This window comes from Hymenobacter arizonensis (genome assembly GCF_900115775.1).
Classification (GTDB): domain Bacteria; phylum Bacteroidota; class Bacteroidia; order Cytophagales; family Hymenobacteraceae; genus Hymenobacter; species Hymenobacter arizonensis.
The window spans coordinates 1,264,622-1,378,280 of sequence record NZ_FOXS01000001.1 but is presented as its reverse complement, the minus strand read 5'-3'; the positions used below and the strand labels follow the sequence as shown (position 1 = coordinate 1,378,280).

The following is a 113,659-nucleotide window of genomic DNA, read 5'->3' as shown; positions in this document are numbered from 1 at the left end:
TGCAGTTCGCGCTACGTGCGCCGTTGGAAATAATTGAACGACCCGTTCGTGTTTCCGGCGGGGACGCGAATTGCAAAGTTCGCGCTACGTGCGCTACTCCCACCAGCGGGCGCTGGGCAACTCGGCTCCCAAAGTAACCGGTTCGCCGAGGCGCGGCGTGGTGATGGGCTGCTGTAAACGGGCAGCCTCGGCCGTGGCGCGGTTGATGGGGTCGTTCCAGGCGTGGTTGGCCTCGGTATAGGCGCCCCAATGCACAGGCAACATCATCTGGCTGCGGAGGTCACGGGCGGCCTGCACGCTCTGCTCGGGCAGCATGTGTATTTGCGACCATTGCTGGTCGTACTGCCCGCATTCCATCAAGGTCAGGTCGAAAGGACCGTAGGTAGCCCCAATGGTGCTGAAGTGGGGGCCGTAGCCACCGTCGCCACTATAGAAGAGGCGCTTGGTGGCCGACTTCATTACCCAGGAGCTCCAAAGCGTGGAATTACGGTTGGTGAGCCCGCGGCCGGAAAAGTGGCGGCTGGGCGTGCATATCAGCGTGAGGCCATCGACGGTGGCTTCGTTGCCCCAATTCATTTCCGTAATGCGCTCCGGGGCCACGCCCCAGGCCCGCAGGTGGGGGCCAATGCCAAGCGGCACGTAGAACCGGGCCACTTTGTCCTTGATGCGCCGAATGGTGGCGTAGTCGAGGTGGTCGTAGTGGTCGTGCGAAATCAGCACGGCGTCGATGGGTGGCAGCTGGTCGGGGCCGATGGGCAGGCTGGGGTTGTAGCGGTTGGGCGTGGCCCATTTCACGGGGCCCATCTCGATGCTCAGCATGGGGTCGAGCAGGATGTTTTTGCCGGCCAGCTCCACCAAGCTGGCCGAATGCCCGAACCAGGTGACGCGCACTGTCTCCGGCGTTTTGCGCGTGATGCTGAGCGAGTCGAGCGGCAGCATGGGCAGCGGGCCTGCCGGCTTGGCGTCGGGGTCTTTGCGGAAGAGGAATTTCCACATCATCGAGAAAAAGTTGCCGTCCGTGGATAGCGACGTTGGCACCAGGTTCACAAACTCACCATCTCGGTAATGGCCTGATTTCGCATAAACTGCCTGCTCGGCCTTGCTGGGCTTGCCCCCAAACTGCGGGCTGAGGCCGGTGAAAGCTACTGCTGCGATTAGCAAGACGCCAATGATGCTGCCAGATGCCATGAGTAAGGTTTTCAAAGGGTTGCTCATTAATTACGCGGCTACTTTGCCGTGGGCCAGCGCCACGATGTCGCGCACTTCCAGCACCGGTTTGGGGTAGCCATCTTGCACGGCCTTAATCATGGCCAATCCTACTTCCTGCATAGTGGAAACGTAGCTGGACGCCACCCGCCGGGCTATCGGATACAGCCAGCTAAAGTATTTATACATACTGAGCACGTTGCGCTGGCCGGGCGTGGCACGCATGAAACCCGGTCGGAACATGTAAGCCGCCGGGAATGGCAGGCGCAACAATTCGTTTTCGGTGCGGCCTTTGGTGCGGGCCCAGTGACTGCGGCTTTGCTCGGTACTGTCGGTGCCCACGCCGGTCACGTAGCAAAAAGTCAGGTCAGAGTTGAGGCGCAGCAGGGTGTGAGCTACGGTTATGGTGGTGTCGTAGGTGATGCGCTCGTACTCCTCCTTGCTCACGCCCAGCGAAGAAATGCCGGCGCAATAAAAACAAGCATTGTAGCCCCCGAGCTGGCTTTCGATGGCTTCTAAATGCTGGAAGTCGCCGTGCAGTATTTCCTTCAGCTTGGGATGCGTGTAGCCGCTGGCCTTGCGGTTGAGGAGCAGTACGGCTTCCACGTCGGGGTTGCGCAGGCACTCGAGCAGGACGCCTTCGCCCACCATGCCGGTCGCCCCGGTAATTATGGCTTTGATTTTCATGAGGTGACACGGGGAAATTTGCCCGTGCCTGAGTAGGGACGCTTTTGCGGCGGTTCTACTTTGAATGGGGTTGGATTTGTACCGCTTCTTTCACGAATTGCCTGTCATGCTGAGCCAGCGAAGCACCTTATCACGGTGAACGATTGGTCCTGGCGTGATAAGGTGCTTCGCAGACTCAGCATCACAGGAGGCGCTTCGATAAGTTTACACGCTACCCGAATACTTCCTTACGGCCCATTCCACTGTGAGAAAAGCCAGAATCACGAAGAAAATCCACTTCAGATTTATCAAATCCTTCAGCTCCTCTTCGGCTGTTATAACCGGTTTGTAATTTGCCTTCAGAATATCCTCGGCCAGCTTGTCGAACTGTGCCGGGTAGTAGAGCCGCGAGCCGCTGCGGCGTGATAGCTGAGCCAATAGGTTGTGGTCGGCACGCGACTCCAGGGCTTCCAATGGCTGCGATTGCACCAGCAGCTCGCCAGCATCTTGCTGGGGCTGGCCGCCCAGCGTGGCTAGAGCCTGGTAGCGGTAGAGGCCGGTGGGCAGCGGGCCCAGGCGCAGGGGCGAGCCATCTTCAGCGTTGGCAAACGAGAATCGGCGGACCTGCTTCTTTTCGTCGGTGAGAGTGAGGTCGATTTTTTGGTTATACAGGCGCTCAAATACGGCGTTGTAGGTTTCGGCGCCCAACGTCACGTCGTCCTGGGTGCCGAAGCTTTCCTGCGTGGGGTACACGTCGAGGCGCTTTTTGTTGGCGTTCTGGGTAAGCAACTGCAGCGTGCGGATAACAAGTCGGTCGTACGCTTCGGGCTTGTCGTCGTGCTCCACGGCTTCGCTCAGGCGCCACTGCCAGCTGCCGTCGGTGAGCAAGGTGCCCTGGCGACGCTCGGCCGGGCCCCCAAAAACCAGTAGGGGCTTTTGCGTGGCTACCCGGCCCACCTGCTGCCACAAAGCAGCTTCAGCGCCCGCGCCGAGGCGATAATCACCAAATGGCACGGCCCCGGGCGGGTAAGAGGCGTAGCGGCGCGTCGATTCCTCGTCGGTGGCAAAGCGGGCGAAGGCCGGATTGGGCAGGGGCGTCACCTCATCGGTCTGCGAGCCGCGCGCTTGAATGGTGAGGCCCGTGCCGAGCTGGTTGTAGGCGCCCAGGTCCGATTGCGCCCCAATCACATACAGCGCCGGCGTGCGTTTGGCTTTCACCTGGGCCAGAATCTCGTTGCCCAAGCCGCCCTGGGCCGGGAGCTGGTGCAGAATGGCCACGTCGAAGTCGGCATCGGCGCGCAGGGGGGCCACCCCCGGCAGCGCCAGCGTGAGGTCGAAGTTGTCGTTGGCCACGATGGCAGCGCGCAAAGCCTTCAAATCGGGGTGCGGTGCGGCCCCGGCCAGCAGCACGCGCAGCTTGCCTTTTACTATTTCAATGAAAGCCGTGCGAGCGTTGTTAAGCTCCGTAAATTCGCCGGGCTGGGGCACCACGCGCACTTCGTAGCGCCGCTTGCCCGGCGCCGGCGCCGTGATTTGAAAATTGGTTTTCACCCGGCGCCGTCCGGCGGGCAGGGCCACGCGGCGGGTGTCGAGCACGCGTGTTCCCTCGCGGAGTTCCACGGTGGCCGTGCTGCCGGCATAGCCTTCAAACCCCAGCTCGGCTTCAAGCGGAAATTTGTTGCCGCTGAAGGCCACGCGGTTGTAGGTGAGGCCGGTGAGGCGCAGGTCGCGCTTGGGCACGGTGTCGCCCACCGCCACGCTGTAGATGGGAAAGTTGTAGTCGGAATAGGAAGGGCTGCGGCCTTGGTTTACCAGGCCGTCGCTGAGGAGCACCACGCCGGCCAGGTTCCGGTCGTTATAATCCTCGCGGGTGCCAGTCAAAAGCCGGTCGATGTCGGTGGTGGCAGCGCCGAAGCGCAGTGAATCGAGTCGGGCCGGACGGCCTGGAGTAGGAGTGAGGGTGCGGGTTTCGACGGTGAAGCCTTTGCCACGCAGGGTTTCGGCCAGGCCAGCCAAGCCGGTAGTGGCCTGACTGAGCACGGCTTTAGGCGTGAACAGCTCAACGGATTGCGAGTTGTCGACGGCCAGCACCACGGTAGGCTGCTCGGTGCGCGTGGTGGTGGTTTTGATGAACGGCGCCAGCAGCAGGTAGCACAGAAAGCTGATTACCACAAAGCGCAAAGCCGCTAGCGCGTAGTTCAGGTTTTTGCTCCAGGGCGCTTTGGCCGAGTATTGCAGAGCGGCGTAGCCCGCCCCCACGGCTAGGCAAAGCAGAATGAGCCAGGGAGAATATTGAGTGGTCAGCAAAAGGCGGAAAATAACAACGAGTGCCTGCTGCTTATGAAGCAGGAGCGTCTAGTTCGGTAAGGGCTTGCGCAACTGAAAATACAGGTAGCGCGCTGTCCCGAAACCCTTTGGGGTCGCGAGTGATGATGGCAGTGATGGGAGGATGAGCAAGCGCAACAAAGTGCTGAATCCCGTCCTCAAAATCGCCGAAATTGCTAGCCAGCGCTTGGCGAATGACAGAAGCATCGACGGGTAAAATTTCCACTAGTTGCTCCAGCCGCAGCAACAGCTGCCGGGCCTGCGTTGCCGAGGTTTGCCGTCGCATAATGTATTCGATGTTAGCAAAGGATAAGCTGGCCACATAAAACCGGGCCTCTCCCGTTGCACCGGCCTGCATGAGCTCGGCGGCGTCGGCGCCAAATGGTTCGCGCCGCGCTAGGTAATCAATGAGTACGTTTGTGTCGAGCAGGTACTTTTTCATCGATACTTTTTCTGCAGAGCGTCGCCCAGAGCCGCTTTGTAGTCGAAGTCGGAAGGCAGGGAAATACAGCCAGCCAGGGCCTCTATTTCAGGTGACAAAGCGCGCCGTTTGCGTGCAGGCGCAGCCACTACTGGTCGCAGCAACTCGGCTACCAGCACCGATAAATCGGTGCCCGTTCGCCGGGCATACTCCTGGGCCTGCATTGCTAAATCGTCGTCGAGGTTGAAGGTGAGCGTTGACATAAGCAATAAGTTACACGCGGCAAGTTAAGTCGGCCGGCTATTGCTAACGGTTCAGCACTGTAACCAGTTCGGGACTATTAAAGATGCTGACCGGCGAAATTACGGTTTCTGCGAGCGGCAGGCGCTTGCCGTAGCGCTCCTTCATTTTGGCTTGCACAGCGGGGTGGCTCAAATCAAATTCGCGCAGCTGTTGCAGCCTGCCGATTCTGCGATTCAGGCCTCGCTCGAACACTTTCCAGATTAATTCGGAGCAGTAGATTCGGTCATCAGACCAGCCAAAGTAGAGGTCGTAGTTGTGGCCCAGCATGGGCTGGCCAGCAGCTTTCAGGCGCTTTATGGCAGCGGGCGTCAGAGCTGTTTCGGCATCGTACAACCTTTTAACCACGAAATGACCTCCCTTGCCACGGGCTATCCAACTAGACAGCGGCGTCAGTTTTACGGGTTGCACGGCTTCAAATACCTGCCACTCGCCGTTCTGCTTGTAAACAATGCCACAGTGGCTGTAAGGCGAATGCGTGGCGAGCTGGATGGCTTGGCTTTGCGCCGATAGTGAGGTATGGAATATTAGGTCGCCGTCGCGAAGCTGGGGCGCAATTTGGGAGGTGGCGATTTTAGCTGCTTGGTGGCTTTGGTAGGGGAGTAGCTTGCGGTGCAGGCGCGGGTAGGTGGCGAAGGCGAGTCCGGCAGGGAAAAGAAAGAGGAGATGCCAGCGGTTCCGCAAAATTTATAATTGTATGTTTCGTGTCAAGAATCCAGTTTTTGCTCATATGACACAAAGTGTTAACCAGCTAGATACTTTCAATTCGGAATTAGGTAAGTCAATAGAGCAGCTCTATGAGGTGTTTGCGAAATACCCACTGAACCTTAGTATGGATGGTAGTCCATTATTTGAAGAGAAAATTGCGCAATGGAACCGGCTTGTTGCGGCCAATCCACTTCGCGAACTTTCCGTTGATGACCTTCGAATCTATCATTTCAAGACGATGACTACGTGGGGAGAGGTCAACGATTTTAAACATTTTCTCCCCCGCATATTTGAGCTGCTTGCTGAGCTACCAATAGATTTTGACGAATGGGTAGCCTTGAATAAGCTTAACTATGGAAAGTATACGTCTTGGCCAATACCCGAACAGGTGGCTGTGCAGCGTTTCCTAATGGCATTTTGGAAAAAGCTTCTCCAAGAGCCATCGGATATTACAGATGCTTATTTTGAGGGCTATTTCCCTGCTATAGTCAACGTCTATCCTCATTTTGAACAGCTACTGAATGCTTGGTTAGAAGCCAGTAACAAACACTCAACCCAACGTTTGGCTGAATACGTTTTTAGAAATGAGGATGAGGTGCTGAAAGGCAGGCTAACTGGTTATGAAGAAATGCCTCATCAGGGAAAGCTATTCCTTAAATGGTTACGCAAGCCCGCAGTCTTACAAAAATTAAAGCAGGCCACATCATCAGAATCACATCCTTACCTAAACCTGGAGTTGATTCCAATTTTACAGCAGCTTGAGAAGCCATTGTAATTGACGCAGCCTGCTATAGTAGTTGATTCTCTACTTTATGTCAGCATGCCGCCATCCACCTGCAGCACCTGCCCGCTGATGTAACTCGAATCGTCCGATGCCAGAAACGCCGTGGCCTTGGCCACATCCTCCGGCGTTCCACCGCGCTTGAGCGGAATGGCCTTGCGCCACTCGTCTACCTGCTTGGGGTCCAGCGCATCGGTCATTTCGGTTTCGATGAAGCCGGGGGCAATGGCGTTGCAGCGAATGTTGCGCGAGCCCAACTCCAGCGCCACCGATTTGGTGAAGCCGATGATGCCGGCCTTGCTGGCGGCATAGTTGGCCTGCCCGGCGTTGCCTTTGATGCCGACCACGCTGGTCATGTTGATGATGGAGCCAGCTTTGGCGCGCATCATGGGCTTGGTTGCGGCTTTGGTGAGGTTGAATACGGACTTGAGGTTCACGTTCATTACCTGGTCCCACTGCTGCTCGCTCATGCGCATGAGCAGGCCGTCCTGGGTGATGCCGGCGTTGTTGACGAGGATGTCGAGCTTGCCAAAATCGGCCAGTACGTCCTCAATTAGTTTCTCGGCTTGAGCGTAGTCGGAGGCATCGGAACGGTAGCCTTTGGCTTTGGTGCCGTGAGCCGACAGCTCGGTTTCCAGGGCCTGGCCCTTTTCGACGGAGGAGAGGTAGGTGAAAGCCACTTGGGCGCCCAGTTGGGCGAAATGTGCCGCGATGGCGCGGCCAATTCCTTTGGAAGCGCCCGTTACGAGGGCCACTTTTCCGGTCAGCGTTTGAGTCATGGGGCGAAGGTAGCGGATGATGGCTATTAGCCGTTAGCTGCTAGCTGTTGGCTTTCGTGGGTAGCTTGCGGTGCCAAAAGGCTGCTTACCGACAGCGCTAACAGCTATACGCTACTAGCCAACAGCTAATGAACCACGATATCTGCATCCTCGGCGCCGGGCCCGGCGGAGCCACGGCGGCCCTGCACCTGGCCAATGCCGGCCAACGCTGCCTGCTTCTGGACCGCGCCGCTTTTCCGCGCGATAAAATCTGCGGCGATGCCCTTAGCGGCAAGGTGCTGAGCGAGCTAAAGCGCATCGACGAAAAGCTGACTGGGCTACTAGCCGCCGCTCCCATGCAGGTGCCCAGTTGGGGCATCGACTTCTTTGCCCCCAACGGCCGCCAACTCGGCATTCCCTTCAAGCCCAAGTTCGACAAAGCCACCGACCGTGCCGCCGGCCACGTGGCCAAGCGCATCGATTTCGACAATTTTCTGGTAGAAGAAGTACGCCAGCGCCCGGAAATCGACTTCCGCGAAAACGTGGACGTGGCCCGCACCGAACGCACGGCCACCGGCTGGCAGTTGCTCGATAAAGCCGGCCAGGAAATAGCCACCTGCCGCATCCTGCTGGTTGCCAACGGCGCCCAATCGGAATTTGCCCGCAAAGTAGCCGGCCATGCCCTAGAGCCCGACCACCACTGCGCCGGCCTCCGCACCTACTACGACAAGGTAACCGGCCTGAGCCCAGATAACTTCATCGAGCTGCACTTTATTAAAGATTTTCTGCCCGGCTACCTCTGGGTTTTTCCGCTGCCCAATGGCCAGGCCAATGTGGGCGTGGGCATGCTGTCGAAAACCGTAGCGGCTAAAAAAATCAACCTGCGTCAGCGGCTCGATGAGATTCTAGCTACCCATCCCACGCTGGCCCCGCGCTTCGCGCAGGCCGAGCGGCTGGGTCCGGTGCGGGGTTTCGGGCTTCCGTTGGGCTCGAAGCGGCGGCCCTTGTCGGGCGCCAACTACATGCTGCTCGGCGATGCTGGTTCCCTCATCGACCCCTTCAGCGGAGAGGGTATTTCGCACGCCATGGTCAGCGGCCGGCACGCGGCCATTTGGGCTGCACAGGCCGTGGGTAAAGACGATTACAGTCCTGAGTTTTTAAAAAATTACGACAAAGCCGTGTACAACCGGCTGGGGCAGGAGCTGCGCCTGAGCCGTGTGATGCAGCGCTTGCTCAACTTCCCCAGCCTGTTCAACATCGTGGCCAACCGCGCCGTGAATAACCCCACGCTAGCCGAAACGCTGTCTGCCATGTTCATGGATTTGGACTTGCGGGAGCGGCTGCGCCAGCCCAGCTTTTATTTCAAGCTGCTTTTTGGCGGGAAGTAAAAGCTGGGTTGACACTGCACCTAACGAGGGCTAGCGCTTAGTAGCTGCCGGCCGCGTAGCACCCTTGGCAGCAGGTTTTTTGGCGGGCTCTTTCTCGTTGCCCACGTATTTGCGCAGGCTCTTGGCCGCATCGGGGTTGAGCTTGGTGGCCATTTCCAAGTCGTGGCGAGCCTCGGCCAGCTTTTCAAAAGACGAATAGCTAATGCCGCGGTACTCCCAGGCATCGGCGTATGCGGAATCGAGCTGAATGGCTTTCGTGAAGTCGCCCACGGCCGACTTGTACTGGTACATCTGCATTTTGGCCACGCCGCGCCCAAAGAAAGCGTCCTTGTCATCGGGGCGGTACTTGAGGGCGCCAGCAAAATCGGAGGTAGCCGCCTTGTACTGTTTCAGCATCAGACGGTTAACGCCTCGATTGTAGAAAATGTCGGGGTTGGCTCTTTGGTAGCGCAGGGCGGCCGTGTAGTCGGGCAGTGCTTCCTTGTATTGCTTGAGGTAACTCTTAGCTTTAGCGCGTTGCAGCAGGGCGGCGCCGTCTTTGGGGTTGGCTTTAACTGCCGCCTCGGCCGTTTCCAGCATGGAGCGGTACTCGGCCACCGACATTTTTTTCTCCTTAGCGCGCTCGGCAGAGGCTGCGGCGGCACTTGGCGCAGCTACCAAGGCCGAAGCAGTAGTTGGCGTGGTTGCGGGACGGGCCGCCTCCGTGATGGGCGCATCAACGGGCGCGCCGGTGACGGTGGGCGGCGGGGCTACTGCATTGGTGCTGGCATTGCTGAGGCTGGCATCGGGGGCCGTGGCAGCGGCGCCCGTCGTGTCGGGGCGCAGGGCTCCCGTCGCAACCGGCGCCTCCATGGGCTGACTAGTGACCGCAGGCTTCTCTTTTTCAGAGGCCGTGCTGGCGCAGTTGCTAAGAAAAGCCAGTAGCCCCAGGGCTGCCAGCGGCATGCGGAAATGTGAGTTCATAAAGTCAAATGGATGAGGGCGCAGACAGGTTCTGCCCGGACCAGGGACTTATACGGAGGCAAATCAAGATTGGCTGCTGACTGGCCAGCCGCCCCTGGGGGCCGGGGCAAGTTAGACCGTCGCGGCAGGAATAGCGGCGCGGTACGGGGGCGCGGCTATCTTTGCGGCACAATGGGTGGGTCCCCCAGCCGGGCCCGGTGTACTTTTTCCTCCAGAGCAGTTTATGGCATTGCAATTTGATTTGGTCGTGGTCGGCAGTGGCCCCGGCGGGTACGTGGCCGCCATCCGGGCGTCGCAATTGGGTCTGAAAGTGGGCGTTATCGAGCGCGAATCGTTGGGTGGCATCTGCCTCAACTGGGGCTGCATCCCGACGAAAGCGCTGCTCAAGTCGGCCCAGGTTTTCGAATACCTTAACCACGCCAGCGATTACGGCCTGAAAGCCGAAGGCGTAGGTTTCGATTTCACCGCTGTCATCAACCGCAGCCGCGGCGTGGCCGACGGCATGAGCAAGGGCATCAACTTCCTGTTCAAAAAGAATAAGATTGAGACCGTGATGGGCACCGGCAAAGTGCTGGCCCCCGGCAAAGTAGAAGTAACTAAGGCCGACGGCAGCAAGGAAACGGTCGAAGCCAAGAGCATCATCCTGGCCACCGGCGCCCGCTCGCGCGAGCTGCCCACCATGCCTGTCGACAACAAGAAAATCATCGGCTACCGCAAGGCCATGGTAATGGAGCAGCTGCCCAAGCGCATGGTAGTGGTGGGCTCGGGCGCCATCGGCGTCGAGTTTGCCTACTTCTATCGCACCATGGGCACGGAGGTGACGGTGGTGGAGTTCCTGCCCCGCATTGTGCCCGTGGAGGACGAAGAGATTTCGCGCCAGATGGAGAAGTCGTTCCGCAAAATCGGCGTGAACGTGCTCACCAGCGCCGAAGTAACCAAAGTGGACACCAGCGGCGAAGGCTGCAAAGTGACCGTGAAAACCGCCAAAGGCGAGCAGGTAATTGAGTGCGACGTGGTGCTGAGCGCCGTGGGCGTGACCACCAACCTCGAAAACCTCGGCCTCGAAGAGTTGGGCATCAAGGTAGAGCGCGGCCGCATCATTGTCGACGACTACTACCAGACCAACGTGCCCGGCATCTACGCCATCGGCGACATCGTGCCCGGCCCCGCGCTGGCCCACGTGGCCTCGGCCGAAGGCATCATTTGCGTGGAGAAAATTGCCGGCCACCACCCCGAGCCCCTCAACTACCAGAACATCCCCGGCTGCACCTACGCCTCGCCCGAAATTGCCAGCGTGGGCTACACCGAAGCCGAAGCCAAGGAAAAAGGCTACGACGTGCTGGTGGGCAAGTTCCCGTTCTCAGCCTCTGGCAAAGCCAGCGCTGCCGGCGTGAAAGACGGCTTCGTGAAAGTCATCTTCGACAAGAAATACGGCGAGTGGCTCGGTGCCCACATGATAGGCGCGAACGTGACCGAGATGATTGCCGAAGTGGTAGTGGCCCGCAAGCTCGAAACCACCGGCATGGAAATTATCAAGTCGGTGCACCCGCACCCCACCATGTCGGAAGCTATTATGGAAGCGGCAGCAGCAGCGTACGGCGAGGTGATTCACTTGTAGGATTTCAAGTTGTAGAATTGAAAGGGCCCGGCTGATTCAGCTGGGCCTTTTTGTTTTGACGGACTTCTTCATCCGTTACCTTGCCGCACTAAATGCTCTTTTAAGATGGATTCTTCTGATAATATTCTGCTTTACCAAGCAAGTGATGGGCAAACCCAACTGGAAGTGCAGCTCGACCAAGAGACTGTGTGGTTGACGCAGGCGCAGATGGTGCAGCTATTCGATGTCTCAAAAAAGACTGTTAGTGAACACATTCAGAATGTTTTCCGAGAAGGTGAATTGGCATCGGAAGCAGTTGTCCGGAAATCCCGGACAACTGCTTCCGATGCCAAGAGCTATTTGGTGCAGCACTACAACCTTGACGTAATTATTTCAGTGGGTTACCGCGTTAAATCCATGCGTGGTACGCACTTCCGGCAATGGGCTACCAACGTCCTTCGCCAATACCTCGTGCAAGGCTTTGCCCTAAACGAAAAACGACTGCGCGAAAGCGCCCGCCAGCTAGCCGACCTCAAGCGGCTCGTGCAGCTACAAGGCGAGGTCGCTGAAAATCAGGAGCTAACTTCTGACCAATCGGAGGCATTGCTGCGCGTGCTCGGTGATTATGCCCGGGCCCTTGATGTGCTCGACCAATACGACCACCAGCGTTTGCGGATTCGTGGCACGGCCACGGAAGAACCGTTTGAGCTGACTTATGAAGCCGGATTGGAAGCGGTAGACAGCTTGCGCAAGCAGTTTGGTGGCAGCCCTCTGTTTGGACGAGAAAAAGATGCGTCGTTTCAGAGTTCGGTGCGCACTATCTATCAAAGCTTCGACGGGGAAGACCTGTACCCAAGCGTGGAAGAGAAAGCTGCCAACTTGCTCTATTTCGTAGTGAAAAATCACTCCTTTTCAGATGGAAATAAACGCATCGCCGCTTTCCTGTTCGTTTGGTTCCTTGACCGGAACAAGTGTCTGTACCACGCTGATGGCTCGCGGCGACTAGCTGATAACGCGTTAGTGGCGCTCACCCTGCTTATTGCCGAGAGCAAGCCGGAAGACAAAGCCACCATGGTAACGCTGGTAGTGAATTTAATCAATCAGGACAACTAGTCCTGAATCGGCACCAGCGGTACTTCCGTTTCAGCAGGCACTGGCTTGGGCTTGCGGCTCACCAGCCAAACGCCCAGGAAAATCAGCACTGCCTGCCCAGCCTTGCCCCAGGTGAGGTGGTCTTTGCCCAGGCCCACGGCAATGAGCACGGCCAGCACCGGCTGCAAGTAGATATACACACCCAGCAGGGCAGGGGAGGCGTACTTCAGCGCCCAGTTGTTGAGCAGGTAAGCCAGGATGGTTAGGAAGACCACCATGTAGCCGATTTCCAGCCAGATGTACAGCGGGAAGTGCGCGTAATCGGCCGTCAGCGCTTCGCGCCAGCCAAAGGGCACAGCAATGACAGCCCCTACCAGAAAGATGCGCGACAGCACGGTGAAGGCGTGGTACTTGCGCATCAGCGGTTGCACCAGCACCAGGTATAGCCCGAAAACGGTGGCATTCATCAGAATGAAGATATTGCCCAGCGTGGCGTGCGGGTAGATAGCAGCTTGGGCGTTGCGGCTAAGAATGAGCAGAGCCGCCCCGAATGCGCCCACGGCAATGCCGAGCACCCGCGGTAGCGTGATTTTTTCGCTCAGTAAAAAAGCCGAGGCGATGACTACGATGATGGGGGCAATGGTTTGCAGCAAGGAGGCGCTGATGGGCGAAGTCAGGTTGAGGCCCGAGAAAAACAGCAGCTGATTGACGCCAATGCCGCAGACACCGCAGGCAACGGCCCGCAGGTTGTCGGCCCGGCCAATGAGTTTATCCTGATGCGCTACCAAAAGCTTGGCGATGCTGAAAAACAGCACCGCTCCCAGTATGCGCAACGTGACGATGCCAAACGGCCCCATGTAGCGCGGCATCACATCTTTCGACAGGCTGTAATTGGCGGCGTAGATGAGAGCGACAAAAAAAAGGGCCGCGTGAACGCGAAACTGGTTACGCATGAGTTAGGCGAAGGCTATAGCGCGAAGTAGCGCGAACTTTGTAGTTCGCGTCCCCGCGCCGGATGAGTAGGTTCTAACGGCGCGGGGACGCGAACTACAAAGTTCGCGCTACTTCGCCCTTTCCCATGAACTCTCTTTTCCCTGACGACGAACCCGCCGCTTCAACCCCGCAACCCGGCCCCGGGCCGGATGCCCCGCTGGCCGAACGCCAGCGCCCCCGCCGCCTGGCCGACTACGCCGGCCAGCACCACCTGGTGGGCGAAAACGGCGTGTTGCGCCGGTATCTGAACTCGGGCCGACTGCCCAGCCTCATTCTGTGGGGCCCTCCCGGTGTGGGCAAAACCACGCTGGCACACTTGCTGGCCACGGAATTGAAACAGCCCTTTTCGGCCCTGTCTGCCATCAACGCCGGGGTGAAAGACGTGCGCGATGTTATTGAGAAAGCCAAGCGGCAGCGCGGCACCGTGTTGTTTATAGATGAGATTCACCGCTTCAGCAAGGCCCAGCAGGACGCGCTGCTGGGGGCAGTGGAGCAAGGCACCGTCACGCTGATTGGCGCCACCACCGAAAATCCTTCCTTTGAAGTGATTCCGGCTTTGCTCTCGCGCTGCCAGGTGTACGTGCTGGAGCCGCTGAGCGCGGAAACCCTGCGCGAGCTGGTGGCCAAAGCGTTGAAAGAAGACGAGGCGCTGAAACAGAAAAAAGTGAAGCTGGCCGAAGACCACGCCCTGCTGGCCCTCAGTGGCGGCGATGCCCGCAAGCTGCTCAACCTGCTGGAAATAGTGGTGCAAAGCACGCCGGCAGATAAAAAAGGCGTGGTAACCGTTACCGATGCCGTGGTGCAGCAAGTGGCCCAGCGCCCGTTGGCCAAGTACGACAAGGGCGGCGAGATGCACTACGACGTCATCTCGGCCTTTATTAAAAGCATCCGTGGCTCCGACCCCAACGCCGCGCTCTACTACCTGGCCGTGATGCTGGAAGGGGGCGAGGACGTGAAGTTTATTGCCCGGCGCATGCTCATTCTGGCCAGCGAGGACATTGGCAACGCCAACCCCAACGCCCTGATGCTGGCCACCAGCTGCTTTCAAGCCTGCACGGTCATCGGCCTGCCCGAATCGGATTTGATATTGGCCCAGACTGTGGTGTACCTAGCTACTTCCGTGAAAAGCAATGCATCCTACCTGGCCATCCGCGCGGCCCAGGCCGAGGTGAAGGCTAACGGCGTGTACCCGGTGCCCGTGCCGCTGCGCAACGCCCCTACGCGCCTGCTGAAGCAGTTGGGCTACGGCAAGGAATACGCCTACTCGCACAACGGCGAGGGCAACTTTGAGGAACAGGAGTTTCTGCCCGATGCGCTGAGCGGCACCCGCTTCTACGAGCCCGGCCGCAATGCCAGCGAGCAAAAGATTCAGGAGCGGCTGCGCAGTTGGTGGGGCGAGAAATACGGCTATTAACCACAGATTGAACAGATTTCAACCGACAAAGGCCGGTTTTAGTGGTTGAGTACAGGGTTTGGCAGAGATGTAATGAATCGTAAAACTAAACGATATAACCGCTTGTAACTTGCCGGCTGATTGTGGGCAGGCAGCTGGCAAAGCCAAGTGTGCGCCGAGCCACAAAAAATCCGTTTTAATCCGTCAAAATCCGTTAAATCTGTGGTCCTATGAGGCAATTTTTTAAATATGTGCTCGCCACCATCGTGGGCCTGGTAGCGTTTAGCTTCCTGGGCTTCATCTTGCTGGCAGCCATCGTCGGAGCTGCTAAGAGCGCCGGCGAGCGCAAGGAAACCGCCGCCAACTCGGTGCTGGAGCTCAAGCTCAACGAACCCCTGACTGAGCGCGGGCGCGATGGCCGCTTCAGCCTCAACAGCAACACGTCTACGGGCTTGGTGGGCCTGAAAGAGGCCATTCGCCGGGCCAAGGGCGATGACGACATCAAGGGCATTCTGCTCAACCTCGACATTGTGCAGGGCGGCATGGCCTCGCTGGAAGAAGTGCGTGACGAACTGCTCAACTTCAAGAAGTCGGGCAAATTTGTGGTGGCCTACCACGAAATCTGCTCCGAGAAAAGCTTCTACCTGTCGTCGGTGGCCGATGAGATTTACCTGCACCCACAGGGCACGCTGGAGTTCAACGGCCTGAGCACGGAGGTGATGTTCTACAAGCGGCTGTTCGAGAAGGCCGGCATCGAGCCCTACATCTTCCGGGTGGGTTCTTTCAAGAGCGCCGTCGAGCCGTTTTTCCGCGAGAGCTTCTCCGACTCGGCCCGCTACCAGACCGTGTCGTTCCTGAACTCCATCAACGGGCACATGATTTCGCAGGTCGCGGCGGCCCGTGGCATTCCGGCGGCACGCCTCAAAGTCATCTCCGACTCGATGCTGGTGCGCAACGCGCCCGATGCCCTGCGCCTGAACATGGTTACCAAGCTCGGCTATTTCGACCAGGTGCAGGACTACATGCGGCGCAAGCTGGGCGTGGCTAAGGACAAAAAGCCCAGCGTGGTAAGCCTGAGCGACTACAGCGACAACAAGGACAATGAGAACGAAGGCAAAACCAGCGGCAACCGCATTGCCGTAATTTACGCCGAGGGCGACATCGTGACCGGCAATGGCTCGGATGACAACATCGGCAGCACCAAATTTGCCGAGGCCATCCGCAAGGCCCGGCTCGACGACAAGGTGAAGGCCGTGGTACTGCGCATCAACTCGCCGGGCGGCTCGTCGCTGGCGTCGGACATCATCTACCGCGAAGTGCTGCTTACTAAAAAGGTGAAGCCCATCATCGCGTCGATGTCCGACGTGGCGGCTTCGGGCGGCTACTACATTGCCATGGCTTGCGACACCATTGTGGCCCACCCCAACAGCATTACGGGCTCCATTGGGGTGTTTGGCGTGCTGCCCAACATCCAGCCCCTGCTCGCCGACAAGCTCGGCATTACCGTGGACCGCGTCACAACGGGCAAGTTCTCCGACCTGCCTACCATTACGCGCAGCCTGACAGAGTTTGAGAAGCGCACCCTGCAGCGTGAGGTCGATAATATCTACTCCGATTTCACCACCAAAGCTGCCCGGGGCCGCAAAATGCCCGTCGAGCGCCTGCGTCGGCTGGCCTCCGGCCGCGTCTGGAGCGGCCTCGAAGCCAAGCAAAACGGCTTGGTCGACGTGCTCGGCGACTACAACGATGCCCTCCGAATTGCAGCCTCGCGCGCCAAGCTCAAGACCGACGACTACCGCGTGCAGCGCCTGCCGCGCCGCAAATCGGGCTTCGAAAACCTGCTCTCCATGTTTAGCGGCGACGACGACAACGCCGAGGTGAAGGCCAAGGCCATGAAAGCCGAACTTGGGCCGCTTTACCCGGTTTATCAGCAGTATCAGCAGCTGATGACCATGCGCGGTGTGCAGGCCAAGCTGCCTTACGAGCTTGAGATTAAATAACTTCAACCATCATCTGTCATCCTGAGCGGAGCGAAGGACCTTGCCCTGTTTGAACCAGTCGTTCGAGCGTGGCAAGGCCGTTCGCTTCGCTCAGGATGACAAGTTTTCAACCATATTCAAATGCTGGACCACCTCCACGAAGCCACCGCCTACATCCAGTCCCAATCCAATAGTTTCCTGCCCCAGGCCGGCATCATTCTCGGCACGGGGCTGGGTGCGCTGGCCAAGGAGGTGGAGGTGGAGTACGAAATCAACTACGCCGATATTCCGCACTTTCCGCTTTCTACCGTGGAAAGCCATGCCGGCCGGCTACTGCTGGGCCGGCTGGGCGGCAAAAAGGTAGCGGTGCTGCAAGGCCGTTTTCACTACTACGAGGGCTACACCATGCAACAGGTGGTGATGCCGGTGCGCGTGCTCAAGCTATTGGGCATCAGCCAGCTGCTGGTGAGCAACGCGGCCGGTGGCCTCAACCCCGACTTTAATCTGGCCGATTTGATGCTGATTGACGACCACATCAACCTGCAGCCTACCAACCCGCTCATCGGGGCCAATCTCGACGAGTTGGGCCCGCGCTTCCCCGACATGTTTGCGCCCTACGACGCCGACCTGCTGGCCCGCGCCGAAGCCGCAGCCCAGGAGTTGGGCCAGACTGCCAGCACCCGCCGCGGCGTGTACGTGAGCGTGCCCGGTCCCATGCTGGAAACCCCGGCCGAATACCGCTACCTGCGCACCATTGGGGCCGATGCCGTGGGCATGAGCACGGTGCCCGAGGTGATTGCCGCCCGCCACCTGGGCCTGCCCGTGCTGGCCGTCTCGGTCATCACTGACTTGTGCGCGCCTGGCCACCTCAAGCCGGTGGTGCTGGCCGATATTTTTGCCGCCGCTGGCCAAGCTGAGCCTCGCCTCACTGCTCTTATCCGGGCCGTGGTTGCCGGGTTGTAGACGTAATCGGAAAGCTTGCTGCAATCAATACCAAAAAGGCCCACTGCAGTATGCAGCGGGCTTTTTTAAAATATGGTGCTTGCATATCAATAACTATCCAAGAGGCGGGCCGGCCGGATATCGTTAACCGTTAGCGTTCTAGCATTAGCCGGTCGGACCGCCTAGAGCGGTCGGACCGGAGCATACGGGTGCTTACGGCTGCGCTGCAAACACCAGCTCTTCGGTTTGATTGGTTTTGTTGGTGAAGCTGTAGCGTAAGGAAGAAGCCGTGAGAGCAACGAGCTTATATTGCTTATCGTCGCCTTTGTGGTCGGTTATGTGCAGCACGGTGTTGTTGCTCATGAGCATCCAGGTGCCGTTGTAGGTGGTGGTGGTGCCCAGCATGATTTGCAGGTAGGTGCCATCGTCCCGAAACTTCAAAGAATACCGGTCCTTAATGCCGGAGCCGTTGCTGGTTACTTGGCCATTTTGCAGAATCTGGTCCAGGCGCCAGCTGCCGTGGGTGAGGTGCTGTGCCTCCACCGCTTGGGTTTGCGGTTGGGCATCGTCGTTCTTCTGGCAGCTGCCGAGCGCCAGGCCCGAGGCAAGGAACAGAATCAAGAAAAAGCGTAATCGGTAAAAATTCATAAGGCGAGAAATAATAAATGGAATGGCTACCAGCCGGAGTCATTGGCAGGGCAATAGGTTGCAAAGCGAAATAAATCAGGCGCTAGCGAATAATTCGGGTGGCACGGGTCGGGCTCAGCACCGAGAAGATGCCGACTCCCCCCTGCACGTTGCTGAAGATGGCCGAAGGCTGGGCAAAGGGGTTGCCGTTGGCGTTGCGGGCATCGCGCACCGACTGCCGGAAGCGGTAGAACGCAGCATCGGTGTGGTACAGGGTGGCCGTCACGGTGTCGCCTTTGGAGAAGCGGTAGCTGGTGCCCAGCACAAAGCGCTGGCCGTTGAGCAGCCGGTCTTCGAAGGAGTTATCGGTTTCGGGGCGCTTGAGCAAGGCGCCCTTGGCCGGGTCGCCGCGGTGCAGCTGCAGGCGGTAGCAGTCGTTCGGGGTAGGGGGGTCGAGAAAGCTGGTGAGGAAGTAAGCCTTCCGCTCCGAACCGCTCTTGTCGTTGAACTTGTACTCGACCGAATCGATGGGAATGGGCGCCAGCATGGTGGTGGTGCCCGTCACGCGCCGGCCTTGGGTGTCGCTCACCTCCAGCTTAAATACGTCGCCGGCGCGGGCTACCAGGGTGTCGCGCCCAATGTGGGTATAGAACTTGATGCCGGAAACCGTGTCCGTAAGGGCTTGGTAATTGGGCTGAAAAGCGAGGGGCACCACCGTGCCATTGGGCAGGGTGAGGCGCACCGTGACGTTGCTGGGGAGCTGTGGCACCACTGCGCCCAGGTAGGGCACCGTGGTGGTAACCGTCAGGCTGGGCCGCTTGCCCGCCTCCAGGTAGCACTCCACCGCCAGCTCGGCCGAGTAGCTGGGCAGCTCCACGTCGATGTCTTGTTCCAGATTACAGCCCGTCAGGCCAAGCCATAAGCTCGCAACTCCCAACAGCCCAATCCACTTACTTAATAGCGACATAAAACGATTAGATGCAATGTGTTAAAAACCTCTGCTCCGGCGGCCGTCCACGTTGTTCGTTTCGTGGCATCAGGAGAACACCAGATTAAAAACGGAAGTTGTAAGTGAGCGAGGGAATGATGGGAAACAGCGACGCCTGCCGCGCCTGAAAGCCGGTAGTGCGGCCCGAGGGCCGGTCGCGCACGGTATCAAAAAACACGAAGTAGGCGTTGCGCCGGTTGTAGGCGTTGTAAATGCTCAGGGTCAGGTCCTGGTTGCGTTGCGTGCCGATTTTGTACACCGCGCCGAGGTCCAGGCGGTGGTAGGGAATGAGGCGGTAGGAGTTGCGGTCGGGGTAAATCGGCACCGGGCGCGGGTCGATGCCCACGCTGGAGCCCGGAATATCCTGCACGCCAAAGCGGCCCAGCGGCAGCGTGGTGAGGTTGCCGGAAGTGTAGATAAAGCTGGCCGTGAGGTTGATGCGGGCGTTGAGCTGGTGCAGCACCACCACCGTCAGATTGTGCCGGCGGTCGTAGTTGGGGTGGAAGTCGCGGCCGTTATTGATGCCGTTGGTGCCCCGCTGGGGCTGAAAATTGCGCCAGCTCCAGGCCAGCGTGTAGCCTATCCAGCCGGTGGTTTTGCCGGTTTTCTTTTCCAGGTACAGCTCGTTGCCGTAGCTCCAGCTTTTGCCAAAGATGAATTCAGCGTCCAGTTCGGGGTTTACGAAAAGCTGGGCGCCGTCGCGAAAGTCAACCTGGTTTTGGCCCCACTTGTAGTACACCTCGTTGGTGAGGAGGTAGTCGCCTTTGCCCAGCAAAAAGCTCGCACCTGAGCTCAGCTGCTGCGAGCGCTGCGGCTTCACCGAGAGGCGCGACGGGTACCAGATGTCGGTCGGCAGCGAGGCGCCCGAGTTCGTGACCAAGTGCACGTACTGGTACATCATGGCGTAGCTGGCCTTCAGCGAGGTGCGGTCGTTGATGGAGTAGCGTCCCGAGGCCCGGGGCTCGATGCCGCCGTACTGGTTACTGCCGCTGCGGAAGCCGGAGAGGCGCAGGCCGCCTTCCAGTTGGAGCTTGTCGGACGCTTTGTAGTTATCGGACGCGTAGAGGGCGCCGTCCAGGCCAAAGTAATTGATGTCGGACCCGAAGTTGATGCGGCCGTCGCCGGAGTTGGCGTCCAGGCGGCCCACGCCAAACTTGTGCTGGGTGAGCTGGGCGCCGGCCTTCATCACGTGCCGGTCGTTGGGGGTGTATTCGAAGTCGGTGCGGGCGCTGTAGTCGGTGATGCGTGAGCCCAGGCCAAAGCTGAACTGGTCGAGCTTGTTGGTGAGGTCGTACTTGTAATCCGAAACCGAGACCGATGTATTAGAGAAAAGTTTCGGTGAGAATACGTGGTTCCAGCGCAGCGAGCCAACGGTATTGCCCCAGCTAAAGTCGAAATTGAAGCCGCCCGCGCTGTTGAACCCAAACGTGTCGCGCCCCAGATAACCCGTCAGAAACAAATGGTCTTTGTCGCTCAGCGAGTAGTTGGCCTTGGCGTTGAAGTCGTAGAAGTAGTAGTCAGGAATGGGGCTGTAGTCTTCCTTGTTCTTATTGGCCTCGTTGATGGCACGCGTGAAAACGTCGAAATACGTGCGGCGTCCCGACACGATAAAGGAGCCTTTGCCCTTGTTGATGGGCCCTTCGTAGGTCAGGCGCGACGATATCAGCCCCACGCCGCCCGTGGCCACGTAGTTTTGCCGGTCGCCTTCGCGCAGCTTCACGTCGACCACCGAGGACAGCCGGCCGCCGAACTCTGCCGGAAATCCCGATTTGTAGAGGTCGACGCTTTGCACGGCGTCGGAGTTGAATACCGAGAACAAGCCAAACAAGTGCGTGGGATTATAAACCAAGGTGTTGTCGAGCAGCACCAGGTTCTGGTCCGACGAGCCCCCGCGCACAAACAGCCCGCTGGTGCCTTCGCCACCGCTTTGAATGCCCGGCTTCAACTGCAAAGTTTTCAGGATATCTACTTCCCCAAAAAGAGCCGGCAGCAGCTTGGCCTCGCGAATGGTAAGGCGCTCCACGCCCATTTGAGTCGTTTTGAGCTTTTCCTGCAGCGTGGCTGTGCCTTCCACCACCACTTCGTCGAGCTCGTTGTTGCTCTCTTCCAGCGCAAAGCTCAGGCGCTGGTCGCGGGTCAGGTTGATGTCGCGGGTAAGCGACTGGTAGCCAATAAACGCCACGGCTAGCTGATGCCGGCCCGCGGGCAATGCCAGCGAAAATCGCCCGAGCGAGTCGGCGGCCGTGCCCGTGTTCAGTGCCGGCACCGCCACACTAGCGCCCGGCAGGGTTTCGCCGCGGGGCCCGCGCACCGTGCCGCTGATGGTAAACCGGGAAGCCTGCTGCGACCAGGCCAAGTGCGGCCAGCCAAGTCCAATAAATAATAGCAATAAAAAGTAACGCGCGGCAGAACTAGGAAGCATACGGTAACAGGCAGTTAAAGCGCAAAGGTAACGCTTAACCCAACGCCCGGCCCGGCCCGATAGTTTGTGTGGCTGCGCCGGCTCGCTCACTAGCTCAGGCCTCGGCCACCGTTATGCTTTGCTCATATAAGGTTGGAGCGCCTGCGCAATCTGCGCGGCTGGCACTACCCCGGCCTGCCGCCAGACCGGCTTGCCCTGGTGGAACAGGATGAGCGTGGGAATGCTCTGCACCCGGTACTGCTGCGCCACGGCCGCGTTGCGGTCCACATCAATTTTAACGACGCGGAGCTTGCCGCCGTGCTGGGCCGCTACTTGCTCCAGAATGGGCGCCATGGTTTTGCAGGGGCCGCACCAGGTAGCATAAAAGTCGACGAGCACGGGCATGCCGGGACTGTTGATGAGTTCGGGAAAGGATTTGCGAGGCACGGTATTAAATGTAGAAGATGAATAATGGAAGCTGCCGGGGCACCATGAGGCAACCGAAGTCGGCGCCCTATTCAACGAAAAAGCCTGGCGTTCGGCCAGGCTTTTAAGGGGTTTGGTACTGAAAATTTTAGTTAGCGGTTGACAACCGTTACGTCATTAGCAACTTCAGGAAATACAAAACGCCCACCTACGGCCTTCACGCCTTTTACCCGGCACTCCCAGGTGTAGCGGCCGGGAGTGGCTGCGGCTGCTTCGCCTTTTTCAGACTTGAAGTAGTCGGGGTCCGAAGGGTCAGTGGGGAAAAGGACATCTACGCCTGTTTGGCCTTTAGCAAGCTCCTTTACTAAATAAAAGTCTTGCCCGGTGCGCTCGCTGTGCACAATAAAGGTGGCAGAATAAGGACCAAGCTGCCCGTATTTATCCAGGATGCCAAGTTTAATTTGAGCGTTGGTGCTGACCATCCACGTCTGAGCGTGCGCTTTCGGGGCTGCGCTTAGCAGCAGCAGAGCCACGAGGGCGCCCGTAACCCGACCGGCTAGCGAGCGTTGCTTGGGGGCATAAAAAGAGGGTACTGATGTCATCATGGGGTGGAAAAGGGTAAATGTGATGTTCTATAAAGAGTTATTAAAACAATGTAATTGAGCTCAATGCCGGCCAAGTTAGTGCGTGGAGAATGAAATGGCAACTTGCCTTGACCTTGCGTTGTTTATATTTTAATTAAATCCTCCCTCAGGTCTGCTCACTTCAGCTTATGGCACGGCGGCGCACCCGGTCCCTGGCAGGGCCACCACTTCCTATTCCTGCGCCTGCGGGACCCCAATGCGGCTTGTGCGAGCGGGAAGTTCAGTTTACCTCCCGGCATCATTTGGTGCCGCGCGAAGAGGGCGGCCGCCACGGCCCCACCGTGGACTTGTGCCAACCTTGCCACAGCAGCGTGCACCGCTTTTTGAGCAACCGCGAACTAGCCAGGCGCTACCCGTCGGTAGAAGCACTGCGTGACGCCGAAGAACTCCAAACCTACCTGCGCTGGATTCGGCGGCAGCGCGTGGAGCGCATCGTGAACCGCCGCGGCAAGAAGTAAACGAGCGCTACTGCACGGCGCAGCTGGTTTCGTCGCCCATTATGCCCACTAAGTGCACGGTGCTGTTACCGCCCGCCCCGGGCCGCACCCGAATCTGAGTTCCGATGCGGTCCTTGAGGTCGGAAACGTGGGAGATGATGCCAATCATTTTGCCCGAATGCTGCAGGCGCTCGAGCGCATCAAGCGCTGTGTTCAGTGCCTCGGGGTCGAGCGTGCCAAAGCCCTCGTCGATAAACAGCGACTCGATACGGGCTTTGTGCCCAGCCAACTCACTCAAGCCCAGGGCCAGCGCCAGGCTCACCAGGAAGCTTTCGCCGCCCGAGAGCGAGGCCATGGGCCGCACCGTGTCGGCCTGGTCGTGGTCGATGATTTGCAGCTCGAGATTGCGGTGGGGCGTTTTGAGGATGGTGTAGCGGCCGGTGAGCTGGCGCAGGCGCAGGTTGGCCAGCCGGGCCAGGTGCGTGAGGGTCAGGCCCTGGGCAAACTGGCTGAACTTGTCGCCCCGCGCCGAGCCGATTTGCTCGCTCAGGTCCTGCCAGCGCTGCTCTTCCAGCTGGCGCTGCTGCAACTCGCGCAGGCCGTCGGCTTGTTGCTGGCGGGCATCGTCATCTTGTTTCAGCTGGTTGCCCACGGCGCCCAGCTTCTGCTGCAGAATGTCATCGGCGGCCGAAAGGGTGTTGAGCTGCGTGGTGAGCTCCGCGGCGGTGTGCGGGGTAAGGCCGGCTTCGGCGTGGTGATTCAGCTCGGCGGTGAGGTCGGCGAGGCGGCGGGTGGCGGCGGCCTGGGCAGTGAGATGGTCTTGGCGGCGCTGGTGCAGGCGCTCGGCCTCGGCTGCGGGGAGGAGCAGGGCCTGGGCCTCGGCTGCGGTGGCAATGCCGGCTTCGGCGAGGGCCGCGAGCAGCTCGGTTTGGCGGTTGGCGTGGGCCGTGGCATGCTGAGTGAGCTGAGTTTGCAGCGAGGTGTGGGCGTTCTGCTTGATGGCGAGTTCCTGCTGCTGGCGCGCAAGCTGGCTTTGGGCTCGGGTCGCATCATCGGCTAGCTGCTGAGTGGCCAGGCGCAGTTGTTCGGCTTCGGCGCTGGGGTTGGCACCGGCATAGCAAGCCTGCCGGGCCGCCTGTTGTTGCTCCAGGGCCTGCTGCTCGGCTTCGAGTGCCGACGCAGCGGCTACGAGTTGCGCCTTGTTGCGGGCCAACTCTTCGGCGCGGGCGTTGTGCGCGCTTTTCTTTTCCAGCAGGTTTTTGCCGAGTCGGTCTAGGGCTTTTACTTGGGCTTCATACGTATCGGCCCGTTCGCGCAGGGTGGCCAGAATGCCATCATACGGCGGCCGGGCGGGCAGTGTGAGCTGGTGAGGCCGCAGGAAGTCCCGCACGGTTTGCTGGAAAATAGCGGCTTGCTCGTTCCACTCAACCAGTTCCTCTTCCAACTGGGTTAGCTGGAGCGCTATGCTGCTTTGCCGCTCCTGCAGGCGCGGAATCTCGTTTTGGGCGGCAACGGCGGCTTCTCCGGCTCGCGTGTACTTGTCGCGCAATTCCGTCAGCTTCTCGTCGAGCACGGCCAGGCGGCGGCGGTCAGCGGCGGCCGTGGCTTGCTGCGTGGTGGCGTCGGCCAGCAGGGTACGGATGGAAGCTGGGTTGGTGGGTTGGGCGGGGGCTGGCACCAGGGCAGCTGCCAGCGTCGCCACTTGCTGCCGGGCCGTCTCGGCTGTGGCTACGGCTTCTTGCCGCAGCTGATGGCGCTGGCGCTGCTCAGTTTGGTGGCGGGTGCAGGTGGAAGTGGCACGGCGCAACTCCTCATCTAGCGCGGTGAGCACCTGCTGCTGGCGGGCCACACGCTGCTCCTGCTCGTCGGCCTCAGCCGCAAAGTCGGCCGCGAAGGCGTGTTCCAGCGCGCCGCAAAGCGGGCAGGGCTGGCCGGGCTGCAGGTGCTGGCGATGGGCGTTGAGGTCGGCCAGGGCTTGCTGGGCGCGCAGCTCGCGGCGATAGCTTTCCAGCAGCTGCTGCCCGTCGGTGCGGCGGGTTTCGAGATGGGAAACGGTAGTTTCCGCCGCCGCCAGGGCAGGGGCTTCCTGGTCGATTTGAGCGGTCAGCGCTTCAACGCGGGCCTGCTGTTCGTGCACTGCCTCTGCCTTGGGTAGGAGCAGCTGCAGGCCTTGCTGATAGGTAGTAAGCTCGTCGGCGCGCTGGGCCATGGCGGCAGCAGTGGTGCCGTTCAGCAGGGCGTCGCGCTCGGTGCGGCAGGGCTGGCCTTCGTCCTTGATGGCCTGCTGGCGGGCCAGGGCATCCTTTTCAAGCTCGCGCTGACGGGTCAGGTCGGCCTCGGCTTCGCTTTGGCTTTTGCGCAACTCGGTGCGCCGGGCCTCCCGCGTGGCAATTTCCTTTTGGGCACCCTGCAGGTCGATGATTTCGCGGTTCAATTCCAGAACCTGGTCTTTCAAGTCTATCTCCGCGCTGTGGTCAATGAGCCAGCGCTTGAGTATGTCATCATGGTTCTGGAGGGCTTCAATATCTGCCGCTTCCTGGCTCAGGGCGGCTTCCGCTTCCTTATTTGTATGCTGAACTTGGGCGTGAACTTCCCGTTTTTGGGTAAGCTGGCGTTCGGCCGCGGCAATCTCGGCATCCTGCTGTTGGGCCTTGCTGAGCACGGGCCGCAGGCGGTTTTCCTCCACCAGCGCGGTGGCGTGTGCGGCTGTGGCTACGCCGTGGGCGGCCTCGGCGGCTGTGGTGGCCTGGGCCAGTAGGGGCAGCGACTGCTCCAACTCGCGCAGCTGGGTGGTATCGCGGTCCAGCTCTTGCTGCGCGGCGGCTACCAGCGCCAAAGGCTTGGCCAGGGCAGCTGCGCGGGTGTGTCCATCGAGGCGCGCAAAGTCGGGTTGCAGGGTTTCATCGTCCCTACCAAGCTTTTCTAGTTCCCGGGCGGTGTCGCGCAGCTGCTTATCGAGCTGGTCCAGAATGGTGCGCCAGGTCAGGCAGATGGTTAAGTCTTGCTGCTCTTCGTAGTGTTGCTCGGCTTGTTGGTGCAGCACATCGAGCTGGGCTTCCAGGTCGGCGCGCTCTTCTTCCGTCAGTAGCCGGGTAGCGTCCAGCTTGGCGCGCAGCAGCTTGGTTTTTAGCTCTTCTTCTTTGGCTTTCTCGAACGCCGCCACCGACAGCCGTGAGTAGATGCCCACGTTGGTCATTTTCTCCAACAGGGCGCTGCGCTCTTTCTCGGGTGCGTGCAGGAAGCGCGCAAACTTGCCCTGGCTTAGCAGCACCGACTGCTCGAACTGGCCAAAGTCAAGGCCCGACAACTCGCCCACGCGCTTCGGCACCGCCTCCTTGCCGCTGATTACGGCCACGTTGGAGGGGCTCATTACCAAGGTCATGGCGTCGGCGTTGAGGCTGCCTTTGTCTTCGCCGCGCACTTTGCGCTTCACCTCCCAGCGCGAGCGGTAGCGCACGCGGTCCACCACGCCGGTGTCAGGGTTGGTTTCGTGCACTTCAAATTCTACTTCCGAAAAAGCATCCTTGGCGTGGCGGCTCACCATTTCGCCCACCTGGCGGTCGTGGCGCGGCACCCGGCCGTAGAGGCCCACCGAAATGGCATCGAGCAACGTGCTTTTGCCCGCGCCCGTGGGGCCGGTGATGGCAAACAGCCCCGTATCCGCCAGGGGCGTGGCGTCGAAGCGAATCAGAAACGGACCGGGGAGCGAGTTAAGGTTAGCGAAGCGGACGCTGATAATTTTCATGCGAAGACTTTTCCCATCAATACATCCCGAAGGTACGGCAGCAGGGGAGGAAGCCAGCCTAAAAAAGCAACAAAGGCGCTTTGGGTTCCCGCGCTGTTCACTAATCTGGGAACTGCTCTACAACCGACCAGTAGGCCGCCCCGGCCAACATGCAGGCACATAGTATTGCAGCCAATGGCCGTATAAAGCTGTTTACTCAATAAAACCCACGCCTATGAATTATATACGACGCGGAGCCGGCAAGCCCTTGTTGCTCCTGCATGGCATTGGCGGTAGCTGGCGGTCCTGGCAAACCATTCTCGATGACTTGGTAAAGGAGCGGGAGGTTATTGCCATAGACCTGCCCGGTTTCGGCAACACGCCGCCGCTCCCGGGGCCGGTCACAATTGGCACCCTGGCCGATGCCGTGACGGCATTTTTGACAGCGCAGAACTTGTTGGGCATCGACGCGGTGGGCAGCTCTATGGGCGCCCGGCTGGTGCTGGAGCTGGCCCGGCGTGGGGGAGTGCTGGGCACGGTGGTGTCATTAAACCCCGGCGGCTTCTGGAGAGGCTGGGAAATTCCTGTTTTTTATCACAGCGTGGCCGTGTCTACTAAGCTGGTGCGGGCGCTGCAGCCCGCCATGCCCTTCCTCACCGGTAATGCGGGCACCCGCACCTTGTTGTTTGCCCAGTTCTCGGCGCACCCGTGGCAGGTGCCGGCGCCGGTGGCCCTCGACGAAATGCGCAGCTTCGCGCATTCCCCGTCGTTTGATGAGCTGCTGTGGAACCTGGCTTATGGGGAAGAACAGCAAGGCGTCCCAAAGGGCATTATCACCAGTCCGCTGGTAATTGGCTGGGGCCGGCAAGACCGGGTGTGCTTCCCGCGTCAGGCACCCCGGGCCCTTGAAAAATTCCCCGACGCCAGCCTGTATTGGTTCGAGCAATGCGGCCACTTTCCGCAGTGGGACCAACCGGCCGAAACTACCCGGTTGATATTGGCAGCCACCTCCGGGCAGTCCTTCCTCGACGCTGATATTGCCCGCCATGCAGGTGCTGCGGCCCCAACAAAACGGGTTTCGCCGGTAGCAATGGCCGCAGGAGTAGCTGGCTTGGTGCTTGGCGGAATCTGGCTGCTGACGCGAAAACCGGCTGGCGCTGCTTAGTTCTGGTTGGCATAACGTCTGTCATGCTGAGCCTGCGAAGCATCCTCTCACCTCCCAGCAATTCGTTCGAACGTTAAAGGATGCTTCGCAGGCTCAGCATGACAGGCGATTTATTTTTTGGATAGGCTCTTAAGTATTTAATAAATAGTCCATAAAGTCCTCCAGCTATTCGCCAGCCTCGCCCCAAGCCTGCGGGTCGGCTTCCGCCAGTAGTTGCCGCAGCTCGCCAAACGTGGCCTTGAGGGTAGCCGCGCGCTCGGGCGGCAGGCCCGCCACGCGGCGGCCAAATACTTCTTCCACGGTCAACTCGTGCAGCAGGGCCAGCGGGATGGCGTTTTCGGCCAGGTCGGGCACTTCGGTGGCGCGCTGGTGGCGCACGCCGCGGGGGGCCACTACATGCGCCTTTTGCAGCTGCAGCACGGCTTGAATGCGGCGCTGCACTTCGGCGGGTGTTTCGTCGGAGCGCACCAGTACGTCGGCCCAGGCCACGAGCTGGAAAGCCGAGTTATCGAAAGCCAGAATATCGGCTTCTACCTCCTCCAGCGTGCCGTGGAAGCGCTGCAGGCGCCGCGTTACCGGCACGGGCAGGGCCGTGATGGTGGGCGCGCCCGCACCCTTAAACTCCAGCAATAGCACCTGTTGCTTGTCGTTGGCCTCGGTGAACGACAGGGGCACCGGCGAGCCCGAGTAGCGGATGTGCGCCCGCCCGCCCACTACCTGGGGCCGGTGCAGGTGGCCCAGCGCCACGTAGTCGAACGCGGTCGGGAAGTGCTCGGCGCCCACCAAACCCAGGCCGCCGATGTGCACGTCGCGCTCGGCGCCTTCGCGGGCTTCGCCGCCGGCGGCGTAGAGGTGGCCGGTGGCGAGCACAGGCACGTCCTGCTCGCGCTGGCGCATTACGGCGGCGCAATTGGCCAGGGCGGCGTAGTGCCCGGCAATGCTTTGGCGAATCCGGATTTGGCGGTCGTCGAGGGTTTCGCCGGCTACGGCCAGCCGAATGTCGCGGTCGCGCAGAAACGGAACCGCACACACCACCAGCCCCGGCCGGCCATTGGCGGCGTTGAGGTGCAGCACCTGCTCGGTGGGGTCGGTGGGTACGCCGCCCACCACGTGGATGCGCAGCTGCCGCAGCAACTGCCGCGAGGCGTTGAGCATGGTGGGGGAGTCATGGTTGCCGCCCACCACCACAATGTCGCGGCAGCCGGTGCCTTGCATCTTCACCAAAAAGGTATAATACAGCTCCTGTGCCGTGTAGGACGGCGTTTGGGTGTCGAAAATGTCGCCGGCAATTACGAGCACCTCAATGCCCTGGGCTTTCACCGTCAGCAGCAGCCACTCGAGGAAAGCCTGTTGCTCAGTGGTGCGTTCCTGGCCCGTGAGGAAGTGTTGGCCGAGGTGCCAGTCGGCGGTGTGAAGGACGCGCATAGGGTAGAGATAATTACGAAGATACCCAAGCAGCGGGGAAGGAGAAAAGTGCTGGCAAGCCTGATTTTAAGCTTCTGGGAATTTGAATTTAAGAATTTTGCAATATGGTTTGCTTAACTAACTATAGTTGCAACTATGGCTTTTTCTGCACCTGCTGAAGCAAATTCTTTAAAATAGTGGCATCCTTCGGGTCTTCGGTGTGAAGGTTTCCACTTTCCAGGCCCTGCTCAAGTTCGGTAATAAGGTTGCGAGTTACCTCCTTTTGCTTTTTGGCATAGTACAGACTGTCTTTCTTGCTTAAAACGTTGCCAAATCTGCTGGACCATATTTGGGTTTGAGGAGGAAATTCACCACCCAATGAATTAGTGTCATTCTGCTCGATAACATTTACCGAAAAGTCGCTAAGCAAGATGAAATAGCCGCTGAAATGACTTTGGACGCTGTCTTTTCCTAGGATGTAATGTGTGTGCTTGATTTTATATGTTTCGCTGCCGGTTTCTTTTTGCCCGTATGATACAGTTGTGAAGGATTCCGAATAATCACTGAATGCCAACGGTTCGTAGCTGCCCGGGTGAATGGCATTGTTTCTAATCCATGTCGACACGGCCTCTTTCGCTTTGGCCTGATTGGTTTGATAGTGCTTCTCTTCCGCCAGCGAAAGGCCTCGGTCACAACTGCATAAAGCAAGTAGAAAAAAGACGAGCAATGCTTTGGTCATTTCACTCGAAAAGAAAAAAGGTGTTTGGTGCACATGCTGGAAATAGACAGCGAAATTTAGATTGTCTGCAAAAAAATAGCGTCAGAAATCTCATATTGATGCCTGACGCTATTCGTACAATTAGCTACCAATACTAATGCACCGCCTGCTTCTGAAACTCTGTAATGGCCTCGCCTAAGTCCAGAACCTCCGTGCCGGGCAGGGCGCTTTGCACAATGCTGGCGCCCGCTGCCGAGCGGTAGCCACCGGCGCAATGCACCAGGATGGGCTTGTCGGTTGGAATCTCCCGGGCCCGTTCGCGCAGCTCGGGCAGCGGAATAACCAGGGCATTTTCGAACACCGGCACCTTGGCCTCGGCATGGTTGCGGATGTCCACAATGGTGAAGGTTTCGGGGTGTTGGCGCACTGCCTCTACATCGACGGCGGGAGAGCTGGCGGGCAGCTGCAGCGGCGCCAGCAGGGCGCCTTTGATGTTGCCTTCGTATCCGATTTTAGCGGTTTTGCGCACCACGGTATCCAGTGCAATCTGCGTGTCGGCCAGCAGGTAATACTTCTCGGTGGGGCCCACTACCGAGCCCAGCCAGGTCTCGAACTTGCCACCGTCCTGCAGGTTGATGGCGCCGGGCAGGTGGCCGGCGCGGAACTTGGCGGCGGGGCGGGTGTCGATTACGAGCACACCGGGCTCCAGCGCGGCGGCGCTGCTGGGGTGCGGCACAGCCCGGATGCTGTTTTCGAAGCTGGGCGCGCCTTGCTTGTTCAGCTTCACGTCGTGGCCGAAGTACTTGGGCACGAAGGGCTGGTCTTCCAAAAGAACTTTGATAAACTCCTCCTGCGACATGGGCTGCAGGGCGTAGTTGGTTTTTAGCTCCTTGGCAATGGTGCTGTCGAGGTCGGTGCTGGTGGTTTTGCCGCAGAGCGAGCCGGGGCCGTGGGCGGGATACACCCGCGTGGTGCCGGGCAGGGTCATGAGCTTGTTGCGGGTGCTGCGGTAGAGTTCGGCAGCCAGCTCTTCGCGCTTGTGCCCGCCAATGGCCTCGTCCTCGCGCAGGTCGGGGCGGCCCACGTCGCCCACAAACAGCGTGTCGCCGGTGAACACGGCGCGGCTCTGGGCGAGGTCGTCCATGAGCAGAATGCTGATGCTGTCGGGCGAGTGGCCGGGGGTGTTGATGGCGTGCAGCTCAAAATTGCCAATCTTGATGCGGTCGCCGTCGTCGAACGTTTTGTGGGTGTATTTGGCGCCTACCAGCTTGCTGCAGTAGATGTCGGCCTCGGTTTCTTCGGCAATTTCCAGGTGCGACGACACAAAATCGGCGTGCGGGTGGGTTTCAATCACCGCAATGATGTCGGCCTCGTGCTCGTCGGCAAAATCGTAGTAGGGCTGCGGGTCGCGGGCCGGGTCGATGATGGCGACCTGGCGGCCACAGCGCACGGCGTAGCTGGCGTGGGCCAGGCCCTTGTCGTAAAACTGTTGGATTTGCACGGCCGAGGCCGTGCTACTGGGGAGGGGAGGCATGGGGTAGGGGGGTAAATGGCGAAATCTAGAGCCGGGTGGCTACGCCAAATATAAGCAAGCCGCCGAATGAAGGGTTTGGTTGAGCTTAACCCCGAAACACAAAAAAGCCCCAGCCGGTAGGGCTGAGGCTTTGGAAAGTACAAGGGGGCAGAAAAGGCGTTAGGCCTTGGCTTTGCCTTTCATTTTGCTGCCGTCTTTCGTTTTGCCATGGCCGTGGTGCTCAGCTTTCATCTTATCCATCTTGGCGTATTGCTCGGCGGTCAGGATGGTTTTGAGCTGGGTCTGGTAGCGGTCGTGGGCGGCTTTCATGTCGGCGCGGCCGGCCTGCTTGTCGTTGCCGTATTTGGCTTTGAAAGCAGCAGTTTCCTGGTGGCGGGCCAGCATGAGCTGCTCTACGCGGGCTTCCTGGTCGGCGGTGAGGCCGAGCTCCTTGGCCATTTTGCCGGCTTTGTGGTCGGCTTTCTGCTCCGGCGATTTTTTGCTTTTCGCCTTGGCGTAGGTTTTGGCAGGAGCGGTTTGGGCGAAGCTGGTGCCGGCGGTGGTCAGGGCCAGGGCGGCGAGCAGAATCAGGGTCTTTTTCATAATAGAGGGTATAGCGAAAAGAGATGCAGTGGGAACCGGCCGGATGGGGCCGGTTGTAAGGGCCCTATTGCAATGGGCGGGCCAAATTTTTGGGGCGACGATTCTACAGCGTTTGATAATTAGACCCTGTTTGGAAAGGTGCAAAAGGGCCGGTCATGCCGAGCGCAGCCGAGGCATCTCGCGTGCAGCAGTAATCATAATCGTTGAACGACGCGAGCGAGATGCCTCGGCTGCGCTCGGCATGACGACCTTTGAAGGAGGAAATTCAACTTGCCGGAAGCTATTGGTTACCTCTCCGGCCGCGGCCGCCTTGCCGCTGCTCGCGCATCTGCTCGCGGCGGTCGTCTTTCATCTGGTCGAATTTGGTGAACTGTTCCGGGGTGAGCACGGCGCGGATTTGCTCTTCGTATTTGGTCTGGGAGGCTTTCAGCTGTTGGGCCATGCCTTGGCGGCTGCCAGCAGTGCCGGCCTTGTCGCGGAAGGTCAGCATTTCCTGGCGCTGGGCCAGCAAGATGGGTTGCAGCTTGGCTTGCTGGTCGGCGCTCAGGCCAAGCTCTTTGGCGAGGTATAGTGCGCGGCGCTCGGCCTGTTGCTCGGGGTTGGGCTGGGGGCGGGTGCTGGCTGGGGCTGTGGAGGCAGGGCCAGCGCTGGCGGGCGCTTGCGCGAAAGCTGTGGTGGCATTGGCAGCCAGGGCGGCCAGCAGAACAAGGGTTTTCTTCATGGTGGAGGCGAGGGGTGAAGCGATGATTTGCTGGCTTGGATGCTGACGGGCGGCTCGGGTTTAATCGAAGCGGGGCATTCGTGCGCGGCCTGCGGTTGGGTCAAAAAGCGCGAGCGGAGCGAATTTGCTGCCTATATTTCGGCCCCGCCGCTGCCGCTGCCATCAATTTTCCCTGATAGCGGTGCCCGGCGGTTCCGTTTTAAGGCTACTTTTATTTCACACTTCTTCTTTCCTCAACCCTAACAAATGGCAAGTATTTTCGCCAAAAAACCCCTAGGTGTGCTTCTCGGTGAAGCCAATGCCACCGGGCACGGTACCCTGAAACGAACGTTGGGCGCGGGCAACCTCGTGGCCCTGGGCGTCGGCGCCATCATTGGTGCGGGCCTGTTTGTGCGCACCGCCGCCGCCGCCGCGCAGGCGTCGGGCCCGGGCGTTACGCTGGCTTTCATAGTGGCCGCTATCGGCTGCGTGTTTGCGGGCTTGTGCTACGCCGAGTTCGCCGCCATGATTCCCATCGCCGGTTCGGCCTACACCTACGCCTACACGACCATGGGCGAGTTTGTGGCCTGGATTATCGGTTGGGCCCTTATTATGGAATACGCCCTGGGTGCGGCCACCGTCAGCATTGCCTGGAGCGAATACCTTAACAAGCTCTTAGAGGTTTTTGGCACAAGTATACCGTATAGTCTCAGCCATTCGCCCTTCGAGAGCGCGGTGGTAAACGGCGTGACTGAGCACGGTATCATCAACCTGCCGGCGCTGCTGGTTATTGTGGCCCTGAGCTTGCTGCTCGTGAAAGGCACGCAGGAATCGGCGCTTTTCAACGCTGTTGTAGTAATCCTGAAGGTGGTTATCGTATTGGTATTCATTGCAGTGGGCTGGCAGTTTATCGACCCCGCCAACCACACGCCTTACCTGATTCCGGAGAATGCTGAGCCTGTTAAGAACGCCGCTGGCGACGTGGTTCGGGAATACACGGAGTGGAACAAGCACGGCGTGGGCGGTATCCTGGGCGGTGCGGCCATTGTATTCTTTGCCTTCATCGGTTTTGATGCGGTGAGCACGGCCGCGCAGGAAGCCAAAAACCCCAAGCGCGACATGCCCATCGGCATCCTCGGCTCGCTGGCTATTTGCACCTTTCTCTACATCTTGTTCGGTCACGTGCTGACCGGTGTGGCCAACTGGCGCGAATTTGCCGACCCAGCGTTGGGCGGCGAAGCTTCGGTAACCTACGCCATCAAGGCGCACATGCCCGGCTACGAGTGGATGGGCACGGCCGTAACGGTTGCCATTTTGCTCGGTTTCTCCTCGGTAATCCTCGTGATGCTCATGGGCCAGAGCCGCGTGTTCTTCTCCATGGCCAAAGACGGCCTAATGCCAAAAGCATTCTCCGAATTGCACCCCCGTTTCAATACGCCTTACAAATCCAACCTGATTCTGATGGTGTTTGTGGGCCTGTTCGCGGCCTTCGTACCCGGCTCCCTGGCTGGCGACTTGACCTCGTTCGGCACCCTGCTGGCCTTCGTGCTGGTGAGCCTGGGCGTGTGGATTATGCGCCGTTCCGACCCGGACCAGCCCCGTCCGTTCCGCTCGCCGCTCTCGTCGCCCAGCTTCCCGTTTGTACCGGTGATGGGCGCCCTTGTCTGCCTGCTCCTCATTGTCGCCCTCGATTCCTTCACCCTGAAGGTGGCCATGGGCTGGATGCTGCTCGGCTTCATTGTGTACTTCCTCTATAGCAAGCGCAACTCGCTGCTGCAGAAAGGCATTGTGGTAGTGCCCAAGGAGATGGACGAGCAAGCCTTCATCGAGCCTGACAAGGACAACTTGTAGTGCTTCGCAAGCAGCTACGGCTGCTGAATACAAAAGCCCCGTCGGTGACATCCGGCGGGGCTTTTTGCTGTAAAACGGGGAATGAGAAAGAAGTGATTTAGCCCAAAGCCGGGGCCGTTAGCGGTGGGTTGAGGCGGCGCAGGGGTTGCCATTGCCGATACGTGAGGCTACGCCACAGCCATTCCACGGGGCCAAACTGAAAGCGCCGCAGCCACCAGCGGCAGGCCAGCAGCTGCCCCGCGATGATGGCGAAGCCCAAGGGCCACAGCAGGGTAGGGCCCACCCGGCCCAACCACGCCAGCCCCACGCCAGTAAACAGGAAAGTGGCTATCACGCTCTGAGTCAGGTAGCAGGTGAGGGCCATGCGGCCCAGCGGAGCCAGCTGGCGCAGCACGCGGCCCGACCGCTTTTGCCAGGCTAAGGCAAACAATGCGGCATAGGCCAAGGCCAAGGGCCCCACGCCCAGCGCGTAGAGCAGGGCGTGGGCCAACCCCAAGGTTTCCCCGTTGTCGTAGGCACTGCCAGCGTTGAGGTAAGCATTAAGCAAGTTGACGGGCAGGCCCAATGCAAGGCCCCAAATAGCTACCCGCCGAAGCAGTGGCAAGTGGGCTTCGAGGTTATTAAAAATCTGGTGGCGGCCTATCCACAGTCCCAGCAGAAACATGGAAAGCACCTTGCATACCCGCCACTGAAAAAGCAGATTGCCAAAGCGGAAGAAAAAGCCGGCCTGCAGGCTACGCAAGAAAAGTCCCCAGTCGGAGTTCGCCATTCCCTGGTAAAAAGTTTTGATTCCCAAAGGAGTAATCAAGGCTTGGCCGATGGCATAAAACGGCAATCCGATGGTGAGCGGCACGGGTGCGTTCCATCCGCCTGCCAGCCAAAAAATGGCCCACAGCGGCACTGGCAAGAGCAGCAAGGCTGCGGCCCAGCGCAGAAGCGCCTTATCGGAAATTCCCCGGAGCCGTACCAGCAGCAAGCCCGTCAAGGCATAGAAGGCCAAAATATCGCCGCTCCAAATGAGCAGCAAATGCGCCACCCCAATGCCCAGCAACACCCATAGGCGCCGCCGATACGTCTGCAACCGGGTGTCGCCGCGGGCCTGCGACCGGTGCAGCTGTACGGCGAAACCAATGCCGAACAGCAGCGAAAACAAGGAGTAAAACTTGCCATCGACCAAGGCACGAATAAGAAATGCGGCGGCGGGGTCGGTAGCGGCGGTGGGTAAGCTGGCGGGTGACGGGGCTTCCGGGTCACCCCATAGCGAGAAGCCAGTAAAAAGATTGGCGAGGCAAACGCCTATCAAAGCGAATCCACGCAGGGAATCGAGCAATGTGGAACGGTCGGATTCTTCAAGAGGAGCCGCCGAACGAACAAGAGTGTTTTCCATTTAAAGGATGAATTCGGGGTACCAAATGATGTTAGGGCCCAATACTAACTCTTTAAATGTAAGAAAAATCTTGTTATAACACCAATCTTTAGGCTCAATGGTCGATTATTAATCAATCCATTGGCATATTTAACATTCAATAAACAACAGGAATCGACTGCCTGTGACAAAGTGGCAATTAGTGCTATTTATGAAGCTGTTAAGGAAGTCATCCGCTCGTCATTATGAGCGCAGCCGAGGAATTTCGCTCGAGTCGTTGCACGAGGCCCGAACGGTGCGAGCAAGATTCCCCGGCTGCGCTCGGAATGACGAACAGTCACTCATTACCTCCTAAACAGGCTCTATTTCTTCTAGAACGTACTAGTAGTAAATATCCAGTGCACTATTGTTTGATGCTCGCCTATTTCGCGCTGGCGGCCTTCACCTCACTTTGCAGCTTGAGTACCCGGTCGCCATTGTCTTGCACAATGACCAAGGCCGGGTCTTCGGGCGAGCCGTTGCGATGAATTTCTGAACCCTTTATGGTGCGGGCAATGGGCTCTTTGTGCATCGATTCGATTTTGCCGGTGGCCGTGCCAGTGCCGTACTTCCAGGTGACTTTGGTGCCTTTGCGCATGGGGTGGAGGGGGTTAGATATGAACCGGCCGGTGGTGTGTTCGGGCCGTTGCCATATTATTACTGGCATTTGTACAGAACCGTTGCCGCGCCGTGGCTTGCGGAACTACATTTGATGGCCGGCCCTGGGGCGACATCGTTTTTGGCCGAACTTTTAAGGTTTTATAACTTCTTTTTGCATGAAGCTTTCTATTCGGCAAGTGCCGTTTCTATCGGTGCTGGGCTTACTAGTTCAGGCGGCGCAGGCCCAGCCCGGCACCTACCCGCGCAACGGCGTATTTGACCAGCGAACGGGCACTTTCGCCTTCACCCACGCCACCCTGTTCACCGATTACAAAACCCGCATTAGCGATGCCACGCTGGTGGTGCAGGACGGCAAAGTGCTGGCCTCTGGCCCCGCGGGTTCGGTGAAAATCCCGGCCGGGGCCGTGGTGCAGGACCTGCGCGGCAAGTTCATCTACCCCGGTTTTGTGGACGTGTACACCAGCTATGGCGTGCCTGAAATAAAGCCGGCAGAGCGCCAGGGCCGCCGCGTGCCCCCGCAGTTTGAAAGCCAGAAAACGGGCGCCTTCAACTGGAACCAGGCCATTCACCCCGAGGTGAACGCGGCCGAACAGTTCAAGATTAACGCCGAGCAAGCCACCGCCTACCGGGCCCTGGGCTTCGGGGCCGTGCTCACGCAGCAGGCCGATGGCATCATGCGCGGCACGGCTGCCCTGGTGAGTTTGAACACCAACCGCAAGGAAAACGAGGTGATACTGCTGGAAAAAGCGGCCTCGGGGTTGTCGTTCGACAAGGGCAGCAGCACCCAGGACTACCCGGGCTCGCTGATGGGCAGCATTTCCCTGCTTCGCCAAACTTACCTCGATGCGCAATGGAACCAGCGCAACCCCCGCCGTGAGCAGAACCTCTCGCTGCAGGCCCTGACCCAGCAGAAAGCGCTGCCCACCATATTTCAAGTGAGCGACAAGCTTTCGGCCCTCCGGGCCGATAAAGTAGGGGACGAGGCCGGCCAGCAATACATCATCAAAGGCCGCGGCGACGAATACCAGCGCCTCAACGATTTGAAAGCCACTGGCGCCACTTTCGTGCTGGCCCTCAACTTCCCCGATGCCTACAATGTGGAGGACGTGTACGACGCCCTACGCATTCCGCTCGAGGATTTGAAACACTGGGAGTTGGCCCCCGCCAACGCCGCCCGCCTCAGCCAGGCCGGCGTGCCGTTTGTGCTCACCGCCGCCGACCTCAAGGACAAGAAGAAGTTTCTGCCCAACCTGCGCAAAGCTGCCCAATACGGCCTGAGCGAAACCGCCGCCCTACAAGCCCTGACCGATGCCCCTGCCCGCCTGCTCCGCGCCCAGGACCGCATCGGCGCCCTGAAACCGGGCATGGAAGCCAACTTCATCGTGTGCTCGGCCCGCTTCCTGGCCGATGACAACGTGCTGCTCGATAACTGGGTGCAGGGCGAACGCTACCAGCTAAGCACCGTGCCCGCCGACTACCGCGGCGTGTATAGCCTAAAAATAGGCGACCAGCCCGAGGGCCGCTTCCTGATTCAGGGCAAGCCCGAAGCGCCGGAGCTGAAAATTGTGCCCACCGCCGGCGACACCATCCGCGGCAACGTGACCGTGACCAGCGACTTGGCCACGGTGGTGTTCAACCCGAGCGACAAGCAAAAGAGCAAAGCCGCTAAGGGCGCTGCTGTGACGCCAGCAGCTCCCGCGGGCTCGGTGCGCCTCAGCGGCTACTACACCCAGGAGGGCCGCGTATTCCAGGGCGATGGCCTGCTGGCCGATGGCACGCCCGTGAAATGGCGCGCCGCCCGCCTGGAAGAAGCCAGCCGCGCCGCCAAGCGAGACTCGGCCAAGGTGACGCCGCCGCCAGTGGTGGGCAACGTCATTTTCCCCTTTGCCGCCTACGGCCGGGCCGAAATGCCCAGCCAGCAAACCACCCTGATTAAAAATGCAACGGTGTGGACCAGCGACGCCGCCGGCAAGCTCGAAAACACCGATGTGCTGCTGGTAAATGGCAAAATCTCGAAAATAGGGAAGGGGCTGACGCTGCCCAAGGGCGGCCGAACCATCGACGGCACCGGCAAGCACCTCTCGCCGGGCATTATCGACGAACACTCCCACATTGCCGTGGCCGGGGGCGTGAACGAAGGCACCCAGGCCGTAACCAGTGAGGTGAGCGTGGCCGATGTAGTCGATAACGAGGACGTGGGCATCTACCGCGACCTGGCGGGCGGTGTAGTGGCCGCGCAGCTGCTGCACGGCTCGGCCAACCCCATAGGCGGGCAGTCGGCGCTGGTGAAAATGCGTTGGGGCGCCACGCCCGAGGCCATGAAAATTGCTGGCGCACCAGGCTTTATCAAATTCGCCCTGGGCGAAAACGTGAAGCAAAGCAACTGGGGCGAGCTGAACGTGCTGCGCTTCCCACAGACACGCATGGGCACCGAGCAGGTGTTCGTGGATGCGTTCACCCGCGCCAAGGAGTACCAGAAAGACCTTGCCGCTTACAACAAGCTCGGCAAAGCCAAGCAGAACAAAACCGAAGGCCCACGCCGCGACCTGGAGCTTGATGCACTGGTTGAAATTCTGAACCGCCAGCGCTTCATCACCTGCCACAGCTACGTGCAGAGCGAAATCAACATGCTGCTGGGCGTAGCCGACCGGATGGGATTCAAGGTGAACACCTTCACGCACATCCTTGAAGGCTACAAGGTGGCCGACAAAATGAAGGCCCACGGGGTAAACGCCAGCACTTTCTCGGACTGGTGGGCTTACAAAAACGAAGTGCGCGACGCCATTCCCTACAACGCGGCCATCATGACGCGGGCCGGCCTGAACGTGGCCATCAATTCCGACGACGCCGAAATGAGTCGCCGCCTCAACCAAGAAGCGGCCAAAACCGTGAAATACGGCGGCCTCTCCGAGGAAGAAGCCCTGCGCCTGGTCACCATCAACCCGGCCAAAATGCTGCACCTCGACGCCAAGATGGGTTCCATCAAAGAAGGCAAGGACGCCGACGTGGTGCTCTGGACCGATAACCCGCTGAGCGTTTACGCCCGCCCGGAATACACCTTCGTCGATGGTCGCGAGATGTTCAGCCTCACGGCCGACGCTGCCCTCCGGGCCGATATCCAGAAGGAGCGGCAGCGCATTGTGCAGGCCATGCTGGCCGCCAAAAAAGGAGGCGCGCCTACCCAGGCAGCTTCCAGCAAACCGCAGGGCCTATGGCACTGCGACACCATTGGGCAAGAAAAAGAACTAGCCGACTAACCTCACCCCCTGACCCCTGCCGGGCACGGCCCCTCTCCAAAAAAGAGGGGGCACCGGAAATGCTTTCATCGGAATCGTCTTCACGAACCGGTGCCCCCTCTTTTTTGGAGAGGGGCCGTGCCCGGCAGGGGTCAGGGGGTGAGGTTCCCGTCCGCGCCGCTTGCGCCCATCACCAGTAAATAATTCACTATGCGCCTTATTCTAACCCTCGCCTTCGCTAGTATCACCTGCGCCGCTCTGGCCCAGGTGCCCACGCCCGCGCCGCCCCAGGCCAAGCCGGTACTCATTACAGGTGCCACGCTGCACGTGGGCAATGGCACAGTGGTGCCCAACGCCGCCCTTGCCTTCGACAAAGGCCGCTTAACCTATGCCGGGCCAGCGGCCGGCTTCAGCGCCGACCGAGCCGGCTATGAGACCATCGATGCGGCCGGCCAAGACCTGTACCCGGGCCTGATAGTGCCCAATACCACGCTGGGTTTGACCGAAGTAGAGTCCATCCGGGCCACGGTAGATGAGCGGGAAGTGGGCACGATGAACCCCAACGTGCGTGCCCTGATTGCCTACAACACCGATTCGGACATTCTGCCCACCGTGCGCACCAACGGCGTGCTACTGGCCCAAACCACGCCCCGCGGCGGCCTGCTGGCTGGCCAGAGCAGCGTAGTGCAGCTCGACGCCTGGAACTGGCAGGACGCCGTGGTGCGCGCCGACGACGGCCAGCACCTCATCTGGCCCCAGATGGTGTTTCGCCTCAGTCCTAACGAAGACGCTGCCGTGCTCGACCGTCGGCAGAAAGCCCGCGAAAGCCAGCTGCGCGACCTGGAACAGCTTTTCGGCGAAGCCAGTGCCTACCGCCAGCTGCCCGCCAGCCGTAAGGAAAACCTACGCCTCGCCGCCCTGGCTGGTATTTTCGACGGCTCCAAAACGCTGTACCTGCACGCCGACTATGGCAAGGAAATCATCGAAGCCGTGCGTTTTGCCCGCCGCATGGGCGCGCAGAAGGTGGCTGTGGTCGGCGCCCGCGACGCCTGGATGGTGCTCGACTTCCTGAAGCAAAACGACATCAGTGTGGTCGTATCGCGGATTCACGCGCTGCCCCGGCGCGACGCCGACGACTACGACCAGCCCTACAAGCTGCCCGCGCAGCTGCAGGCCGCAGGCATTCGCTTTTGCCTCGACTACCAGGGCGACCAGGAAACGGCGGGTTCGCGCAACCTGGCGTTCGTAGCGGGCACGGCTGCCGGCTTCGGCCTCACCAAGGAGCAGGCCTTGACGGCCGTTACGCTCAGCACGGCCCAGATTATGGGCATCGATAAGGACTACGGAACCCTGGAAGTGGGCAAAAGCGCCACGCTCGTGCTCAGCAAAGGCGACCTGCTGGACATGCGCACCAATGCCGTTTCCCGCGCCTTTATCAACGGCCGCACCATCTCGCTGGAGAGCAAGCAAACGTATCTGGAGAAGAAGTTTCGGAGCAAATACGGGCTGTAGCAACCACCCCGGTAATGGAACGGTAGCGGGAGATTTCACCTTTCCCGCCGTTCTTTTGCACTATTCACCCACGCGCGCTCCCTTCCTGCGCGCCCCCACTGATGTTTCGACTGCTTTCTCTGTTCCTGCTGCTTCCCCTGTTCGCCCACGCCCAAGTGTCCTTCGTGCCCGATGAGCGCGCTTATTACGGCCTGATTAACCGCGGCAGCGGCCGAAGCCTCGACATTGCCAGCGCCAGCACCGCCAGCGGGGGGCCGGCCGTGCAGTGGGAGTTTACGCACGCGGCCAGCCAGCAATGGCGCTTTGTGCCGCTGCGGGCCGGCAGCGAGTACTACCGCATCGAAGCGCGCCACAGCAGCCAGTGCCTCACCATCAGCAAGGCCGGTGAGAACATGGCCTTGGTGCAGCGGCCCTTCCAGGGCAGCGCCGAGCAGCAGTGGCGCTTGGTGCAGGCGGGGCCGGCTGGCAGCTACCAACTTGAGAACAAAAGCGAAAACCGCTGCGCCGCCCTAGCCGCAGCCGATAAATTCAACGGCACGCCCGTGCTGGCCCAGAAGGGCAACGGCCGGGCCAGCCAGCAGTGGCGCCTGTTTTTGCTGCGGATGAACGTGCTGGAAGGCCCATCGCCTTTCGGCCCGCCGCAGCCCTTGGCTGGGGCAATCAACACCACGGGCAATGAGCTGCACCCGGTGCTGAGCCCGGACGGCAACACGCTGTACTTCGCCCGCACCAAGTTTGCGGGCAACACCGAAGGCAACACCGATTCCGGCGACGCCTGGATGAGCCAAAGCGCCGACCAGGGCAAAACCTGGGGCCCGCCCACCCGCCTCGACGCCATCAATACCCAGCAGAACAACGAAGTAGTAGCCGCCGTGGGCGCCCAGGGGCAAACGCTATTCCTGCGTGGCACCTACGAGGCCGGTGCTTCGCGCGACGAGGGCATGAGTAAAGTCAGCCGCTCGGTGGCCACCAGCGGAGCCGCTAAAAATGTGCGGATTGACGGGGTTCGCATTGCTAACTACTACACGGCCGTGCCAGGCTCAGGCTTCTTCCTAAGCCAGGACGAGAAGATACTTCTGCTCTCCCTGGAACGGGGCGACTCAGAAGGCGGCAACGACATTTACCTGAGCCGCCCCGATGGCAACGGCGGTTACGGCGAGCCAGCTTCTTTAGGGCCAATCCTCAACTCGCCCGGTTTCGATTTTGCGCCTTGGCTGGCTCCGGACGGAAAAACTCTCTATTTCGCTTCCTACGGCCACATGGGCTACGGCTCGGCCGACATTTTTGTGAGCCAGCGCCTCGACGAGAGCTGGACCAAATGGAGCGAGCCCCGCAACCTCGGGCCTGCCGTGAACGGCCCCGGCTTCAACGCTTATTTCACCCTAACGCCCGACGGCAAAACGGCCTATTTCTCGTCGTCGGCCACTGCCAATGCCACCAAAGACATCTGGCGCACAGGTCGTGCCACTCCGGCCGATTCGCTGCCGGCTGCGCCCGTAGCCGCAGTCACAGAAGCTTCGCCGCGCGCTTTTGTGAGCGGCCGCGTGCTGGATGCCCGCACCAAGCAGCCGGTGCCGGGCGCTATTGTGAAGGCCAACTTGCAGGCCAACGCGGGTGGAGTGCAGTTCAACGCCACCAGCCGGGCCGACAACACGGGCGGTTACCAGATGTCGCTGCTGCCCGGCAAGTACTACCTCTCGGCCACGGGCGGCGGCTTCCTCACGGTGGGCGACACGCTCATCGCCAGCGGCTCGCCCCGCCGCGACTTGCTGCTGCTGCCCGCGGCCGTGGGCGCCAAAGTCGACTTGCCCAGCATCATCTTCGCCCAGGGCAAAGCCGGCCTGCTGAATTCCTCCTACACTGAGCTGAACCGCCTCGCCATTGCCCTGCAAGCCAGCCCGAATGTTGAAGTTCGCCTCGAAGGCCACACCGACAACGTGGGCCCCGCCGACAAAAACCAGCAGCTCTCGGAAGACCGGGTGGCCGAGGTAAAGCGCTACCTCGTGGGGCGGGGCGTCGACGAAAAGCGCATTACCACCGTGGGTTTCGGCGGCTCCAAGCCCAAGTTTCCGAACGAGCGGGAGGAAACCCGCCGCCTCAACCGGCGCGTGGAGCTGGTGATTGTGAAGTAGCTACCTCGTTAGGAATAGGTGCTAACGAGTTGTTTGGGAACGGCCTTTGGGCTTACGCCAAATGAACCCATCCAGCACGTAGTGCGTGGCCTGGGGCAGGGCCAGTAGCGGCACCAGCCACATCAGCAGCAAGGGGCTGGCTACGGTGGGCAGCGCCTGAAACCAGCTGAATGCCGACCCGTGTTCGCGCCACACCAGTCCGTCCCACAGGCCTTCTTCGAGGTAGGCAAATACCACTACTACTGCCAGGAACACGGCCAAGCCGTACTTGCCAGCCCACGCGCCCCGGCGGGTGGGTGCGGGTGTCTGAGTTGTCGAAACGCCCCCGTTCCAGACCAGGGCCAAGTACGGAATGCCGTGCGACACCACGTTGAGCAGGGTAAACGCCAGGTCGCCGTTGAACCAAACAATGCCCGCGTACCACGAAATCAAAGTGCCGCCCATCAGCAGGTTGCGCGGGAGGTTGAAGACTCGGGTTCGGTGCCAAATGAGCATTTCCCTGATGGCATAGGCCGCAATCAGACCGGCGTAGGCTGCGGTGGCCAACTGCCGGCCCAGCGGCCAGTTGTACTGTACGAACTCACCATCAACAAACCAATTAAAGTTGCGCCCCGGCGATAGGTGCCAGAACAGCAGCGGGTAGAGGGTGGCGTAGTAAATCAGGGCCGTGGCCAGCCATCGGCCGGGCGCTAGGGCTTCGTGCCGGCCGTACAAGCGTAGAAACCCATACTGCTGCCGGATAAAATGGAAAACGGCCAAGTAAGCCAGCGCCCGCCAAAACGCCATGCTGCCCAGGCTGTGCATCGCAACACCTGCTGCGTAGCAGCCCAAGGGCACCACCCACAGCAAGGTGCGCCGTTGCTGCCGGCGAAGCGGGTCGAAGTAGGTTTGGAACAGCGTGCCGTACACGTGGGCCACGTCAATCAGCACTACCAGGGCTACCCAGGCCAGCAGCGGCATCTGGGCCGTGCTGCGGTAGGGCGCGGGCAGGGCCAGCACCAGCAGCAGCGCCAGAAACGGCGGTGCCAGTATCAGCAGGCCATCGTAGCGGGCCGAGCGAATCCAGGGTTGGCGGGCAAGCATGTGCATCAGCTTATGCTACTGGCCGTTGCCAAAATCTCCCGGGCCGCCCGAATGCCCTGGTAAAAGCCTTCTTCAAAAATTGAAATGCCGCTGTAATCCGTGTGCGCAAAGAAAATGCGGTTGCGCAGCGGTTGGTGCGCGGCGGCCCGCGCCGGTCCCCACAGCAGGCCAGGGGTAGGGGCCACCATGCCGTGGCCCCACACCCATAAGTCGGCTTGTTGGATGTGCTTGGTTACGCCGGGGTGGTAGGTCTCCAACTCCGCGACCACGCGGGGCAGCCACTCGGCATAGGTGGTTTGGTAGGCGCGGCGGCGGGCTGGGCCGGATGCTTCCTCGGTCAGGGGCCAGTACAGGGTGATGACTTTGGAGCGGCCATCCTCTTGCTGCAAGGCCTGCTGCGTGGCATTGATGTAGCCGAGGGAGGCACTGCCGTAGCGCACGTTGTCCCAACTCAGGGGGCGGCCGGGTCCCTGGGGCAGGCCTTCTACAGTGAGGTTGGCAATGAGCCAGGGGGCGTGGTGCAGCGCGCCGGGTGGGAGCAGGGCATGGCCGGGCACAGTCGCCAGCAGCCGGTGCGCAATATGCTGGGGCGTTGCCAGCAACACTTGCCGGGCCCGCACGCGGGTGCTTTGCCGGGTGGCCACATCGTAGAGAAGGGCCTCGATGCCGGTGGCGGTTTCGCGTAGGTCGTAGGCGAGCGTGCCGGTTTGTAGGGGAGCGGTGGCTTGCTTGCGCAGGTGCTCCACTAAGAAGTTGTTGCCCTGAGGCCAGGTTAGAACATCGGCGCCGGTGGCGTTGTGGGCGCGGCCCTTGCGACTGGCAAAGTAGTGCAGGCCCGCCCAGGCTGATACCTGGGTAGCAGTAGCGCCGTAGTCGTCGCGGCAGGCATAGTCTAGGTACCAGCGCAGGGCGAGCGCCGTGAAGTTTTCCCGGACCAGGTAGTCGGCAAAGGAAATCTGGTCGAGCTGGCGGTATTCATTATCCGCCGAAGCGTGGTCGAGCGGAATACAAAAGGCCTCGCGACCATCACGCCCGCGGGCTGCTTTCAGGTCTTCTATTAGCTTAAAAAACCGCGCAAACTGCTGCTGGTCGGTGGTTGAGAGGCCCACGGCCGGTACCAGGCCTTCCTGCCAATGCCCGCTGATGTTGAGCCGCTCTTCGGGGTCGTGGCACAGGTGATAGTCGCTGTAGATGGGAAGGCCGCTGGGGGCATAGCCAGTGAGGGTGCCGATTTCCTGCAGAAAATCCAGCAGCTCGCGGTTGCGCACATCGGGCACGGGCAAGTAGTGGGCACCCCACGGATAGGCAGAAGTGGCGTTGTGCCCAGCCGCGGAGTTGCCGCCGGTGTGGCTGGCTAGCTCAACCAGCAGAGTATTTGGCTGCCCGTGGCGGTGCAGCCAGCGCCGGGCCGCGAGCCCCGCTACCCCGCCTCCAACGATGAGCACCTCCGTTTCTACTGTGCGGCTGGGAGCCGGGATGCGGCTGGGGTCGCGCAGCAGGTGCCCGGTAGCGGCATCAGGCCCCCAAAGCTGACCTTTGATATGCGCCAGGGGGCTGCCCGGCGCGCAACCGGGCAGCGCTGGCAAGAGCATGGCGCCAGTTAGCGCAGCGCCGGTCTGGCGCAAAAAGGTGCGGCGGGTTTTCAATAGTTCGTTAATAATGAATGGCGTGTTTACTATAGAATAGCCTCACGATGAGCGTAGCTGTAATTATTATAGCTTCGTTGGATTCCCGTCTGTCATGCTGAGCCTGCGAAGCTTTCACGTTATGACGATTCGTTCAGCGGCGATAAGATGCTTCGCAGGCTCAGCATGACAGACGATTTAACAACTGGTGAATTAATGCACATAAGGGCCCCAGTCCTCTTCGAAATAGCGCACTAAGGCTTGGTTATTCAGTTGATTCACTTCGGTGGGCACTTCGCTCATATCAGGCGGGAAGCGCAGCATGTCGTGAATGGTAGCGGGCGTGATGTAGCGGAGCCCCGCCGGTAGGGGGCCCGCATCGCCGCGCCAGTGGGTGTCGGGCCCGGCCAGCACAAAGCCCCATTCGCCGAAGGAGGGGACATACAAATGGTAGGGAATAGTGTGCAGCCCCACGGCCGCCAGCGTGTGCGCCACGCACCAAAAGGACTGCCGCGCCAAGTAGGGGGAGGTGCTTTGGACCACCATGCGCCCACCGGGAGCCAAGCGCTTGGCCAGCGCCGTGTAGAAAGCCGCCGAGTAGAGCTTGCCAATAGAGTAGTTGCCAGGGTCCGGAAAATCAACGATAATTGCGTCGTAGCGAGCGGTGTCTTCGCGCACCCACTGGTAAGCATCGGCGTTCAAAACCTGAACTTTGGGTGAGAGCAGTGACTTTTTGTTCAGGCCCAGCAGCAGCTCATTGTGTTGGAAAAGCTGGGTCATGCCGGGGTCGAGGTCGACCAGGCGAATGCTGGTGAGGCGCGAGTACTTCAGCAGCTCGCGCACGGCCAGACCATCGCCGCCGCCCAGCACCAGCACCCGCCGGGCCTGGGGCAGTGCCTGCAGCAGCGGGTGCACCAAGGCCTCGTGGTAGCGGTACTCATCGGCTGAGCTGAACTGCAGGTTGCCGTTGAGGAACAGGCGCAACTCCCGCGGATTGCGGGTAAGCACTATGCGCTGATACGGCGTTGACTTTGAATAAATGACCTGGTCCTGAAAAGCCAGGGTTTCGGTGTGCGCCAGCAACTCGTTTGCAAACACAAACAGTACACCCAGTCCGCCCAGAGCCACCACGATGCCAGTGGTAAAACGTCGGCGGTACGGCCGCGTTTCGGGGAACCGGGCAAGCACCACGCCGGCCACCGCCAAGTTGAGCGCGCCAAACAGGAGAGACGTACGAATAAGTCCGAGCTGAGGCACCAGCACTAGCGGAAAGATGAGCGAAGCCAGTAGTGCGCCAATGTAATCGAAGGTGAACACCCGCGCCACCAAGTCCTTGAAGGGAAATCGGTGCTCCAGAATGCGCATCAAAAGCGGAATTTCCAGCCCAACCAGTACACCGGTAAGACCAACCAGCGTGTAAAGCAGCAGCCGGAACGACGCCACGTACTCAAACGACAAAAACAGCACCGGTGCCATGCAGCCGCCCACCACGCCCACTAGAATTTCGAGGCGGATAAACCAACGCAGCAACTGCCCGTCCAGAAACTTAGACAGCCACGAGCCGATGCCCATGGCAAACAGATAAGCCCCGATGATGGTCGAAAACTGCGTCACCGAGTCGCCCAGCAGATAGGAGGCCAACGTGCCGGCAATCAGCTCATAAATAAGCCCGCAGGTGGCGATGACGGCTACTGCCACCAGCAGCAGCCCGGGCGGCTGGGGCGCCGGGTGGGCAGGTTCTTCCTGTAGGGCCGGTGGCGCAACCAGCAAGCCGGACTCACCCATGAATAGCCGCGCTGATGATGAGGGCCATGGAAATCATAAACGCGGCGCCCAATATGGCCAGGGCGTTGTTGTGGTCTTCCATAATCTCCTTGCGCAAGGTGCCTGGTGTTAGCTTATTAAACACGTAAAAGCTCACCACCAAGATGATAATGCCGAGCAGCGAGTAGATAATGGAAGCCGTGATGGCCTTAACGTTAAGGTATTCCATGAGCGAGGAAACGGGTTACTTGTGATAAAACCGGGCGTGGCCGGAAGAGCCGCGGCGGCCAGCGGTGTTGCCGAGGGTTTCGGTGCTTTCGTTGTCGTCGCCAAGCAGGCGGCGGCCGGTGAGGCTGCCCCAGGCAAACCAGGCCATTGGCAAAAGGAGCAGCGAGTAGAACAACAGCATGCGGCCGGAAGAGAAAATGCGGCGAATCATTAGGAGAGATTAGCTATAAATCGAAGGGGGAGCCGGGAAGTCGCTGGCGCCCCAGCGGCTGCTTTCGTGCGAAATGCGCCGGAACCACTGCACAGCGGGAAAAGCAAGCAGCAATACGGCTGCGATAAAGAAATTGGACGGTAGTACCGGCTGCTCCGTCACACCCACCGTGATGGACAATGGCTGCATGTTGGGGGTCTGCAGGTTTTCGGAAATGGGGTAAAGGTTGAGGTGGTAGCGCCCGGCCGGTACCCCCGACAGCACGGCCCCTGTCTCGAAGCCGCCTTCGGTCCAGCTTTCGCCGCTTTCGGTGCCGTGGTAGTACTCTATGGTTTTGGTAAACTCGAAGCCCTGGCCGGTTTCCTCATTCACCAGGCTCACCGGCAGTTCCATCCATTGGTTGTCGACGTCGACACGCAAGTCGAAGGCCAGCGCCGTGGGACCGTTCACCTGAAAGGACGTGCTGACCAGCACCTTGCTCGACCCAGGAGTGCCCGTTGTGTCGGGCTGGGTTGTCAGGGTTTGCTGCAGAATGGCGTGGCTGGGCCGCCACACCATCAAGGCAATTTGCAGTAAGAAAAGGGCAGCCAGGGCACAAGCCGTAAGGGTACGTACGTGGCCCCAATCCTGCACCGGATTGGGCTGTACTGCACCCACGCCCCGGCGCCACGGCAGAATATCAGCGCTCAGGCCAAAGGCCGATGCTACTTCCGTGGCCTCTAGGTGCTGGGCATGGTACCAGTCGCGACGCTTGGCTTGCTGTTCCTGCACCAGCATCAGCGGCGGCAGGACGTACTCGGAAATATTGACGTTTTTCTCGCTTTCAATGTCCCAATCAAACTCGCCCTCCGCATACAACACCCTCGATTGGTAGCGGTTGTAGAGATGAAATTTGCCTTCGGGTAGTTGAATGCTGTTCATCTGCGGGTTGTAGCCTCGTTTGGCGGGCCGCACCAGCATCCAGTGGCCATCGTACTGGGCCAGTTGCGCATAATCGTTGGTGTCGGGCTGATAAAGCTGGTATTCAACCCAGGTTGCTGAATTGGTGGCTTCACGCCTTTGCACAAACCCCACAACCCGACAGGCCCGGCCTTGTAGCTGGCCCAGTGTGCCCACCGGAATCAAACGGGCCTCAGCCGGTGCGTTACCATACTTGCCCACCACGCGGGGGGGGCCTTCGTCTTCGTATTCAAAATACGTATGGCACTTGGCGCAGGCGTAATAGGAGCTGCCTCTCACATCGTAATACGTGATGCTGGCTTGGCACTCGGGGCAGGTGAGCTGGGCCGATTCGGGCGCGGGATTCTTGGCCTTGCTCATCGGCGCACCTCGGTTTTGCTGTGCTCGATGCCCTCGAAGAAAGTTAGGGTCGCCTCATAAATCCCTCGCACAGCTGCCGAATTGTCGCGCCGAAAATTCGACAGGAACACATCGAACGTGGCTAGCCCGTACTCCGGCCAAGTATGAATGCTCAGGTGCGACTCCGTGAGGGCCAGAACAGCTGTGAAGCCGCCAGCGCCGGTTTCATCGCCCGCAAACACGTGGTATGCTTCGCCAACTTTCTCTAAGTGAAACGCCTGCACTTGCGCATCAAAGAAAAGGCGGCAGGCGTCGGCGTCGCGCAGGGCTGGGGCGGGCGCGGCAAAAGTGGCCAAAATGTGTAGGCCGGGAGTGTAAGGGAGCATGAGTTGGGCGGGCGCGGGGTATCGCGTCGGCAAGATAGGTGAAGCCGAGGTTAAGCGCTACCTTGTGAGCCGCAGTGCAGATGAAAAAGCTTTCTGTGCTGCCATTAACGGCTGCTCTGAGTCGAAATCCGCCAGGGAGCCGTACCTAACGCAACGCCAAAATTTCCGCGTGGAACTGGTGATTGTCAAGTAGGATTCCATCGCGCAGCCGCTGGCCAGCGTAGGGAAAAGTATCAAGTAACCAAGCCTGGCTTGGAATAGCCGTACCCGCATGTCTTTTATTGACCGCCCCGCCCCGTTTGATGCGATTCGCATGACTGCGACCATCCTCTCTGAAAGAACCATTCCCGGTCTGCCCTCGGCCTCCGGCATCGAGCTGATTGGCCCGGTGGCCTACGTCATCAGCGACGATGCCCCGTTTATCTACCTGCTCGACTCGGCCACGCTGGCCGTGCTGGCCCAGGTGCGGCTGTTCGAAAGCTCCGAGTTTGGCACCGGCCGCATTCCCAAAGGCACCAAGCCCGACCTCGAAGCCCTCACGGCGCTCACCTGGCCCACCGGACAGGCGGGAGTGCTGGCGCTGGGCTCGGGCAGCACCCCGGCACGCGAGAAGGGCTGGTTTGTGCCCGTGTCGGGCAGCGAGCCCGTGCAAGTGGCGCTGGGGCCGCTCTATGAACTGCTGCGGGCCCGGCTAGGCGCCGGCGCGGTTCTCAACCTGGAAGCTGCGGCCACTACCGCTTCCGAACTGCTTCTGTTTCAGCGCACCGTGGGCCAAGTAGATGGCGCTCTGCAATTTCGGCTGCCGCTGTCGGCTACCCTGCAGTTTCTGACGGGTAGGGGCACGGCTCCGAAGGTGTCGGCGCCGCTGCGCTTTCCAGTTCCTTACATTGGCAACCGGCCAGCGGGCTTCTCGGGCGCTACGTTTGTGCAGGGCCGGCTTTTCGTCACCGCCTCGGTAGAGGATACCGACGACGCCGTGCTCGACGGAGCCGTGTTGGGTTCCTTTCTGGGCCTGGTCGATAGCAACGACAACACCGCCACTTTTGCTCGCCTCACCTGGCCTGGGGGGCGCCCGTACCTGGGCAAAGTCGAGGGCCTGGCCGTGCGCCGCACCCTGGGCCCCCGCCGTTGGGAGCTCCTGCTCGTGACCGACGACGATGCCGGCGGTAGCACGGCGCTCATGGCCGAGCTCGTTCTTACCTAAGCAGCTATCCGGCCCGAAGATTCGCTTGGCTGGAGCAGTGCGATTTTAGCTCTGTGCTGCGTAGCAATAGCCAAGTGAAAGCCGCAAGCGGAGTGAGCCAGGAGCTTTTTGGTGCGCTACATACTTCTTAAAAGAATAGCTGCTTTTGGCGCATGGGTGTGTAAATTTGTTGGCCGCCTGGCAGGCCCGTTCTCCCGCATCTACCCACCTCTTTTTATGAATTCGCTGCCACTCGCCAAAGAGACGCTTTATTTCCAAAGCGCTGTTGGCAAGCTGTATTACCACCCCAGCGGATTTGTGCGCTTGGCTTGGAGCGCCGAGCCGGCGTCGCTGGAGCTGATAAAGTCGTTTTATGAACAGGTGCTGGCGTTGCTACTGAATTCGAATGCCCGCAAAATCCTGTCGGAACACGGCGGGCGCGCGCCCCTCACCGGCTCGGCGCAGCAATGGATTATCGAAAGCTGGTTGCCCCGGGCCATGAGCCAGGCCCGCACCCGCCACTGTGCCATTGTGGAAGGGGCAAATCCTCTCCACCGGCTTTCCACGCAATCGGTGCTGTCCGTGGCACCTTCCGATTTCATTTCCCAGCGCTTCTCCACGAATGAAGCTGCTGAGCAATGGTTAGTGAAAATTGCTATTTAGAGATAGCCACCATATTGCGCGGATGGTAGGCGAGATATGTACAGGTGGCGCGCTGCACATCTGCTTTTTTTGCGACTAAGCTGTTATGAACGGTGATTCCTGGAAACCAGATGGTGGCCAGCAGAGGCGGTATGTTTTTAAGTAGAATTTTCTGCCTTAAAGAGGTAGAAGTTTGCATCCCACTCGTTTGAAATACCGTAAGGAGTCGTTGCCATTATAGCAACCTATCCGATACCGATAATTGATTCGAGCCATTGCCTACCAACGATATCCTGCGTGAGCGGGTAGCCCAACGCCTGTATAAAGAATTGGAGACTCTGGCTGAATATGCAGCCAACCAGCAGCCTATCGCTAGCCGGGCAAATGCAGATGAGCCTGCCGATAGCACCCAACCGTCAGATAACGAAGTTTACAGACAGTACATTCTTGCGCTCGCCAATGCCGTGCTGATGGCCAGTCCGGCGCTTTTCGACGCGCATGCGCTTCAAGTAAGCCAGCAGCAGGGCCGCCAAGCCACCATAGAGCAGATAGCCGCCGTGCGCAAGGCCGTGCTCCTACGCTTGAGCGTGGGCGAGTATGTGGTAGTGGCCAGCACGTTGAGCGCAGCCACCATAGCGCTCACCGCAGCTGCGGAGCCCGAGCCCGTTTCGAGTGAACACGACGAACCTTCGGCAGGAGTTGGCCGGTTTGACGGTATCACCAAAAAATATTTGAGCCTGCTCCTGGCTTCCAACCGCGTTGGGGCCCAGCGCCTGGTGCTCGAGGAAGCCGAGAGCGGCACCGATGTGCGCGACCTCTACCTGCACGTGCTGCAGCCCGCCCAGCGCGAGGTCGGCAACCTCTGGCATAGCAGCACCATCACCGTGGCCCAGGAGCATTACTGCACCGCCGCCACTGCCAGTCTGATGGCCCAACTGCAGCCATACTTCCAACGCACGCCGCGCAACGGCCACCGCTTGCTGGCCGCCTGCGTAGCCGGCGACCTGCACACCCTGGGCCTTCAAATGGTGGCCGATTTTCTGGAATACGAAGGGTGGGAAGTTTGCTACCTGGGCGCCAGCACGCCCCTGGACAGCATACGCCGCATGGCCGCCGAACAAGGAGTGGACCTGCTGCTCACGGCAGCTTCCATGCCGCACCATGTGCCCCTGCTGAGCGAATTGGTGGCCGCGCTGCGGCGCGATGCCATTACGCGGCACGTGAAGGTGCTGGTCGGAGGCCGGCCCTTTGCCCAGGATGCCGCCTTGTGGGAAAGCACCGGCGCCGACGCCTGGGCCAGCAACGCCGAAGAAGCCGTGGCCGTGGTGCAGGGCCTGTTTGCGCAGGAGAAGAAGCCCGCACAGGCAAGTTCAGCCATCACTGCTTAATAAGGCCGCTTCAAAGCCGCACTGGGTCAACAACTGCACCGCCCACTAACCAGCACGGTGCCGGCCGGCCTATGGATTGGTAAAGTCGCTGACCACCTGCAGAAACATGGGCGAAGGCACCTCCGCTGTTTGGCCGGTGGGGGCGAGCCGGCCGGTTGCCTGGTCCACGCGAAACGTCACCACGTTGTTGGAGTTTTGGTTGGCCACGAGCAGCAGGCTCCCGGAAGGGTCGAGGGTGAAGTTGCGCGGCGTTTTTCCTTGCGTTTCAACGTGCTGGGTCAGCGTAAGGGCACCGGAGGCTTCATCGATGGCAAACACGGCTATGCTATTGTGCCCGCGGTTCGACGCGTACAGAAACCGGCCGTTGGGCGAAACGTGGATGTCGGCGCAGGAGTTAGTCCCCTCGTAGCCCGTGGGCAGCGCCGATACCGTCTGCAGCTCACGAAACTGCCCCGCCGCCGCCTCATATTCCAGCGCCGTAACCGTTGAATTCAGCTCGTTGATGAGGTAGGCGCGCTTGCCGTTGGGGTGAAAAGTGAGGTGGCGGGGGCCTGCGCCGGGGCGGGCCACAAAAGCGGGCTCAGCCATTTGGGTGAGCTGACCCGGGCCCGCATTCAGCCGGTATCGGTACACGCGGTCGGTGCCTAGGTCCACAGCGAAAGCATAGGCATTGGCAGGGTCCGCAATGATGCAGTGGGCGTGCGGGCCGTCCTGGTTTTTATGCGGGCCCTTGCCTTCGTGCTGACCCGTGGAGGAGGGCGGGGCCAGTGTGCCATCGGCCAGCAGGGGCAGCACGGCCACGTTGCCCCCCATATAATTGGCAACCAGCGCCGATTTGCCGCCTTGGTCGAGGCTGATGTAGCAGGGTGAGGCCCCCTTCGAAGGCTGTTCGTTGAGCAGGGTCAGGTTGCCCGTGCGCCGGTCCACGGCGTAGGAGCTCACGCTTCCGCTCTTCTCCCCCCGAAATGTTTGGGTTTCGTTGACGGCGTACAAAAAACGCTGCCCTTTCGACAAGGTCAGGTAAGTTGGGTTAGGGCCGCCGCGCTGGGCACTCACGCGCGTAAGGGCGCCGGTAGCAGGAGAGAGGCGGTAAAGGAAAATCGTGTTTTCCTCTGCCGAAGCCACGTTGGTTCCCACGTATACCAAGTAGTCCTGCGCCTTCGAGCTGCTCGCTGGCTTTGCGCAACCCAGCAGCGAAGCCGCTGCAAGCAGGCCAATGCTGTTTGTTATTAATGGAGAGGGCACGCGAGCGAAGAAAACCGGCATAGAAGCAGAGATGAGAGCTGAGCTACAAAAGTGCGATAATTCCTTTGCCTTTATTAAGCACAGGCAGTACAACTTCATAAGGCGTAGAATCGGGTATATTGCGATTTATAATGCAAACATGCTATGATTTCTGAGAATGATTCTGTTCATGCGGCGGCGTCTGCTTCCGGCTCCGAAGCCAACGCACGTACGCTTTTGCAACAAAACCGCATAGCCTACGCGGTGGCCGAAGTGGCCGCCACCGCCGACCTGCACCCGGGAGTCACCATCATTCACAACATCCTGACCGACTCCGTGGAATATATGTCGCGCCAGGGCACGGTGCTGCTGCAAACCACGCTGCCGGCGTTGCGCGCCATGGGGCCCGACTATCATAAGGTCTTCTTCAACCCCACCGATGTTGCGGATTACCTGCCCAAAATTCTGAAGATGGTGGGCTCATCCGACCCCTCGGCCGTGGTCAGTTTTTTTCAGCAGGTGCGCACCACGCAAAGCGCCGAATACTCCTGGTATTTTTCGATAACCCGGGTGCTACTGCGCGATACCGACGGCTCGCCGCTGCTGCTGATTACGACGGCTTGCCCCATCGACCCCCTGCACCACGTCACGCACAAGGTGAGCCGGCTGCTCGAGGAAAACAACTTCCTACGCCAGCACTCTGCCAGTTTTAGCACGCTCACGGCCCGGGAGCGGGAGGTACTTCGCCGGCTGGCCCTGGGCTTAAGTGCCCCCGAGATTGCCGAAGAACTGTTCTTGTCGGCTGCTACCGTAGAAACCCACCGCCGCAACCTACGCCGGAAATTGGGCATTCGCACCTCCTATGAGTTGACCGAATACGCCCGCGCCTTTGACCTGATATAGGTTGCGCTAACTTCAATATGTTTAGATTAAAATAAGAATCATTATACGACGACGAGCAAGAATACCCGATTCAGGGTATTGCTTATCCGTCGGGGGTTGCAGTGCGCCAGGCTAGTTCAAGGCAAATACCGAAAAGTGGGTATTGTGAGAGGAAGGCCAAGGGAGAAGCTTTGTGGTTCGAAATCGGCCAAATAAATAGGCCCTGGCTATGCAGTATACGCGCTTTCACTCCTAAAAGTCCATTTACTGCGTGCCACGAAGCTATTCCTGCCAATAGCTGAACAGAGTTGCGAAGGCTTTTGGGTTGATTTCCACCCTCCCATAAGCCCAACCTTCAAACATGCTGCTCAATCAAGCAGTCCGACAAGTCAGCCATACTGATTCGGCCTTCCACTTAGCCAGGCAAAGCCACTAATTCACTCCTCATTTTTTGTAACACCTTATTCCTGCTATATGCATACACCTGTACTTACGCGTTGGCCTCGGCCTCTTCTATTTGCAATGCTGTTGTTGGGGGCCCGCACCGGGTCCGGCCAGGGCTGGACTGGACTGGCCCACAGCAACTACGGCGGCACCAACAACCTTTACATCAATCCGGCTACCTTGGCCGATTCCCGGCATGGGTTCTACTTGAATTTAGGCGCCGCTAATGTCAATTTTTACAACACCTACCTGCAGCTGGAGCTGCCTGCGCCCGCCAGGGAGTTCATCAACGGCAACCGCCAAATTGAAAAGGAATACCTAAAGGAGCAGCTCAACGGCGATGCTAAGTTTGCCAGCATCACGGGCGAAGGGCGTTTGCCGTCTTTCATGTTGTCGCTGGGCCCCAATCAGGGCATAGCCTTCACTAACCGGGTGCGCGCCTTCGTTCAGGCAAACAACGTGAGCGAAAACCTGGCGCGCCTGGCCTACAATGGGTTCGATGATGTCAACCGCTTGGGTTTGAATCAGCTGTCGACGGACAACAACTTCAACTTTAGCGGCGGCTCCCACCACGAGTTTGCCCTGTCGTACGGCCGCACGCTCACCCCCAATACGGAGCACTTTCTCAAGGTTGGGGGCACAGTGAAGTATCTGGTGGGGTTGGGCGGGGCCTTTCTGCTGAACGAAGGCACCGAGTACCACGTGTACGACGACAACAGCGTGGAGCTCCGCGACCGCAAGCTGAGCTACGCTTTTACAAATCCGGACTTTTACGACCAGCCCAACTTTGGGGCGGGCACGCCCTACGGCAGCCAGCGCCTGGGCAGTGGCTTTGGCTTCGACCTGGGAGTAATGTATGAGTGGCGGCCCAAATACGACAAGTACCAGTACCACATGGATGGCAAGGACTGGACCGACCCTTCCCGAAACAAGTACCGCATGCGGGTTGGCCTGGCTCTCACCGATGTAGGCGCCATTCGCTACGGCAACGACCAATACGTGCGGCAAGCCCGAATCGCAAACAACGGTGTGGTCAAAATCAACACGGATGACGTCGATATCGACGACGTCAACGACATTTCGCCCACCTTCGACCGCCTGATTGGCCTGAGCGAGCAAACCACCCGCTTCACCAGCTACCTGCCCACCACGCTGCGCCTGACCGGCGACTACCGGCTGGTAAACCACATCTTTGCCGGCCTGATGTGGACGCAGAACCTGCTGCCCGCCAACACCATTGGGCAGCGCAGCCTCAGCAGCTTGGCCCTCACGCCCCGCATCGAGTTTGCCCGCGCCGAAATAGCCACTCCGATTATGCTGGCCAACAACTACCGCAAGCTGCAGTTGGGGGCCATGGTCCGGCTGGGGCCCCTGATTGTGGGTTCCGATAACCTGGGGGGCCTCATGGGTCTCACCACCACTACCGGCGCCGACCTCTACTTTGGCCTTTCCCTGGCCATTCAGAAGAAGCGCCACAAAGACAAAGACAACGACCAGGTTAGCAACAAGCTCGATAAATGCCCTAAAGTGAAGGGAAGCTGGGAATACAAAGGCTGCCCGGCCCCAGTAGTGCCCGCTACTATCGCGCCCGACGCTGCACCTGATACCACAACCCCCGCGCCCGCTGCCACTCCGGCATCTGACACGGTGCCGGCCGCAGCCCCGGCCACCACGCCCGCCGCTGCTCCCGACAAAGACGGCGATGGCGTGCCCGACGCTGAGGATAAATGCCCCGATACACCTGGTACCGCCGAGAATGGTGGCTGCCCCAAAGCCAATTAAGCGTAAACAGCAACTCGCCAAGCGAGCCGGCAGCTGCCTGAGCTCACCATCGGGCGTTGAGCCGTTGGCATTAAGTATTGGTTTAAAAGAAAAGCCTCTGCTTGGCGCGCAGAGGCTTTTCTTTTGGGCTAAGAGGAAAAGAAAAAGCCTCAAAAGCTGCATCTGCAAAACAGATAATCAGCTTTTGAGGCTTGCTTTTTAGTAGGGGAGTTAACCACTACGAGTACCCAGAGCCGGAGTCGAACCGGCACACCTTGCGGTATTGGTGTTTGAGACCAACGCGTCTACCGGTTCCGCCATCTGGGCAATTCAGAACGTTTCCGCTCTGCCGGTATCAGGAGCGGGCTGCAAAGGTAGCAACTTGCTGCTGTATGCGCAACAAATACCGCTTTTTTAGGTAGTACGTGCGGATTTGCTGGAGGGCGGCGGGCCGGTGGTCGCTCGGTAGGCCCTCATAGCCAGCGAGTATGGGTTGGATGCCCGCATCCAGCGTGTCGGCCAGGGCCTGCACATCGGCCGCAACTTGGGCCACTGTATCGGCATTGGGGTCGGTTTCGAGGTCCATGAGCTGCTCGTTGAGGTCCATCATGTCCATCAGGAAATCGGGCGGGAGCTGCTCTTGCTTGCCTTCTTCCAACAGGCCGTGCTGGCGCAGGATGTAGGCCATGCGCTTGTCAGAGTCGCTCAGCGTGCGGTAGGCATCGGTGTTGAGGGTGGCCTGCTGCAGCATGTCGGCCTGGTTTTCGGCTGAGGAAGTGGCGTGAAAGTCGGGGTGGGTTTCGCGGCTTTTGGCGTAGTAAAGGCGCTTTAGGGCAGCTTCGTCGGGCTGGAAAGACTCGGGCAGGCCGTAGAAGGCGAAATAGTCGGTGGGCATGGGCAGGTAAGGCAGCGGGAATTCAAGAATAACCTAGTACGGCTACAACACCTGAGCGACCGAAAAGGCCACGGGCGGTGCGGCAAACAGCCGCTTGGTGGCCGGCCACACCTCGCCAAAAAGAGCCGATTTACGATAGGCGTCGAGCGCGGCCGCATCGTCCCAATGGCTGTAGGTGCAATACACGGCGGGGTTGTCGGCGTCTTGCCACAACTCGAGGTGGCGGCAGCCGGGCTGCTGGCGAATGCGGGCTTCAGAGTCCCGAAAAATGGTCAAAAACTCAGCCGTTCGGGCCGGGTCGAAAGTCATGCGAACGATGCGAAACAACATGCAGCAAGAAGGAAATAGTGCAGGAACGAAGGTACGGTTCGGCTTTAGCACGGTTTGGTTTCAGCCATAAGCGGGCATTCTTACGTATTGACTGATTCTTAACTGTTCTTTCTCTATTTTTTTTAGTTTCAATTTTATGACTCGCACTTCCCCCTTCTCCCCCAAAGCACTGGCCTGGCTTTTCGTTCCTGCTCTGGCTGGCAGCCTGCTCTTGAGCTCGTGCAGCAGCGAGCCCACTGCCACCGAAGCTGACAAAACCGCCACCGTGGTTCCTAGCGACGTTAACGAGGCTTCGGACAGCTCCGCAACTATGTCTGCCGATACCATGGCGACTGACCAAGGCATGCGCTAACAATGCTACTTATCTGCCAATAAAAAAAGGCGGTCGGATGGGGTAGCGTGAGCCAGAAAGCTCAAGCATTCCCAAAAGCCTTCCTCTACGGTAGCAAAAGCCCAGCTTCTTAACGGAAGCTGGGCTTTTTGTTTGGGGTTGCCTACAGCGAGTGCTTACCCAAGATGCGTGACTTACAAGGGTAATAAGCACGACCAGATATCTAAGCCCAGCTACAAAAAATATAAGATGAATGCACTAACTCAGGCATGCACCTTTAGGGCAGCTGAACACATTATAATAATTTCGTAATCAATAACATAGGAGGTAGGTGCTAAACACTTAAGGGCTATATATTAAACCTATAAGTGCAAGATAAAAATATAATAGTGCCAACTAACAACAAGCGCCACCGTACAGCCTGCCCAACGCCAAACAGCGCCCATATTTCCAACTCACCGCTTTCATGAAATCTTCTCAAATCAAGCCCGCAGCACTACGCTTGCTGCTGGCCCCAGCCCTCATGGGCGGGTTGTTGCTAACGAGCTGCAATAGCCCATCATCTACCACCGAAACCGAGCAAACGGCTACCAACGTGCCCGCCGAAGGCAGCGATGCCAACGGCGGAACCGGTTCCGTGAAACCCACCGGCGAAAAACCAGCCTGGGGCCCAAACCTAAAGCCTGAGATGCAGGCGGTTATCGAGCAGCTCAAAAGCTTCGAGCCCAAGCCATTGGCTGAGCTGACCCCAGCCCAGGCCCGCAAGCAAGCCGGCCCCACCGAAGCCGCCATGAAGCAAATGCGGGCCAGCAACATCACCATGCCGCCCATGAACTGCGACACGATGAGCCAAACCCTGATGCCCGGAGTGAAGGCCCGCATCTACACGCCCCAGGGCGGCACGGCGCCCTACCCGGTGGTGGTGTATTACCACGGCGGCGGCTGGGTAATTGCCAACCTCGACACCTACGGTCCTTCGGCCCAGGCGCTTTGCGAGCAAACCGGCGCTGTAGTAGTGTCGGTGGCTTACCGCCAGGCTCCTGAGAACAAATTTCCCACCGCCCACGACGACTCGTTTGGTGCCTACCAGTGGGTGTTGAAAAACGCTGCCAGCATCAAGGGCGACCCCAACCGCGTGGCCGTGGCCGGCGAGAGTGCCGGCGGCAACCTGGCCTGCGCCGTGAGCATGATGGCGCGCGACAAAAAAGTAGCTCTGCCCAAATACCAGCTGCTAGTGTACCCCATCGCGGGCTCGGCCACGAATACGCCTTCTTACCAGAGCAACACCGAAACCATGCCCCTGAATAAGGCCGGAATGGAATGGTTCTTCAAGCACTACCTGCGCACGGCCGCCGATGGCAAAGACCCACGCATCAACCTGGTAGCCGCTAACCTGAAGGGCTTGCCGCCCACTACCATCATCGCCGCCGAGTACGACCCGCTACTGAGTGAGGGTAAAACGCTGGCCGACAACTTGGAAACTGCCGGCGTGAAAGTCAACTACAAGCTCTACGACGGCACCACCCACGAGTTCTTCGGCATGGCCGCCGTAGTGCCCGAGGCTAAGGATGCACAAGGCGTCGCTGCAAGCGACCTGAAAGGCGCCCTAAAATAATTTGTAGTAAGATTTAGCACTGGCAAAAAGAACGTCATGCTGAGCTTGCCGAAGCATCTCTACCGCGTTACTAAACCAAGAAGATTAGTAGCGCGGTAGAGATGCTTCGGCAAGCTCAGCATGACGTTCCTTGTTATTACTGGTATCGGAAGTCAGTTATTCTACTTGAAACCGCACGTCTATCTGCGAATCAAAATGCAGCCCCAATAGCTCCGAAGCGTTGCCCTGGCAAATGCCCAGACACAAGCAGTTTTGGCTGTTGAACACGGCCACGGCCTCGCCGGGAGGGGCGGCAGAAAAATGCGGGTGCACTTCCTTCACTACATCGCGGCCGAAGTGCACGGCAAAGCCCCGGCCGTGGCCCACGGCGTCGACGGCGGTGCGGGAAATGTTGGTGACCAGGTTGCCGTAGTGGTCTACGTGGGCCACGTGGCCGGTAATGCGGTGGTCCTGCAGGCGCAGCTGCCGGTTGTTGAGCTGGTGGAAGGTGGTAATGAGCGGGCCCAGGCTGGAGAGTACCTCGCCCTGGGCCAGGGTCACGGCAGCGGGCAGCAGCACATCGCGGGTAGGCGAGGAGGTGACGGCTGCCGGTAGGGCCACTAATTCTTCGGGGGCACTATTGGTGAGCAGGGCAATAATGCCGTTGTCGGCCGCCACGAAATAATGGCCTTGGTAAAGCGCTGCCTGCCAACCCGGTTCGGGGCCGGCGCCGTGGTCGTCGACGCCAATTACGTGCACCGTGCCCAGGGGGAAATCCCGAAATACCGATTGGAGAACGTGAACGGCGTGCGCGATGTTGAAGGGTTCGACGCCGTGGCTGATATCCACCACGGTGGTAGCGGGAGCCAGTTGCAACAGCCGCGCTTTTAGCGCCGCCACGTAGTGGTCGCGGTAGCCAAAATCTGTCAGCAGTGTTATCAACCCCATGCCCTCGTTCCGTAGTTTTTCGTAGTATTGTTCATTCACTCGAACCGGGGCAAAAGTAGCCGGTTTAGGGTGAAAACGGGCCTTTTTTTGTTACCCTACTTCTTTTCCCCCTCTCTTCCCACTTGGTCGAAAAAATCATCATCCTCGAAAACATGTCCTTGGTCGATTTCCTTGGCCCGGACAATCAGAACATTCGCCAGCTGGCTGCGGCCTTTCCCGGGTCGAAAATCATCAGCCGAGGCAATGAAATAAAAATCCAGGGCCAGACGGAAGTCATTGCCCGCATCAACGACCTGCTCTCCTCGCTCATCGAGCACTACCACCAGTACGGTCAGATTACCGACAAAACTGTGAATCAATACCTTTCTGCCACCAGCGAGGAGGCCGAAGGCCGCGTGCTGGCCGCTTCGCCCGACGTTATTCTGTTTGGCGCCAAAGGCGGAGTCATCAAAGCCAAAACGCCCAACCAGCAAAAGCTGGTGGATGCCGTAATGGCCCACGACCTCACCTTCACCCTGGGTCCGGCCGGTACCGGCAAAACCTACATCTCGGTGGCCCTGGCCGTGCGGGCGCTTAAGAACAAAGAGGTGAAGAAAATCATCATCTCGCGCCCCGTGGTGGAGGCTGGCGAAAGCCTCGGTTTCCTGCCTGGCGACATGAAGGAGAAGGTAGACCCCTACCTGCGGCCCATTTATGATGCCCTGGAAGACATGATTCCGGCCGAAAAGTTGAAGTTTTTCCAGGAAAATAAAATCATTGAAATTGCCCCGCTGGCTTACATGCGCGGCCGCACGCTGAACAACGCCTTTGTGCTCCTCGATGAAGCTCAGAACACCACGCCTTCGCAGCTCAAGATGTTCCTGACCCGCATGGGCCCCACGGCCAAGGTGATGGTGAACGGCGACCGCAGCCAGATTGACTTGCCCACCCGCCAGAAGTCGGGCCTGATGCAGGCGCTGGATATTCTGAAGAACGTGCAAGGCATCGGCTACGTCGAAATGACGTCCGAAGACGTGGTGCGTCACCGCTTGGTGAAGGAAATCGTGGAAGCCTACGACAAGTTCGACACCGACGAAATGAGCCGCCAAGCCCAGCAAAGCGGCCAGCGCCGCGATGAGCGCCACGAACGCCGCCTGCTGGAATTGCAGCAGCAACAGTCCGAAGTTCCCGTTGCTGAGCTGCCCGTGAATCAGGAGCAGCCCTTGTAATCTCAACTGCTGTTGATTTCAACGTCTGTCATCCTGAGCGGAGCGAAGGACCTTATCACGGCTGAACAGTTATCGTTCAGGGGTGATAAGGTCCTTCGCTCCGCTCAGGATGACAGTTTTTTAGCCAGTCCACTATGTCCGCCACTGCCTACCGCGTCACCGACCTGCGTGACCTCGATGCTGCTTTCACCATCCGCGAAAAAGTCTTTCAGGAAGAACAAGGAGTGCCCGCATCCAAAGAGCACGACGTGCACGACCGCACCGACGCCCGCCACTACCTGGCCCGCGCCGCCGATGGCACGCCCGCCGGCGCCGCCCGCTGGCGCGAAACCGAGAACGGCGTGAAGCTGGAACGCTTCGCCGTGCTTGCCGACTTCCGCAATCAGGAAATCGGTGCCGCCCTGCTTCACGCCGTGCTAGCGGATGTAGAAACTGAACTCCCCGACGCCGAAGTTTACCTGAACGCGCAATTGCGCGCCATTCCGTTCTACGAGCGGCACGGTTTCAAGAAGGAGGGAGAGATGTTCGAGGAAGCTAATATTCAGCATTACAAGATGGTGCTGGCGTAGGGTTTGAGTGCTGGGATGCTTCTGGCGGGAAACCTCACCCCCGGCCCTACCGGGTACGACCCCTCTCCCGCGGAGAGGGGAGCTACGGCACAAGAACCAAAATGCTTGTTCAATCAAAAGCCCCAGTGCGAGAGCAGCGGGGCTTTTGGTTTTCTGATTAACTCGTCAGACTCCCCTCTCCGCGGGAGAGGGGTCGTACCCGGTAGGGCCGGGGGTGAGGTTCCCCGCATGCAGCTAGAATCCGCTCTGTTAGACCGTTATAGCACGGATAAACTACCCCAGTAGCGCCGGCCGCTGCGTGATTTCATGATAGCAGATGTGCGCCCGGCTGAAATAATGAAACACCATGCTCTTGCGCGTCTGTGCCTTGTCGTAATGGGGCTCGCCGCCGTGCATCAGATTGGCGTGCCAAATAAAAACGTCGCCTTTCTGGGCCAGGAAAATTTGTTTTTCGATGCCGGCCTCTGCAATCTTGCGGGCGATGGTTGCTTCATACTCGGTGTATTCTTTGTCGCCGTTGAGCCAAGTGCTGCCTTCGTTGGCGTAGTCGGCGTTGAGGTAATAGGGCAGCTTATGGCTACCGGGGTAGTAGTGCAGGGGGCCGTTGTTTGGAGTAATGTCTTCGAGGGCCACCCAGGCCGCCGCCATGCCACCAAGAGGAAAGGTGCTCATGTGAATGCTGTCGGAGTGGGTTCGTTGCTCACTGCCCGTAAGGAAGTTAATGCTCTGAAAGAGGGTGGTTTCGTGGCCGAGCAAGGCGGCTATCAGCGTGCGCAAAGGGCCTTCACCGGCCTGACGAATGCTGGCCGATTGCCGGAAAGCAAACATGAACTTGTTGCGGTAGCGTAAGTCAATCTGCCTGGTAGCAATGAGGTTGGCCAGTTCCTGATTAATGGTGTCCACTGCCTCCGTACCGAAGAAGCCGGAAAGCACGGCAAAGCCGTTGTCTTCAAACGCCAACAGGCTGGCCTTGCTGGCTGCCGGAAGTGCCTGAAAAGCCGCGCAGCTCGCCAACCGTTCGGCCAGGGGTGGTACGGGCGGCAGGCCGGCCGTGGGAGAAAGATGCGCAAAATCGCGGCTGCTGATGGGGGAGAAGTAGCGCTTGTTCAGCCCCAGCCGCTGGTAGAGCGGCAGGTTGTGCGCCAGCTTCCGGCGCTGAAACACGTTGTAGAGCGAGTAGCTGAGCTTTAGGCGGCGCAGTAAGGAGAGCATGGGTAGGCGTTTTCGAAGCGCCAAGATAAGGTCTGGGGTAGCCAGGGGCAGGAAAGGACTGTGTTTTATAGGCACGAGGCGCTACATTGCCAGTTAATCACTCTCCTCGCTTCTGCCATTCATGATAACCTGGGCCACTTTTCCCTTTGTGCGGTATACCCCCGCGCTGATTTTAGGGGTAGTGGCTTACCTATACCTGGGTGATGGCTGGCCCGAACTCTGGCCCTTCACGGCAACACTAGCCGTCCTGGCCGTGCTTCTGGTGTTCTGGAGCGTGCGCCAGCGCAGTCCCGCCGCCCCCGACGCAGCCGGCACCCTGGCCCTACTAGCCATATTTGCGCTGGGGGCCACGCTAACGCAGCGGGCCACCGAAAGCCGCCGAGCTGACCACCTGTTTCGCTTTGCTGAGGGAGTTGAAGCCTACCAAGCTGTGGTAGACGACTACGTGGTGGTGCGCACCGCTACCTACGCCACCACGTTGCGAGTGCAGGCTGTGCGGGTAGCCGGCCGCTGGCGCCAGGCCACGGGCGGCGTGCGCGTGTCGCTGCCCCGGGTGGCCGGCATTGCCCAGCCCCGCTACGGGGAGGTGTGGCTAATCCGCGGGCACCCCGACCCCAGCAAAGGCCCGCTCAACCCCGGCGAGTTTGACTACCGCCGGTACCTGGAGTACCGGCAAGTGTATCATCAGCAATACATTCACCCCGACCAGTACCGGGTGCTGCGCATGCAGTCGCCCAATATTCTGGTGGCGCTCAGCATGCGGGCCGCCGAGCAGCTCGATGGAGTTTTTCGCCACTACATCACAGCCAAGCGCGAGTATACCATTGCATCGGCGCTGGTACTGGGCATTAAGGACGACGTTGATACTGAAACCAAGCAGGCCTATACCAACACCGGCACCACCCACATTATGGCGGTTTCGGGCCTGCAGGTGGGGTTGTTGTTTGCGGCCATGACGTGGCTATTAAAGCGCTTTTTTGGCCGGGTGCGGGGCTTTAAGATTTGGTCGGCGCTGCTGGGCCTGGCAATTATCTGGAGCTATGCCTTTGTCACGGGCCTGTCGGCCTCGGTGCTACGGGCCACGGTGATGTGCACGTTCGTCATTCTGGGGCGCGCTACCGGGCGGCAGGACATGATATTCAACACGCTGGGCGCAGCCGCGTTTGTGCTGCTCGTCTACAATCCATTTATCGTGGCCGATGTTGGGTTTCAGCTGTCGTTTCTAGCGGTGCTGAGCATCGTGTACCTGCAGCCGCGCATTGCGGGCCTGCTTGATGTAGAGGGATATTTCTACGCCCGGCGTCGGCCCTGGCAGCCCAAGGTTGTGCAGTGGACGTGGCGGCGCACCGGCTGGTTTTTAGACCTGGTTTGGAAAGCCACAGCGTTGACCCTGGCGGCTCAGGTGGCTACTTTCGGTTTGGGCCTGTACTATTTTCATCAGTTTCCGCTAAGCTTTTTATTGTCTAACCTGGGGGCAGTGCCAATCTCAACCGGAGCCGTGTACGTGGGCTTGGCCCTACTCGTCCTCAAAGGCTTTGCTGTGTTGCTGAGTGCCGTGGTGCCCGCCGCAGCATGGTGGTTCGACTTGCTGCCCCGCACGGTGGCGTATGTTTTCGAATGGATGGTGTGGGCTTTTAACGAATACATCTTCTGGGTGAGCCGCGTGATGTCGGGGTCGGTTATTCGCGAAGTGCACGTGACGGCCCTGCAAACCGTGCTGCTCTTCGGCGTGATTGGGGTGCTGCTGGCTTGGGCCAACACCCGGCGCCTGGGGTGGCTGAGTTGGGCGGCTGGCTTGCTGGTGCTATATGCCGGCACGCGGGTCGCCGAGGCCCGCACCGTGGCGCCCACCGAAGAGTTTATCGTGTACAGCATTCCGCGCCGCTCGGCGGTGGGGTTCTGGCAGGGCGCGGCGGCCGAGTTTGTCACGCCCGATTCCGTTGCCCTCAACGAAACCGAGCGCACCTACCGGCTGCTGCCCGGCCTCATACTGCGTCAGGCCACCCACCCCACGTATTCGGTGGGCTGGCGCAACAGCCACATTCCCGTGCAGCGCCTCGCCGACCCCGACAGCGCCAACCAGGGCCTGTTCCTGAAGCCTGGCCCCGTGGTGCTGGCCCAGTGGCGCGGCCTGCGCATCGGCTTCGTTTCCAACCGCATTTCATCAGCCACGCAGCCAACGCCCGTCGATGTGCTGGTGCTGCGTCGCAACGCCCGCCTCAAGCCCGAAACCGTGGCCGCGGTATTTGGCCCGCAAGCGCAGGTAGTTTTCGACTCGTCCTGCAAAATATGGTACGTGGCCCGGCAAGATTCCAGCCTGCGCGCCCACGGGTTTCGCACTTGGGACGTCACAGCTCAAGGCGCATTTCGCTGCCGTCCGCCCAAGGCGCTGCAGTAGGCTTGCGCCCAACCGGGCCGTGAATGCCTGGCTCAGCACTTCCTCCTGAAGCCCCGGTAGGGCTGCGGAAGCTGATTTGCTTTCTAATAAAGCGTATATGCCAGTGGCCGACCACTTTCGGGGGCGCTGCGCGTCCATTGGTCGAGTAAAATAATCCCCCCGCGAGTTTTTTGCGTTAATTGTCCCAACAGATGCCACCAAATTCCCTTGGTGCATCTCTTAGAATCAACCATCCGCCCGCGCTGTTACTGTCCAATATGGAAAACCTTCTCACTCCCGAACTCGAAGCCCTCCGCTACATTCGCTACGAAGCACAGGACCGCATTGGCTACATCACCCTGAACCGGCCAGACAAGCGCAACGCCCTGAACGCCGACGTAGTAACGGAGCTGAAGAAGGCTTTTGACTTTGCCGAAGACGACGAATCGGTGAAGGTGATTGTGCTGCGGTCCGCAGGTGACGTGTTCTGCGCCGGCGCCGACCTGGCCTACATTCAGGACCTGCAAGGCTTCGGCTACACCGACAACCTGGAAGACAGCACCCACCTCATGCAGCTCTTCCACCAGATATACACCCTGAAAAAGGTGGTAATTGGCCAGGTGCAGGGCCATGCCTTGGCCGGGGGCTGCGGTCTGGCTGCCATCTGCGACCTAACCTTTGCCGTGCCCGAAGCCAAGTTTGGCTACACCGAGGTAAAAATTGGTTTTATCCCGGCCATTGTCAGCGTGTTCTTGCTGCGCAAAATAGGGGAGGCCCGCACCAAGCAGCTGTTGCTCAGCGGCGACGTGGTGTCGGCTCAAACGGCTCTCGACATGGGACTTATCACCTTCCTGTCTACCAAAGAAGAACTGGCCGATACCGTGAATGCCTACGCCCAGCGCTTGTGCCGCGAAAACTCGGGGCAGAGCATGGAGGTAACCAAAGAAATGCTGGCCCGCCTGCCCGAAATGGCCCTGGAAGAAGGCCTGCGCTACGCCGCCCAAAGCAACGCCGAAGCCCGTGGCTCCGAAGACTGCCGCAAGGGCATTGCCGCCTTCCTGAGCAAAGAGAAAATCAGCTGGTAATCCAAAAAGCTGTTTATTAGTAGCCCCAATAGCCAGGAACGCCGTTCCGCTCCCGAAATTTGTGGGAAGCGGAACGGCGTTCCGCCTTCAATTCGAACAACACTTTCCCTGGCGTGGTTACTTCAGCATGACAATTCTGGCCGCAATTGGTATCACCGTCGCCACATTCGCCTTCATGGAATTTTGGGCTTGGTTCATGCACAAATTTGTGCAGCACGGCCCTTTGTGGTTTTTGCATCGCTCGCACCACGTGCGTCATCCGCACCCAGTAGAACGGAACGACCTGTTTTTTCTGATTTACGGAGGAATTTCGGCCGCTTTATTTATTACCGGAGAGAATGGCGCGCACTGGTGGTATTGGGTGGGCGTGGGCATCGCTGCCTACGGCACGGTTTATTTCTTTGTGCACGACGTGCTGATTCACGGCCGGCTGCGGTTCTGGAAAAAATCGCAGAATACCTACCTGCGGGCCCTCAACATGGCCCACAAGACTCATCACAAAACCACAGGCCGCGATGGCTCAGCCGAATTCGGCCTCCTGTGGGTGTCGCCGAAATACTTTGAGCTAGCGCGCAAGCAAGCCGAAAGCCGAAAAAATAAGATTACAAGTACCGATTTAAGTCGGTAATTATAATTATTTCAAACAATTATTTAAAATTCCATTTATACATTTTTACTTATCGTTTTTAGTTAAATTATGGGCAACTTCTCCATCAGCGACTTAGAGCAGCTTTCGGGCATCAAAGCGCATACAATTCGGATGTGGGAACAGCGCTACAGCCTGCTGCGCCCCGTACGAACCGCCACCAACATCCGGCTGTATTGCGACGATGACCTGCGCCGCCTGCTCAACGTGGCCACGCTGTGCAACCGGGGCCGGCGCATTTCGCAGGTTGCCCGCCTCAGCGATGAAGAGCTGGCCAGCGCCGTGATTGCCTGCAGCGACGATGCCCACGACCACGCCGCCCAAGTCAACGCACTGCTCGCTGCCATGCTCGGCATGGACGAGCCCGCCCTTAGCCAATTGCTCGAAGATTCTACCCAACAGCTCGGCTTCGAGAAAATGATGCTGCATGTGGCTTATCCGCTTTTGCAGCGCATTGGCCTCATGTGGCTGGCTGGCACCATGAACCTGGCGCAGGAACACCTGCTCTCGCACCTGCTGCGCCAAAAACTGCTCGCCGCCACCGATGCCCTGCCTCCCATCAAGCTGGCCGGGGCGCCCCGCTGGCTGTTGTTTTTGCCGGAGCATGAGCTGCACGAGTTGGCCCTGCTGTTCATGAACTACGCCCTGCGGGCGCGCGGCCAGCACACTTTGTACTTGGGCCAGAACATGCCCATCAAGGAACTGGGCTCGGTTTGCGAGACTTATCGGCCTGAAGCGCTGGTAACGGTCCTCACCACCCAGCCCGACCGCTCGCGCATTGGGGAGTTTGCCGAACAGCTGCAGCAGCTGTGCCCCGCCGGCCAGGTGGTGCTCTACGGCAACCTGGCCCGCCAGGAGGGGCTGGTATTGCCCCCTAATTTTGTGGCGCCCCCGCTGATGACTGATTTTTTGGCGTTGATAACCGAAAAAAATCTGGCGCCGCTCGCAGCTTGAACAAGGGCATTCGGAACAATCCGATTGCCGTTCGAGCCCGTAAATGTAGCCGTTCTTCGAGGTAATCCAGCCCTTGGCCGATTGGTTGGCTAGTGGAATAGCCGCGCCTGCTACTTTGACGCGATGACGAGCAGCTTTTACTGCCTCCTACCCAAAAATCTTTGGCTGGCGGTGGCCGAAATCCGAATCAACTCGTATATTTGTTTAACAATCGGCCACGAAAAGCTAAACAGCATGACTTCGCTAGAATTCACCTCGCAAGTGCAGAAAATTTCGCTCACCCTCCGGCCCGCCGCCATGAATTTGACGCGAGACGCTGATGACGCCAAGGATTTGGTGCAGGAAACCCTCCTGAAAGCCCTCCTTAATAAAGATAAGTTTAAAGCTGGTACCAACCTGAAGGCGTGGTTGTATACCATCATGCGCAACACCTTCATCAACAACTACAATAAGATTACCAAGCGCAGCTCCAACATCGATTCGACGGAGTATTTTCAGTATTTCAACACCGACCAGAATTACATCACGCACAACGGCGCCACGTCGGACTTCGTGGTGCGCGACATCAACGAAGCCATTGCCGGCTTGGGTACCGACTACCGCACGCCGTTCATGATGTACTACATCGGCTACAAGTACATGGAGATTGCCGAAAAGCTGCAAATCCCCATCGGTACCGTAAAAAACCGCATTCACATTGCCCGCAAGGAGCTCAAGTCGGCCCTGCAGGTGTATGCCCCGGTAGGCGCATCGGCCGGTGATGTAAGCGAAACGATTGAGGACTAGCGAATTTGCCTATAATACCTTGGCCGCCGGCCTTGCTGCTGCAACTTTGTGGCGCGGGGCCGGCGGCCTCTTTGTGAGTTGTCGGGTTGGCTGCGTCCACCTTTGCGCAACACACAGCGTGCGCGCTGCTAACCGAAGCCCGACGCTGCCAAGCATCTTTGCCACGCAGGAATTTCAATCAGTTGGCTGACTTTCTTGTTAAAGGTGCTCGGATGCGGGGCCCCTGTTCAGCTCAACCCGCTTTTTAAACTCTATTTTACCGACTACCCAGCAATCCACCTTGCAAAACAATAAATCGAAACAAGCCATCGTCATCGGAGCCGGTTTTGCTGGCTTGGCAGCTGCTACCACTTTGGCGCAGGCCGGCTGGCGCGTTACTCTACTCGAAAAAAACGAAGGTCCCGGTGGCCGGGCCCGGGTGTTCCACGCCCAGGGCTTCACCTTCGACATGGGCCCGAGTTGGTACTGGATGCCTGATGTGTTTGAAAAATACTTTGCCCGGTTCGGTAAGAAGGTAGCTGACTACTACGAACTGGAGCGGCTTGACCCTTCGTACCAGGTGATTTTCAAGGGCCCCGAGGCCGTGGACATCCCGGCCAAGATGAGTGAGTTGCGGGCCCTATTCGAGCGCTACGAGCCAGGCAGCGCCGCTCGCCTCGACGAATTCCTCAAGCAGGCTGCTTATAAGTACGAGGTGGGCATCAACCGCCTAGTGTATGCGCCCAGCCGCTCGGTATTTGAATTCGCCGACCCCAAGCTGCTTGTCGACATGGTGCGGATGGACGTGCTGCAGAGCATGCACAAGCACGTGCGCCGTTTCTTCAAAGACCCCCGGCTCTTGGAATTGGTCGAGTTTCCCATCCTGTTCCTTGGCGCTACGTCCGAAAATACCCCCGCGCTGTATTCACTAATGAACTACGCCGACTTGGCGCTGGGCACCTGGTATCCAAAAGGAGGGATGCACAAAATAGTGGAAGGCATGGTGCGCCTAGCCGAAGAAAACGGCGTGCAAATTCGCTACAACGAGGAAGTGCAGGAAATTGTGGTTGAAAACGGCCGCAGCACCGGTGTGCGCACAGCCAATGGCTTCGTTGCCTCCGATGCTGTGATAGCAGGCGCCGACTACCACCACATCGAGCAGGAAGTGCTGAAACCCGAGCACCGCCACTACGATGAGAAGTACTGGGATTCGCGCACCATGGCGCCGTCGTCGCTGCTGTTCTACCTCGGCGTGAACAAGAAGCTCGACAAGCTACGCCACCACAACCTGTTCTTCGACGAAGACCTCACCCAGCACGCCCGCGAGATTTACGAGCACCCGCAGTGGCCAAGCAAGCCCCTGTACTACGCCTCGGTGCCCAGCAAAACCGACCCCACGGTAGCGCCCGAAGGCCAGGAAAACATATTCCTGCTCATTCCCGTGGCCCCCGACCTGACCGACGACGAAGCCACCCGCGAGCGCTACTACGACCTGCTGATGGACCGCCTCGAACAGCACTGCGGCCACAGCATTCGCGATGCGGTGGTGTTTAAGCGCAGCTACGCCCACCGCGACTTTGTAGCTGACTACCACAGCTACAAAGGCAATGCCTACGGTTTAGCTAACACGCTCAAGCAAACGGCGATTTTGAAGCCCACGCTCAAGAGCAAAAAAGTAAGTAATTTGTATTTCACGGGTCAGCTTACCGTGCCGGGACCGGGCGTGCCGCCTTCGCTTATTTCCGGCCAGGTTGTGGCGGGCGAAGTCATGAAAGAAATTAAAAACTGATAACCACCTGAACGTCATGCAGAGCGCAGCCAAGCATCTCGCTCGGATTACTAACTCAACGAAGCGAGCGAGATGCTTCGCTACGCTTTGCATGACGTTCTGTATATAGCACATGGACCACGTTAAACTATTCACCGACACCAGCCTGGCGTGCAGCAAGCTCATCACGGGGCGCTACAGCACCTCGTTTACGCTGGGCATTCGCACGCTCGACCCCAAGCTGCACCTGCCAGTGTATGCCGTGTATGGTTTCGTGCGCTGGGCCGATGAAATAGTAGACACGTTCCATAATCATGACAAGGCCGCGCTGCTGGCCGACTTCCGCCGCCAAACCTACGAGGCGCTCGAAACCGGCCTCAGCTTCAACCCGGTACTGCATTCGTTTCAGCATGTGGTGCGGCAGTACGGCATCGACCACGAGTTTATTGAAGCCTTTCTGCACAGCATGGCCCTCGATTTGGAAGACCAGAACTACCATTCCGGCCTGTATAATGAGTACATCTACGGCTCGGCCGAGGTAGTGGGGCTGATGTGCCTGCGCATCTTCTGCGACGGCGACGATGCCATGTTTGAGCGGCTGCGCGAGCCGGCCCGGCGGCTGGGCTCGGCCTTTCAAAAGGTGAACTTCTTGCGCGACATCCGCTCCGACTACGAGGAGCGCGGCCGCGTTTATTTTCCGGGGGTGGTGTACCAGCATTTCAACGACGCCACCAAGAGCGAAATTGAAGCCGATATCAAAGCCGATTTTGAGGCGGCCTACGAGGGCATTGTGCAGCTGCCGCGTTGCGCCAAGCTGGGCGTTTACCTGGCGTATGTCTATTACCTCAAGCTGTTTTATAAGATAAAGAAGTTGCCCGCGGCCCGGATTTTGGGCGAGCGGGTGCGGGTGCCCGACAACACCAAACTGCTCCTGTTGCTGGGCTCGTATTTCCGGTATCGACTATCGCGCATCTGAGGCATTTTTTGAGCACGGCTTTTGTAAAGTGGAAAACAAAATGTTTTCGTGCTCCGTAATTTTGCCAATATGAAGATTCTCAGTGTGCTGTTTCTGTCTGGTATTGTAAGTGTTGGCTCCGGGGCGTCGGGGGCTGACCTACGCATGGCCGAAAACGCAGCCCGCCTCGCAACAGCTGCCGAGGTTGCGGCTGCTGCACCCGGCCCTCAGCCTTTTCTTGTTTCTTCTTTCACCTCCGCCAATACCAACGTGCCTTCTCCCTACGACCCCTCCAACCTGCGCCGCCACTACGAGCAAGCCGCCGCCGACAAAGCCGCCGGCGAAAAATTTTACAAGCTCCTGGCCGATTACAAAGACCGCGACGCATTGGTGCTGGGCTACAAAGGCGCGGCGGAAGCCATTCGGGCCCGCGATGCATCCATGTTCAACAAGATGAGCTACGTGCAAGACGCGGCGCGCACCTTTGAGCAAGCGGTAAGCCTCGACCCGCAAAATCCGGAAATTCGTTTTCTGCGTTTTTCCGTGGAAAGCAACCTGCCCGCCTTCCTCGGCCTAAGTAAGCACGTGGACGAAGACAAGGAAATGCTGCTCAATGCCGCACTCAAACACCCCAAGTCGGGCCTCGACCCCGAAGCTTTTCGCACCGTGCGTCACTTTTTGGTTGAGCGTGGCCACGTGAGCGACGAGGAGGCCCAGCGCTTGAAGAAAGTGGCCGAGTAGGCTGTCTGCGCTTCTTTGCCTAGCACAAGATGAGTAAGGCTTGGCTGCAATTGGAAGCTGAGCTTGAGCTTTAAGTTGACTTATAGCAAAGCCGCAACTACCGGCTTTCACGACTCAGACTTTTGTTTATGAGTGCGGCTCTTCTATGCCCGGTCCGCACGCCTCAATGAAGCGTCAGTTGTTGAGTCGGTTTAAATCGGCAATATTCCTGCTACCGAAACGCTAGCTTCAATAGCTATTTGTAAGCAGGAATAACCAAAAACTATGTGGGAAAAAAAGTATTCGACAAACTGAATTGAGCTCAATTTGCGTATTTTCGGGTGCCAGGCCCAAATTTTACAACCTTGCGGGTAGGTTACTGGTTACCTTGGCCTATGCCGAAAATGTCGCTCAGCGTCCGAATCGACCCCAACTCCGGCTTTTGCTTTGGCGTGATATACGCCATTCAAATGGCTGAAGACTTGCTTGATGAGCAGGGCTACCTGTACTGCTTAGGAGATATCGTGCACAACGATGAAGAAGTGCAGCGCCTGGAAGCCCGCGGCCTGCGCATTATCTGCCACGAACGGCTAGCCGAGTTGCGTAATGAAGCCGTGCTCATTCGGGCCCACGGCGAGCCCCCGGCTACCTATCAAATGGCCATGGAGAACAACCTGACCCTGATTGATGCCAGCTGCCCGGTGGTGCTCAAGCTCCAAAACCGCATCAAGTCCAGCTACGACAAGAAGGAAAAGATTTTCATTTACGGCAAACACGGCCACGCCGAAGTGCTGGGCTTGCTGGGCCAAACCAGCGGCAACGCCGTCGTGTTCGAAAACCTCGATGAGCTATTGGGCCACGAGCTGCCCGAAAACATTACCCTCTACAGCCAAACCACTAAAAGCACCAATAGCTTTTACAACATCAAGAACCAGCTGGAAGGGCGCGGCTACCAGGTGAACGCCAACGACACCATTTGCCGGCAGGTGAGCAACCGCGACAAGGACCTGCGCCGTTTTGCTGCGCAATTCGACCAGATTGTGTTTGTGTCGGGCACTAAAAGCTCCAACGGCAAGGTGCTCTACCAGGTATGCCTGGAAACCAACCCGCAAACCCATTTCATCTCCAACGTGGCCGAAATCCAGCCCGAGTGGTTCGGGCCGGGTCAGTCGGTGGGCATTTGCGGGGCCACCAGCACCCCCATGTGGCTGATGGAGCAGGTGCGCGACCGGCTTTTGGCTCTGTAGCCAGCGCTGCGCCCAATACCTTTTTTGGTTTACAACACCGTATAAGTCGTTTCCTCGTTCTACTGCATGCCTGCTACCGCCTTCCACCAATCGCCCAATGCACCAGCGCCACGCCGTGTGGCGCCCACGCCGCTGGGAATGAAAGGGGTGGCCGTGGCCGCAACCGTCTTCGTGGCTTGGACGGCCCTGCTCACGTTTCTGCTGGCGTTTTATGAACCCAACTGGCGGAGTCCGGTGCCCTACCTGCTAGTGTTGGTGCAGATGCATTTTTACACCGGGCTTTTCATCACGGCCCACGACGCCATGCACGGATTGGTGAGCACTAACAAGCGCTTGAACAACACCATCGGTACCATCGCTGCCGGACTATTTGCCTACAACTGGTTTCCCGGCCAACTGCCCAAGCACCACGCGCATCACCGCCACGTGGGCACCGACGACGACCCCGACTACCACGATGGCAAGCACCCCGGCTTCTTGCCCTGGTTCCTGCGGTTTGCCTGGAACTATGTGACCTGGTGGCAAATAGCCCTCATGGCTGCTACGTACAACGTGCTGAAGCTCTGGTTTCCGCAGGCCAATGTCATTGCTTTCTGGATGGTGCCGGCCCTGCTGGCCACGCTGCAGCTGTTCTTCTTCGGCACCTACCTGCCGCACCGCGGCGAGCACGAGCCGGAGAACAAGCACAAGTCGCGCAGCCAGTTTCGGCACCACGTATGGGCCTTTGTGAGCTGCTACTTTTTCGGCTACCATTACGAGCACCACGACCAGCCCTATTTGCCGTGGTGGCGCCTGTGGCAGGCCAAGTAGTCTGAACCACGGATTCCTCCGGATTTTTCGGATTGCACGGATTTTGTGAACGATTATATCAAGCGTTAAAAGCAAAAAGGCCACTCGCATGAGTGGCCTTTTTTCATATAATGTATCGAACAAGTAACCCGCGCCGACTACAAAATCCGTGCAATCCGAAAAATCCGGAGGAATCCGTGGTCCAGACTAGTGGACCGCATTGGTTTTCTTGCAGCAGTCGGGCAGGCGGTTGTAGGCGCGGGCGTCGGCTACTTGGTCATCGGCGTCGTAACCCGTTTTCTGGACGGCGGAGCGCAGGGCGGCGGGATTTGTTTTTTCGGGGCGGTAAGTCACCGTCAGCATCTGGGTGGGTACATCGAGCACCGCGCTTTGCACGCCTTTCTCGTAGGCCATGCTTTTTTCGATGCGGGTCTTGCACATATCGCACACGGCCGAAGTCTTGAACTGCGCGGTGGCCGGAGCTGCGGCGCTGGTCGATTTGGTGGGTGCGGCCGGAGCTGTTTGCGCTTGCACATTTGAGAAACTCAACAAGGCAAACAGCGGGAGGGTGAGGAGCAATTTCATGGCAAAGGGTTAGGGGGTAAGCTTGTTATGACAGCTATAACAAAATTGCTGCCGTAAAAAATCAAGAAAAGCACCAAAAGGCTGGCTTGCTACTCTATGCGGTAGCGGAGGCCCATATAAGTGAGGCGTCCATAAACGGGCCCCCACACCATGGCCGCGTCAAAGTCGGGCCCGAAGGGCGCGGCGGCCCCCTCAATGGGGTTGGCCTGCCGGTAGTTGGTCAGGTTCTCCACGCCGGCATAAAGGTCTAGTCGCTTGAAGCCGCGGGTTATTTGGGCGTTGAGCAAAGCGTAGCGCGGGGCCGTAGCGAGGACGAATTCTTGCCCGCTGCCATGCATATGCATGCTGTTGATGGGAGCCAGGGGGCGCTGTCCGTACCACTGCACCGTGAAGTCGCCCCTCCATTTGTCGAAGGCGCTGGCGTAACCCAGGTTCACGAAGGCGCGGTTTGTGGGAGTGAGGGGCTTGGGCAACAGCTCGCCTTCGTAGGTGGTGCGCACGTCGAGGTACTTGTAGGCGCCCTTCACTTGCAAGCCCTTCAGGGGCTCAATTTGCACCTCGCCTTGCAGGCTGCGGGCAAACGAGCGGCCGTTGGGGGCAAGGTTGTCGATGTAGACCACGCGCGAAGCTGTGTACATATCCGCCACCACCTGGTTGTCGAACTCCGTGTGGTAGTAGTCGACCACGAAGGTAGCAAGGTGGCCCAGCAGCGTGAAGTACTGCGTGGCGCTGCCGCCCATGTTCCAGGCCCGTTCGGGCCGCAGCTGGTTGCCAATAACGAACTGGCGGGCGCTAGCCAGCAGCGATGCGTTATCGGCGATGGGGTTGGCTACGCGAAAGCCGCGGCCGGCCGCCACACGCATCACCGTGTTCTTAGCGGCGTCGTATTTCAGGTTGAAGCGCGGCGTGACCTGCCAGCCGTAGAGGTTGTGATTGTCGGCGCGCAGGCCTGCCACCACAGTCAGGTTGCGGCTATTCTGGTAGGTGTATTCGGCAAAGGCCCCGGGCACCAGCTCGCGCCGGTTGCGGTGCTCTCTGGCATAAGTCTCGGCTGGGATTTCAGTAGAGTAGCGGTACCCGTCGCGAAAAACCTCGTGGTAGTCATCGTAGAGGAAGCTCAGGCCGGCGCGGTACACGTGCGACGTATTGCCCAGTACGCTTTGGAAAAGCAGCGTGCCTAAGCCGGTGCGCTGGGTGCCATCGTAGGTGCGTGGGCCGCTGGCGGAGAGCGAGGAGGAGTAGCCCGGGGTGTAGGCCGAGGTAAAGTCATGGTCGGTGCCGCTCAGCAGCAAGCCCAAGCTTTGAAAGGGCCGGGTGGGCCATGTGTAGGAAGTTTTGGCGTAGCCCGTGTAGCGGGTGGTGCCCTGCGTGGTGCCGTAGTTCTGGAAATACGCATCGCTGCCCGTGTCGCGAAAGCCGAGCTGGCCGCCTTGGCGGGTTTCGCGCAGAGCCCCCAGGCCTACTTCACTCACAATGCCGGTGCCCGACAAGTATTTCCATTTGTTGAATGCATTGAACTGCGTGACCAGGGGCAGGTCCAGAAACGTGTCGCCGTTGCGGTCGACGCGGTTGCCCAGATGGTCGGAGTGCAGCAGCAGTACCGTGCTCCACTTCTGATTGATGCGGGCCGACGCATTCAGGTTAACATCGAATTTGCCAAGGTCGTTGCCGTACACGTTGAACAGCAACTGGTCGGTTTTGTCGGGTTCCTTTAGCTTCACGTTTACCTGGCCCGAGATGGCTTCGTAGCCGTTTACCACCGAGCCCGTGCCCTTGATGATTTCAATGTTTTCAATCCATGGGCCGGCCAGGTAGCCGAGGCGGTAAGGGGAGGCCAGCCCGCGCAGGGCCGGCTGGTTGTCCACGGTCAGCAGCGAGTAGCTGCCGTCGAGGCCCAGCAGCTGAATTTGCTTGGCCCCAGATACGGCGTCGGAGGTCGTGACCTCCACCGAGGCGTTGGTTTCGAAGCTCTCGGCCAAGTTGCAGCAGGCCGATTTGGTCAGGTCGCTCGCTGAAATCACCTGCACGTTGGCCGGCGTGATGGACGAGTAGGCCGGCCCGCGGGCCGTCACCGTTACCTCCCCCAGCTCCTGACCGCCACGGAGTGCCACCCGCAGGTAGGGCGAGCCCGTAACCGGCACCACCAGCGTATCGGCTCGGAAGCCCAAGGCCTGCACCACCAATCGGGAAGCTGCCCGGGCGGGTCGCACCAGCATAAAACGGCCGGCGGCATCCGATACTGCAGTGGTTGTGGGCGCGGTGGCATCCGCATCGTCGAGCAACCAACGCACGATGGCGCCGGGAAGGGGAGTGGCTTTGCCGGCTTCTGTGATTTCGCCCCGAACCGGGGCGATGGCTGCCGACTGTGCCTTCGCCAAGCCAGGCCGAAGCCACGCCAGCAGAAAGGCACAAAGTATAAGGAGCGAACAATCTCCACGGGTAAATATCATATTGTTTGTAGGTTAGGCTCCTTTGAAATAACGCCTCAACAGGCGCCAGCTTGCCCCATTATTTCTAAGGACAGAGCATTTCAAAACAGCCTAGACCACCAGCTTGCAACAAAACGCGAGTAGCGCCCGCCCTGCCAGTGGTGGCGAAGAATCGGCCGCAAACCAAGAACAGGTCCCAAACTGCACGGCTACGGCTGGCGCCTGCGGGAGCCACCCCGTAGCCGGTTCCCAAACTGCGAGCAGAGGCGCGGGTAGCAGCACTTTGCCTGCCAGGGCGTGCGCAGGCATCGGCACCTTGTGCAGGTGAGTGCTGAAGTCACAGCAGTCGTCGTCTTCTGCCACTACCGAGACAGAAGCATCGGTGGCTGCGCAGCCGGACAAAGCAGCCTGGCCCGTCACCGAAACTGCCACCTGACTGCTGCCGCTCATCCGGCACGTTTGCCGCTGCACCGTCAGGCCCACCGATGCTATGAGCACCAGCGTAGCCAGCAGCAAGCTGACGAAGCGACGGAACAACGAATGGGTTTGCATTGCGATTGCAAAGGTAAGGATGGGAGAGGAGGGGAGCCGTGTACAATCGTGTTCCAAAGTCACAACATCCCGCCATGCCTATGGCAAAGTGCTCAGGGAGCCTGCCGGTTTAGAGCGGCCGTTGCGATGGTGAATTTTCCATGCCAGCTGGTTCGAATATGGTAGAACGGCTATTTTGGTTAGCTCAAAAACCGGGTTTTTATTGAGATGAGGGCACTATTTCTTTTGTGGTAGGAAATGGTAAATCGTGGTTGGTTTTTAAATGGCTTCCCGTACATTTGCTAATACCGTCCCTGTTTCCCTTGGCGGTCTGTGCCCATGAACCTGCTGTCCGGCGAATATGAATGCAAGCTCGACCCGAAAGGGCGGCTTGTGCTGCCGGCCAAAGTGAAGGGAAATCTGCCGGAAGAGTCGGGCAACCAACTGGTGCTGGTGCGCGGCTTCGAGCCGTGCCTGGTGCTGTACCCCCGGGCCGCTTGGCGCGTCATTCACGAAAAGGTGATGGCCCTCGACGAATTCAACGAAGAGTACCGCCAGTTTCAGCGCAATTTCTTCCGGGGAATGACTGAAGTGGAACTTGACTCAATCAGTCGTTTCATGCTACCACGTAGCATGTTAAGGTATGCAGGCATTGAGAAAGAAGCCATCATCGTGGGCCTTGGCAACCGGTGCGAAATCTGGGACCCCAGCCGCTACGATGACTACCTCATCAAAGACCAGCAGAGCTTTAGCAAGTTGGCACAAAAGTTTTTGTCGGTTGAAACCCCGCCCCTCGGCGGCCCCATGGCGTGAGCGAATACACCAACGATACCGCCTACCACCGCCCGGTGATGCTGGCCCAGTGCCTGGCCGCCCTCGACCTGCAGCCTGACGGCCGCTACGTCGACGTCACGTTTGGTGGGGGAGGGCACTCGGCGCGCATCCTCGAGAAGCTGACCACCGGCCACCTCTACAGTTTCGACCAGGATGCCGATGCCGAAGCTGAGGCAGAAAAGTTAACTCGGCCCCAGTTTACTTTTGTAAAGGCTAATTTTCGAGACTTAACGTCTGAATTGCAGCAGATTGGCGCTTTGCCAGTTGATGGACTGTTGGCCGACTTGGGCGTAAGTTCGCATCAGTTCGATACCCCGGAACGTGGCTTTTCGACCCGGTTCGACGGGCCGCTCGACATGCGCATGGACCCTGACGGTCCCCTAACCGCCGCCGATATTCTCAACGATTACAAGGAAGCCGACCTGCACCGCATCTTCGGCATGTACGGGGAGGTAACCAACGCCCGGACCCTGGCTCAGACCATCGGGGCCGCCCGCCGGGGTCGTCGGTTGGAAACCATTGCCGAACTCAAGCAGGCCATTCAGCCCTGCACCCCCCGCGGCAAAGAGAACAAGTACCTGGCCCAGGTTTTCCAGGCCCTCCGCATCGAGGTGAATCAGGAGATGCAGGCCCTGCAGGAGATGCTACTGCAAACCGCCGAAGTGCTCCGGCCCGGCGGGCGACTGGTGGTGATGAGCTACCATTCGCTGGAAGACCGGCTGGTGAAGAATTTTATTGCCAAGGGCAAATTTTTTGGCTCGGTTGAAAAAGACTTCTTTGGCAATGAAAGCAAGCCATTTGAGGCCGTGAACCGCAAGCCCGAAGAGGCCGATGCCGCCGAAGTGGCGCTGAATAGCCGGGCCCGAAGTGCTAAATTGCGTGTTGCCATTCGCAATTAATATTAGGAAAGGAGACTGGAGCCAATGAGTAATTCCCTATCACAATACGCTTTACCAACACTTGCTTCAAGGCCTACTTGTGCATTGGGGCGTGGCTTGGGGAATGCACTGCCTTGGCCGGCTTTGTCGATTTATGTCTTTTCACTGCTGATTGTCGACTGAAAATGGCCACCAACACAATCAGACCCACCGATGCCCCACGCCGGGCCAATGTACCCCGCGAAGTAGCCGCGCCGGCACCCGTGGCGCTGCCCGAAGCGGAAGTAGTGGAGGCCCCCGAGCCGGAGCCAGAACCGGCGCCAGTCCGCGAAAAGCGCCCTCGCAAGCCCAAGGCCGAGCCCCGGCCCCGCAGTTCCTGGAGCCTTTTTTCGCTGCTGGACCGAGTTACGAGCGTAGATGGACTGTTTCGCGAAGGCTTGCCGGTGCGCTACCTGCCGCACCTGCTGTTTGTGATGCTGCTCACGCTGCTCTACATCGGCAACACGCACTATGGCAACCGCATGAACCGCAGCATTCACCGTCTCAAGCAGGAGACGGAAGACCTGCGCGCCGACTACACCACCCTGAAATCGGACTATATGGAGGCCAGCAAACAGAGCGAAGTGGCCCGCAAAGTAGCGGCCTTCGGGCTGGTGGAAAGCTCTTCGCCGCCTTTCCGCATCTCCGTGCCGGCCGGCCGCCTGGATGCGGCTGAGCTGGAGCTAATGCCCGTGCTGACTGCTGATACCCTAGCGGCCCGGGCCGCCCGCGACTCGGCCGCCGCGATACAAAAGGATATTCTGGCCGGCCGCCGCCGTGCGGCACCAAGCACCGATGATGGCCCCGAAATTATAGCCCCGCCCCAGCCGCTGGACGGCGACACCACCGCAGTTATGCCAGCAGCACCTGTTCGGCGGGCTGCCCCGGTAAGCAACCCAACAAAATCAGCAGCAACGCGGAGCAGCACTACGGCTAAGCTCAACAATAATACCAAGGCACAAAAAGGTACTACCACGCCCAAAGCTAAGGCCGCAGGCAAGCAGACCGTTAAAGGAAAATCCCGATGAAAGGCAACGTTAAGAAGTCCATTGTGACGCGGGTGCGGCTGGCCTTTCTGGGGGTAGCCGTGTTCTCGTGTGCCATTTTTTGGAAAGCCACCAAGATTCAATACCAGGAGGGCGCCAAATGGCGTGCTTTGGAGCAGGAACGCCGCATCAGTTACCACCCGGTGCCCGCCACGCGGGGCAATATATACTCTGATAACGAGAGTATTATGGCAACCTCGCTGCCGTTTTATCGGGTGGCCTGGGACCCGGGCGTGGTCGATGATGCCGTGTTTCGGGCGGGCGTGGATTCGTTGGCCTGGCATCTTTCGCACTTCTTTGGCGACCGCAGTGTGCAGGAGTACCGCCGCCGGCTGATGAATGCCCGCGACCCCAAGCGGCCCACGGTGCGCTACATCCGACTCAATTCCCGCCAAATCAACTTCCAGGAGAAGAAAATGCTGGCCAATTGGCCTATTTTCCGGGCCAAGCGTAACCGCGGCGGCGCCATTTTTGAGAAGGTCGACAAGCGCTTTCGTCCCTTTGGCGGCCTGGCGCAGCGCACCATTGGCTTCGTGAACGAGGACAAGCACGGCGCCGGACTAGAGTACACCTTCGAGCAAAGCCTGGCGGGCAAGGCCGGCGAGGCCCTGTTTGAGCGGGTGCCCGGCGGCATCAAGCCCGTGTATGACGGCACCGAAATCAAGCCCCAACCCGGCTACGATGTCAAGACCACGCTCGACATCAACCTGCAGGACGTAGCCGAAAATGCGCTTTACAAATCTTTGGTCGATAACAACGCCCAGTACGGCTGCGTGATTCTGATGGAAGTGGCTACCGGCGAAATTAAGGCCGTGGCCAACCTGGGCAAAGCGTCGGACGGTTCCTATAAGGAGGACTACAACTACGCTTTTGCCGACCAGGGCCGCACCGAGCCGGGCTCTACCTTCAAGCTGGCGTCGATGATGGCCTTGCTGGAGGCGCGGCCAAATATCGAGCTCGACGACATCGTGGACACCGGCAACGGCCGCATGGCCATTGGCGGAGCCGTAAAAACCGATTCGCACGGCTATGGCCGCATCACAGTGCAGCAGGTATTCGAGAAGTCTTCCAACATCGGGGTGGCCCGGCTGGTGCACGAAAACTTCGTGAAGAACCCCAACGAGTACTACGACCAGCTCAAGAAATTCGGGCTGGACAAGCCGTTGGGCTTTCAGATGACCGGCGAAGCCAAGCCCTACGTGAAAGACCCTCAGGACCGTACCTGGAGCCGCACTTCGCTCACCACCATGAGCATTGGCTACGAGCTCAAGCTGGCGCCGCTGCAAACGCTGGCCCTGTACAACGCCATCGCCAACGGCGGCGTGAAACTGCAGCCGCTCATCGTGAAGGAAATCAAGCAGGCCGACCAAGTCTTGCAGCGCAACGAAACGGTGGTGCTGAACCCTAAAATCTGCTCCGATGCCACCTTGGCCAAGGTGAAAGCCATGATGGAGGGCGTGGTGTCGCATGGCACGGCGCGCAGCATTCAGCCCAAGGATTACACCATTGCCGGCAAGACCGGCACGGCCTGGAAGTTCAAGAACGGCCAGTACACCAAGACTTATTCCACAAGCTTCTGCGGCTATTTCCCGGCCGATAAGCCCAAGTACAGCTGCATTGTAGTCGTCGATTCGCCCCGCAACGGCCGCATCTACGGCGCTGACGTGGCCGCCCCGGTATTCCGCGAGGTAGCCGACAAGTGCATGGCCCGCGATATGCTCAGCCAGCGCCCGCTGCTGGCCAAGGCCCGCCTCAACAAGAGCCGCGTGCCCATGGTGCGCGCTGGCATGCAGGACGAACTGGCCCTCGTGTGCCAGAAGCTGGGCCTGGCTGGCAACACCCAGGCAACCGGGGGCGAGGAGTGGGTACGGGCTGCTTCCGACACTGCGTTCCATGCCCGTACCGTGGCCCTGGTAGTGAATCCGGTGCGTCCCGGTCGGGTGCCGCTGGTAAAAGGGTTGACGTTGCGCGATGCCCTGTTTCTGCTTGAAAACCGAGGACTGCACGTGCGGGCAATGGGAACGGGCCGCGTGCGCGAGCAGTCGCTGGAAGTAGGAAGCTCCATCAATCGGGGCGACATCATCACGCTCACGCTGGCTGAAACCGGTCCCCGCCTGACGGCTCCCAAGGCCCTGCCCGAACCTGAGCACACCAAAGTTGCCGAGAACAAGCTCCTGGTTCCAGCTGATGCTGAGCCGGTTGCCAAGCCTGCCGCAGGCAGTGCCAAGGCCAAAGCAGCGCCAAGTAAGACCAAGCCGACTCCGGCTACAACCAAAGCCACGGCTGAAAAAACTACAGACGCCGCCGACAAGAAGGCCGCTGCCAAGGCTAAGGCTGCCCCCAGCAAAGACCCCGCTAAGGATTCCAAAAGGGCGGCTACTCCCAACAACCCCAAAACTCCGGTTCGCCGCACCTAATAGCTTCGCTTGCCCGGCTGCTTTTGTTTGATGGGCAGCCGATTACTTTCCTCATGATTTCCCTTCCCCTCTTTTCCCTACTTACAGATGTAAACGTGCTGGCCCAGCACGGGCCCACCGACGTGCCCATCACGGCCCTCACCCTCGATTCGCGGGAAGCGGGGCCGGGGGTGGCATTCTGCGCCCTGCGCGGCACGGCTACCGACGGCCACAAGTTTATTGCCGGCGCAGTAGCGCAGGGCCTGGCCGCGGTGGTGTGCGAAGAACTGCCCACGGAGCTAAATCCGGCTACGGCCTACGTGCTGGTAGAAAACAGCGGCGCGGCGCTGGCTCACATGGCTGCTGCGTTCTACGGACATCCCTCGCGACAGCTGAAGCTGATTGGCGTGACGGGCACGAATGGCAAAACTTCCTGTGCCACGCTTTTGCACAAGCTGTTGCGCGAACTGGGATACCATGCCGGCCTGCTAAGTACGGTACAAAACCAGATTGACGAGGAAGTCATTCCTTCCACCCACACCACGCCCGACGCCATTCGCCTCAATGCCCTGCTGGCGCGCATGGTGGCGGCCGGCTGCACCCACGCCTGCATGGAAGTGAGCAGCCACGCCGTCGCCCAGCACCGCGTCACGGGCCTGCGCTTTGTAGGGGGCGTGTTCACCAACCTCACCCACGACCACCTCGACTACCACGGCACCTTTGACAACTACCTGAAAGCTAAAAAAGGCTTTTTTGACGCGCTGCCCAAAACCGCTTTCGCCCTCACCAATGCCGACGACAAGCGCGGCCCGGTGATGCTGCAAAACACCGCCGCCCGCCGCGAAACTTACTCCTTGCGCGGGGCTGCCACGTTCCGAGCCAAGCTCATTGCCAACGAAGTACACGGCCTGCACCTCGAAATCGACGACCGCGAAATCCTGTTTCGCCTCATCGGCGTGTTCAACGCCTACAACCTGCTGGCCGTGTACGGCGCGGCCGTGCTGCTGGGCGAGGACCCCACCGAGGTGCTCACCATCCTCTCGGGCTTGACCACAGCGCCGGGCCGTTTCGAGCCCGTGGTGTCGCCTACCCAGCGCGTGACCGGCATTGTGGACTATGCCCACACGCCCGACGCCCTGGAAAACGTGCTGCAAACCCTGCACGAAATCCGCCAGCCCACCCAGCAGATTATTACGGTAGTAGGGTGCGGCGGCAACCGCGACGCAGCCAAGCGCCCCATCATGGCCAACCTGGCCGCGCGCCTCTCTAATAAAGTCATCCTCACCGCCGACAACCCGCGGTTCGAGGACCCCAACGACATACTGGCCCAAATGCAGGCCGGCGTGACAGCGCCCGATGCGGCCAAGGTGCGCACGGTAGTCGACCGCCGCGAGGCCATTCGGGCCGCCGTGGAGTTGGCCGGGCCCAACGACATTGTGCTAGTGGCGGGCAAGGGCCACGAGACCTACCAGGAAATTCGCGGCGTGAAAGCGCCGTTCGACGACAAATTGATTTTAACCGAAGTTTTTGCTGCCCTAAATAAATAGAAACGTCATGCAGAGCGCAGCGAAGCATCTCGCTCGGGGCAGTAATCCAATCGACTGGATTAGTGAAAGCACGCGAGATGCTTCGCTACGCTCTGCATGACATTCTAACCGTACCTGAATGCTTTATTACCTTTTTCGTTACTTAAACGAGCATTACAATCTGCCCGGCATCGGGGTGTTTCAGTACACCACCTTTCGTGCGGGGTTGGCTGTGGTCATTTCCTTGCTCATTGCCCTCACCTTTGGCCACCGCCTTATTAAGATTCTGCAGCGCAAGCAGATTGGCGAAAGCGTGCGCGACCTGGGCCTGCAGGGCCAAAACGAGAAGAAAGGCACCCCGACCATGGGCGGCCTTATCATCATTCTGGCCATTCTGGTACCGGTGCTGTTGCTGGCCCGGTTGCGCAACATCTACATCATCCTGATGCTGCTGAGCACCGTTTGGCTGGGGCTGATTGGGTTTTTGGACGACTATATTAAGGTCTTTCGCAAGAACAAAGAGGGCTTGAGCGGGCGGTTTAAAGTGCTGGGTCAGGTGGGCTTGGGTATTACGGTGGGCTGGGTGCTATTTTATAGCAACGAGATAACCATCCGCGAGTACCTGCAGCCCAACGGGACGTTTTCTACCGTCAATGCCACCAAGTTCTACAAAGACGTGCATCTGATGATTACCACGGTGCCCTTTATGAAGGACAATGAGCTGAACTACGCCAACTTGTTCGCCACGGCCGGCACCATTTTCAACGGGCTCTACGGCTTCCTCTATATTCCCATCGTCATCTTTCTGGTGACGGCCATCAGCAACGGCGCCAACCTGACGGACGGCCTCGACGGCCTGGCGGCGGGTACTTCGGCCATTATCGGCATCACGCTGGCCATTTTCGCCTTTGTGAGCGGCAACGCGCTACTGGCTGATTACCTGGATGTCATGTTCATTCCTGACTCCGGCGAGCTAGTTATTTTCTGTACGGCCTTTGTAGGAGCCTGCATCGGTTTCCTGTGGTACAACTCCTATCCAGCGCAGGTTTTCATGGGCGACACGGGTTCGCTTACCCTGGGCGGCATCATCACGGTGCTGGCCTTGGTGGTACGCAAGGAGCTGCTGATTCCCATTCTGTGCGGCGTGTTCATCATTGAAAACCTGTCGGTTGTGGTGCAGGTGAGCTGGTTTAAATACACCAAGCGCAAGTACGGCGAAGGTCGCCGTTTGCTGCGCATGTCGCCGCTACACCACCACTACCAGAAGCTGGGCTACCACGAATCCAAAATCGTCTCGCGCTTTTGGATTGTCGGCATCATGCTGGCTGTCATTACCTTGGTTACCTTAAAGCTGCGCTAAACAGCGCTTGTCATCCTGAGCGGAGCGAAGGACCTTATCACGGTCGCACTGCCTGGATTTTCAACTCGAACGTGATAAGATGCTTCGTGCCTCAGCATGACAGATAAAAAGAATATTGTAATCCTCGGAGCAGCCGAAAGTGGGGTAGGAGCGGCGCTGTTGGCGCAGGCTAAAGGCCACTCCGTGTTTGTGTCCGACCGCGGCGCCATCCTGCCCGTCTACAAGGATAAGCTCACCCAGGCCGGCATTACCTTCGAAGAAAACCAGCACACCCTCGACAAAATTCTGGCTGCCGATGAGGTAATCAAAAGCCCGGGTATTCCCGAAAAGGCTCCGGTCATCCAGGCTTTGCGGGAAAAAGGCACTTCCATCGTTTCTGAAATTGAGTTTGCTGGGCGGTACACCCAAGCCAAGAGCATTTGCATAACGGGCACCAACGGCAAAACCACCACCACGCTGCTCACCTACCACCTGCTGAAAAGCGCCGGCCTGAACGTGGGTCTGGCCGGCAATGTGGGTTATAGCTTGGCCGAGCAGGTAATAGCCGATAAGCACGATTACTACGTGCTGGAGTTAAGCAGCTTCCAACTCGACGATATGCACGACTTCCGTCCCTGGGTGGCCGTGCTGCTCAACATCACCCCCGACCACCTCGACCGCTACGAGTACTCGCTGGAGAAATACGCGCAAGCCAAGCTCCGCATAACCCGCAACGTTAGCTGTTGCTTCATCTACAACGCGGCCGACCCCGAAACCAACAAAGCCGTAGCAGCCTCTGAGTTTCAGAGAAACGCGCTGGCTTTCGACAAGGAGTTCGATAGCGGCAACGCCGGCGAAAACCTGGCCGGCTGGTACGGGCCCGATGGTACGCTACGGCTGCACCTGCCCAGCTACCCCGAAAGCACGGTTGATGTGGTGCGGGTGGCGCAGTCGCCGCTCATCGGCCAGCACAACCAGCAGAACATGGCCGCTGCCGTGCTCGCCGCCCGCATAGCCGGCCTGAGCACCGAGCAAATAGAAGCCGGCCTGGCCACCTTCCAAAACGCTGACCACCGCCTGCAGCTAGTTGGTGAAATCAATGGTGTCCGCTTCATCAACGACAGCAAGGCCACCAATGTGGAAGCAGCCTGGTACGCCCTCGACGGTATTCAGCAGCCCATCGTCTGGATTGCGGGCGGCACCGACAAAGGCAACAATTACAATAGCCTGTTGGGCTTGGCCGCGTCCCGTGTGAAAGCCCTCGTGTGCCTGGGCGTCGACAATGCAAAGCTTCACGATGCTTTCGTCGAGATAGTGCCTCATGTGGAGGAAACCCAACGCATGACTGACGCCGTAGCCCGCGCCGCGGCCCTTGCGGAATCTGGCGACGTGGTGCTGCTCTCGCCCTGCTGCGCCAGCTTCGACCTATTCAAAAACTACGAAGACCGGGGCCGGCAATTTGCCGCCGCCGTGTCGGAATTATGTAATGAGGGTGGGAGGATGGGGGGGTAAAAGTTTGCCGCTTCTATCTCGACCATACTACAAACTCATACCCCCACACCCTCATACCCTCACCTCATGGAACCCAGACAAAACCTGTTGCAACGCAGCCTCAAGGGCGACCCCATTCTGTGGGCCATCGTGCTGCTGTTCTCTTTTATCAGTATTGCGGTGGTGTATTCGGCTACCGGCACGCTGGCTTACAAGAAAATGGACGGCAACACCGAACATTTTCTCTTTAAGCACACCGCCCTGATTCTCGTGGGGCTGGGCTTTATGTGGCTGGCCCACCGCATTGATTACCGCTACTACTCCCGCCTGGCGTTGTACGCCCTGCTGATTTCGGTGCCGCTGCTGCTGTTCACCTACCTCATGGGCTCGAACATCAACGAGGCGTCGCGTTGGCTCACCATTCCGGTTATTAACCAAACCTTTCAGCCTTCTGACTTGGCCAAGCTGGCCCTGATTTCGCACTTGGCCAGCATGCTTAGCCGCCGTCAGCAGCACCTCGACGACTTCTGGACCACGCTGTTTCCGGTAATGCTGTGGGTCGGCATTATCTGCGGACTTATCATCCTGAGTAATGCCTCGACGGCGCTGCTGCTGTTCGCTACCTGCCTGCTGCTGATGTTCATCGGCCGCGTGCCGCTTCGCCAAATGGCCGTGATGATTGCCATCGGGGCCGTAGTGGGCGGGGCCGGTCTGGCCACGGGTCAGCGCGGCAAAACGGTTATCTCACGCGTTACCAACCATTTCGACAGCGCCAGCGACCCCAATAAAAAAGTGCCCTTCCAGTTGGAGCACAGCTACATTGCCATTGCCACGGGCGGTGTCACGGGCAAGGGCCCGGGCAAAAGCACCGAACGCAACATCTTACCGCACCCGTATTCCGACTTTATCTACGCCATCATCATCGAAGAATACGGCCTGATTGGCGGCGCCGTGGTGCTGTTCCTTTACCTAGCGTTTCTCTATCGAGGGCTCAAAACCGTGATGAATAGCTACGGCGCTTTCGGCGGCTTGCTTTCGGCGGGGCTTAGCTTCAGCCTCGTGCTGCAGGCCCTCGTGAACATGGGCGTGGCCGTGGGGCTGGGCCCCATTACCGGCCTGCCGCTGCCCCTGCTGAGCATGGGCGGCACCTCACTTATTTTCACTGGCATCAGCATCGGCATCATTCTGGCGGTCAGTCGTGGTGAGCGCGAGGTGCGCCCCATGACCGGCGAACCCGACGACGCGGCACGTATCCCCAGCAAGCGCGCCGCGTATGCTTAATGCTTAAACGGTCCTGCTGAGCTTGTCGAAGCAGGACGTTCTCCTACACATGACCAATCCTCTTCGCGTCATCATCAGCGGTGGCGGCACCGGCGGGCACATTTTTCCGGCCGTGGCCATTGCCAACGAGCTGCGCCGCCGCCTGCCCGATACCGAAATCCTATTTGTGGGCGCCAACGGCCGCATGGAAATGACCCGCGTGCCCGATGCCGGCTACAAGATTGTGGGCCTCGACATCACCGGCCTGCAACGCCGCCTCACCCCGCAAAACCTGATGTTTCCGGTGCGGGTGTTCCGCTCGGTGCGCAAAGCTGGCCGCTTGATTGAAGAATTCCGGCCCGATGCCGTGGTAGGGGTGGGAGGCTATGCCTCGGCTCCGGTGCTGTTGGCTGCCACGTCGCGGGCCATTCCCTCGCTTATTCAGGAACAGAATTCCTACGCCGGCTTGGTCAACAAATTGCTGGGCCGCCGTGTGGGTCGCATTTGCGTGGCTTACGATGGCATGGAGAAGTTCTTTCCTAAAGAAAAAATCGTGCTCACTGGCAATCCCGTGCGTACGGAAATTGCCGATGGCGACCGCGCCGAAGCTCTCCGGTTTTTCGGCTTAAACCCTGATAAGAAAACACTGCTCGTAATAGGCGGCAGCTTGGGCGCTCGCACCCTCAACCTGGCCACCGCCGCGGCCCTGCAACAACTCCGCGACGCGGGTGTGCAGCTGCTTTGGCAAACCGGCAAGCTGTATTTCCCCGAAGCCGAACGGCTCGCCGGTCCTTACCAAGCCGATAACCTACACGCGCTCGAATTCATCAAACGCATGGATTTGGCTTACGCAGCGGCCGATGTTGTTATTAGTCGCGCCGGCGCCCTTTCCGTCTCGGAGCTGTGCCTGACCGGGAAGGCCAGCATTCTGGTGCCTTCGCCCAACGTGGCCGAAGACCACCAAACCAAAAATGCGCTCTCGCTGGCGAGCAAAGGCGCTGCGGTACTCATCACCGACGAGCACGCCCAGGCCCGCCTCTACGACGAAGCCCTCCGCCTGCTCGGCGACACTGAGCGGCAGCAGCAGCTCAGCACGCGGGTGCGGGAGCTGGCCCGGCCTAATGCTACTGCCATGATTGTGGATGAGCTTTTGCAATTAATTAAAAAGTAAAGATGAATAATTAATAAGCCCTGCGGTAACCGCACGCTGCGGCTGCGTCAACCCATTTTTAATTAATAATTCATAAATTTTAATTCGAGTTTTGAAGCAATTCCCCTACGTTTTCTTTCTTGGTATTGGCGGCATTGGCATGTCGGCGTTGGCGCGTTGGTTTCGGGCAAATGGCCATCAAGTAAGTGGGTATGATAAAACCGAAACGCCCCTTACACAGGCTTTGGTAACTGAGGGTATTGCCGTGCATTACGCCGACGCCGTAGAAAACATCCCGCTGGAGATTCGCGAGAACCGCCTCGAAACATTAGTAGTACTAACGCCCGCCATTCCAGCTGAGAGCGTGGAATGGGCATGGCTGCGCACCGAAGGCTACGACATTCGCAAGCGTAGTCAGGTGCTGGGCGTGCTCACGCAGGGCCGCTACACTATAGCGGTGGCGGGCACCCACGGCAAAACCACCACCAGCAGCATGGTGGCGCACTTGCTGCACCACGCCGGCCTCGACGCTGGTGCTTTCCTGGGCGGTATTGCCGTGAACCTGGGCAGCAACCTGCTGCTGCCAAAGACACTGGAAGCGCCCATAGTGGTAGAGGCTGATGAATACGACCGCAGCTTCCTGACGCTGTTTCCTGACGTAGCCATCGTGACCAGTACCGATGCTGACCACCTGGACATTTACGGCGACCAAAACGCATTAATAGAATCGTTCCGCCAATTTGTCGGTCAAATAAAACCCGGCGGCACGCTATTAATTAATCATACCGCTGACCCCAGCGTGGCAGCCGCGGCCCCGGCCGGCACTACTGTTATTCGCTACGGACTTTCGGCTGAGCAGGGGCCGGAGCTTTACGCCCACGATATTTCGGCCGAAGGGCACCAGTTTCATTTCGACTTGCGCGGCCCACAGGGTACGGTAGCCAACTTAGAATTGGCAGTGCCCGGCTACCACAATGTAGAAAACATGCTGGCGGCGGCAGCAGTGGCGCAAATTCACGGCATTAATTCTGAAAAATTACGTGCGGCCGTAGCAGCTTATCGCGGCGTGAAAAGACGCTTTGAATTTGTAGTTACTGCTGGCAAAAACGTTTATCTGGACGATTATGCCCATCATCCACGCGAAATAGAGGCTTTCCTGCGTTCCGTTCGCACCTTATATCCGGGTAAACGGCTGCGGGTTATTTTTCAACCTCATCTTTTCACCCGTACGCGGGACTTCGCAGAGGGCTTTTCCAAGAGCTTAAGTATTGCAGATGAGGTATTTTTGTTGGATATTTACCCAGCCCGCGAGAAGCCGTTGCCGGGTGTTACCTCCGAAATAATTCTGGCCAACATCACGGCTCTCATTAAAGCCATACTAACCAAAGAGCAAGTTCTGGCCGCCGCCCAAGCCGATGACACATTTGATGTTTTGGCAACAGTGGGAGCAGGGGATATTGACACCTTGGTACCGCAATTAAAATTGATTTTAACCGAGCGTTGGAAATAATAAAATCAATTCGAAAGCAAACTTCAAACAGAGAGAAACGCTGTATTTCAAAAGAACACCGCAGCGTTTTATAATTCACCCCAATACCCTTTCCGCTTTTGGACCGCACCGTTAGAAACTTACTTGTAGCCGCTGCTTGCCTCCTGGTGCTGGGCGGGCTGGGCGTATTTGCTGCTTTGCGCCAGGCCAGCCGCCCGGTAGGCGCAGTTTCCGTCAACATCGCCAACGAATTCGATAACTACTTCATCAGCGAGCGGGGCGTAACGGCCTTGCTCACCAAAGGCGGCGCCGAACCCGTGGTGGGTACCCTACCCGAAGGCCCCCGCTTGCAAGAGTTGGAAGCCCGGGTGCGGGCGCATCCATTTGTACGCGAAGCTCAGGTTTACCGCGACCTGGCTGGCAACCTGCACGCCGATATTCGCCAAAACCGGCCCATTGCTCGCCTCACCCACCCCGACACCCGCCTCGATACCTACGTGGACGCCGAGGGGCATACCCTGCCCCTTTCGCCCTTGTTTACGGCCCGGGTGGCCACTGTGGCGCGGCCCAATGGAGCCAGCTTGCCAAGTGCATTTTTCCGGGACAGTACCGGGCGCCGCTACCTCGAGTTCTTGCGCTACGTGGACGAGCACGAGTTCTGGAAAGCGCAGGTATCGGAAGTATTTATCGAACCGGGCGGCAAGCTCTCCTTCACGCAGCAAGTAGGCGACCAACGTGTAGAATTCGGGATGCCCGAAAATATTTCCGAGAAATTCGCCAAGCTTATGGTATTTTACCGGCAAATTCCGTCAGTTTTGGGGTGGGACACCTACCACCGCGTAAACGTCGAATACAAAAACCAAATTATCTGCGAATAGTAATTCGCTGAAAAATAGACCGTAAGGTCCCCAATCTCTCAATTCCCAACCCCAGCTTTCTTCACGCTCGCCAGCACCGCTCCTATGCAACAAGACAAAATCGTCGTCGGGCTCGACATTGGCACTACAAAAATCTGCGCCTTGGTAGGCCGCAAAAACGAATTCGGTAAACTCGAAATCCTCGGCATGGGCAAAGCTGTCTCCGAAGGCGTTTCGCGGGGCATTGTGCTCAATATTGACAAAACCGTCGACGCAATAAAACGGGCCATTCGGCAAGCCGAAGAACAGTCCGGAATTAGCATTGGATTGGTAAACGTGGGCATTGCGGGCCAGCACATCAAGAGCCTGCAGCACAACGGCAGCATCACGCGCAACTCGCACGACACCATCGGGCCCGACGACGTGAACCGCCTCACGCAGGACATGTACCGCCTCGTGACCCAACCCGGCTCGCAAATCATTCACGTGATGCCGCAGGACTACAAGGTGGACTATGAGGAAGGCATCGCCGACCCCGTGGGCTACGAAGGCGTGCGTTTGGAAGGCAACTTTCACATCATCACGGCTCAGAGCACGGCCATTAACAACATCAACAAGTGCGTGACCAAAGCCGGGCTGGAAATTGCCGACCTGATTTTGGAACCGCTGGCGAGCAGCATGTCCATCCTCTCCGAAGAGGAGAAGGAAGCTGGCGTAGCCCTGATTGACATCGGAGGTGGCACGACTGACCTAGCCGTATTCAAGGATGGCATCATCCGCCACGCGGCGGTATTGCCGTTTGGTGGCAACATCATCACGCAGGACATCAAGGCTGGCTGCAACGTGGCTCCTGGCCAGGCTGAGCAGCTGAAAGTGAAATTCGGCAAAGCCATTGCTGAGGAAGCTTCTGATTATGAAATCGTGAGCATTCCCGGCTTGCCCAACCGTCCGCCCAAGGAAGTGTCGCTGAAGAACCTGGCGTACATCATTGAGGCCCGCATGTCGGAAATCATGGAGCTGGTGTATGCCGAAATCTACCGCATGGGCCTGCACGACAAGCTGTCGGCCGGCATCGTGCTCACGGGCGGCGGCTCGCAGCTGCAGAACCTGGAGCAGCTCACCGAGTACATCACCGGTTTGGATACCCGCATTGGCTACCCCAACCAGCATCTCGGCAAAAGCCGCATTGAGGCGGTGAAATCGCCGATGTACGCTACCACGGTGGGCCTCGTGCTGTCGGGCTACCACTCGCTGGACGAGCGGAACAACTCGCGGGCACCCTACGAGCAAGAGGAGCAGATTATTCCTTCCTATTACGCTCCGCAGGCAGCCGCACCGGCGCCCGCTCCAACTCCTACTTCCGTGGCCGTAGAAACCCGGGCTTCGGTGCCCGCCGCTCCTGCGCCCGCGCCTCAGCCGGCCAAACCCAAGGAGCCCGGCGCGGCTAGTCGCTTCTTCAAAGACATCATCACCCGCACCAAAGGGCTGTTGATTGACGATTACGACGATAAATCTTATTAATAATCCGCCCGTTGATTGTTGGCTGCTGCTTGGTGATTAGTGAGTAATTTGCTCGCTAATCACCAAGCAGCAGCCAACTATTAGCAGTCAACCTATCGACTTTATGAATTACAAATTCGACATTCCTGCCCAGAGCAAGTCAATCATCAAGGTGATTGGGGTGGGGGGCGGTGGCTCCAATGCCGTGAAGCACATGCACAAGCAGGGCATCAAGGACGTGGAGTTTATTATCTGCAACACTGACCACCAGGCGCTGCAAAGCTCCACGGTGCCCAACAAGCTTCAGATTGGGGTTGACCTGACCGAAGGCCTGGGTGCTGGGGCCAAGCCCGAGCGCGGCCGCCAAGCTGCTATAGAGAGCAAGGAGCAGATTCGCGAGCTGCTGAACCATGGCACCAAGATGCTGTTCATCACGGCCGGAATGGGCGGGGGAACTGGCACGGGTGCCGCCCCGGTAATTGCGCAGGTTGCGCAGGAGCTAGGCATCCTGACGGTGGGCATTGTGACGGCGCCGTTCCTGTTCGAAGGCAAGAAAAAGCGCTTGCAGGCTGAACTGGGCATCAAAGAGCTCAGCGAGCACTGCGACACGGTACTGGTGATTCTCAACGACAAGCTGCCGCAGATTTACGGCAACCTGACCATGAGCGCAGCCTTCGCCAAGGCCGATACCGTCTTGACCACGGCTGCCAAGTCCATCGCTGAAATCATTACGGTGACTGCGGATGTGAACGTCGACTTTGAAGACGTGAAAACGGTGATGAAGGACAGTGGTGCCGCCGTAATGGGCAGCAGCATGACCGAAGGCGAAAACCGCGCCCGTCGCGCCGCCGAGGAAGCGTTGAACTCGCCGCTGCTCAATAACACCGACATTCAGGGTGCGCAGAAGATTCTGCTTTCCATCATGTCGGGCGCTGAGCACGAGCTGGAAATGGACGAACTGACGGAAATCACGGAATACATCCAGGAGAAAGCCGGCCAGGACGCGGAAATGATTTTCGGCCACGGCATTGATGATACGTTGGGTCAGAACATCCGCGTAACGGTGATTGCTACTGGCTTTGCACGTGATGCGCATTCTATTAATACGCCTGGGGCCCCAAGCAGCAGCAACGCAACGGAGTCTGCTCCGGTTGCAGCAGCGCCCATCGAAGCAACTCCTGCGCCTGTAGCACCGTCTGCTCCATTCGTGCCCAGCTTCGGCAGTTCGACTCCGGAGCCAGCCCGGGTTACGTTTGACCTTAATGGTCCTTCGGCGCACAATGCGCCTCCATTGGCCGGTATTCCAGCTAGTGCTCCTACGGAGCCTGTATTAACCTCTAACGCAACTTCAGCGCCAGCTCCAACCCCGGAGAACCGTACGCGCCCTGCAATGGATGCTCAGGCTTTGGAGCGCCGTCGGCGCTTGCAGGAGCTAAGCAATGGCTTGCCACCTGAAGCGGTGAGCCAGTACGATACGCCGGCGTATCTGCGCCGTCAGGTGAAACTGGAGAATGTGGAGCCTAGCTCAGCACAGAATATCTCGCGGTTCAATTTATCGGATGATAATGAATTGCTGGGAGATAACCGGTTTTTGCATGACAATGTTGACTAGGTAATTCGAGTAATTACCATACAAAAAAGCGCCGCTGCTGAGACTCTCAGCAGCGGCGCTTTTTTGTATGGTAATGGTTTGGGTAGTGCTGATGACAGAGACATCAAAATATTCATTTGGAAAACGTTATTTCAAATGAATGAAAAAGCGTTGAGCCAAGAATTCTACTTGCTTAGATAGTTAAGTATTAGTTAAGGAAAGACTTTATAAGTCTATGTATGCGTACCCAATTTTGCTCAAATCGGTCTTTAATTGTTCGAAATCGTCAATGCTGGGGTTGAGCTGTACTACAACTTCTTTAGTTAATGGCTTTAAATCATAAATGTGCTTCACCAGCTCTAATTCCAGCTGGTAGCCGTCAAATTGCTCTTCATAATATTCCGTGGCCCATTCCCAATATGTTGTTGGCTTGCCGTCAAAAATATATAGTAAGTCAGCGCTTCCGTCGTTGTATAAACTTTTAGGGAATTTAATAGCTCCGATGTGCCAAGTTTTATCTTCCACCTTTCTCCAAATGCAAAAGGTCGTCCCTATTGATTTGACTGGCTCTCCCAAAATAAATTCCTTGAATTCATTTGGAATGGTATCAATTACACCTTCCCAAATTTGCTGTTCCATTACAATCTTTTCATGTCCAAAAAAATTGCTAACCTTTTCTTTAAAAGTAATGGGGTGAATTTTCTTTTCAGACCAATTGCACATTTCGCTTTCGTGTGCTTGTCCATTAATTATTGAACCGTGTAGGCTGAATAAAACTTGAAATTCATCACCTGAGCCATTACGCATTTGAAAACACTCTTCTTGTTTGCTCGTGTCCCACGCGTTGCTGTAAGAATAGTAACGGTTTTCCCATTCTCTGCAAATTATAGCATCGAGTGTTGCCAATGATTTACAAAGTCGTTGGAGTGCCTCAATATTGGGAAGTGCTGCTAAATGTTGTGTAGAAATTTCTGTCATATCTGTATTTAATTGTAATTATTGCTCAAACTTGAATTACAAATTCGGTTAGGAGCGATAAATCAACTTTGATACGCAATTAATAGCTCAATTGATATTCAACAAAATGGAATTATAGTGTTATGTGAACTTCTGTACAGCACTCGCCATTGTGCTTTTAGCTGGCTTGAGCCACTTGCTCAGTGGTATTTCCACCAGCTTGTAAAGGCCATAGGATACCAATTGCACCGCAAGCAACTGCAGTAGCCAAAAACCTGGTAGCGACTCATATACCCAAAAGGACAGAGGCCCGGCGTGGATTAAGTAGAAGGAATAAGAGCTAAGCCCCAGCTTTTGAAATAATTTACCGCTGAGCAGCTGCCGGAACTTGGAGTGTTCGCTTAGTAGTCCGGCGAATAATAGCCCGGCGGCGGCTGGCAAGCCCACAAGGTTTAGCACCAAGGTAAGTGGGTGGTCGGGGTTGTGGTATTGAGCTTGTGTGAGGCCTAAGGCAACCGTGACGGCAAAGTAGAGCCATACGCCGCCAACGGTGCGCCACATACCTGCTGGCGAGCCCAGGCGTCCCGATTGGTAGCGCCCGGCCAACCAGACGCCCACAAAGAACTCCAGGCTATGCCCAAAAAACGTGTAGCTGAGCATAAATGGGTGGGACCCGAAAAGACCGTGCAGGCTCAGCGGGGCTAGCAGCGCTACCAGACCAGTGCCAAGGCCCAGCAGTATGAGAGGCTGTAGCCACAGCGGCAGCCCACGGCGCTGTAGGCCCAGTACAAATGGAGCAGCCAGGTAGAAGCACTCAAACAATGTGAGGGACCAGGCTTGGCCGATGCCGGTGAACTTATAGTCATCGAAGAAGCTGCGCAGCAACGTGAGATTGAGCGCTACTATGCCTGGGGTGACCTGTGGAGATTGCCAACGCCAAAGCAGGGCAAATGTGGCCAGCGTAAGCAACGCATACAACGGATAGATGCGGGCCAGGCGCCCCAGCAAATAGTGTCGCCACCCGCTTTTGGGGCGAAAATTGGCAGTGCCGGAATCGTAGCGCAGGGCGATGAGGAAGCCGCTTAACAGCAACAGCAGTGGCAGGCCGTGCGACTCATCGACCAAATACTGAACGGCCCGCGCAATGCCAGGCGGCGGGATAGGACCCATGGGGTAGTGGTTGCAGAATACCAGCCAGGCGGCAATGGCCCGCAGGCCCGTGAGGGCGGGGAGGTAGCCGCCAGAAGCCGATGCGCCGGGAGTGGCAGTGGTAGCTGCTGAGGCAGAGAGTTCGGCAGCGGGCATGAGTTAGCGCGGAAAGGCGGAAAGTTCGAAAGAGTGCTTAAAAGCAAGAACGTCATGCTGAGCGGAGCCGAAGCATCTCTCCTGGTGCACTAAAATTAATTAGTTGCGCGGTTGAGATGCTTCGGCTCCGCTCAGCATGACGTTCTGGTTGGCTTGTAGCTAGCGAGAAGCCGTTGATTTAGCCCAGGGTGTGGTACACTGCCTGTACGTCCTCGTCGTCTTCAAATTTTTCAATGATGGTCATTATCTCCTCCAACTGCTCGTCGTTGAGGGAGACTGTGGTGTTGGGCACGCGCTGCAGGTTGACGCTGACCACGTGGCGGCCCTGGGCTTCGAGGGCTTTCTGCATCTGGCCGAAGTCGGTGAACGCGGTTTCGACCACGATGTACTTGTGCTCGGCGCCGTGCTCATCTTCTTCGGTGGTTTCGTACACGTCTTCGGCGCCGAAGTCGATGAGTTCCAACTCCATCTCGTCGCGGTCGAGGCCTTCGGCGGCTAGCTTGAATACGCCCTTGCGGGTGAAGGTGTAATCGGAAGAGCCGGCGGTGCCCAGAGTGCCCTCGTTTCGGTTGAAAATGAGGCGCACATTGGACACGGTGCGGGTGGGGTTGTCGGTGGCGGTTTCGATGACCACTGCCACGCCGTGGGGCAGGTAGCCTTCGTACACCACTTCCTGGTAGTCCTTCTCTTCTTTGCTGCTGGCGCGCTTGATGGCGGCTTCCACCCGGTCTTTGGGCATGTTCACGCCTTTGGCGTTCTGCATGGCGGCGCGCAGGCGGGCGTTGGTGTCGGGGTTGGGGCCGTTTTCTTTCACAGCCATCACAATTTCCTTACCGATGCGGGTAAAGTCTTTCGACATTTTATCCCACCGCTTCATTTTGCGGCCTTTGCGAAATTCGAATGCGCGTCCCATTTACAATAAACAATTAGCAATTAACAATGAACAGCCGCGGCGCATTCTCCTGAGAAGCTGCCGAAACGGGCTGCAAGTTAGCCAGAAGGGGCGGGGGGAGCCAAATGCGGTGAAACCGCGGCGCTAGGTGCGGGCTTTTTTGGCTGGTTTAGGTCGAGGGGCTTTTGGTACGGGAGTGGCCTTTGCGTCGGCTGCCACCAGCTCATACACACCTTTGTTGCCGCTGGGATAGCCGATGATGTTAATGGTGAGGCGTTTGGTGGCGGGCTCGAACCGAAACGTGCCGCGTTGCACGTCGGCCCCTTTGAGGTCGGTGAAGGCAAAGCGAATGCTGTCGCCGATGAGCGTGAAGCGCCCGGACTGGTTGAAGTAGTGCGGGCCGCTGGGAGACACAATGCTCAGGTGCTTTTCGTAGGTCCCGTCGGGACGCAAAATGAGGGAGCCGCCCACGCCGCGCACTTCGGTCGGGGGCTCGCTGCTGGTGTTATCGTACACGGTGTAGGCCGTGTAGTGGTAGGTGTTGTAAAAAGAGGGAAGTGGCGAAGGCGTTTGAGCGGGTACGGCGAAAGGAAGACACGTGAGCAGCGCGAAGGTGCTGGAGCGGCGAAGAAGCATGGGAGCAGAGGTGAACGGCGGAAAATCGTTAGGCTTGCACAAGGTAAAACCGTACCACCTTTGTGAACGGCCTCTGCGGCAAGAACCGCGATGGATTTCAAAACCAGATTAATATTTAGCCAATGATATTCCTTCGCGACCTTATCCGACCCGCTGCGGAATTGCCCGAGGCTGACGTGTGCTTAGTAGGTCTGCCTCTCGATTTCGGCACCGTGCTGGAAGGCGGCCGGGCGGGCGCAGCCCACGCCCCCGATGCCATACGCCGGGAGTTGCGCCGCTACCACAAAACCTATAACCTGGAGCAGGACGTGAGCCTGGAGCACCTGCGCATTGCCGATGCCGGGAACCTGGATTTGCGGCAGCCGGACCATAGGAGCAACCACGACCACATCCGCGAGCGACTGGGCCAGCTGCTGCGGCAATATCCACGCGTAGTCGTACTGGGAGGCTCGCACGATGGCACGTACTCCACGGTGCGCGGGCTGTTCGATGCCAGTGGCAGGCAGGCGGTGGGCGGCATCAACCTCGACGCGCACGCCGACGTGAAGGACAAGCCCGAAATCAGCAGCGGCACGCCGTTTGGCAAGCTCTTGCGCGAAGGCTTTGTGGAGGGAACGGGGTTTACCGAAATCGGCTTGCACTCCAACCTCAACACCAAGGAAGACATCGACTTTCTTCACGGGCTAGACGCGCACATCGTGCCACTGGCCCATGTGCAGAAAGACGGGGTGGAGCTTTACCTCGCCCGTGCGCTCAGCCGGGCAGCCAAGCATAAGGCTGCTTTCGTGAGCTTTGATATTGATGGCTGCGCCGAAGCTTTTGCGCCCGCTGTATCGGCGCCGAGTGCCGATGGCTTTACGCCGCGGCAAGCGGTGGAGGCCGCCTGGCTGGCCGGCAAAACCGAGGCAGTTCGCCTATTTGAAGTAGTCGAACTGAACCCCGTTTTTGACCGTGACAACCAAACGGCTCGTTTAGCGGCTACCGTCATAACCGCTTATCTGACAGGAGTTGCTGCCCGATGAAGGAACCGACGGATGCAGGGTCTCAGCTACCTACACCGCGGCGGTAGGGCCGCACTGGCGCGTAGGGCCCGGGTTTGGTTTTTCCGCGGCGGCGGCCACCGGTAAAGAACCAGGCCGCGCCCGCTGCCAGAATGCTCGCGCCAATCACAGCGGCTTGCAGCGGCAGCTTGTCTTTGGGAGCGGGGGGCAGGTGCTCTATGCCGTTGCTGTCGGTGCGGGCGGGCTCTTGCACGTAGCGGCCGTGGGACGGAACGGGGTAGTTGTTGGCCAACTCACGCAGGCCGTTGGCAGCTTCCGGGCCGGTTATGACTGGCCCATGACCGCAGCCAATGGCTTTGGGCTCCAGGTCGGCCAGGGTTTGCACCGACTGGCGGGCGGCTTCCCAGTCGTAGTTGAACGGCGTGCCGGCGCGGCTGATTTTGGGCTTGCCCAGCAGCACGGCCGGGATAGAGTCGTGGTGGCAGGTGGCGAAGGCATCGCCGCCGATTAGCGTGCGGTCGGCTTCGCGAAAGAAGGCGAGTTGGCCAGGGGCGTGGCCGGGTACGTGCAGCCAGCGCCAGTTCATCAAGTGCGGCACGGCCGGGTCGTCGGTGCTCAGGCCTTGCACCCGCTCAGCCAGGTTAGGCAGCTGGGTTGGGAAAAAGCGGCTCATGAAGGCCAGCGAACCGCCCACGGTAGGGTCGCGGGGCGGGTACTGGGCTTTGCCGGTGAGGTAGGGCAGCTCCAGCGGGTGGGCCACCACGGGTACTTTCCAGTGGTCGGCCAGCTCCTTGGCCGAGCCGAGGTGGTCGAGGTGGCCGTGGGTGAGCAGAATAGCCTCGGGGTGGCTGCCGGGATAAAAGAGCTTGTCGGCGGCGGCAATGATGGTTTTGGCACTGCCGGGGAGGCCGGTGTCAATCAGCACCCATTCGCCGGGGGTGCCGGTTTCGACAAAGTAAACGTTGACAAAGCGCTGAATGCGGAGTTGGGTGACGCCGGCGGCTACAGTATCCATAGGTAGTGGGGTTGGTGAAGAAGCGGAAAGAAAGCATACGGCACCCGGCCAAAAGTGGGCACCAGCACCGTCAGTAAAAAAAATACGAGTGTGTTTGTAACGAATCTAAAATGTGCCGGTAACCTTCCCACTCGCCACCATTTGAGTAGTGCGGGTTTCGCTCATCGTAAACAACTTTTTAAATCTTACTCCCCATGAAAACCCTTTTTTCTGCACTCGCTTTCGCTTGTCTTTCTCTTTCGGCCGCTGCCCAAACCAGTTCCGAGCCTTCGTTTAAAATGAACTGCGAGGAGGGCAGCTGGTATAGCGGCAAATCCGATAACAAGCGCTTTTGCGAAACCCGCGACCTGACCATGGCCGCGCCTGCGGGCCAGCCCCTCACCATTGACGGCGGCACCAACGGCGGCATCACCGTGCACGGCTGGTCGGGGACCAACATCCGGGTTCGGGCCAAGGTCCAGAGCCGGGCCAGTTCGGAAGCTGAGGCGCAAGAGCTGGTGAAAAACGTGTCCATCAGCAGCGCCAACAACACCCTGCGCGCCGAGTCGAGCACCAAAGACGAGCGGTATAGCGTGAGCTACGAGGTGTTTGTGCCGCGCCAAACTGCCCTGGCGCTAAACACCATGAACGGCGGCATCAGCCTCGATAATCTGCAGTCCGACATCAATTTCAAAGCCATTAACGGCGGCGTGAGCCTTGCCAGCCTGGGCGGAAACGTGACGGGCCAAACGGTGAACGGTGGCCTCAGCATTACGCTCTCGGGCAACAAGTGGGAAGGCAAAGGCCTCGACGTGGAAACCACCAACGGCGGCATCACCTGGAAGCTGCCGCAGGATTACTCGGCGCAATTATTCACCAGCACCAATATGGGCAACATCCGGGCAGGATTCCCGGTCACGAAAAGCGGCTTTATGCGCAAAGAGCTGTCTACCAGCCTCGGCAAGGGCGGCGCTCCCGTAAAGGCCGTGACCACCAATGGTGGCGTGAGCCTGGTGCAAGGCCGCGACTAGCGGGGCAACCGGCGTAATAGGCCATAAATAGGCCATAAAAAGAGAGCCTCGTGCTGCGCTAATGCGGCACGAGGCTCTCTTTTTATGGCCTTGTCGACATCAGCAGGCGCAGCTAAAATCGGGGTAGTCGGCGTAACCCGGAGCCTGTTTGTCGTCGATGCGAATCAGATGGTCGAGTCGAATTTCTTCGCCTGATTTCAGGCGCATGTACTCCACTTTGTCGCGGATGAAAAGAGTTTCAATTACGCCCGAACCAAGGCAGAGCTGGCGCAGGTCGTTGAAGTACTGCAGGTCGACCCGGCGGCGCTGGGTGGCGGCAGCCTCTAGCTCGTCGTAGAAGTTGCAGTCGATGGGTTGGTAGTCGGCACTCATTGGAGTTCTCGGTAAAGGAGCAAAAGGAATGTCTCCGTTAGCAACGGCGGGGCCTGGCGGTGGGTTCGCTGCGCAGGGGCCTCAATTCGGTTCGTTGGTAGAGGAACGCCGGAAATCGGGGTTGTAGTAAATGCCCAGCTGCAGCGTGTGGTTGTACTCAAATACGGTCCCGTTGCCCTGCGCCAAGAGCTGGTGGAGGTAGCCCGCCTCGATGGCCAGTGCTTTGGTGAATTGGTAGCCGAAAGCGCCGTAAGCGCGGTTTTGGTCGAAAATATTGCGGGTCACGTTCTTCCCGTAGTTGATGAACACCTCGTTGGAAACCGCCAGGTAGGGCGTTCTGGGTTGAATTCCTTCCGAGGGTCGTACCAGAGCCATTGCTGCCCGAACCTGGTAGCGGGTGCGGTTCAGGTAAGTGTAGTCGGTTTCGAGTGGGCGCCGCAGCCAGCGCTGCTCAAGGCGGAAGCGGTGGGCAACCTGAAAGGGCCCATACGTGCTTTTAAGCAACAGCTGCTGGTAGAGGCGGTGCTCGGGAAATTTCTCGGCTACCGGGAAGTCGCCGTAGGGGTGGGTGAGGGCGTAGGCGTAGCCGCCCGTCAGCATCACTTGGTCGCTGAGGTTAAAATTGAGGCCGAGGCGGGCAAATTCCTGAAGCGGCGACTTGAGCCCATCGGCGCGGCGTAGCTGGGCTTCGGTGTGCAAACCCCACCGGTTGGTGAGCTGGGCATCGCTAAAAAACATCAACCAGGCGTTGAAATTAGGGTCGGAGATGCGCGAGGATGGGATATCCTGGGCGGCCGCTTGGGGCGAAGCCAGCAAAAGCGAAAGCAATAACACGGCGCTAAGTAGTAAGCCGCTGGTGGGTTTAGGCATCAACAAGTGAACAAGGGCAAGAAGGTGGGGGAGATGCTATGTTACGTAAATGTTACGTGAAAGCTGCATTTTCAGGCTTTAAAAGCCGATTCCTTTTAACAAGCCAAGCTTTCGAGGCACCGAATGGTACACTATAGATGGTTCGCTTCTGGTGCCCTAGCCAGATTAAATGAAGTCCTGAGCTTATAGAGGGAAGCGGCATATTGAGGCCGTGCTTAGTTAGGCCTTCTGCACCGTTTTCCTAACTTGCCATCCCACCCAAACCCACCCAATTCCCATGCCCTCGTCCATCCCCACCGAAACCGCTACGCCCGAACTCAACCTCGAAGCCAACTCCCTGGCCCAAGCCACCGGCACCAAGTTTAAGGGCAATGCCAAGCGCCCGATGTTCTACGAGTTCAAGCCCGAGGAAACCGTGAAAGCGGCTCACGGCACCACGCTGCGCTGCAAAACCTGGGAGGCCGAAGCGGCGCTGCGCATGCTGGAAAACAACCTGGACCCAGCCGTGAGCCTGGTCTATGACGAGCTGATTGTGTACGGTGGGGCCGGCCGCGCCGCCCGCAACTGGAAGGAATATCAAACCATTGTAAAGACCTTAAAGGAGCTGGAGGCCGACGAAACCATGCTGGTGCAGTCGGGCAAAGCCGTGGGCGTGCTCAAAACCTGGGCCCACGCGCCCCGCGTGCTCATCGCCAACAGCAACATCGTGCCCGCCTGGAGCACCCAGGAATATTTCGACGAGCTCGACCGCATGGGCCTGATGATGTACGGCCAAATGACGGCCGGCTCCTGGATTTACATCGCCACTCAGGGCATACTGCAGGGCACCTACGAAACCTTTGCGGCCATGGCCGACCAGCACTTTGGCGGCAGCCTGCGCGGCACCATCACCGTGACGGCGGGCCTGGGCGGCATGAGCGGCGCCCAGCCGCTGGCTGTGACCATGAACGACGGCGTCTGCCTGGTAGTGGAGCCCATTGATGAGCGGGTGAAGCAGAAAGTGCGCGAAGGCTACGTAGACGAGCAAGCCCGCGACCTCGCCCACGCTCTGGAGCTGTGCGAGCAAGCCAAAGCCACCGGCACGCCGCTCTCGGTGGGCCTCACCGGCAACGCCGCAACGGTGCTACCCGAACTGCTGGAACGCGGCTTTCAGGCCGACATCGTGACCGACCAAACCTCGGCCCACGACCTGATGGACTACCTACCCGAAGGCGAGATAGGGAAGGTGCTGGCCCTGCGCGCCGCCAACCCCGAGGAGTTTAAGAAACAGGCCCTGCAGTCCATCGTGAAGCACGTGGAGGCCATTTTGGAGATGCAGCGCCGCGGCACCATTGCCGTGGACTACGGCAACAACCTGCGCGGCCAGGCTGAAAAAGGCGGCCTGCAGGTGCGCGACGAGCACGGCCAGTTCCTGTACCCTGGCTTCGTGCCCGGCTACATTCGCCCGCTGTTTTGCGAGGGCAAAGGGCCATTCCGGTGGTGCGCCCTCAGCGGCGACCCGCAGGACATTCTGCGCATCGACCGCGCCCTGCTCGAAACCTTTCCCGAGAATAAAATGCTGGCCCGCTGGATAGAAAAGGCCCAGGCCAAGGTGCCGTTCATCGGGCTGCCGGCCCGCGTGTGCTGGCTGGGCTACGGTGAGCGGGAGCGGTTCGGCCTCGTCATCAACGACCTCGTGGCGCGGGGCGAAGTATCGGCCCCCATTGTCATCGGCCGCGACCACCTCGACTGCGGCTCGGTGGCCTCGCCCAACCGCGAAACCGAAGGCATGAAAGACGGCTCCGACGCCGTGGCCGACTGGCCCCTGCTCAACGCCCTGGCCAACTGCGCCAGCGGCGCCGACTGGGTGAGCCTGCACAACGGCGGCGGCGTGGGCATCGGCAATTCCACCCACTCCGGCATGGTGATAGTGGCCACCGGCACCCCCGAAAAAGCCGAACGCCTCAAGCGCGTGCTCACCACCGACCCCGGCATGGGCATCTTCCGCCACGCCGACGCGGGCTATGAGCTGGCGCAGGACGTGGCGCGGGAGCGCGGGGCCAAGATTCCGGGGCAGCAGTGAGTTCAGACTGCAACTGCCTGCTACTTTGCAGCAATTCAACATCTACAAGTTCTACCATGAAGTACCTGCTGTACTTGGCCCCTGTGTTGCTGTGCCTGACCGCCTGCCAGGGCGGCCCAACTGCTCCTGTTTCTGCCGAAGTTGCAGCCCCGGAATCAGCAAAAAAGGAGCAGGTAAAAGCAGCGCCGGCCAATACCGACAAGGTGGCTAACCCGGAGTACATAGAGTGGGACATGCTAACGGTCAACGGCAAGCCTCATCAGGCGATTACCACCAAGCAGCTAAGGAGCCAGCTGGGCCAGCCCGACAGCATTGCAAAAGGAGCCGTTGAGTGCGGCGGCGAGCTGGAAACGCTAGACGGCCCAAACGGCGATTTCTGGTACTATGGCAAAACGATGTACGAGGTGAATGGCACCCAGGCTGTTTTGGCCAATTTTGATGTTACAAGAGGAAAATTTCAGGGTCAGCTGGGGAAACTGAAGCTAGACCAAAATACCACGCTGGAGGATGTTCGCCGATTCTACCCAGTATCGGCCAAAGAGGCGGATAAGCCGTCTACTGGCCGGCTGGGGGAAGAAATGAGTTTACCTTTCTATCATAAAGGCGTGCAAATGGACGCGTCATTATATCTCCTTTTCAGGAAGGGACGATTGCAGAAAGTGGAGTTCTTCTATCCTTGCTAAACCGTTGGGGCTACGCACATTACTTGCACATCAATGGCTGGCGCATGAGTAACTACATTCCGCTTATTATAGTCCTGGCGCTGGCTGCATTTGTTGCATTTTGGTGCTTGATTGCCAAAGGCTTATCGTTGATTGGTTGGCAGCGGTTGGCCACTGATTTTCAGGTGGCTGGATTACCGCCAGGGCGCCGATTCCGGCTAGGGCAGGCCAGCGTAGGGGGCGTTCGTTACCAAAGCGCCATCACAGCAAGTGCTACGCCCGAGGGAATGGCGTTGGCTACGAGCTTTCTGTTTCGAGTAGGGCCCCCGCCCTTGCTGATTCCATGGTCGGCGTTTGGTGTATTTCAACCCAAAAAGGTGTTGTGGACGACTTCTTACACCACAACTATCCAGTTGAGCAGCGGCGGCAGCCTAGCGTTTAGCTTCTCCGGCAATGACCTTGTTGCGGCGGCGCAGCCTTGGCTTCGCAACTGACTACGCTAAGGCCAGCGCGTTCAGCAAACTGCTGGTTTGCACAAAAGCTCACTCCTCAAAGGCTGCCTGCAGCTTCAGAGTTGCCCCTGCGTCTTGTTTCCCACGTACTTCCGGCGCGCAGAGGCGTATAAGCGCTGACCAAACTCTGTCCATCCATGCCCCAGCCCAAACGCCCCACCGTGCCCGCCACTTTCGATGCCAACGACCGGCTGCGCTGGGTAGAGCAAATGGCCCGCCTCATGGACAGCCAGTTTCGACTGCCGGGTACCCGGTTCCGCTTTGGCCTCGACCCATTGCTGGGCCTGTTTCCGGTGGTGGGCGACCTGACGTCGCTGGCCGTGTCGGGCGCTTTGGTCATGACCATGATGCGCCACGGAGCCAGTGGCGCGGTGGTCGTGCGCATGGCCATCAACATCCTTCTCGATGCCGTTATCGGGTCTATTCCGTTGCTGGGCAACGTTTTTGACTTCGCCTACAAAGCCAATAACCGCAACGTGGCCCTGCTGCGCCGTCACTACGCCGAAGGCAAGCACCAGGGCAGCGGCAAAGGGCTGGTGGTGCTGCTGTTGCTATTCCTGCTTGGGGTCTTTGGCCTGGTGGCGTGGGGCGGCATTGCGCTGGTGCGCTGGCTGTGGCACTACTTCGATGCGGCGCCGGTCCTGACCGCTTAGTTGGGGCGGCTGCTTGGCTTTGATTATTAAGTAGAAAGAATCAGGTTGGGGCTTACTGGCCGTTTGAGGCTGCAAGAGGCACTTTGAGCGTGAAATTGACGTTTAGCGGACCAGCTTGGCTCAGGGGCTTTTAGCTGACTTACCGGCGGTTGCCGAAACTACCCCGCCTGCGAATCGTAAAGCAGTTCCGGCAGGAGGCCGTGAAATTGAAACGTAGATGAGCGAGCAAAATCAAGCGAACATGAGTTCGGCCTGGGCCCAAGCCAGCGGAACCAAGGCACCTGTTCCGGGTGCCAAGCGTCCGATTACGGCCGGTAGCCTCAAAATATTTTTGTTGGTGGTGACGTGTGGGCTGCTGCTGGGCAGCGCTTTGGCCTTTTTGTTTCGGCCATCGAGCGACCAAACCCTAGCCGGCGCAACGGAAACCGAGCAGCTGAATGATGACGGCAGCGTTCGGGCTACTCCGGTTGCAAACCGGTACCAGCCCGAGATGGAAGTGGCGGTGCCGGTGGCCCGGCAGCCCGGCTCCGGCAACCGCTACCAGGTAGTTACGGAAAAAGCTTATTTCCTCGATTCGCCCCAGCAGTCAACTCCCATTGGCCCATACCTCCGCCGGGGCAACATGTTTTATGCGGAAGAGGAGCAAAACGGCTTTGTGCAAACGACCTACGTGCAGCCCAATGGCGTGCGCGGCACTGGGTGGGTGAAAAAGCAGAGCCTGAGCCAAGTAAATGAAGAACAGGGCACCCAAGCCGATGTTGAGACTGCTGCTGCCACGGCCGCCGCTGCGAAAGCCAGCGCCCTCGCCGCAACCCGCGCGAAACGGAGCGCTGCCAAAAAGGCCACCAACAAGTCGAACGCAGCGCGCAATGAGGCCCGCAAACAGGAATCGGGCACCCGCGTGGGCGGTTGGCTGCGCAAGGCCCGCGACTTGGTTCGGCCACGTAACAAGCAGAACGACAAATCGCGCAAGCAGAAACCCTGCAAGTGCTCATCGAAAGCGGCCGACTTCACTATAATAGGGCCCCGGGCCATACCTGCTTAGCCTGCTGGCCTAGGTTCGCGGCCGGTGCCGTGCCGGGAGCAGCGCACTTTGCTGGCTATAATTGGCCAAGTGAGAAAGGGCCGTGCCGAAAAAGCCAGCGCTGACTGCTCGGGCTGCATGGACGGAATTCAGAAACTACTTGCCGGATTTACAGTAAAAGGCACACACGCGTAGCAACTGAAAACGGCCATGAGCAAGCTAAATCAATTCACCGCAAGCCTGCCCCAGCCTTGTGCGGCCAAGGCAGGAGAAAAGCCGAATGATTCTCGACGCTGGGTGGGGAGAACGGCCGTGCCGATTGTGGCCTGGGGGCTGCTTGCCCTATTTCTGTTGCCCGCGTGCTCCGAAGACAGCCCCCGCCGCCCCGACTCTGAGATGGTGGTAGACCCGCCCAGCACTGCCGCTGATGCCAGTGCAACGGCGCCACCCCGCGAGGACGTAATCGAAAATGCCGACCAGCCCACCGGCCCGCTCACTGGCGCTGGCCGGCACTACCGGGTGGCAGTGGGCACGGCTTATTTCTTCGACTCCCCCCAGCAATCAACCCCGAACGGCCGATACCTGCGCCGCGGCGACGAGTTTTATGGGGAAGGCGAAACCAATGGCTTCGTAAAAACCGGATTCAAAGCGCCGAACGGAGCCCAAAGCACCGGCTGGCTGAAAGCGCAGGAGCTAACCCGGCTGGGTGCTGGCCCCGCTACGCCCGCTCCAGTGCGGAAGCCAAGCCCGGTTGCCGCGCCACCAGCGCCCACCCCAACTACCGAAGCAAGCCCAGCGGCCAGCGAGCCGACAGCGGCGCCCGTGCCCGCCAACGCCCAAACGGCAGTGGTGAAAGTGGCTCGGTCCTACTTCTACAACTCGCCCGACCTGAGCTTGCCCCGCCTGGCCCATTGCGTGCGCGGCGATAAAGTGCGACTAGGGGAGAGCCGCGGCGAGGCCGTTTACGTCACCTTCACCAACTGGCAAAAGGTGACCAGCACCGGCTGGATGAGAAAAGACGCGCTGGATATCAACCCGTAACGACCTGGCTTGGTGCGTAAGAGGGAGGTTGTGCCAAGGTTAGCTTATTTTGGGGCTCGTTGGGCATGGCGCATGCTTTCAACGGGGTCGGCGCTGCCTTTCCAGGGTGCCGATTATCTCCGTCTTTATCGTTGCAGCGCACGCGGTAGCTGCTGTTCTACTTTCATGAAGCACTTTAAGGTCTTAGGCCTGGCGGTTCTCACTTTTAGCTGTGCACACGGCCCCCAGCCAAACGCCCAACACACCACCTCCGCGCCGCAAAGCACAGTTGGCGCCCGGCCCGTGGTTGCCCTGGTCGAGCCGCTGGCCTTGTTTGATGAGGCCCGCCAGCGGTCTATTCCGGTGGCTGTGTACCAGCCTCGGCGCCGTTCCAAAGCTCCGCTCAAAGCCGCCATTTTCAGCCACGGCTACGGCGGCCAGCACACCGGGTATTCCTTTCTGGCGCAAAACCTGGTGGCGCACGGGTACTTGGTGGCCAGCATTCAGCACGAGCTGCCCACCGATGCGCCCCTGCCCATGACCGGCAACGTGCGCGAAACCCGCCTCCCCAACTGGGAGCGCGGCGTGCAAAACATCCTATTTGTGCGGCAGGAGCTCCAAAAAAAATACCCCAAAGTCGACTTTAGCCAACTGTTGTTGGTGGGGCATTCCAACGGCGGCGACATGGCCATGCTGCTGGCCGAAAAGCACCCAGAGCTAGTGCAGCAAATTATTTCGCTCGACAACCGCCGGGTGCCTTTCCCACGGGCCCGCCAGCCGCGGGTGCTTTCCCTGCGCTCGAGCGACCAAGTAGCCGATGATGGCGTGCTGCCCACACCGGCCGAGCAACAGCTCTACGGCACCACCATTGTCACCCTGCCCAATACCATTCACAACGACATGTGGGACGGGGCTACCGAGGCGCAGAAGCAGGAAATGAACAGCATCATTTCACGCTTTTTGGAGAAATAACCGCCGAGGCGGACCGTTGTAGGCTGCACTTCAAACGAGGGTTCTAAGCTGCTTGAGTTTCGGCTCCGGTCTGGCGCCATTCGTGCTGCATGATGCTCATCTCTACCGACGACCAATACTCGTCTTGGTAGCGCACCACGTGGCGCAGCGTGCCTATGTGATGGAACCCGCAACGCTGGTAGCAGCGAATGGCCGGGGAGTTAAAGTCGTACACCCCCAGGGAGATGCGGCGCAGCCCCAGCTTTTCAAATCCTATTTTCAACAGGGCTTTCACCATGGCCTGGCCGTAGCCGCGGCAGCGCAGGGCTTCATCGCCCACCAGCACGCTGGAAATGCGGCCCGTGCTGTCGTTCCAGTTGAGGTGGGCCAGCGAAATTTGACCCACTACATCGCCCGTGGCAGCATCAAGTGCTTTGTACGCAAATACTTCTGACTTTCGTGGCTGGTTGGCGTGTTGCAGGTACTGGTGCAGCTGCTCCGTGGTGAGCGGATAAGTAAACATGGGGTCCGACCACTCTTTGAGCAGTCGTTCGTTGTCGACCCAGCTAATGAGTTGCGGGAAGTCGTTTTCGGTAAGAGGCTTAAGGAGTACCATGGTGGCGTGGCCCGTGGGTGCGGGCAGGCAGTAGCAGGCAAAAAGGGGAGATAACCGGCTGACCTAAAAGGTGCAGCACGGTAGCGCGGTGAGCCCAAGCACTAAGGTGCGAATTTGCCCGCGGGATGGAATGGAGGAAAAGAGCAAGAAAAAGGCTGGCGAGGCACCGCAAACAGTGGCACGGCACAGGCTTTTGACAGACGAGGCCTTCTAACGACTGTTGAGTCTAAACAGACGGCTTTTAAGCTAACTTTCCGTGTTTACCGACCCAAACTCAGTAATTGGCGCAAATTCTATGGGCACTATACCGCCTTGGGCTGTGGACGCGAGAAAGCGTGCTCGTCGTGGGAAGCGGCCAGGGCTGGCCCTTCGAGCAGCGCGCGGGTGCGGGGCAGGCTGCCGGGGTACTCGCGCTGCAGAAACGTGACCAGCTGCTCGCGCACAGCGCAGCGCAGCTCCCACACCGAGCTGGCATCGGCGGCGCTGACCAGGGCGCGCACTTCCAGGGTGCGTTCCTTCGCATCGGTTACGTGCATCACGCACACGCGCTTGTCCCAGAGCGGATGGGCTTCGGCAATCCGCTGGAGTTCGGCCCGCAGGGCATCGACGGGCACGGTGTAGTCGGTTTGCAGGTACACGGCGCCGGTGAGCTTGGAGCTGTTGCGGGTCCAGTTCTGGAAGGGCTTTTCGATGAAGTAATTGAGCGGCAGCACCAGCCGGCGCTCGTCCCAGATGCTGAGCACGACGTAGGTGAAGGTGATTTCCTCGACCCGGCCCCACTCGCCCTCCACCACCAGCACGTCGTCGATGCGGATGGGCTGGGTGAAGGCTATCTGAAAGCCCGCCAGCAGGTTGCCAATGGAGCGCTGGGCCGCAAAGCCCACAATAACGCTGGCAATGCCGGCCGAGGTAAGCAGGCCCGTGCCCAGGCGGCGCACCGTGGCAAAGCTCATGAGCACCAGCCCCACGGCCACCAGCGCAATCAGCGAGACGGCTAGTTTCTTCACAAACTGCAGCTGGGTGAACAG

Annotated in this window: 100 protein-coding genes and 1 tRNA gene (1 of these 101 only partly in view); 53 read left to right on the top strand and 48 right to left on the bottom strand. The window is 58.9% G+C overall.

The annotated features are described in order from the left end of the window. Window positions 1-93: 93 nt before the first annotated feature. The 6 genes from BMZ66_RS05785 to BMZ66_RS05760 form a co-directional block, all read right to left on the bottom strand. Window positions 94-1,203, bottom strand: coding sequence for an MBL fold metallo-hydrolase (locus tag BMZ66_RS05785; RefSeq protein ID WP_214606952.1), 1,110 nt, complete (start codon window positions 1,201-1,203; stop codon window positions 94-96). Between the two features lie 15 nt (window positions 1,204-1,218). Beyond that, a complete protein-coding gene (locus BMZ66_RS05780; RefSeq protein WP_092669882.1) occupies window positions 1,219-1,893 on the bottom strand; it encodes an NAD-dependent epimerase/dehydratase family protein in 675 nt (224 codons plus the stop codon). A gap of 204 nt (window positions 1,894-2,097) precedes the next feature. Next, window positions 2,098-4,179, bottom strand: coding sequence for a VWA domain-containing protein (locus tag BMZ66_RS05775; protein ID WP_234794983.1), 2,082 nt, complete (start codon window positions 4,177-4,179; stop codon window positions 2,098-2,100). A 31-nt stretch (window positions 4,180-4,210) separates the two neighbouring features. Beyond that, window positions 4,211-4,639, bottom strand: coding sequence for a type II toxin-antitoxin system VapC family toxin (locus BMZ66_RS05770; RefSeq protein ID WP_092669880.1), 429 nt, complete (start codon window positions 4,637-4,639; stop codon window positions 4,211-4,213). Beyond that, window positions 4,636-4,881, bottom strand: coding sequence for a DUF6364 family protein (locus BMZ66_RS05765; RefSeq protein WP_092669878.1), 246 nt, complete (start codon window positions 4,879-4,881; stop codon window positions 4,636-4,638). The genes BMZ66_RS05770 and BMZ66_RS05765 overlap by 4 nt, the downstream gene beginning before the upstream one ends. Before the next feature lie 43 nt (window positions 4,882-4,924). Continuing rightward, complete coding sequence (locus BMZ66_RS05760) at window positions 4,925-5,602, bottom strand: YiiX family permuted papain-like enzyme (RefSeq protein ID WP_214606951.1); 678 nt, start codon at window positions 5,600-5,602, stop codon at window positions 4,925-4,927. A gap of 13 nt (window positions 5,603-5,615) precedes the next feature. Between BMZ66_RS05760 and BMZ66_RS05755 the strand changes: the two genes are divergently transcribed. After that, window positions 5,616-6,401, top strand: coding sequence for a hypothetical protein (locus BMZ66_RS05755; protein WP_143080070.1), 786 nt, complete (start codon window positions 5,616-5,618; stop codon window positions 6,399-6,401). Window positions 6,402-6,436: 35 nt separating this feature from the next. Here BMZ66_RS05755 and fabG read toward each other — a convergent pair whose 3' ends face one another. Continuing rightward, a complete protein-coding gene (gene fabG, locus BMZ66_RS05750) occupies window positions 6,437-7,186 on the bottom strand; it encodes a 3-oxoacyl-[acyl-carrier-protein] reductase (protein WP_092669874.1) in 750 nt (249 codons plus the stop codon). A 128-nt stretch (window positions 7,187-7,314) separates the two neighbouring features. Between fabG and BMZ66_RS05745 the strand changes: the two genes are divergently transcribed. Continuing rightward, a complete protein-coding gene (locus BMZ66_RS05745) occupies window positions 7,315-8,553 on the top strand; it encodes an NAD(P)/FAD-dependent oxidoreductase (protein ID WP_092669872.1) in 1,239 nt (412 codons plus the stop codon). Between the two features lie 30 nt (window positions 8,554-8,583). On the opposite strand, the gene BMZ66_RS05740 is transcribed toward BMZ66_RS05745, so the two are convergent. Then, on the bottom strand, window positions 8,584-9,516 hold the full coding sequence (locus tag BMZ66_RS05740) for a tetratricopeptide repeat protein (RefSeq protein WP_143080069.1): 933 nt from the start codon (window positions 9,514-9,516) through the stop codon (window positions 8,584-8,586). A 223-nt stretch (window positions 9,517-9,739) separates the two neighbouring features. Here BMZ66_RS05740 and lpdA point away from each other — a divergent pair, with 223 nt between their 5' ends. Beyond that, on the top strand, window positions 9,740-11,134 hold the full coding sequence (gene lpdA, locus BMZ66_RS05735; protein ID WP_092669868.1) for a dihydrolipoyl dehydrogenase: 1,395 nt from the start codon (window positions 9,740-9,742) through the stop codon (window positions 11,132-11,134). Window positions 11,135-11,239: 105 nt separating this feature from the next. After that, entirely contained in the window at window positions 11,240-12,226 is a 987-nt protein-coding gene (locus BMZ66_RS05730; RefSeq protein ID WP_092669866.1) for a virulence RhuM family protein/type II toxin-antitoxin system death-on-curing family toxin, read from the top strand. Here BMZ66_RS05730 and BMZ66_RS05725 read toward each other — a convergent pair. Then, window positions 12,223-13,158, bottom strand: coding sequence for a DMT family transporter (locus BMZ66_RS05725; RefSeq protein WP_092669864.1), 936 nt, complete (start codon window positions 13,156-13,158; stop codon window positions 12,223-12,225). The two genes, BMZ66_RS05730 and BMZ66_RS05725, sit on opposite strands and share 4 nt — an antisense overlap. A 125-nt stretch (window positions 13,159-13,283) precedes the next feature. Between BMZ66_RS05725 and BMZ66_RS05720 the strand changes: the two genes are divergently transcribed. The 3 genes from BMZ66_RS05720 (at window position 13,284) to BMZ66_RS05710 (ending at window position 17,533) form a co-directional block, all read left to right on the top strand. Then, complete coding sequence (locus tag BMZ66_RS05720) at window positions 13,284-14,612, top strand: replication-associated recombination protein A (RefSeq protein WP_092669862.1); 1,329 nt, start codon at window positions 13,284-13,286, stop codon at window positions 14,610-14,612. Between the two features lie 209 nt (window positions 14,613-14,821). Beyond that, complete coding sequence (gene sppA, locus BMZ66_RS05715; RefSeq protein WP_092669860.1) at window positions 14,822-16,591, top strand: signal peptide peptidase SppA; 1,770 nt, start codon at window positions 14,822-14,824, stop codon at window positions 16,589-16,591. 120 nt (window positions 16,592-16,711) lie between these two features. After that, window positions 16,712-17,533: a purine-nucleoside phosphorylase gene (locus BMZ66_RS05710; RefSeq protein ID WP_092669858.1), complete on the top strand. Its 822-nt coding sequence runs from the start codon at window positions 16,712-16,714 to the stop codon at window positions 17,531-17,533. 192 nt (window positions 17,534-17,725) lie between these two features. Here the strand turns inward: BMZ66_RS05710 and BMZ66_RS05705 are convergent, their stop codons facing one another. From BMZ66_RS05705 to BMZ66_RS05685, 5 genes are all read right to left on the bottom strand, one after another. After that, a complete protein-coding gene (locus BMZ66_RS05705) occupies window positions 17,726-18,160 on the bottom strand; it encodes a lipocalin family protein (protein ID WP_092669856.1) in 435 nt (144 codons plus the stop codon). An 82-nt stretch (window positions 18,161-18,242) separates the two neighbouring features. Beyond that, a complete protein-coding gene (locus BMZ66_RS05700; RefSeq protein WP_092669854.1) occupies window positions 18,243-19,106 on the bottom strand; it encodes a DUF4249 domain-containing protein in 864 nt (287 codons plus the stop codon). Between the two features lie 85 nt (window positions 19,107-19,191). Next, on the bottom strand, window positions 19,192-21,549 hold the full coding sequence (locus tag BMZ66_RS05695) for a TonB-dependent receptor (RefSeq protein ID WP_092669852.1): 2,358 nt from the start codon (window positions 21,547-21,549) through the stop codon (window positions 19,192-19,194). Window positions 21,550-21,660: 111 nt separating this feature from the next. Beyond that, entirely contained in the window at window positions 21,661-21,975 is a 315-nt protein-coding gene (gene trxA / locus BMZ66_RS05690) for a thioredoxin (RefSeq protein ID WP_092669850.1), read from the bottom strand. 131 nt (window positions 21,976-22,106) lie between these two features. Further along, window positions 22,107-22,559 (bottom strand): hypothetical protein, encoded by a 453-nt coding sequence (locus BMZ66_RS05685; protein WP_092669848.1) that lies wholly within the window; start codon window positions 22,557-22,559, stop codon window positions 22,107-22,109. A gap of 284 nt (window positions 22,560-22,843) precedes the next feature. Between BMZ66_RS05685 and BMZ66_RS05680 the strand changes: the two genes are divergently transcribed. After that, complete coding sequence (locus BMZ66_RS05680) at window positions 22,844-23,056, top strand: helix-hairpin-helix domain-containing protein (RefSeq protein ID WP_234794982.1); 213 nt, start codon at window positions 22,844-22,846, stop codon at window positions 23,054-23,056. A gap of 7 nt (window positions 23,057-23,063) precedes the next feature. On the opposite strand, the gene BMZ66_RS05675 is transcribed toward BMZ66_RS05680, so the two are convergent. Next, window positions 23,064-26,780: an AAA family ATPase gene (locus BMZ66_RS05675; RefSeq protein ID WP_092669844.1), complete on the bottom strand. Its 3,717-nt coding sequence runs from the start codon at window positions 26,778-26,780 to the stop codon at window positions 23,064-23,066. 214 nt (window positions 26,781-26,994) lie between these two features. Between BMZ66_RS05675 and BMZ66_RS05670 the strand changes: the two genes are divergently transcribed. Then, the gene (locus tag BMZ66_RS05670) at window positions 26,995-27,924 is read left to right on the top strand and encodes an alpha/beta fold hydrolase (RefSeq protein ID WP_092669842.1); all 930 of its coding nucleotides are present in this window, start codon (window positions 26,995-26,997) and stop codon (window positions 27,922-27,924) included. Window positions 27,925-28,089: 165 nt separating this feature from the next. On the opposite strand, the gene BMZ66_RS05665 is transcribed toward BMZ66_RS05670, so the two are convergent. The 5 genes from BMZ66_RS05665 to BMZ66_RS05645 all read right to left on the bottom strand — a co-directional run bounded on the left by BMZ66_RS05665 (window position 28,090) and on the right by BMZ66_RS05645 (window position 32,883). Next, on the bottom strand, window positions 28,090-29,349 hold the full coding sequence (locus tag BMZ66_RS05665; RefSeq protein ID WP_092669840.1) for an exonuclease SbcCD subunit D C-terminal domain-containing protein: 1,260 nt from the start codon (window positions 29,347-29,349) through the stop codon (window positions 28,090-28,092). A 133-nt stretch (window positions 29,350-29,482) separates the two neighbouring features. Continuing rightward, window positions 29,483-30,067, bottom strand: a complete 585-nt coding sequence (locus BMZ66_RS05660; protein ID WP_092669838.1) for a hypothetical protein — start codon at window positions 30,065-30,067, stop codon at window positions 29,483-29,485. A 133-nt stretch (window positions 30,068-30,200) separates the two neighbouring features. Further along, window positions 30,201-31,580: an MBL fold metallo-hydrolase gene (locus BMZ66_RS05655; RefSeq protein ID WP_092669836.1), complete on the bottom strand. Its 1,380-nt coding sequence runs from the start codon at window positions 31,578-31,580 to the stop codon at window positions 30,201-30,203. 159 nt (window positions 31,581-31,739) lie between these two features. Next, window positions 31,740-32,162, bottom strand: coding sequence for a DUF4890 domain-containing protein (locus tag BMZ66_RS05650; protein WP_092669834.1), 423 nt, complete (start codon window positions 32,160-32,162; stop codon window positions 31,740-31,742). Window positions 32,163-32,442: 280 nt separating this feature from the next. Beyond that, the gene (locus BMZ66_RS05645) at window positions 32,443-32,883 is read right to left on the bottom strand and encodes a DUF4890 domain-containing protein (RefSeq protein WP_092669832.1); all 441 of its coding nucleotides are present in this window, start codon (window positions 32,881-32,883) and stop codon (window positions 32,443-32,445) included. Between the two features lie 246 nt (window positions 32,884-33,129). Between BMZ66_RS05645 and BMZ66_RS05635 the strand changes: the two genes are divergently transcribed. Then, window positions 33,130-34,713: an amino acid permease gene (locus tag BMZ66_RS05635; RefSeq protein ID WP_092669828.1), complete on the top strand. Its 1,584-nt coding sequence runs from the start codon at window positions 33,130-33,132 to the stop codon at window positions 34,711-34,713. Between the two features lie 97 nt (window positions 34,714-34,810). Here BMZ66_RS05635 and BMZ66_RS05630 read toward each other — a convergent pair whose 3' ends face one another. Next, window positions 34,811-36,100: a DUF418 domain-containing protein gene (locus BMZ66_RS05630; protein WP_092669826.1), complete on the bottom strand. Its 1,290-nt coding sequence runs from the start codon at window positions 36,098-36,100 to the stop codon at window positions 34,811-34,813. 400 nt (window positions 36,101-36,500) lie between these two features. Beyond that, window positions 36,501-36,716: a hypervirulence associated TUDOR domain-containing protein gene (locus BMZ66_RS05625; protein ID WP_092669824.1), complete on the bottom strand. Its 216-nt coding sequence runs from the start codon at window positions 36,714-36,716 to the stop codon at window positions 36,501-36,503. A 178-nt stretch (window positions 36,717-36,894) separates the two neighbouring features. Here BMZ66_RS05625 and BMZ66_RS05620 point away from each other — a divergent pair, with 178 nt between their 5' ends. From BMZ66_RS05620 to BMZ66_RS05610, 3 genes are all read left to right on the top strand, one after another. Further along, window positions 36,895-39,996 carry an amidohydrolase family protein gene (locus BMZ66_RS05620; protein WP_092669822.1) on the top strand — a complete coding sequence of 1,034 codons (3,102 nt, stop codon included), beginning with the start codon at window positions 36,895-36,897 and terminating at the stop codon, window positions 39,994-39,996. 189 nt (window positions 39,997-40,185) lie between these two features. Further along, window positions 40,186-41,487 carry an amidohydrolase family protein gene (locus BMZ66_RS05615; RefSeq protein WP_092669820.1) on the top strand — a complete coding sequence of 434 codons (1,302 nt, stop codon included), beginning with the start codon at window positions 40,186-40,188 and terminating at the stop codon, window positions 41,485-41,487. A 101-nt stretch (window positions 41,488-41,588) separates the two neighbouring features. Next, window positions 41,589-43,619, top strand: a complete 2,031-nt coding sequence (locus BMZ66_RS05610; RefSeq protein ID WP_092669818.1) for an RICIN domain-containing protein — start codon at window positions 41,589-41,591, stop codon at window positions 43,617-43,619. 21 nt (window positions 43,620-43,640) lie between these two features. On the opposite strand, the gene BMZ66_RS05605 is transcribed toward BMZ66_RS05610, so the two are convergent. The 7 genes from BMZ66_RS05605 to BMZ66_RS05575 form a co-directional block, all read right to left on the bottom strand. After that, complete coding sequence (locus BMZ66_RS05605) at window positions 43,641-44,702, bottom strand: hypothetical protein (RefSeq protein WP_092670305.1); 1,062 nt, start codon at window positions 44,700-44,702, stop codon at window positions 43,641-43,643. A 5-nt stretch (window positions 44,703-44,707) separates the two neighbouring features. Continuing rightward, window positions 44,708-46,348 carry an NAD(P)-binding protein gene (locus BMZ66_RS05600; RefSeq protein ID WP_092669816.1) on the bottom strand — a complete coding sequence of 547 codons (1,641 nt, stop codon included), beginning with the start codon at window positions 46,346-46,348 and terminating at the stop codon, window positions 44,708-44,710. Window positions 46,349-46,540: 192 nt separating this feature from the next. Next, window positions 46,541-48,112, bottom strand: a complete 1,572-nt coding sequence (locus BMZ66_RS05595) for a polyamine aminopropyltransferase (protein WP_092669814.1) — start codon at window positions 48,110-48,112, stop codon at window positions 46,541-46,543. Next, a complete protein-coding gene (locus BMZ66_RS05590) occupies window positions 48,105-48,320 on the bottom strand; it encodes a DUF350 domain-containing protein (RefSeq protein WP_092669812.1) in 216 nt (71 codons plus the stop codon). The genes BMZ66_RS05595 and BMZ66_RS05590 overlap by 8 nt, the downstream gene beginning before the upstream one ends. A 15-nt stretch (window positions 48,321-48,335) precedes the next feature. Beyond that, the gene (locus BMZ66_RS05585; RefSeq protein WP_092669810.1) at window positions 48,336-48,530 is read right to left on the bottom strand and encodes a hypothetical protein; all 195 of its coding nucleotides are present in this window, start codon (window positions 48,528-48,530) and stop codon (window positions 48,336-48,338) included. A gap of 9 nt (window positions 48,531-48,539) precedes the next feature. Next, window positions 48,540-49,850, bottom strand: a complete 1,311-nt coding sequence (locus tag BMZ66_RS05580; RefSeq protein WP_092669808.1) for a DUF4178 domain-containing protein — start codon at window positions 49,848-49,850, stop codon at window positions 48,540-48,542. After that, entirely contained in the window at window positions 49,847-50,215 is a 369-nt protein-coding gene (locus BMZ66_RS05575) for an S-adenosylmethionine decarboxylase family protein (RefSeq protein ID WP_092669806.1), read from the bottom strand. Before BMZ66_RS05575 ends, BMZ66_RS05580 begins: the two co-directional genes overlap by 4 nt. A 271-nt stretch (window positions 50,216-50,486) precedes the next feature. Between BMZ66_RS05575 and BMZ66_RS05570 the strand changes: the two genes are divergently transcribed. After that, a complete protein-coding gene (locus BMZ66_RS05570; RefSeq protein ID WP_143080068.1) occupies window positions 50,487-51,419 on the top strand; it encodes a DUF6929 family protein in 933 nt (310 codons plus the stop codon). A 216-nt stretch (window positions 51,420-51,635) separates the two neighbouring features. Beyond that, a complete protein-coding gene (locus tag BMZ66_RS05565; RefSeq protein WP_092669802.1) occupies window positions 51,636-52,061 on the top strand; it encodes a hypothetical protein in 426 nt (141 codons plus the stop codon). Here BMZ66_RS05565 and BMZ66_RS25055 read toward each other — a convergent pair. Beyond that, window positions 52,054-52,239, bottom strand: a complete 186-nt coding sequence (locus BMZ66_RS25055) for a hypothetical protein (protein WP_143080067.1) — start codon at window positions 52,237-52,239, stop codon at window positions 52,054-52,056. The two genes, BMZ66_RS05565 and BMZ66_RS25055, sit on opposite strands and share 8 nt — an antisense overlap. Window positions 52,240-52,510: 271 nt before the next feature. Between BMZ66_RS25055 and BMZ66_RS05560 the strand changes: the two genes are divergently transcribed. Continuing rightward, a complete protein-coding gene (locus BMZ66_RS05560) occupies window positions 52,511-53,428 on the top strand; it encodes a cobalamin B12-binding domain-containing protein (protein WP_143080066.1) in 918 nt (305 codons plus the stop codon). A 69-nt stretch (window positions 53,429-53,497) separates the two neighbouring features. Here BMZ66_RS05560 and BMZ66_RS05555 read toward each other — a convergent pair whose 3' ends face one another. Beyond that, window positions 53,498-54,694, bottom strand: a complete 1,197-nt coding sequence (locus tag BMZ66_RS05555; RefSeq protein WP_177204604.1) for a lactonase family protein — start codon at window positions 54,692-54,694, stop codon at window positions 53,498-53,500. 123 nt (window positions 54,695-54,817) lie between these two features. Here BMZ66_RS05555 and BMZ66_RS05550 point away from each other — a divergent pair, with 123 nt between their 5' ends. Together BMZ66_RS05550 and BMZ66_RS05545 are read left to right on the top strand one after the other, a co-directional pair. Next, window positions 54,818-55,555 carry a response regulator transcription factor gene (locus tag BMZ66_RS05550; RefSeq protein WP_092669796.1) on the top strand — a complete coding sequence of 246 codons (738 nt, stop codon included), beginning with the start codon at window positions 54,818-54,820 and terminating at the stop codon, window positions 55,553-55,555. 453 nt (window positions 55,556-56,008) lie between these two features. Then, entirely contained in the window at window positions 56,009-57,760 is a 1,752-nt protein-coding gene (locus BMZ66_RS05545; RefSeq protein WP_143080065.1) for a DUF5723 family protein, read from the top strand. 224 nt (window positions 57,761-57,984) lie between these two features. On the opposite strand, the gene BMZ66_RS05540 is transcribed toward BMZ66_RS05545, so the two are convergent. The 3 genes from BMZ66_RS05540 to BMZ66_RS05530 all read right to left on the bottom strand — a co-directional run bounded on the left by BMZ66_RS05540 (window position 57,985) and on the right by BMZ66_RS05530 (window position 58,964). Further along, window positions 57,985-58,066 (bottom strand) — tRNA-Leu (locus tag BMZ66_RS05540). Between the two features lie 28 nt (window positions 58,067-58,094). After that, window positions 58,095-58,634, bottom strand: a complete 540-nt coding sequence (locus BMZ66_RS05535; protein ID WP_092669792.1) for an iron-sulfur cluster co-chaperone HscB C-terminal domain-containing protein — start codon at window positions 58,632-58,634, stop codon at window positions 58,095-58,097. 42 nt (window positions 58,635-58,676) lie between these two features. Further along, window positions 58,677-58,964: a putative quinol monooxygenase gene (locus BMZ66_RS05530; RefSeq protein ID WP_092669790.1), complete on the bottom strand. Its 288-nt coding sequence runs from the start codon at window positions 58,962-58,964 to the stop codon at window positions 58,677-58,679. Window positions 58,965-59,100: 136 nt separating this feature from the next. Between BMZ66_RS05530 and BMZ66_RS05525 the strand changes: the two genes are divergently transcribed. Together BMZ66_RS05525 and BMZ66_RS05520 are read left to right on the top strand one after the other, a co-directional pair. Next, on the top strand, window positions 59,101-59,316 hold the full coding sequence (locus BMZ66_RS05525; protein ID WP_092669788.1) for a hypothetical protein: 216 nt from the start codon (window positions 59,101-59,103) through the stop codon (window positions 59,314-59,316). A 445-nt stretch (window positions 59,317-59,761) separates the two neighbouring features. Next, the gene (locus tag BMZ66_RS05520) at window positions 59,762-60,910 is read left to right on the top strand and encodes an alpha/beta hydrolase (RefSeq protein ID WP_214606950.1); all 1,149 of its coding nucleotides are present in this window, start codon (window positions 59,762-59,764) and stop codon (window positions 60,908-60,910) included. A 156-nt stretch (window positions 60,911-61,066) separates the two neighbouring features. Here BMZ66_RS05520 and BMZ66_RS05515 read toward each other — a convergent pair whose 3' ends face one another. After that, window positions 61,067-61,876 (bottom strand): SAM hydrolase/SAM-dependent halogenase family protein, encoded by an 810-nt coding sequence (locus tag BMZ66_RS05515; RefSeq protein ID WP_234794981.1) that lies wholly within the window; start codon window positions 61,874-61,876, stop codon window positions 61,067-61,069. Between the two features lie 83 nt (window positions 61,877-61,959). Here BMZ66_RS05515 and BMZ66_RS05510 point away from each other — a divergent pair, with 83 nt between their 5' ends. Further along, window positions 61,960-63,045, top strand: coding sequence for a PhoH family protein (locus BMZ66_RS05510; protein ID WP_092669786.1), 1,086 nt, complete (start codon window positions 61,960-61,962; stop codon window positions 63,043-63,045). A 134-nt stretch (window positions 63,046-63,179) separates the two neighbouring features. After that, window positions 63,180-63,614: a GNAT family N-acetyltransferase gene (locus BMZ66_RS05505; RefSeq protein ID WP_092669784.1), complete on the top strand. Its 435-nt coding sequence runs from the start codon at window positions 63,180-63,182 to the stop codon at window positions 63,612-63,614. A gap of 273 nt (window positions 63,615-63,887) precedes the next feature. Here BMZ66_RS05505 and BMZ66_RS05500 read toward each other — a convergent pair whose 3' ends face one another. Next, complete coding sequence (locus BMZ66_RS05500; protein ID WP_092669782.1) at window positions 63,888-64,826, bottom strand: phytanoyl-CoA dioxygenase family protein; 939 nt, start codon at window positions 64,824-64,826, stop codon at window positions 63,888-63,890. Window positions 64,827-64,947: 121 nt separating this feature from the next. Here BMZ66_RS05500 and BMZ66_RS05495 point away from each other — a divergent pair, with 121 nt between their 5' ends. The 10 genes from BMZ66_RS05495 to BMZ66_RS05450 all read left to right on the top strand — a co-directional run bounded on the left by BMZ66_RS05495 (window position 64,948) and on the right by BMZ66_RS05450 (window position 76,153). Continuing rightward, on the top strand, window positions 64,948-67,224 hold the full coding sequence (locus tag BMZ66_RS05495) for a ComEC/Rec2 family competence protein (protein WP_092669780.1): 2,277 nt from the start codon (window positions 64,948-64,950) through the stop codon (window positions 67,222-67,224). Window positions 67,225-67,481: 257 nt separating this feature from the next. Continuing rightward, window positions 67,482-68,288 (top strand): enoyl-CoA hydratase/isomerase family protein, encoded by an 807-nt coding sequence (locus BMZ66_RS05490; protein ID WP_092669778.1) that lies wholly within the window; start codon window positions 67,482-67,484, stop codon window positions 68,286-68,288. A gap of 175 nt (window positions 68,289-68,463) precedes the next feature. After that, window positions 68,464-68,916 carry a sterol desaturase family protein gene (locus tag BMZ66_RS05485; protein WP_234794980.1) on the top strand — a complete coding sequence of 151 codons (453 nt, stop codon included), beginning with the start codon at window positions 68,464-68,466 and terminating at the stop codon, window positions 68,914-68,916. Between the two features lie 69 nt (window positions 68,917-68,985). Continuing rightward, window positions 68,986-69,888 (top strand): MerR family transcriptional regulator, encoded by a 903-nt coding sequence (locus BMZ66_RS05480; RefSeq protein WP_092669774.1) that lies wholly within the window; start codon window positions 68,986-68,988, stop codon window positions 69,886-69,888. 234 nt (window positions 69,889-70,122) lie between these two features. Further along, the gene (locus tag BMZ66_RS05475) at window positions 70,123-70,674 is read left to right on the top strand and encodes a sigma-70 family RNA polymerase sigma factor (RefSeq protein WP_092670299.1); all 552 of its coding nucleotides are present in this window, start codon (window positions 70,123-70,125) and stop codon (window positions 70,672-70,674) included. A 280-nt stretch (window positions 70,675-70,954) separates the two neighbouring features. Beyond that, window positions 70,955-72,442 carry a bifunctional phytoene desaturase/3,4-desaturase gene (crtID, locus tag BMZ66_RS05470; RefSeq protein WP_234794979.1) on the top strand — a complete coding sequence of 496 codons (1,488 nt, stop codon included), beginning with the start codon at window positions 70,955-70,957 and terminating at the stop codon, window positions 72,440-72,442. A 112-nt stretch (window positions 72,443-72,554) separates the two neighbouring features. Continuing rightward, window positions 72,555-73,397 carry a phytoene/squalene synthase family protein gene (locus BMZ66_RS05465; RefSeq protein WP_092669772.1) on the top strand — a complete coding sequence of 281 codons (843 nt, stop codon included), beginning with the start codon at window positions 72,555-72,557 and terminating at the stop codon, window positions 73,395-73,397. A 69-nt stretch (window positions 73,398-73,466) separates the two neighbouring features. Beyond that, window positions 73,467-74,117 carry a hypothetical protein gene (locus BMZ66_RS05460; RefSeq protein ID WP_092669770.1) on the top strand — a complete coding sequence of 217 codons (651 nt, stop codon included), beginning with the start codon at window positions 73,467-73,469 and terminating at the stop codon, window positions 74,115-74,117. 383 nt (window positions 74,118-74,500) lie between these two features. Continuing rightward, on the top strand, window positions 74,501-75,343 hold the full coding sequence (locus BMZ66_RS05455) for a 4-hydroxy-3-methylbut-2-enyl diphosphate reductase (protein WP_092669768.1): 843 nt from the start codon (window positions 74,501-74,503) through the stop codon (window positions 75,341-75,343). A 138-nt stretch (window positions 75,344-75,481) separates the two neighbouring features. Beyond that, entirely contained in the window at window positions 75,482-76,153 is a 672-nt protein-coding gene (locus BMZ66_RS05450) for a fatty acid desaturase (RefSeq protein WP_092670295.1), read from the top strand. A 186-nt stretch (window positions 76,154-76,339) separates the two neighbouring features. Here BMZ66_RS05450 and BMZ66_RS05445 read toward each other — a convergent pair whose 3' ends face one another. The 3 genes from BMZ66_RS05445 to BMZ66_RS05435 form a co-directional block, all read right to left on the bottom strand. Next, a complete protein-coding gene (locus BMZ66_RS05445; RefSeq protein ID WP_092669766.1) occupies window positions 76,340-76,717 on the bottom strand; it encodes a heavy-metal-associated domain-containing protein in 378 nt (125 codons plus the stop codon). Between the two features lie 89 nt (window positions 76,718-76,806). Then, a complete protein-coding gene (locus BMZ66_RS05440; RefSeq protein ID WP_234794978.1) occupies window positions 76,807-79,095 on the bottom strand; it encodes a TonB-dependent receptor in 2,289 nt (762 codons plus the stop codon). Window positions 79,096-79,257: 162 nt separating this feature from the next. Then, entirely contained in the window at window positions 79,258-79,698 is a 441-nt protein-coding gene (locus BMZ66_RS05435) for an HYC_CC_PP family protein (protein WP_092669762.1), read from the bottom strand. A 318-nt stretch (window positions 79,699-80,016) separates the two neighbouring features. Between BMZ66_RS05435 and mraZ the strand changes: the two genes are divergently transcribed. From mraZ to ftsZ, 13 genes are all read left to right on the top strand, one after another. Further along, a complete protein-coding gene (gene mraZ / locus BMZ66_RS05430) occupies window positions 80,017-80,490 on the top strand; it encodes a division/cell wall cluster transcriptional repressor MraZ (protein WP_092669760.1) in 474 nt (157 codons plus the stop codon). Continuing rightward, on the top strand, window positions 80,487-81,410 hold the full coding sequence (gene rsmH, locus BMZ66_RS05425; RefSeq protein WP_092669758.1) for a 16S rRNA (cytosine(1402)-N(4))-methyltransferase RsmH: 924 nt from the start codon (window positions 80,487-80,489) through the stop codon (window positions 81,408-81,410). Before mraZ ends, rsmH begins: the two co-directional genes overlap by 4 nt. A 164-nt stretch (window positions 81,411-81,574) precedes the next feature. Beyond that, entirely contained in the window at window positions 81,575-82,456 is an 882-nt protein-coding gene (locus BMZ66_RS25495) for an FtsL-like putative cell division protein (protein ID WP_177204603.1), read from the top strand. Further along, complete coding sequence (locus tag BMZ66_RS05415; RefSeq protein ID WP_092669756.1) at window positions 82,453-84,891, top strand: PASTA domain-containing penicillin-binding protein; 2,439 nt, start codon at window positions 82,453-82,455, stop codon at window positions 84,889-84,891. Before BMZ66_RS25495 ends, BMZ66_RS05415 begins: the two co-directional genes overlap by 4 nt. Window positions 84,892-84,944: 53 nt before the next feature. Continuing rightward, window positions 84,945-86,417: a UDP-N-acetylmuramoyl-L-alanyl-D-glutamate--2,6-diaminopimelate ligase gene (locus BMZ66_RS05410; RefSeq protein ID WP_092669754.1), complete on the top strand. Its 1,473-nt coding sequence runs from the start codon at window positions 84,945-84,947 to the stop codon at window positions 86,415-86,417. 118 nt (window positions 86,418-86,535) lie between these two features. Beyond that, complete coding sequence (mraY, locus tag BMZ66_RS05405; RefSeq protein WP_092669752.1) at window positions 86,536-87,756, top strand: phospho-N-acetylmuramoyl-pentapeptide-transferase; 1,221 nt, start codon at window positions 86,536-86,538, stop codon at window positions 87,754-87,756. A 96-nt stretch (window positions 87,757-87,852) separates the two neighbouring features. Then, window positions 87,853-89,247, top strand: coding sequence for a UDP-N-acetylmuramoyl-L-alanine--D-glutamate ligase (gene murD, locus BMZ66_RS05400; protein ID WP_092669750.1), 1,395 nt, complete (start codon window positions 87,853-87,855; stop codon window positions 89,245-89,247). 66 nt (window positions 89,248-89,313) lie between these two features. Further along, complete coding sequence (locus BMZ66_RS05395; protein WP_092669748.1) at window positions 89,314-90,507, top strand: FtsW/RodA/SpoVE family cell cycle protein; 1,194 nt, start codon at window positions 89,314-89,316, stop codon at window positions 90,505-90,507. Window positions 90,508-90,556: 49 nt separating this feature from the next. Further along, window positions 90,557-91,657 carry an undecaprenyldiphospho-muramoylpentapeptide beta-N-acetylglucosaminyltransferase gene (murG, locus tag BMZ66_RS05390; RefSeq protein ID WP_092669747.1) on the top strand — a complete coding sequence of 367 codons (1,101 nt, stop codon included), beginning with the start codon at window positions 90,557-90,559 and terminating at the stop codon, window positions 91,655-91,657. A gap of 91 nt (window positions 91,658-91,748) precedes the next feature. Beyond that, a complete protein-coding gene (murC, locus tag BMZ66_RS05385) occupies window positions 91,749-93,146 on the top strand; it encodes a UDP-N-acetylmuramate--L-alanine ligase (RefSeq protein WP_092669745.1) in 1,398 nt (465 codons plus the stop codon). A 98-nt stretch (window positions 93,147-93,244) separates the two neighbouring features. After that, complete coding sequence (locus BMZ66_RS05380; RefSeq protein WP_092669743.1) at window positions 93,245-94,003, top strand: cell division protein FtsQ/DivIB; 759 nt, start codon at window positions 93,245-93,247, stop codon at window positions 94,001-94,003. Between the two features lie 84 nt (window positions 94,004-94,087). Continuing rightward, window positions 94,088-95,503, top strand: a complete 1,416-nt coding sequence (gene ftsA / locus BMZ66_RS05375) for a cell division protein FtsA (protein ID WP_092669741.1) — start codon at window positions 94,088-94,090, stop codon at window positions 95,501-95,503. A gap of 103 nt (window positions 95,504-95,606) precedes the next feature. Next, window positions 95,607-97,094, top strand: coding sequence for a cell division protein FtsZ (gene ftsZ, locus BMZ66_RS05370; protein WP_092669739.1), 1,488 nt, complete (start codon window positions 95,607-95,609; stop codon window positions 97,092-97,094). A gap of 204 nt (window positions 97,095-97,298) precedes the next feature. On the opposite strand, the gene BMZ66_RS25050 is transcribed toward ftsZ, so the two are convergent. The 4 genes from BMZ66_RS25050 to BMZ66_RS05350 all read right to left on the bottom strand — a co-directional run bounded on the left by BMZ66_RS25050 (window position 97,299) and on the right by BMZ66_RS05350 (window position 100,863). Beyond that, the gene (locus BMZ66_RS25050; RefSeq protein ID WP_143080064.1) at window positions 97,299-98,051 is read right to left on the bottom strand and encodes a hypothetical protein; all 753 of its coding nucleotides are present in this window, start codon (window positions 98,049-98,051) and stop codon (window positions 97,299-97,301) included. Between the two features lie 120 nt (window positions 98,052-98,171). Next, window positions 98,172-99,335 carry an acyltransferase family protein gene (locus BMZ66_RS05360; protein ID WP_092669735.1) on the bottom strand — a complete coding sequence of 388 codons (1,164 nt, stop codon included), beginning with the start codon at window positions 99,333-99,335 and terminating at the stop codon, window positions 98,172-98,174. Window positions 99,336-99,513: 178 nt separating this feature from the next. Further along, window positions 99,514-100,248 (bottom strand): YebC/PmpR family DNA-binding transcriptional regulator, encoded by a 735-nt coding sequence (locus tag BMZ66_RS05355; RefSeq protein WP_092669733.1) that lies wholly within the window; start codon window positions 100,246-100,248, stop codon window positions 99,514-99,516. 123 nt (window positions 100,249-100,371) lie between these two features. Continuing rightward, entirely contained in the window at window positions 100,372-100,863 is a 492-nt protein-coding gene (locus BMZ66_RS05350; protein WP_092669731.1) for a hypothetical protein, read from the bottom strand. A 122-nt stretch (window positions 100,864-100,985) separates the two neighbouring features. Between BMZ66_RS05350 and BMZ66_RS05345 the strand changes: the two genes are divergently transcribed. Further along, window positions 100,986-101,885, top strand: coding sequence for an arginase family protein (locus BMZ66_RS05345; RefSeq protein WP_092669729.1), 900 nt, complete (start codon window positions 100,986-100,988; stop codon window positions 101,883-101,885). A 22-nt stretch (window positions 101,886-101,907) separates the two neighbouring features. Here the strand turns inward: BMZ66_RS05345 and BMZ66_RS05340 are convergent, their stop codons facing one another. Continuing rightward, on the bottom strand, window positions 101,908-102,879 hold the full coding sequence (locus BMZ66_RS05340) for an MBL fold metallo-hydrolase (protein WP_092669727.1): 972 nt from the start codon (window positions 102,877-102,879) through the stop codon (window positions 101,908-101,910). Between the two features lie 194 nt (window positions 102,880-103,073). Between BMZ66_RS05340 and BMZ66_RS05335 the strand changes: the two genes are divergently transcribed. Continuing rightward, window positions 103,074-103,889, top strand: a complete 816-nt coding sequence (locus tag BMZ66_RS05335) for a DUF4097 family beta strand repeat-containing protein (RefSeq protein WP_092669725.1) — start codon at window positions 103,074-103,076, stop codon at window positions 103,887-103,889. Window positions 103,890-103,988: 99 nt separating this feature from the next. Here BMZ66_RS05335 and BMZ66_RS05330 read toward each other — a convergent pair whose 3' ends face one another. Next, window positions 103,989-104,261 carry a hypothetical protein gene (locus BMZ66_RS05330; RefSeq protein ID WP_092669723.1) on the bottom strand — a complete coding sequence of 91 codons (273 nt, stop codon included), beginning with the start codon at window positions 104,259-104,261 and terminating at the stop codon, window positions 103,989-103,991. Between the two features lie 81 nt (window positions 104,262-104,342). Further along, window positions 104,343-105,131 (bottom strand): DUF2490 domain-containing protein, encoded by a 789-nt coding sequence (locus BMZ66_RS05325; protein WP_092669721.1) that lies wholly within the window; start codon window positions 105,129-105,131, stop codon window positions 104,343-104,345. A 277-nt stretch (window positions 105,132-105,408) separates the two neighbouring features. On the opposite strand from BMZ66_RS05325, the gene hutU reads away from it, so the two are divergent. The 6 genes from hutU (at window position 105,409) to BMZ66_RS05290 (ending at window position 112,036) form a co-directional block, all read left to right on the top strand. Then, window positions 105,409-107,193 (top strand): urocanate hydratase, encoded by a 1,785-nt coding sequence (gene hutU, locus BMZ66_RS05320; protein ID WP_092669719.1) that lies wholly within the window; start codon window positions 105,409-105,411, stop codon window positions 107,191-107,193. A 56-nt stretch (window positions 107,194-107,249) separates the two neighbouring features. Next, the gene (locus BMZ66_RS05315; protein ID WP_092669717.1) at window positions 107,250-107,876 is read left to right on the top strand and encodes a hypothetical protein; all 627 of its coding nucleotides are present in this window, start codon (window positions 107,250-107,252) and stop codon (window positions 107,874-107,876) included. 628 nt (window positions 107,877-108,504) lie between these two features. After that, on the top strand, window positions 108,505-109,020 hold the full coding sequence (locus tag BMZ66_RS05305; RefSeq protein WP_092669713.1) for a DUF4112 domain-containing protein: 516 nt from the start codon (window positions 108,505-108,507) through the stop codon (window positions 109,018-109,020). A 241-nt stretch (window positions 109,021-109,261) separates the two neighbouring features. After that, window positions 109,262-110,065: a hypothetical protein gene (locus tag BMZ66_RS05300; protein WP_143080063.1), complete on the top strand. Its 804-nt coding sequence runs from the start codon at window positions 109,262-109,264 to the stop codon at window positions 110,063-110,065. Window positions 110,066-110,254: 189 nt separating this feature from the next. Further along, the gene (locus BMZ66_RS05295) at window positions 110,255-111,085 is read left to right on the top strand and encodes a hypothetical protein (protein ID WP_177204601.1); all 831 of its coding nucleotides are present in this window, start codon (window positions 110,255-110,257) and stop codon (window positions 111,083-111,085) included. Between the two features lie 165 nt (window positions 111,086-111,250). After that, window positions 111,251-112,036 carry an alpha/beta hydrolase family protein gene (locus BMZ66_RS05290; RefSeq protein WP_092669707.1) on the top strand — a complete coding sequence of 262 codons (786 nt, stop codon included), beginning with the start codon at window positions 111,251-111,253 and terminating at the stop codon, window positions 112,034-112,036. Between the two features lie 43 nt (window positions 112,037-112,079). Here BMZ66_RS05290 and BMZ66_RS05285 read toward each other — a convergent pair whose 3' ends face one another. Continuing rightward, window positions 112,080-112,631 carry a GNAT family N-acetyltransferase gene (locus BMZ66_RS05285; protein ID WP_092669705.1) on the bottom strand — a complete coding sequence of 184 codons (552 nt, stop codon included), beginning with the start codon at window positions 112,629-112,631 and terminating at the stop codon, window positions 112,080-112,082. A gap of 302 nt (window positions 112,632-112,933) precedes the next feature. Next, window positions 112,934-113,659, bottom strand: the 3' portion of a protein-coding gene (locus tag BMZ66_RS05280) for a mechanosensitive ion channel family protein (RefSeq protein ID WP_092669703.1). The gene runs 396 nt beyond the window's last position; 726 of the gene's 1,122 nt are visible here — the last part of the coding sequence; its start codon lies off the right edge, out of view; the stop codon is at window positions 112,934-112,936.

Excerpts from the sequence above, each read along its gene's own strand:
- BMZ66_RS05780 (WP_092669882.1), bottom strand. The coding sequence starts at position 1,893 with ATGAAAATCAAAGCCATAATTACCGGGGCGACCGGCATGGTGGGCGAA.
- BMZ66_RS05770 (WP_092669880.1), bottom strand. The coding sequence starts at position 4,639 with ATGAAAAAGTACCTGCTCGACACAAACGTACTCATTGATTACCTAGCG.
- BMZ66_RS05765 (WP_092669878.1), bottom strand. The coding sequence starts at position 4,881 with ATGTCAACGCTCACCTTCAACCTCGACGACGATTTAGCAATGCAGGCC.
- BMZ66_RS05755 (WP_143080070.1), top strand. The coding sequence starts at position 5,616 with ATGTTTCGTGTCAAGAATCCAGTTTTTGCTCATATGACACAAAGTGTT.
- fabG (WP_092669874.1), bottom strand. The coding sequence starts at position 7,186 with ATGACTCAAACGCTGACCGGAAAAGTGGCCCTCGTAACGGGCGCTTCC.
- BMZ66_RS05745 (WP_092669872.1), top strand. The coding sequence starts at position 7,315 with ATGAACCACGATATCTGCATCCTCGGCGCCGGGCCCGGCGGAGCCACG.
- BMZ66_RS05740 (WP_143080069.1), bottom strand. The coding sequence starts at position 9,516 with ATGAACTCACATTTCCGCATGCCGCTGGCAGCCCTGGGGCTACTGGCT.
- lpdA (WP_092669868.1), top strand. The coding sequence starts at position 9,740 with ATGGCATTGCAATTTGATTTGGTCGTGGTCGGCAGTGGCCCCGGCGGG.
- BMZ66_RS05730 (WP_092669866.1), top strand. The coding sequence starts at position 11,240 with ATGGATTCTTCTGATAATATTCTGCTTTACCAAGCAAGTGATGGGCAA.
- BMZ66_RS05725 (WP_092669864.1), bottom strand. The coding sequence starts at position 13,158 with ATGCGTAACCAGTTTCGCGTTCACGCGGCCCTTTTTTTTGTCGCTCTC.
- BMZ66_RS05720 (WP_092669862.1), top strand. The coding sequence starts at position 13,284 with ATGAACTCTCTTTTCCCTGACGACGAACCCGCCGCTTCAACCCCGCAA.
- sppA (WP_092669860.1), top strand. The coding sequence starts at position 14,822 with ATGAGGCAATTTTTTAAATATGTGCTCGCCACCATCGTGGGCCTGGTA.
- BMZ66_RS05710 (WP_092669858.1), top strand. The coding sequence starts at position 16,712 with ATGCTGGACCACCTCCACGAAGCCACCGCCTACATCCAGTCCCAATCC.
- BMZ66_RS05705 (WP_092669856.1), bottom strand. The coding sequence starts at position 18,160 with ATGAATTTTTACCGATTACGCTTTTTCTTGATTCTGTTCCTTGCCTCG.
- BMZ66_RS05700 (WP_092669854.1), bottom strand. The coding sequence starts at position 19,106 with ATGTCGCTATTAAGTAAGTGGATTGGGCTGTTGGGAGTTGCGAGCTTA.
- BMZ66_RS05695 (WP_092669852.1), bottom strand. The coding sequence starts at position 21,549 with ATGCTTCCTAGTTCTGCCGCGCGTTACTTTTTATTGCTATTATTTATT.
- BMZ66_RS05685 (WP_092669848.1), bottom strand. The coding sequence starts at position 22,559 with ATGATGACATCAGTACCCTCTTTTTATGCCCCCAAGCAACGCTCGCTA.
- BMZ66_RS05675 (WP_092669844.1), bottom strand. The coding sequence starts at position 26,780 with ATGAAAATTATCAGCGTCCGCTTCGCTAACCTTAACTCGCTCCCCGGT.
- BMZ66_RS05670 (WP_092669842.1), top strand. The coding sequence starts at position 26,995 with ATGAATTATATACGACGCGGAGCCGGCAAGCCCTTGTTGCTCCTGCAT.
- BMZ66_RS05665 (WP_092669840.1), bottom strand. The coding sequence starts at position 29,349 with ATGCGCGTCCTTCACACCGCCGACTGGCACCTCGGCCAACACTTCCTC.
- BMZ66_RS05660 (WP_092669838.1), bottom strand. The coding sequence starts at position 30,067 with ATGACCAAAGCATTGCTCGTCTTTTTTCTACTTGCTTTATGCAGTTGT.
- BMZ66_RS05655 (WP_092669836.1), bottom strand. The coding sequence starts at position 31,580 with ATGCCTCCCCTCCCCAGTAGCACGGCCTCGGCCGTGCAAATCCAACAG.
- BMZ66_RS05650 (WP_092669834.1), bottom strand. The coding sequence starts at position 32,162 with ATGAAAAAGACCCTGATTCTGCTCGCCGCCCTGGCCCTGACCACCGCC.
- BMZ66_RS05645 (WP_092669832.1), bottom strand. The coding sequence starts at position 32,883 with ATGAAGAAAACCCTTGTTCTGCTGGCCGCCCTGGCTGCCAATGCCACC.
- BMZ66_RS05635 (WP_092669828.1), top strand. The coding sequence starts at position 33,130 with ATGGCAAGTATTTTCGCCAAAAAACCCCTAGGTGTGCTTCTCGGTGAA.
- BMZ66_RS05630 (WP_092669826.1), bottom strand. The coding sequence starts at position 36,100 with ATGGAAAACACTCTTGTTCGTTCGGCGGCTCCTCTTGAAGAATCCGAC.
- BMZ66_RS05625 (WP_092669824.1), bottom strand. The coding sequence starts at position 36,716 with ATGCGCAAAGGCACCAAAGTCACCTGGAAGTACGGCACTGGCACGGCC.
- BMZ66_RS05620 (WP_092669822.1), top strand. The coding sequence starts at position 36,895 with ATGAAGCTTTCTATTCGGCAAGTGCCGTTTCTATCGGTGCTGGGCTTA.
- BMZ66_RS05615 (WP_092669820.1), top strand. The coding sequence starts at position 40,186 with ATGCGCCTTATTCTAACCCTCGCCTTCGCTAGTATCACCTGCGCCGCT.
- BMZ66_RS05610 (WP_092669818.1), top strand. The coding sequence starts at position 41,589 with ATGTTTCGACTGCTTTCTCTGTTCCTGCTGCTTCCCCTGTTCGCCCAC.
- BMZ66_RS05605 (WP_092670305.1), bottom strand. The coding sequence starts at position 44,702 with ATGCTTGCCCGCCAACCCTGGATTCGCTCGGCCCGCTACGATGGCCTG.
- BMZ66_RS05595 (WP_092669814.1), bottom strand. The coding sequence starts at position 48,112 with ATGGGTGAGTCCGGCTTGCTGGTTGCGCCACCGGCCCTACAGGAAGAA.
- BMZ66_RS05590 (WP_092669812.1), bottom strand. The coding sequence starts at position 48,320 with ATGGAATACCTTAACGTTAAGGCCATCACGGCTTCCATTATCTACTCG.
- BMZ66_RS05585 (WP_092669810.1), bottom strand. The coding sequence starts at position 48,530 with ATGATTCGCCGCATTTTCTCTTCCGGCCGCATGCTGTTGTTCTACTCG.
- BMZ66_RS05580 (WP_092669808.1), bottom strand. The coding sequence starts at position 49,850 with ATGAGCAAGGCCAAGAATCCCGCGCCCGAATCGGCCCAGCTCACCTGC.
- BMZ66_RS05575 (WP_092669806.1), bottom strand. The coding sequence starts at position 50,215 with ATGCTCCCTTACACTCCCGGCCTACACATTTTGGCCACTTTTGCCGCG.
- BMZ66_RS05570 (WP_143080068.1), top strand. The coding sequence starts at position 50,487 with ATGTCTTTTATTGACCGCCCCGCCCCGTTTGATGCGATTCGCATGACT.
- BMZ66_RS05565 (WP_092669802.1), top strand. The coding sequence starts at position 51,636 with ATGAATTCGCTGCCACTCGCCAAAGAGACGCTTTATTTCCAAAGCGCT.
- BMZ66_RS25055 (WP_143080067.1), bottom strand. The coding sequence starts at position 52,239 with ATGCAAACTTCTACCTCTTTAAGGCAGAAAATTCTACTTAAAAACATA.
- BMZ66_RS05560 (WP_143080066.1), top strand. The coding sequence starts at position 52,511 with ATGGCCAGTCCGGCGCTTTTCGACGCGCATGCGCTTCAAGTAAGCCAG.
- BMZ66_RS05555 (WP_177204604.1), bottom strand. The coding sequence starts at position 54,694 with ATGCCGGTTTTCTTCGCTCGCGTGCCCTCTCCATTAATAACAAACAGC.
- BMZ66_RS05550 (WP_092669796.1), top strand. The coding sequence starts at position 54,818 with ATGATTTCTGAGAATGATTCTGTTCATGCGGCGGCGTCTGCTTCCGGC.
- BMZ66_RS05545 (WP_143080065.1), top strand. The coding sequence starts at position 56,009 with ATGCATACACCTGTACTTACGCGTTGGCCTCGGCCTCTTCTATTTGCA.
- BMZ66_RS05535 (WP_092669792.1), bottom strand. The coding sequence starts at position 58,634 with ATGCCCACCGACTATTTCGCCTTCTACGGCCTGCCCGAGTCTTTCCAG.
- BMZ66_RS05530 (WP_092669790.1), bottom strand. The coding sequence starts at position 58,964 with ATGTTGTTTCGCATCGTTCGCATGACTTTCGACCCGGCCCGAACGGCT.
- BMZ66_RS05525 (WP_092669788.1), top strand. The coding sequence starts at position 59,101 with ATGACTCGCACTTCCCCCTTCTCCCCCAAAGCACTGGCCTGGCTTTTC.
- BMZ66_RS05520 (WP_214606950.1), top strand. The coding sequence starts at position 59,762 with ATGAAATCTTCTCAAATCAAGCCCGCAGCACTACGCTTGCTGCTGGCC.
- BMZ66_RS05505 (WP_092669784.1), top strand. The coding sequence starts at position 63,180 with ATGTCCGCCACTGCCTACCGCGTCACCGACCTGCGTGACCTCGATGCT.
- BMZ66_RS05500 (WP_092669782.1), bottom strand. The coding sequence starts at position 64,826 with ATGCTCTCCTTACTGCGCCGCCTAAAGCTCAGCTACTCGCTCTACAAC.
- BMZ66_RS05495 (WP_092669780.1), top strand. The coding sequence starts at position 64,948 with ATGATAACCTGGGCCACTTTTCCCTTTGTGCGGTATACCCCCGCGCTG.
- BMZ66_RS05490 (WP_092669778.1), top strand. The coding sequence starts at position 67,482 with ATGGAAAACCTTCTCACTCCCGAACTCGAAGCCCTCCGCTACATTCGC.
- BMZ66_RS05485 (WP_234794980.1), top strand. The coding sequence starts at position 68,464 with ATGGAATTTTGGGCTTGGTTCATGCACAAATTTGTGCAGCACGGCCCT.
- BMZ66_RS05480 (WP_092669774.1), top strand. The coding sequence starts at position 68,986 with ATGGGCAACTTCTCCATCAGCGACTTAGAGCAGCTTTCGGGCATCAAA.
- BMZ66_RS05475 (WP_092670299.1), top strand. The coding sequence starts at position 70,123 with ATGACTTCGCTAGAATTCACCTCGCAAGTGCAGAAAATTTCGCTCACC.
- BMZ66_RS05465 (WP_092669772.1), top strand. The coding sequence starts at position 72,555 with ATGGACCACGTTAAACTATTCACCGACACCAGCCTGGCGTGCAGCAAG.
- BMZ66_RS05460 (WP_092669770.1), top strand. The coding sequence starts at position 73,467 with ATGAAGATTCTCAGTGTGCTGTTTCTGTCTGGTATTGTAAGTGTTGGC.
- BMZ66_RS05455 (WP_092669768.1), top strand. The coding sequence starts at position 74,501 with ATGTCGCTCAGCGTCCGAATCGACCCCAACTCCGGCTTTTGCTTTGGC.
- BMZ66_RS05450 (WP_092670295.1), top strand. The coding sequence starts at position 75,482 with ATGAAAGGGGTGGCCGTGGCCGCAACCGTCTTCGTGGCTTGGACGGCC.
- BMZ66_RS05445 (WP_092669766.1), bottom strand. The coding sequence starts at position 76,717 with ATGAAATTGCTCCTCACCCTCCCGCTGTTTGCCTTGTTGAGTTTCTCA.
- BMZ66_RS05435 (WP_092669762.1), bottom strand. The coding sequence starts at position 79,698 with ATGCAAACCCATTCGTTGTTCCGTCGCTTCGTCAGCTTGCTGCTGGCT.
- mraZ (WP_092669760.1), top strand. The coding sequence starts at position 80,017 with ATGAACCTGCTGTCCGGCGAATATGAATGCAAGCTCGACCCGAAAGGG.
- BMZ66_RS25495 (WP_177204603.1), top strand. The coding sequence starts at position 81,575 with ATGGCCACCAACACAATCAGACCCACCGATGCCCCACGCCGGGCCAAT.
- BMZ66_RS05415 (WP_092669756.1), top strand. The coding sequence starts at position 82,453 with ATGAAAGGCAACGTTAAGAAGTCCATTGTGACGCGGGTGCGGCTGGCC.
- BMZ66_RS05410 (WP_092669754.1), top strand. The coding sequence starts at position 84,945 with ATGATTTCCCTTCCCCTCTTTTCCCTACTTACAGATGTAAACGTGCTG.
- mraY (WP_092669752.1), top strand. The coding sequence starts at position 86,536 with ATGCTTTATTACCTTTTTCGTTACTTAAACGAGCATTACAATCTGCCC.
- murD (WP_092669750.1), top strand. The coding sequence starts at position 87,853 with ATGACAGATAAAAAGAATATTGTAATCCTCGGAGCAGCCGAAAGTGGG.
- BMZ66_RS05395 (WP_092669748.1), top strand. The coding sequence starts at position 89,314 with ATGGAACCCAGACAAAACCTGTTGCAACGCAGCCTCAAGGGCGACCCC.
- murG (WP_092669747.1), top strand. The coding sequence starts at position 90,557 with ATGACCAATCCTCTTCGCGTCATCATCAGCGGTGGCGGCACCGGCGGG.
- ftsA (WP_092669741.1), top strand. The coding sequence starts at position 94,088 with ATGCAACAAGACAAAATCGTCGTCGGGCTCGACATTGGCACTACAAAA.
- ftsZ (WP_092669739.1), top strand. The coding sequence starts at position 95,607 with ATGAATTACAAATTCGACATTCCTGCCCAGAGCAAGTCAATCATCAAG.
- BMZ66_RS25050 (WP_143080064.1), bottom strand. The coding sequence starts at position 98,051 with ATGACAGAAATTTCTACACAACATTTAGCAGCACTTCCCAATATTGAG.
- BMZ66_RS05360 (WP_092669735.1), bottom strand. The coding sequence starts at position 99,335 with ATGCCCGCTGCCGAACTCTCTGCCTCAGCAGCTACCACTGCCACTCCC.
- BMZ66_RS05355 (WP_092669733.1), bottom strand. The coding sequence starts at position 100,248 with ATGGGACGCGCATTCGAATTTCGCAAAGGCCGCAAAATGAAGCGGTGG.
- BMZ66_RS05350 (WP_092669731.1), bottom strand. The coding sequence starts at position 100,863 with ATGCTTCTTCGCCGCTCCAGCACCTTCGCGCTGCTCACGTGTCTTCCT.
- BMZ66_RS05345 (WP_092669729.1), top strand. The coding sequence starts at position 100,986 with ATGATATTCCTTCGCGACCTTATCCGACCCGCTGCGGAATTGCCCGAG.
- BMZ66_RS05340 (WP_092669727.1), bottom strand. The coding sequence starts at position 102,879 with ATGGATACTGTAGCCGCCGGCGTCACCCAACTCCGCATTCAGCGCTTT.
- BMZ66_RS05335 (WP_092669725.1), top strand. The coding sequence starts at position 103,074 with ATGAAAACCCTTTTTTCTGCACTCGCTTTCGCTTGTCTTTCTCTTTCG.
- BMZ66_RS05330 (WP_092669723.1), bottom strand. The coding sequence starts at position 104,261 with ATGAGTGCCGACTACCAACCCATCGACTGCAACTTCTACGACGAGCTA.
- BMZ66_RS05325 (WP_092669721.1), bottom strand. The coding sequence starts at position 105,131 with ATGCCTAAACCCACCAGCGGCTTACTACTTAGCGCCGTGTTATTGCTT.
- hutU (WP_092669719.1), top strand. The coding sequence starts at position 105,409 with ATGCCCTCGTCCATCCCCACCGAAACCGCTACGCCCGAACTCAACCTC.
- BMZ66_RS05315 (WP_092669717.1), top strand. The coding sequence starts at position 107,250 with ATGAAGTACCTGCTGTACTTGGCCCCTGTGTTGCTGTGCCTGACCGCC.
- BMZ66_RS05305 (WP_092669713.1), top strand. The coding sequence starts at position 108,505 with ATGCCCCAGCCCAAACGCCCCACCGTGCCCGCCACTTTCGATGCCAAC.
- BMZ66_RS05300 (WP_143080063.1), top strand. The coding sequence starts at position 109,262 with ATGAGTTCGGCCTGGGCCCAAGCCAGCGGAACCAAGGCACCTGTTCCG.
- BMZ66_RS05295 (WP_177204601.1), top strand. The coding sequence starts at position 110,255 with ATGAGCAAGCTAAATCAATTCACCGCAAGCCTGCCCCAGCCTTGTGCG.
- BMZ66_RS05290 (WP_092669707.1), top strand. The coding sequence starts at position 111,251 with ATGAAGCACTTTAAGGTCTTAGGCCTGGCGGTTCTCACTTTTAGCTGT.
- BMZ66_RS05285 (WP_092669705.1), bottom strand. The coding sequence starts at position 112,631 with ATGGTACTCCTTAAGCCTCTTACCGAAAACGACTTCCCGCAACTCATT.